The following is a 115,343-nucleotide window of genomic DNA, read 5'->3' as shown; positions in this document are numbered from 1 at the left end:
CAAGACCGATTTTATCCTATCGGCAGAAATCATGACCATCGCCCTTGCCGCAATTGAAGCGCCAAATGTCTGGATTCAAGCGGCAACCCTTGCGGTGGTGGCCATCGGTGTGACGCTGGCGGTCTATGGTTCGGTGGCGCTGATCGTCAAGATGGACGATGTGGGCCTGTTCCTGGCCAAAAGAGCACCGACCCCCGTCGGGCGTGGTCTGGGGCGTGGATTGGTGAAATTCATGCCGGTGCTGATGTGGTTGTTGTCAGTGGTGGGAACCGCCGCAATGCTTTGGGTTGGTGGATCCATCATCATCCACGGGCTGGAGGTTCTGGGCTTTGGCTGGCTCGGCCACCATATCCACGATCTGGCCTATGCAGCAGGCCACGCGGTACCCGCAGCCTGGACCGGATTTGTCGAGTGGAGCGCCAAGGCCACCATGGACGGCGTCTTTGGCGTCGCCTGGGGATTGGTGCTGATCCCGGTGGCGACCAAAGTGATCGGGCCAGTGATGGGGATGTTTGGTGGTGAGAAAGAAAGTCACTGAGTTCACTGTCTCACCAAGACCGAATAGTCCGCTTCGAGCCCAAATGTATCCAGCGCGGTTCTTGAATGTCCGGTCTTGCTCGCAGGGAGCCTTTTAATGTGAAGCCGGATCGGTATGGGTGAGAGTGCTTGATAGCCTCTAGAAAACGGTAAATGCGGGAGGCCGCAAAACCTTTTCGATTTTCCGAATGGGCGTCATCTTAGTCCGCTGTAGCGCGCTTGGCAGCCGTGCTTGGTCGCTGCTGTATTTTGTCAGCAAGAGTGTCTCTGCCCACGCGCCATTGGCGCGGACCAGTTGATGGTGATCAAGCAAGATGTGGTAGTATCGTGCAATTTTGCAAGACGGCCGTTCCGTTACACCGGGTAGCTGAAGAAGCTTTTTGGCCGCGACAATGTAAGTGGGATTGTTCTGCGGCAGAGCGATCCTGTGTTGCGGCGAGACGAGAAGCTCACGGTTCGGAACCTTCGGCCCGAGCGCATTGGGCCGAAACCGAATAGGTTTCATTTTGTGAGGGCCATTTTTGAACTTGTAGCATCTACAGGAAATGAACCTCACCGGCTGCAGCCCGTTGTCTAGGGTTTCGACCAAATCGCCGAGACGCAACGCCTCGACGGGTGTCGGGCCTGTTGCCGTATCAATCAGGGTGCCCTTCAGAAAACACACCGGCCCCGACTGAAAGGTGAAATCCGATGCTGACTGAGACGCATAGTTCAACCATTTTACTTGGGTCACTGAGCCGTCGGGAAGTGTGATCAGAGTCCCCCAATTTCCATCGTCACTTAAGTAAGGCTCAAGTTCGGCGTAGGTTGTAATTCCCGGGTAGTCGACGGAAAGGGTATCGCCATCGGCGGCGTTGTAGTCTTCGATCGTGTCAATGCTGCTGCCCGTCGTGATGACGAAAGTATCCGCGCCAGCGAAGCCGTAGATTGTGTCATCGCCCGCGCCGCCGCGAATTTCGTTGTCGCCATCACTGCCGTAGATCAGGTCATCACCGTCGCCCCCGTCTAGCGTGTCATTTCCCTGATTGGCATAGATCGTGTCATTGCCATCACCGCCATCAACAAAATCATCGCCATCGCCACCATGCAGGCTGTCGGCCCCCGCACCGCCCCGAATTTCATCGTCACCAGCAGCAGCATAAATCGTATCTGCGCCGTCGCCTCCATCAATAGTGTCACCGCCATCGGCAGAACCGAGGGCATCATCACCGTGTATGACGTCATTACCGGCACCGGCGTTGATCGAATCAGCACCTTGGCCGCCAGTAATCGTGTCGTTGCCGGACGTCCCCTTTAGAGTGTCGTCGCCGCTACCACCGTTGATTGTCGCCATCGTCGCTATCCTAGGAAATGCAGGGGCAAAGTTCGCACAAATACATTGAATTTCTCTTATTTTGCCGCTGGTGCCGCGAAATCGGGGCGTCAGGTCGGGCAGAGTGAGATCCTAAAGCATGAGGTGATCTTTGCGTTGTTGAGAGTGAGTTGGCGGCTCCAAATCACCGATTGTTGAGCGGTTCGCCAATGGCCAAAGCACCGCTGGGGCAGGGGCAAAATCACCCGACAGGGCGGATGCTTCGCTTCCTATCGTTTTGTTCGGACACGGTAGTTTCCTGAAAACACGGCCGGTACTGCGGCCACCTTTAAGCAAAAAGGGCACCGAGCTAGGTGCCCTTTTAGATTTCAATTATGGCTGAATTTTAGCCCAACAGTTCTTTTACCTTGGCGACGGTGGCCTCGGCGGTGATGCCGAATTTTTCGAACAATTCACCAGCTGGGGCGGAGGCGCCAAAGCGGTCCATGCCGATGAAACCGGCCTTTTTGTCCTGGCCGCGTTCGCCCATCAGCCAGCGATCCCAGCCGCCGGCACGCATGGCGGCCTCGATGCCGACCCGTACCGGGCCTGCGGGCAGGACCTTGCGGCGGTAGGCTTCATCCTGGGCGGCGAACAGCTCCATGCAGGGCATGGATACAACGCGGGTGCCGATGCCTTCCGCTTCCAGCTTGGCCTTGGCGTCCATCGCCAATGACACCTCTGAGCCGGTGGCGATCAGGATGGCCTGACGCTTGCCTTCCGCCTCGGCCAGCACATAGGCGCCCTTGGAGGTGAGGTTGCTCAATTTATGTTCGGTGCGCAGGGTCGGCAGGTTCTGACGGGTCAGGGTCATCACCGAAGGGGTGTCCTTCTCGGTGAGGGCCACTTCCCAGGCCTCAGCCGCCTCAACCGCATCCGCGGGACGGAACACATAGGTGTTGGGCGTGGCGCGGCAGATTGCCAGATGCTCAACCGGCTGGTGGGTTGGGCCATCTTCGCCAACGCCGATGCTGTCGTGGGTCATCACAAACACTGTCGGGATCTTGGACAGCGCCGCCAGACGCATGGCGGGGCGGGCATAGTCGGTGAAGCAGAAGAAGGTGCCGCCATAGGCGCGGATACCGCCGTGCAGCACCATGCCGTTCATTGCGGCGGCCATACCGTGCTCGCGGATGCCCCAATAGACATAGCGACCCTTGCGGTTATCGGTGTCAAAGACGCCCAGATCGCCGGTTTTGGTATTGTTGGATCCGGTCAGATCAGCCGAGCCACCAACGGTTTCGTGCATGATCGGGTTGATCACTTCCAGCGCCATTTCAGAGGCCTTGCGGGTGGCAACCTTTGGCTGCTGTTCCGACACCTGCTTTTTCAGCGCCTTGATGGTGGCCGACAGCTTCTTGGGGGCTTCCAGCGCATAGGCGCGGTTGAACCGGTCCTGTTTCTGCTGCGACACCTCGGCAAAGCGGGCGTCCCAAGCGGCACGTTCTGTCGCACCACGGGCGCCGATGGCTTCCCATTGGGATTTGATATCAGCAGGAACCTCAAACGGGCCGGTTGTCCAGCCATAGGCCGCCTTGGCGGCAGCCATCTGATCAGCGTCGGTGAGCGCGCCGTGGCCCTTGGAGGTATCCTGTGCCGCATGGCCCAGGGCGATATGGGTTTTGCAGGCGATCATCGAAGGTTTTTTCGATTTCTTCGCCGCTGTCAGCGCCTCGTCGATGGCAACAGGGTCGTGGCCGTCGATTTCGATCACTTGCCAGCCAGAGGCGCGGAAGCGCTGCACCTGGTTGGTGCGATCCGACAGCTCAACCGTGCCGTCGATGGTGATGTTGTTGTTGTCCCACAGAACAATCAGCTTGCCCAGCGAGTGACGGCCAGCCAGGCCGATGGCCTCTTGGCTGATGCCTTCCATCAGGCAGCCGTCGCCGGCGATGACATAGGTGTGGTGATCGACAATCTTGCGGCCGTATTGGGCGCGCTGCATTTCTTCGGCCATGGCAAAGCCCACGGCATTGGAAATACCCTGACCCAGGGGGCCAGTGGTGGTTTCAACTGCGTCGAGCAGGAAGTTTTCCGGGTGGCCCGCCGTCAGTGCGCCCATCTGGCGGAAATTCTTGATCTGATCCAGGGTCACCTGTTTGTCGCCGCAGAGGTACAAAAGCGAATAGATCAACATCGAGCCATGCCCGGCAGAAAGGATGAAGCGATCCCGGTCTGGCCACTGGGGGGCTGCGACATCAAATTTCAGGTGCTTTTCAAACAGCACGGTGGCGACATCGGCCATGCCGATGGGCATACCTGTGTGGCCAGAGTTGGCGGCGGCGACGGCGTCAAGGGCGAGCGCGCGAATGGCGGCGGCCTTGTTCCAATGGTCGGGGTTGGCGGTGCGCAGGGCTGTCAGATCCACTGAAGTTTTCCTTTGGGTTACCAGGCTGGTTAGCCGCTCAATAGCAGTGACAGCCCAAAGATCAAGCTTTCTGCGCCATTCCCCGCCATGTAGGCGAAGTCATGACTGCAAGTGCTTGAAAGCAAAGAGGGGGTGTTTTACTCCTGACTTCGTTAAGCTGTTGGCAATGTGACGCGCGTAAAGCGATTCGCGCGGGCAGGTAGCGGGTGTCGCATAGGACACAGAGGCAGACACCAGCAGAAGTGATGAGGGGTGAGGGACAGGCATGACGCAGATCGAAGAGTTGCAGGGTAGAATTCAGGCCGCCATGGCGCGGATCGGCGCCGGGGTTGAACAACTGGAACAGGCCCGCGCCAAGGCCACAGAAGACGCCCGGGTCGCTGCGGATAATTCCGATCTGGAGCAGGCCCTGGAGGAAGAAAAAACCGCCAATTCCCAGCTTGAGGAACGGGTAAAAATCCTGCACAGCCGCCTCAAAGAGGCAGAGCAGGCTGCTCCGGCTGCCGACAATGGTGACATGGAAGCGCTGCAGGCTGAGCTGGAACTGCTCCGCAATGAAGTCGGGAATACCGATGAAAAGGATGCCTTGAAGCTGGAGATCACCCGGTTGAAGGGGGAGCTGGAAAGCACAGGCAACGGTCTGGCCGCAGAAAAAGAAGCGCTGGAGACCGAACTCTCGGACTTGAAAGCAGCCAATCAACAGCTGATGTCCCAGCTTGAGCAGGGCTCTGGGGAGGCCGCCGGTGATCTGGGGGACGTGGTGGATCACGCGGCGCTTGCGGCGGAAATGATCGCACTGAAAGCACAGCTGGCCGAAGCCCAGGCCGCGGCAGCTGTGGTGCCCAAGGAACATGAATTTCAGGCTCAGCTGGATGAGCTGCGCCTTGCCAATGATGAACTACGCAGCACCAATGACGCCCTGCGCGCGGCCCAGGCCAATGATCAGGCGCAGGTGAATGCGGTGCTTGCCAAGCTGGAACCGCTGCTGGCCAGCGCACAAACCCTGCCAGAACAAAATCTGCCGGAAGGGGAGGAAGCCTGATGCCAGAAGTAACCATTCATATCGGTGGACGTGGATTCGAAGTCTCCTGCCAGTTGGGCGAAGAAAGCTATCTGCATTCCGCCGCCAAGATGCTGGATGACGAAGCCCAGGTTTTGTCGGACCAGATTGGCCGCATGCCAGAGGCGCGGATGCTGTTGATGGCCGGTCTGATGCTGGCTGATAAAACCGCCGCCGTCGAGGATCGCATCAAAGAAGTTGAGGCCGAACTGGCAGAACGTGTTGCGGAACTGGAGGCGTTGAAAAACACCCCCGCCCCAGAGCCCGAGCGCATCGAGGTGCCAGTGGTGCCGCCACAAGTGCCCGAAGCCCTGGCCGAACTGGCGGCCCGAGCCGAATCTTTGGCGCAACAGATCGAAGAAAAAACCGCAGCCGAATAAACTTGGGCTGCGTTAGGTGAACATGGGCAGCCCCCGTGAGTTTGTGTGGACCTGGGTGAATAGGGGTCTGGGTGATTAGGGAAAATGTCTTGAAACCAACAAAAAGCCCCTTCCGGTATCTGCCGGAAGGGGCTTTTCTATCTGTGCAGATCCCGGCCCTAAATAGGAACATGCGGGCCGGATGGGTTGCCGTTTAGCCGTTGGCTTCGCGGATCTTGTCTGCGGCGTCTTTGTCAAAGGCGATTTCATTGTCGGCAAACATACCGTCCAACTCACCGGACAGCGTCATCTCGGTGATGATGTCACAACCGCCGACAAACTCACCCTTGATGTAGAGCTGCGGAATGGTGGGCCAGTCGGAATATTCCTTGATGCCCGAACGGATTTCTTCGTCGGCCAGCACGTTTACATCGGTGTAGTCCACGCCGATGTAGTTCAGCACGCCTGCCACGCGCGAGGAAAACCCGCACTGGGGCATGTCCTTGTTGCCCTTCATGAAGAGCACAACGTCATTGGCTTTTACGGTTTCGTCGATGCGGGTCTGTGCGTCGCTCATCTGTCTTTTCCTTTCGGCAGTTCCGCCTGTCGCGGTCTTGTTCGATATATGGCTCGAGTTCAAAATAAATCCAGACCACCAGCACTGCCAGAGCAGCAATGACGATCAAGATTGTGCTCACTCAGGCGCCTTTGTGGTTAGCGCAAGGGCGTGAAGCTCGCCGTTGGAGCCATCCATTTTACCCTTGAGCGCGGCATAGACCGCGCGTTGTTGCTGCACCCGGTTTTTGCCGCGAAAGCTCTCGTCAATCACCATGGCGGACATGTGCACGCCGTCCTGGCCTGCGACCTGGATGTCCGCATCCGGGAAGGTCTGGCGCAGGAGGTCTTCGATTTCTTGAGCTTGCATTGGCATAGGGGGGATCCTTGGCTTTGGTCTTGCTTGAAACTTAGGGTGGCCGTGGGTGTAGTGCAAGCACTCTAGGTGCCTACCATCAGCACAATTGAGGCGGCGGCTGGTCGGATATACGCACAAAGGCGCGCCGATATGCGCGCCTTTGAAAGGATGTAGGTCTATCGAGGGGGAGCTTAGGCTACGGCCACGGCAAAACCGGCCCGGAAGACCTCTTGCAATTCAGCCAGCGGTGCCTCGGAACCACCAATTTTGACGCAGTCGCCAGTAAAGCGGCCAACAGTGGTCAGGGTCACACCTGCCTGGCCAGCCGCCAGCATCAACCCTTCGGCCTGGTCAAAGTTGCAGGCCACCAGATAGCGCGCCTGATCTTCGCCAAACAGGGTCGGGGTGTCGCCAGCGTCGATATGGACGCCAACACCTGCTTCTTCGGCCAGCTCAAACGCCGCTAGCGCCAGACCGCCATCGCTGAGGTCGGTACAGGCCTTGATCAGATTGCGGTTGGCACGGATGAATTCACCGTTGCGCTTTTCCGCCTCCAGATCCACTGCAGGGGCATCGCCATCTTCGCGGTTAAAGACCTCTGCCAGCAGGGCAGATTGGCCCAGATGACCCTGGGTTTCACCGATCAGCAGCGCAATATGGCCGTCACGGGCTTGGCCGGTGATGGCCTCTTCGCCCGCAGCAATCAGACCAACGGCGCCAATGGTTGGCGTTGGCAAAATGCCCTGACCGTCGGTTTCATTATACAGCGAGACATTGCCCGACACGATGGGCATATCCAGTGCTGCCACGGCCTCACCAATGCCCTGAATGGCACCAACAAACTGGCCCATGATTTCGGGCTTTTCCGGATTGCCAAAGTTCAGGTTGTCAGTTGTTGCCAATGGCTTGGCGCCAACAGCTGTGAGGTTGCGATAGGCCTCGGCCACTGCCTGTTTGCCACCCTCAACCGGGTTTGCCTTGACGTAGCGCGGGGTCACATCCGAGGTGAAGGCCAGACGTTTGTCGGTGCCATGCACGCGGATAATGCCCGAGCCAACGCCGGGGCGGCGGGCGGTGTCGCCCATGACTGTGGTGTCATATTGCTCATAGACCCACTGTTTGCCGGCATAGTTGGGCGAGGTCAGCAGCGCCTTCAGCCCGTCAATGGGGTCAATGGTGGGCACATCCGCATCCGTCAGCGGCTCTGCCGCCGGAGTGGCCACCCAGGGGCGGTCATATTCAGGCGCGGTGGAGGCGAGTTTGGACAGCACCAGATCGGCCTTGACCTCACCATTGTGCAGGATGAGGAAGCGATCCTCAGCGATGGTTTCGCCGACGATGGCAAAATCCAGGTCCCATTTTTCAAACACAGCACGGGCTTCGGCCTCTTTTTCAGGCTTTAGCACCATCAGCATGCGTTCCTGGCTTTCCGAGAGCATCATCTCGTAGGCGGTCATGTTTTCTTCGCGCTGGGGCACATCTTCGAGGTTCAGTTTGATCCCCAGTTTGCCCTTGTCGCCCATTTCCACCGCCGAGCAGGTCAGACCCGCAGCGCCCATATCCTGGATCGAGATCACCGCGCCGGTTTGCATCAGCTCCAGCGTCGCCTCCATCAGACGCTTTTCGGTGAAAGGATCGCCAACCTGAACGGTGGGGCGTTTTTCCTCAATGGTGTCGTCAAATTCGGCAGAGGCCATGGTGGCGCCGCCAACGCCGTCGCGGCCGGTCTTGGCGCCGAGGTAGACCACCGGCATGCCAACGCCAGAAGCGGCGGAGTAGAAAATACTGTCGGTTTTCGCCAGGCCCGCTGCAAAGGCATTGACCAGACAGTTGCCGTTATAGGCCGGGTGGAACCGGACTTCGCCGCCGACGCAGGGCACGCCAAAGCAGTTGCCATAGCCGCCGATGCCCTCAACCACACCGTTGACCAGCTGACGGGTCTTGTGGTGGGAGGGCTCGCCAAAGGACAGCGAGTTCATCGAGGCCACGGGACGCGCGCCCATGGTAAAGACATCGCGCAGGATACCGCCAACACCCGTCGCCGCCCCCTGATAGGGTTCGATATAAGAGGGGTGGTTGTGGCTTTCCATTTTGAACACCACCGCGTCGCCATCGCCAATATCGACGATGCCGGCGTTCTCACCCGGGCCACAGATGACCTGTGGGCCGTCCGTGGGCAGGGTGCGCAGCCATTTCTTGGAAGACTTGTAAGAGCAGTGCTCGTTCCACATGGCCGAGAAGATGCCAAGTTCGGTGAAGCTGGGTTCGCGCCCGATGATCTCGAGGATCATGTCGTATTCTTCGGCGTTCAAGCCGTGGCTTGCGATCAGTTCGGATGTAATGGCTGGTTCTTGCATGGCGCGATATGGCCCCCCATGGTGCTACTGAGGCGGCTTTTAGAGCATGCCAGCCTGATGGGGAAGGGGGTATCTCATTGGGAAATCGCGTCTGAATGGCTCAGGGCGCTATTTGGCGGGCGGTGGCTGTGGCAATGGGCCAAGGGCTGTGCCGTTATGACGGCGCCCAGAGATTATGCGGACCTCAAAGAGTAGTGCACAAATTTCAGGCGATTTGGGTGAGGCGGCGATCTTTGCCGGGCTCTGCGCTTGCACAGGCCAGAGCCGAGGGTAACAGTTGTAAGGGCAAAAAAAGGCCGAGCACTAAGCTCGGCCGAAGTCCAACAGGGAGGTATGAAGTGAGGCTCTCGCCTCGTCTTCATGCGCTCCATTTAGGGTTATGATGCTGACCCTTCAAGATGTTTTGCACGGGTCCGATGACATTGCCGCTATGCGCTTTTTGCATGGCTTATGGGCAGGCTCTGGCCCGGTTGTAAAACCGCTATAATTTGCCCAGTTCTTTCATATGTTTGCGGTGGGCCATGATCTCGGTCTGGACAAAGTCGCGAAAGGCCGACACGCGCTGCGAATGGCGCAATTCTTCTGGGTAGGCCAAATAGACCGGGACGCCATTGTTTTCCTCATTGGGGAAAACTTCCACCAGATCAGGAAAGTCCTCGGTGACGTAGTCTGGCAGAATCCCAATCCCGAGATCATGCAAAACGCCCTGCAAAACCCCAAAATAGTTGTTCACGGTGAGCAAGGAGCCGGGATTGTGGGTCAGCAGGCTCTGAACCAAAATCGATGCCGACCCCACCTGGGCGGACCTTTGATTCTGACAGATCAGCCGATGCTCCTTGATGTCTTCTGCGGTTTCTGGCGTGCCATTCAGGTCCAGATATTTGCGAGAGGCATAGAGTTTCATTTGCACGGTCATCAGGCGTTTGCGTACCAGATCGGCCTGGCTTGGCTCTTTCATGCGAATGGCAACATCGGCCTCTCGCATTGGCAGGTCCAGAACCCGTTCTTCGAGCATGAGATCGATTTTCAGATTTGGGTATTGTTCAAACAGCTTGGTCAAGCGGGGCGCCAGCCAAAGAGTGCCAAAGCCAAAGGTGGTGGTGACACGCAACTCGCCAAAGACCTCTTCCTCGCTGTCGCGAATGCGCGCCGATGCCGCCTCCAGCCGTGCTGACATGGATTTGGTGGCATCAAATAGCAGCTCCCCCTGTTCGGTCAGAATCAACCCCCGTGCATGACGGTGAAACAGGGTGGCGTTTAGGCTTTCTTCAAGCGCGCGCACCTGTCGGCTGACCGCTGACTGGGACAGATTCAGCTTATCCCCGGCATGGGTCAGGCTGCCTGCATCGGCCACTGCATGAAAAATTCTGAGCTTATCCCAATCCATATCCGTCTCTTTCGATCAGTCGCTAATAGACTACATGAAATTATAGCTTTTTATCAATTTACCATGGGGACGCGAGGGAAAAGTAAAAAAACTGCCTATACAGGTCAGTAATTGTGACCTATCACTGGGTCAAGCACTGCAAGCTAGTTTTTGGTTGGGAGGACCGGATGAGCACGCAAAAGATTTCACTGAATGACAAATATGACCTGAGCAAGTCGCCCGTTATGCTAAATGGGACGCAGGCACTTGTCCGTCTGATGATGATGCAAAAGGCCCGCGACACGGCGGCCGGCCTGAATACGGCGGGTCTGGTGACGGGGTATCGTGGCTCACCGCTGGGGGCGGTGGACATGCAGATGGAGCGGGCGCAAAAACAGCTCACTGAATCTGATGTGACCTTCCAATATGGTCTCAACGAAGATCTGGCTGTCACCGCGCTTTGGGGTGCACAGCAGGCAGAAATTCGTGATGAGGGCAAATATGACGGTGTCTTTGGCCTCTGGTACGGCAAGGGCCCTGGGGTGGACCGCTCGGGTGATGCCTTCCGTCACGCCAACATGGCCGGCACCTCGAAAAACGGTGGTGTGCTGGTGGCTATGGGCGATGACCACACCGGCGAAAGCTCCACCGTGTTGCACCAGTCCGAATGGTCGTTGCTGGATTGCTATCTGCCCATCGTCAGCCCCGCTGGCGTGCAGGAAATCCTGGATTACGGTATTTATGGCTACGAGTTGAGCCGGTTTTCCGGGCTTTGGGTGGGGCTGAAGACGATGAAGGACACCATCGAGGTGACTTCGGTTGTCGACGGCGATCCGGATCGGGTGCAGCTTGTCCGGCCAGATTTTGAGATGCCCGAAGGGGGGCTGAATATTCGTCTGGCGGATGATCGCTTCCAGCAGGAAGACCGGATCATTGACCACAAACGCTTTGCCGCCGAAGCCTTTAGCCATGCCAACAAGATGGACAAACGCGTCTGGGGCAAACCCGGCGCCAAGATCGGCTTTGTAGCTGCGGGTAAAAACTGGCTTGATCTGGTTCATGCCCTGTCGCTGCTCAACATTGATGAACCCATGGCCGAACGCCTGGGCATCACCACGTACAAGGTGGGGCAGACCTGGCCGATGGATGTAAGGGGCTTTAACGCCTGGGCCGAAGGTCTTGATTTGATTGTGGTTGTTGAAGAAAAGCGCAAACTGATCGAGGTTCAAATCAAAGAGGCAATCTTTGATGATCGGCGTGGGCGTCGTGTCTATGGCTGGTACAAGGGCGGCGTTGGCACCCCCAACCGCGAAGAGCTGTTCCCAACCAAATACGCGCTTGATCCGATCATGATCGCTGAAAAACTCGGCGGTATTCTGATCGAGGAAGGCCGCGACACCGAAGCGGTCAAGGCGGGGCTGGCGGCGCTGGAGGATGCCAAGCGTGCCGACAACGCCGAAGAAATCGCCGCGCGCTTGCCCTATTTCTGCTCGGGCTGCCCCCATAACTCCTCTACCAAACTGCCCGAAGGCAGCCGCGCCTATGCCGGCATTGGCTGTCACTTCATGGTGCAGTGGATGGACCGCGAGACCACGGGCTTTACCCATATGGGTGCAGAAGGCGCCAACTGGATTGGCGAAGCGCCGTTTTCCAATCGCAAACATGTGTTCCAGAACCTTGGGGATGGCACCTACAATCACTCAGGCGTTCAGGCCATTCGGGCTGCTCTGGCTGAAGGCACCAATATCACTTACAAAATTCTGTTTAATGATGCGGTTGCCATGACCGGCGGCCAGCAGGCCGAAGGCGGGCTGACCGCGCATCAGATCGCACATGAGCTGAAAGCCATGGGCATGAAGACCATTGCGGTGGTTTATGACGACAAAGAAGATGTGGACGCCAAGCTGTTCCCGGCCGGCATGCGCATGTATGAACGTGCCGAGCTGATGACGGTCCAAAAGGAGTTTGCCGAGGTCGAGGGTGTCTCTGGCATCATCTACATCCAGACCTGTGCCGCCGAAAAGCGCCGCCGTCGCAAGCGTGGCCTGTTCCCGGATCCCGATCAGCGGGTCTTTATCAACCCAGATGTTTGCGAAGGCTGCGGCGATTGTGGTGTTCAGTCCAATTGCGTGTCGATTGTGCCAAAGGAGACCGAACTGGGCCGCAAGCGGGCGATTGATCAAAGCTCCTGCAACAAGGATTTCTCTTGCGTCAACGGCTTTTGCCCCTCGTTCCTCACGGTTGAAGGCGCCAAGATCCGCAAGGAAGCCACCGCTGATGTGCAGCTGCCTGACCTGCCTGAGCCCAAACTGCCCGAAATTGACGGTACCCATAACGTGGTGATCACCGGGGTTGGTGGCACTGGCGTTGTGACCATTGGCGCGGTGCTGGCCCAGGCGGCGCAGATTGATGGCCTGGGCGCTGGCATGATGGAAATGGCCGGGCTCGCGCAAAAGGGCGGCGCGGTGCATATCCATTGCCGCCTTGCCAAACGTCCCGAAGATATCAGCGCCATTCGCGTCGCCACCGGCGAGGCCCATGCGCTGATCGGCGGCGATCTGGTGGTGAGCGCCGGGGCCAAAACCATTGGGTTGATGAAAACCGGCCAGACCGGCGGCGTCGTTAACAGCCATGAAATCATCACCGGTGACTTCACCCGCGACACCAATTTTCAACTGCCAACAGACCGATTGCAGGTCGCTCTTCAGGCGCGGCTGCGCGATGATCTGTCCTTGTTTGACGCTTCCGAGTTGGCCCGTGCCACCATGGGGGATTCGATCTTCTCGAACATGATGGTCTTTGGCGCCGCTTGGCAGCAGGGGCTGATCCCGGTGAGCCATGCAGCGATTGTCGAGGCCATTACCCTGAACGGCGCGGCGGTAGACCGCAATCTGCGTGCCTTTGAAATCGGCCGTTGGGCCATTGTCGACCCTGCCGAGGCCGCCAAGGTCTCCAAACCTGCCAATGTGGTGCAGATGCCCAAATCCCTGGAGGAGATCATTGCCTTCCGTAGCGATCAACTGGTGGCCTATCAGGGCAGTGGCCTGGCCAAGCGCTACGCCAAGCTTTTGGACGGGATTGCTGACAAGCAGCTCAAGGAGGCGGTGGCAAAGGGCTATCACAAGCTGTTGGCCTATAAGGACGAATACGAAGTCGCCCGGCTGCTGCTGTCGAGCCATGAAAAACTGGCGGCTGAGTTTGAAGGCGATCTGAAGGTCTCTTACAATCTGGCGCCGCCTATCTTTGGCGGCAAAATGGTCAATGGTCGTCCGCAAAAGCGCAAATTCGGCCCCGGCATGACCCGCTGGCTGCGTCTGCTGGCCAAGATGAAACCGCTGCGCAACACGCCGCTGGATGTGTTTGGCTACACCGCAGAACGCAAAATGGAGCGGGCGCTGATCAAACAGTATGAGCGCGACATGAAGCAATGGCTGCCCAAGGCAGATGCCTCGACCCTGGAGCCGCTGATTGCGCTGGCAGAGCTGCCCTTGCAGATCCGTGGTTTTGGTCCGGTAAAGCTGGAAAGCGAAGCCAAGGCCGCCAAACGCCGCGAGGAGCTGCTGATTGCACTGCAACAGGCCGGTGATCCGGTAAAGGACGCGGCCGAGTAAACGCCCCTTCGCCTTTAGGGGCTTGCAAAGTAGGACATCAAAAGGGGGCGTGACCGATTGGGTTGCGCCCCCTTTCTCCTTTGGTGTCTTCTCTCCTTTGTCATCTCCCTGTTATGAGGCTGTCTTATATCCCAGCTAAACTGCTGCACCTCTGTTTCGGAGTTTCCCTTTGACCTCTGCCCGCCATATTGCCCGTGATATTTCCTACGCCCATTCCGCCGGGTCCGGTCCTGGGCGGACGATTATCCGGTTGCTGGAAAACAGCACCGGGCGGCTGAACCTGATCAAACGGGCGGATGGCTATGAACGCGATCTGGCGGAGGGGCGCAATTTCTGGAGCGTGATGGCGGAGCGCTACGGTCTGACCCTGGATGTGAGCCGTGGCAGTCTGGATAATATTCCCACGGACAAACCCGTGATCCTGATTGCCAATCATCCCTATGGTATTCTTGATGGCTTGATGATGGGGCATATCCTGGCCGAAACCCGCGGCGATTTCCGCATCCTGGCGCATCAGGTCTTTCGCAAGGCTGAGGATCTGAACAAAGCCATCCTGCCGGTTTCATTTGATACCACCAAAGAAGCGCTGCGCGACAATCTGCAAACCCGACGCGAGGCGCTGGAGTATCTGGGGCAGGGTGGGGCCATCGGCATCTTTCCCGGCGGCACTGTTTCAACCGCAGCGACGCCATTCTCCCACCCGATGGATCCCGGTTGGCGTGGCTTTACCGCCCGGATGATTGCCAAATCTGACGCAGTGGTGGTGCCGGTGTTTTTTGAAGGCCATACCTCGCGGCTGTTTCAGATTGCCAGCCATCTGCATTCCACCCTGCGGATGGGGCTGTTGATCAAAGAGTTCAAAAAACGCGTCGATACCCCGGTCAAAGTGGTGATTGGTGAACCGATCACCCGCGATATCCTGACGCCGCTGGCAAAGGATACAAAAGGAATGATGGATTTCCTGCGCAAAGCCACGTATGAGCTGTCTCCGAAGCCGCTCAAATCCTTTGACTATGGGTTTGAGTTTGAGGAGAAACATCGCGCCTGACACCCAGGCCTGAAAGAGAGATTATGGCTGTAGGTATCTTTGATTCCGGTCTGGGCGGGCTCACCGTTTTGAAAGCTGCCCAATCCCGTCTGCCGGATGTGGATTTTCTGTATTATGCGGATAGCGCCCGCGCGCCCTATGGTGTGCGCGACGCTGAGGATATTTACAACCTGACCAAGGCCGCTGTTGCGGATATGTGGGCCAAGGGCTGTGATCTGGTGATCTTGGCCTGCAATACCGCCTCTGCCGCTGCGCTGCGCCGGATGCAGGAAGAGGGCTTGCCTGAAGGTAAGCGGGTGCTGGGCGTCTTTGTGCCCTTGATCGAAGCCATGACCGAGCGGCAATGGGGCGACAACAGCCCGCCGCGCGAGGTTGCGGTGAAACATGTGGCGCTTTTTGCCACACCTGCCACCGTGTCCAGCCGCGCCTTTCAGCGGGAACTGGCCTTTCGCGCCATTGGCGTCGACGTAGAGGCCCAGGCCTGCGGCGGTATTGTCGATGCCATCGAAGACGGCGACATGATTCTGGCAGAGGCGCTGGTGCGCAGCCATGTGGATGCCCTGAAGCGCAAGATGCCGCAGCCGCAGGCAGCGATTTTGGGATGTACCCATTACCCGCTGATGGAAAAAGAGTTCCAGGCCGCGCTGGGGGCTGAGGTCAAGGTCTTTAGCCAGGGCAATCTGGTGGCCGACAGTCTGGCGGATTATCTTGAGCGCCACCCGAACATGATCGGGGCGGGCACAGGCGGCTATTTCACCACCGGAGATCCGGTGCGTGTCAGTGATCGGGCGACGCAGTTTCTCCGACGAGAAATCCGCTTTCAAGCGGCCTGACAGCTGCCGGATCAGGGAAATGGCTCAACATCGCCCGATGATCTGGCGCAAGGACAGTGCGCGATTTTTCTTCTAGGTTCCGTTTTATGCCGTGGCATGAAACCCAAATACACATTCAGAATGCGAGGTCTGATATGACCCATAAAGTGGCAATTCTTGGTGCCAGCGGCTATACTGGCGCAGAACTGGTTCGGTTGATTGCGAACCATCCAAACATCGAGATCGCAGCCCTGTCGGCGGAGCGGAAGGCGGGGCTGAGCATGGCTCAGGTGTTCCCGTATCTGCGTCACATGTCGCTGCCAGTGCTTTGTAAAATCAGTGAAATTGATTTCTCTGATATTGATCTGTGTTTCTGCGCTCTGCCGCATAAAACCAGCCAGGAAGTCATCGCAGCGCTGCCAAAGACGCTAAAGATTGTGGATCTGTCTGCCGATTTCAGGCTGCGGGATCCGGCAGAATATGAAAAATGGTATGGCAATGCCCATGCGGCGCTGGAACAGCAAGAAGAGGCGGTCTATGGCCTCACCGAGTTTTACCGCGAAGATATCAAATCGGCGCGGCTGGTGGCCGGCACCGGCTGCAATGCGGCCACGGGCCAGTTTGCGCTGCGTCCGCTGATTTCGGGCGGGCTGATTGATCTGGACGAGATTATCCTTGATTTGAAATGCGCTGTCTCTGGCGCCGGTCGGGCGCTCAAGGAAAACCTGCTGCATGCGGAGCTGAGCGAGGGCTACAACGCCTATGCCATTGGTAGCACCCACCGGCATCTGGGGGAATTTGACCAGGAGTTTTCCGCGCTTGCGGGCCGTCCGGTCAAGGTGCAGTTCACCCCGCATCTGGTGCCCACCAACCGGGGCATTCTGGCCACCGTCTATGTCAAAGGCGATGCCCAGGCGATCCATCAGGCCTTTGTGACCGCCTATAAGGATGAGCCCTTCCTGGAAGTGCTGCCCTTTGGCGAGGCGCCCAGCACCCATCACGTGCGCGGGTCAAACTTTTGTCATATCGGCGTGGCCGCGGATCGGATCGAAGGCCGTACAATTGTTTTTGCGGCGCTGGATAACCTGACAAAAGGTAGCAGCGGCCAGGCCTTGCAGAATGCCAATCTGATGCTAGGTGAAGAAGAGACCGCAGGGCTGATGATGGCCCCTCTGTTCCCGTGACCCCCTTCGAAAGGCCCATAGGATGAAGAACCTCAAGAAACAGCGCCGGATCCAGGTCATCGCCCTTGCGGCCCTTGCTTTGGTGGTGTCCTCTGTGCTGATCGGCTATGCGATGCGGGATGGGATCAATTATTTCCGCTCGCCCAGCCAGGTGACCGAAGCCCCACCACCGCCAAGCGAGGTTTTTCGTATCGGCGGTCTGGTTGAAGAGGGCAGCCTGAAGCGCGGCCAGGGTGAGGCTGTTATCTTTTCGGTGACCGATGGGGGCGCCACGGTGCCGGTGACCTTTACTGGTGTGTTGCCGGATCTGTTTGAAGAAAATCAAGGCATGGTTGGCACTGGCAAATACGTAAATGGTGTCTTTGAAGCCTCTGAGATTCTGGCCAAGCACGATGAAACCTACATGCCCAGAGAGGTTGTTGACGCCTTGAAGGAGCAGGGGGTCTATCAGGTGCCTGAATCGTAAAGGCAGGCATCTGAATCCCAAAGCCTGCGGCAGATCTGCTGACCTTTGAAAACCTGGCAAATTGCCCCCACTGAGCACTGCTCTTTGGGGGCTTTTGTTTGCTGGGCTGAATTCTGCCCAAAAGTGAAGGGGCTGCGGCGGCTGGACGCGGGTTTTCCCATTGGCCCGCTTCGCGGTAAAGACTATAGACATAGTCATGATTACAGAGCTCGGACATTTCGCCCTCATCCTCGCCTTCATGGTTGCCATTGTTCAAATGGTAGTTCCACTGATTGGTGCCCATAAACGCTGGCCCGGCTGGATGGCCGTGGCCGAACCCGCTGCACAGGCGCAGTTCTTCTTTACCGCCTTTGCCTTTGGGGCCCTGGTCTGGGCCTTTGTGACCTCGGATTTTTCGTTGCGGCTGGTGATGCTGAACAGCCATTCCGCCAAACCGATGCTGTATAAAATCTCGGGAACATGGGGCAACCATGAGGGCTCGATGCTGCTCTGGGTGCTGATCGTCGCCTTGTTTGGCGCGGTGGCCTCGGTGTTCGGAGGTGGCTTGCCGCAGACCTTGAAGGCCCGCGTTCTGGCAGTACAGGCTGCTATCGGAGTGGCGTTCTTTGCCTTTATTCTGTTTACGTCCAACCCGTTCCTGCGTCTCGCTGTGCCGCCCTTTGACGGCCAGGATCTGAATCCGCTGCTGCAGGATCCGGGGCTCGCCTTTCATCCGCCGTTTTTGTACCTGGGCTATGTGGGCCTCTCGATGGCCTTTTCCTTTGCGGTCGCGGCGCTGATCGAAGGCCGCGTTGACGCTGCCTGGGCGCGCTGGGTGCGCCCTTGGACGCTGGCGGCCTGGATCTTCTTGACCATTGGCATCGCGCTTGGCAGTTGGTGGGCCTATTACGAGCTCGGCTGGGGCGGTTTCTGGTTCTGGGATCCAGTTGAAAACGCCTCCTTTATGCCCTGGCTGCTGGCGGCTGCACTGCTGCATTCGGCAATCGTGGTAGAAAAACGTGAGTCCCTAAAAAGCTGGACCATCCTGCTGGCAATCCTTGCCTTTGGCTTTTCGCTGGTCGGGACATTCATCGTGCGCTCGGGACTTTTGACCTCGGTGCATGCCTTTGCCAATGATGCCGAGCGCGGGATTTTCATTCTGTTCATCCTGGCCTTCTTTACCGGCGGCGCGCTGACGTTGTTTGCGGCCCGTGCCCAAGCCATGCAGGCCAGAGGTGTGTTTGGACTGGTCAGCCGCGAAGGCGCGTTGGTGGCCAATAACATCCTGCTGGCAGTTGGCTGCTTTGTGGTGTTCTTTGGCACTCTTTGGCCCATCGTTGCGGAAATGGCCTTTGGGCGGAAACTCTCGGTGGGACCGCCGTTCTTCAATGCGGCCTTCACGCCATTTATGGTGCTTTTGGGGGCTATCCTTCCCATCGGGTCGATGTTGCCGTGGAAGCGCGGCAACCTGGGCCGGACCATCAAAAAACTGCGCTATGTCTTTGTGCTGGCTGTGGCCCTGGCGGTGTTGGCCTGGGCGATGCAGTCTGGGCGGTCCGCTCTTGGCCCGGTTGGGTTGTTCCTGGGCTCCTGGGTGGTGTTTGGCGCGCTGGTGGATCTATGGGGCCGCACGGGTAGCATTGGGCGACTGATGCGTCTGCCCCGCGCGGATTGGGGTAAGGCCACCGCCCATGCCGGGCTCGGCGTTACCATCTTTGCCATTGCTGGGCTGACCGCCTGGGATGTCGAAGATATCCGCGTGGCCCAGATCGGTGAACCCTTCACCGTTGGCCAATATGAGCTGACACTCGACGGGGTCGAGAACACACGCGGGCCGAACTACTTTACCACCATGGCGACAATCACGGTGACCCAGGACGGGCGCGAACTTGCTGTCATGCATCCCGAAAAGCGCAACTATCCGGTAGCCAAAATGCCCACAACCGAGGCGGCAATCGATTATCGACTGCTGCGCGATCTCTATGTGGTCATTGGCGATCAACAAGCGGGCGGCGGCTGGACCGTGCGCACCTATATCAAACCCCTGGCCAATTGGATCTGGGGTGGCTGCCTGTTGATGGCGCTTGGCGGGTTCCTCAGCCTGAGCGATCGCCGCTTTCGCGTTGCTGCCGGAGCTGCCAAAGGGCAGGGCGGCAGCAAGGAACCAGCAGGGGTGGCGGCACAATGACCTTCCTGAAAACCTTGGGCTCTGCCTGTGCGCTTGCCCTGTTTTGTGCCATGGCAACCCTGCCGCAGCCCGCTGTGGCGGTGCAACCGGATGAGGTCCTGTCGGACCCGGCTCTGGAGGCCCGCGCCCGGGAGTTGTCCAAAGACCTGCGCTGCCTGGTTTGCCGAAATGAAAACATCGACGAGTCCAATGCAGAGCTGGCCCGCGATTTACGCATTCTGGTGCGCGAGCGCCTGGTTGAGGGCGACAGCAACACTGAGGTGATTGACTTTGTGGTTGCGCGCTATGGCGAATACGTGCTGTTGCGGCCAACCGCGTCTGGCGCCAACTGGCTGCTCTGGGCTGCTGGTCCTTTGATGCTGCTATTGGCCCTGGGCGTGGCTGCAGGCTATATGCGCGGGCGGGAGCGGGCGTCCAAGGAGGGCGAGCAGGGGCTGAGCGATGAAGAACAGTCCCGGTTGAGCCGGATTCTCGACGAGTGACAATTTCACTGCCGTGACGCGGGGTTTAGCTTTTCGCCTTACCTGCTTTGCGGCACGGTTGCGGATAAACTTGGGCCAAGCGGTGACCCTATCGCCGCCCCGCCAATGAGACATATGAGGCTTTGATGGACTACAAGGAAATCCTGTACACGCTTGAGGATGGTCTGGCGATTGTTACGCTGAACCGCCCAAGCAAGATGAACGCCCTGACAGGTCAGATGCGCGCAGAGATTACGCATGCCATGAAACGCGCCGCTGGCGAGGCCCGCGCGGTTGTCCTGACCGGGGCAGGTGGCGCGTTTTGCTCGGGCCAGGATCTGAGCGATGCCTCTGGTAATGGCAATATTGATATGGAACGTACCCTGCGGGATGAATACACCCCAATGCTGGAGGCGATCTATGAGTGCCCGGTGCCAACCCTGTCCGTCATTAACGGACCTGTCGCTGGCGCAGGCGCCAATCTGGCGCTGGCCGCGGATGTGGTGATTGCCACCGAAAGCGCCTATTTCCTGCAGGCTTTTGCCCGTATTGGCCTGATGCCGGATGCGGGTGGTACCTGGTTCCTGCCGCGCCAGATGGGCCTGGCCAAAGCCATGGGCGCCGCGCTGTTTGCCGATAAGATTTCTGCCAAACAGGCCAGCGACTGGGGCATGATCTGGGAAGCCGTGCCTGATGATGAATTTGACTCCCATTGGCGCGCGCGCGCGGCCTATTTGGCCAATGGCCCAACCAAGGCGTTTGGGGCAATCAAAACCGCGATCCGCGCCAGCTATGGCAATAGCCTGCCAGAACAGCTTTCGGTTGAAGCGACCCTTCAGGGGGAATGTGGCAAAAGCCGTGATTTCAACGAGGGTGTCACCGCCTTTCTTGAAAAACGCCCCGCAACATTCGAGGGCCGTTAACGGTCAATTAGGCATGAATCCCTAAAACTCTATGCGTTGGGTGGATCGTCCTCTCGGCGTACTAGAGGTTTTAGGATACATCGTCGTGAAATTTACATCCCATAATCTGTCCAGCCTTTCGCAGGACCAGCAACCCATCGTGACAGTCTTTTGTGCGGTTTGGCATCAACAGAAAAACAAGCTGGATCTGCTGCGCTCTCATTGGGAGAATCTAAAATCCCAGACGCTGAATGTTCACCCTTGCTACATTTTTGACAACGGCGACACGGCACCTGATTGGCTGAATGCGCCCTGGCACAGTTTCGACGAACCGCTGAGCATCTATGAGGCCTGGTCGGCTGGCACGGCCTTGTCGACGACGCCCTATGTGATGAACCTGAATATGGATGATCGCCTGGCGCGCGATGCGGTGGGGCTTTTGGCGGGGACAGCGCTAGAGACAAACTCAGCGCTGGTCTGTGGTGAATGGGAAATCTGTTTTGACGAAAAGGACATGGCAGAGCCCTTTGATCTGACAGATATTGACTACACCCATTTCAAACCCACCTGGCCCCCGGTACTGGATGAAAACCTGCGCTTGGGCAGCGGCACAGGAGAGCGCGGCACCTTTGGCCCTGCGACGCTATGGAACGTTCATACCATCGGCAAGTGGTACCCCTCCTATTTCAAAAACGGTGAAGTGATCCGGTCCATGGGGGATGGGTTCTTTTGGTCGGTATTGAAAGGCAACAACCTAAAGCTAACCCGGGTGCCAAAAGTGATCGGTAAGTATCTGTCTGATCCCGACTCTCAGGGGGAGTTTCGCCCGCATCAGGATGCCGAACTCCTAAAGGCCCATGGTCTCAGCGAACGCTCCATGTCCAGCCGTATTTTGTCCGGTGACGTCAGCTGCGCCAATGAGGTGGACATGACGCTCTTTACTAAAGCGCCAAGCAGCCCGACCAGCGTGCTGGCGCAAATGCAAGGGACTGCCGCTTAGTGCTGCCACCTTGCCCTGCAGGCTTTGGCTGACAAGAAAAAGCCTGCGTCGAACTGGCAGGTTCAACGCAGGCCATGGGCGACTGTTCGGTGTGGCTCTTAGCCCGTGCGAACGCCGTTGAGCAAGAGCACGTGTTCCGCCAGATCAAAGCTATCATCTTGATCCTGCACGCGAATCACCTCAGATCCATTGGCAGAGACAATCGCATCAGAGGTGCCATCACCGTTTTCCACCAATTCCACCGTGAGGTCAGGCTCACCAGCGGCTGGGTCATAGGCATACATCAATTGATCTTCGTCTGGATCAAAATCGGTCACTGTTGCAGGGCCTTCGCCCTCGAGCCAGGAGGCGGTCACAAATGTATCCGCTCCGCTGCCACCGCCAACAGTATCATTGACGCCAAAAATGACCGTGTCGTCGCCAGCGCCACCAAAGGCCTGGTCACCGTCTGTATCGCTGTCAGCGGAAAAGTCGATTTGAAGCTGGTCCAGCAAATTGCCAATACCATTTTCAGGTTCTGGATCCGCCAGGAAAGCCGCTTCTGCATCCGGGTCCATGGTACCGCTTGCAATGATCAGATCGTCACCGCCGTCGCCCTGAAGCCTGTCTGTTCCGGTTGAATCAATGAGAACGTCATCATTGCGTCCGCCGCGCACAAGGTCATCGCCTTCGCCGCCCTGAACCAGGTCATCGCCATTGCCGCCAAAGACGCTGTCGTTGCCTTCGCCGCCCTCGACGTTGTCCTTGCCACCGTCGCCAAAGACGCGGTCATCACCTTCACCACCGTCAAGAGTGTCCTCGCCGTTTTTGCCCAGGAGCGTGTTATCCTCAGCATCGCCGTCGATTTCATCATCACCGGAGGCACCGATAAAGGGGTCGATTTCCGAACCACCCCCGGTATCATCACCGCCCCCGGTATCCCCACCGTTATCATCGCCGCCGTCGGCATTGGCAGGCGCATCGTCATCGTCGTCGACGATAAGCGCAATACCGGCAACCAGGCCGATACCCAAAAGAGCCATCCACATCATTTAGTGGTCCCCCAGAAAGTGATTAAGATTTCTTTTAAAATACCTCTGGTTGGAGCCGCAGAACAAGGAAATTAGAGCTGGCTTTACTCGAAAATCAGCCGGCATTTTCCACAATGGATCATCTTGAGGGGTATTGTTCATCGCAGAGCACCAAATCTCTAGAAAGGTCACAAGAGGATCGGTGGCGAACCTGGTTTGCAGTCTTTGGGTCTTAACAATGCTTGATTTTGATTTTGCCGACTCACCTGGCAGAATCTGACGGTCGCCTGGCTGGGACCTGCTCGGGCAAGGGCCCAACAAAAAAGCCCCGCCGAAACGGCGGGGCTTGGACGTCGCAACAAGCGCGTGCTTAGCGGTTTTCGATATCCACGTAGTCGCGTGTCGTCTGGCCCAGATACAGCTGACGTGGGCGACCAATTTTGTTCTGTGGATCTGCGATCATTTCTTTCCACTGCGAGATCCAGCCAACGGTGCGCGACAGCGCAAAGATTGGCGTGAACATCGAGGTGGGGAAACCCATCGCTTCGAGAATGATGCCGGAATAGAAATCCACATTCGGGAATAGCTTCTTCTCTTTGAAGTAGGGGTCATTCAGCGCCGTCTGTTCCAGCTCTTTGGCAACCTGCAGCAGCGGGTTGTCTTCGACACCCAACAGTTCGAGCACCTCGTCGGCAGACTGTTTCAGAACCGTGGCGCGCGGGTCGGTGTTTTTGTAAACACGGTGACCAAAGCCCATCAGACGGAAGGGATCGTCTTTGTCCTTGGCGCGGGCGATGAATTCAGGAATGCGGTCAACCGTGCCAATTTCCTTGAGCATTTCCAGGCAGGCCTGGTTGGCGCCACCATGGGCTGGTCCCCAAAGGCAGGCGATACCCGCAGCGATACAGGCAAAGGGGTTTGCCCCGGAAGACGACGCCAGGCGCACGGTCGATGTCGAGGCGTTTTGCTCGTGATCGGCGTGCAGGGTAAAGATCCGGTCCATTGCGCGGCTCAGGATCGGGTTCACGTTGTAGTCTTCGGCAGGAACCGAGAAGCACATGTGCAGGAAGTTGGCTGCATAATCCAGATCGTTGCGCGGATACACGAAAGGCTGGCCGATCGAATATTTATAGGCCATGGCCGCAATGGTTGGCAGTTTTGCGATCAGACGGATCGACGCCACTTCGCGCTGCCAAGGGTCGGCAATATCGGTTGAATCGTGATAGAAAGCTGACATCGCCCCGACCACACCAACCATCGTCGCCATCGGATGCGCGTCGCGACGGAAGCCACGGAAGAAGTTGTGCATTTGTTCATGCACCATGGTGTGACGGGTCACACGGGCTTCAAAATCTTCCAGCTGAGTTGCTGTTGGCAGTTCACCATAAAGCAGCAGATAGCTGACTTCCAGATAATGCGATTTAGACGCCAGCTGGTCGATGGGGTAGCCCCGGTGCAGCAGCACGCCTTCGTTCCCGTCGATATAGGTGATGGTGCTGTCACAGCTGGCGGTCGAGGTGAAACCCGGATCATAGGTGAAAACCCCGGCCTGGGCGTAAAGCTTGCGGATGTCCAGAACATCAGGCCCGGCGGTAGGCGAGAAAATGGGAAGCTCATAATCCTGGCCGTTCAGGCTGAGCTTTGCGGTCTTCTGTGTCTCGGTCATAGATGTCCCTTCCTGTATCAGGCACGAATACCCGGAATTTTATCCCGGGCACGGTGCAGGCAGAACCTGCGCGCGGATCGCGCAGGTGAGGTGGTATAGGAACAGGCTTACTGACCGGTTAAGGACAGGGTCAGCCTGTGGAGTCGTTGAGCCGGGCCATTGTTTCTTCACGGCCCAGGATCAGCATCATGTCAAACACCGACGGTGTTGCGGCACGACCGGCCAACACGGCCCGCAAGGGGGCGGCCAGTTTGCCGAACTTGGTGTCATGGGCTTCGGCAAATGTATTAAGAAGCGCCTCAAGATCGTCACGCGCCCAGCTAGCACTTTGCAGCTGCGGCGTCAATTGAGCCAGTATACCATCGGATACATTTACCAGTGCCTTGGCGGCTTTTTCATCCGGCACAACTGGCCGGGATGTCAGGACAAAATGAGCTTTTTCAAGCAGGTCTGGGAATGTCTTCGCCCGATCTTTGAGGCAATACATCGCACGTTCAAGATTTGCTGACTTAACGTCATCCAATGGTGATTTGCCAGCTGCGATCAGGTAGGCTTGAATCTCCTGCCGCAGCGCAGCGTCATCGCTAACGGCAATGTGTTGCCCAGAGAGGTTTTCCAGCTTTTTGGTGTCAAAACGTGCCGGGCTTTTGCCGATGGCCTCCAGCCCGAACCAGGCCTGCGCCTGGGCATCGGTGAAAAACTCGTCATCGCCATGGCTCCAGCCCAGACGGGCCAGATAGTTGCGCATACCCGCAGCGCTATAGCCCATGGCCTGATATTCCTGGGCACCAAGCGCACCATGGCGTTTGGAGAGCTTTTTGCCATCTGTGCCGTGGATCAATGGAATATGGGCCCAGACCGGAATATCCCAGCCCATTGCGGTATAGATCATCATCTGGCGGGCCGCGTTGTTCAGATGATCGTCGCCCCGGATCACATGGGTCACGCCCATATCGTGATCATCAACCACCACCGCCAGCATATAGACTGGGGTGCCGTCCGAGCGCAGCAGAATCATGTCATCCAGCTGGTCGTTCTGAATGGTGACATCCCCCTGCACCTGATCCTTGATCACTGTGACCCCGTCCTGCGGCGCCTTGATGCGGATCACATAGGGGGCATCCGGGTGGCTTTCGGCGCTGGCGTCCCGCCAGGGAGACCGATACAGCGTTGATTTACCTTCGGCTTTTGCGGCATCGCGAAAGGCGGCAATCTCCTCCTGGGTGGCAAAACACTTATAGGCCTTGCCCTCACTCAGCAGCTGTTCGGCCACTTCCGCATGGCGTTTCGCCCCTTCAAACTGGCTGACAATTTCGCCGTCATGGTCCAGCCCCAACCAATTCATCCCCTGCAAGATGGCCGCTGTTGCCTCGGGGGTGGAGCGCGCACGATCGGTGTCTTCGATGCGCAACAGAAACTTGCCACCGCGGCCGCGCGCAAAAAGCCAGTTAAACAGGGCCGTGCGGGCACCCCCAATGTGCAAATAGCCTGTAGGAGAAGGGGCGAAGCGTGTGACGACGGGTTTTGACATGAGGTGATCTGCCTTTGGAAACCAAAAATGAGCCGGATTTTCCGTCTGTGTACCGAGGCAGGGAAGCCGGAGCAACCTTGCAGATTTTGTTGCGCCTTGATCAGACCCTGCAGGCCCAGCGTGGGGTGTTGCTGACCTGGGTTCCGGTGTGTCTCGGGCTTGGCATCGGGTGGTTCTTTCTGCTGCGCAGCGATCCGGGTTTTCCAACCTGGTGTTTGCTAACCTTGACCATCCTTCTGGCTCTGCCACTGACGCGCTGCCGGGATAGCCGGGCGATGGTCGCCTGGGCGATCCTTCTCATTTGCCTAGGCTTCTTGTCTGCGGTGGCGCGCACCGCACTGGTGCAGGCGCCAGTCCTGACATTTCGCTACTATGGGCCCGTAGAGGGGCGGATCATTGCCATAGATCGTGGCAGTCGCGGTGCCCTTAGACTGACGCTGGATCATGTACGGGTGGCGCGCGTGGCGCCAGCAAAGCGTCCTGCACGGGTGCGGGTGTCCCTTGCTGCCGGAAGCGAAAGCCCGGAAGTGGGGGCGACGGTGGCCACCACTGCACATCTGATGCCTCCTCAGGGGCCGAGCGAGCCGGGTGGGTTTGATTTTCGCCGTTATGCCTGGTTGATGAAAATTGGCGCCAATGGCTATACCCGGGTGCCGATCGTGGTGCTCAAGCCTGCGCAGGAGGGGCTATATCTGCATCGGTTTCGCTATCACCTGTCACGGGCGGTGCAGGATCGTTTGGGGGCCAAGACCGGAGGATTCGCGGCTGCAATCATCGCAGGAGACAGAAGCCGCGTCGCCCCAGAAGAGCTGCAGGCCTTGAGAGCAAGCAACCTGGCCCATCTGCTGGCGATTTCCGGGCTCCACATGGGGTTGCTGACTGGGTTTGTGTTTACGGCGCTTCGGTTTTTTCTTTGCCTAATTCCGTCACTTGCCCTGCGGTGGAACATCAAAAAAATCTCCGCAGCGGCGGCGCTTGCGGTGGGGGCAGTCTACCTCGGGATCTCTGGTGCGAGCATTTCGACGGAACGGGCCTTTATTATGGTTTTCGTAATGTTTGTGGCGGTTTTGCTGGATCGACGCGCCATATCCTTGAGAGCGGTTGCTGTTGCGGCGACACTTGTCCTGTTGCGCAGGCCAGAAACGCTGATGAGCCCGGGGTTTCAGATGAGCTTTGCTGCGACCACGGCGCTGGTTGCGGTGTTTGGCTGGATCCGCACCCAACGGCTGGCACCGGGCCCCGTTTGGTTGCACCCGGTCCTGACGGTGGTTGTTTCCTCGGCAGTGGCCGGGATCGCAACCGCGCCCTTTGGCGCGGCCCATTTTAATGCTCTGTCCCATTATGGGCTTCTCGGCAATGTGCTGGCGGTTCCCATTATGGGGTTAGTCGTTGTTCCTGCTGCGGTTTTATCCCTTTGCTTGGCCCCTATCGGCGCCGAGATGGTCGGGGTTTTCTTTCTGCAGTTAGGTCTTGAGTGGATATTGGGAGTGGCGAATTGGGTCGCCGCGTTACCCCATGCACAAAGCGGCGTGGTTATGCCCGGTCCTTGGGTGTTGCCACTTTTTTCCCTGGGGGCGCTGGTTGTACTGCTTTGGCAAGGGAGGCTGCGCTGGGGCGGTTTGTGCCTGGTTGGGCTGTCTCTGGCGATCTGGGGGCAGACAGATAGGCCAGTATTGCTTGTTTCAGCAAATGGGTCCTTGGTCGGGGTGTTGACCCCAGAAGGCCGAGCGTTGTCCCGGGCGACCAGCCAAGGTTACACTGCAAAAAGCTGGTTGGCCGCAGATGGTACGCCAGTGTCCCAAGCTGAGGCTGCGCAGCGGTGGACTGCGCTTGCGAAAGGCAGAGGTATCTGGGTTTCTGGACGCCGCATTATACATATCACTGGCAAACGGCGGGCTGAAGCGTTTGTGGGCTGCCATGCATCGGATCTGGTGGTTGCCAATACGGAGCTTCAGCCTGCGGGCCCCTGCGCGATTCTGGGACCAGATCGCCTGCGGAGCAGTGGCAGCATTGCAATGACACAGAATGGCATATTGATAAGCGCAAACGAACTGGCGGGAGATCGCCCCTGGTCGCGACGCTGACTTTTCAGTGCTCCGTCACGATCCTGGTGCCCTCAAAAGCTTAGTAGCTGCGGATCAGACCTACCAGCCGTCCTTGAACTTTAACCTGATCTTGCGAAAAGATCCGAGTTTCATAGGCGGGGTTTTCAGCCTCAAGCGCAATGGCGCCGTTGCGGCGGAACAGCCGTTTCAGCGTGGCTTCTTCATCGGCGACAAGGGCAACCACGATATCGCCATCATCCGCCGTGTCGCATTCGCGGATCACGACAATGTCGCCATCGTTGATCCCTGCATTGATCATCGAGTCGCCGCGCACCTCCAGGGCGTAGTGTTTTCCATTAGAGGACAGCATTGTTTGAGGGATCGCGATCTGATGGGTGATCTGGTTGATCGCCTCAATCGGGACACCGGCAGCAATGCGGCCCATCACGGGAATTTGCAGGGAAGCAATAACGGCCTCCTCTGACGGTGCGGTCCGAGGGGCGGATGCAGGCGGCGTACGGCGCGTGTCGATATTGATTGCAGGTCCGGGCGCGTCATCGCCTGTGGCAGCGCCAGTCATATTTTCCGGCAGGCGCAGAATTTCGATGGCACGTGCCCGATGCGCAAGTCGGCGGATGAAACCACGTTCCTCAAGCGCCGTAATGAGCCGATGAATCCCCGATTTGGAGCGCAGATCAAGGGCAACCTTCATTTCATCAAAACTCGGGGGAACACCGTCTTTTTGCAGTCTCTGATGTATGAAGTTCAATAAATCCAATTGCTTCTTGGTTAGCATTGCCGTCCCTCCGATTACATCCGTTTCGTTTTGTTCTATTCATGTTCCCGTTTTGTGTCAACAACGCAAGAACGCCGCAGTCTCTTTTGTGAGGTTTTCACTGCTTAGGGTTCCGCTACGCCTGCCGCTTGGGGGCGGTTAAATTGGCAGGTAGTGCAGAGTGTCACCGCAGCGCTGCGCAGGCGCATGGGGCGGCAGGACGAGCAAGGCGTTGGCATCGGCCAGAATGGTCAAAAGTGCGCTGTCCTGTCTGGGCGAAACGGTGATTTCCCCGGCGGCAACTGTCGCACGCATGTAGTGTTTCCTGGGCCCGTTGGCAGCCAAATCATGGGTAAGGGTTGCCGTTTGCAGGCTCTCTTCTTGAGCCTCAAAACCTAACATGCTTTGGATCATGGGGCGCAAGAAGATATGCCCGCAAACCATTGCAGAAACAGGGTTTCCAGGCAATCCGACCATGGTAGCTTTGCCCATGCGTCCGGCCATCAACGGCTTGCCAGGACGCATGGCAACCTTGTAAAAGCTACGCTCCATCCCAAGATCAGCGGAGACCTTGGCGACCAGATCGTGATCGCCAACCGAGGCGCCGCCGATGGTGACAACCAGATCAACGTCACGGGCCAGAGAGAAAGCCATTTTCAACGACGTGTCACTGTCTTTGGCGATGGGCAAAATCCGCACTTCTGCGCCAAACTCTTCCAGCATCGCCTTGAGACCAAAGGTATTTGAGGCGATGATCTGATCCGGGCCAGGGGTGCCGCCGGGCATCACCAACTCATCACCGGTAGAGATCAATGCGACAACGGGGCGGCGGTAGACGGGTACCTTGGCGATATTCATCGCCGCCAAAAGCGCCACATCAGAGGGGCGCAGCAGGCGCGGCGCATTGACGGTTTGGCCGAGGGTGAAATCACCGCCACGGGGGCGGATATTGTCCGAAGCACCGGGTTGATCGAGAATGGTGATCAGGTCTTTCTTGCGGTCGACATCCTCTTGGATAACCACAAAATCAGCACCATCCGGCACTGGCGCGCCAGTGAAAATCCGTACCGCCTGACCAGCCTTTAGGCGGCCCTCAAAGCGATGCCCGGCTGCGGCCTCACCGATGACCTGAAACATGGCGTGCAGCTCAACTTCGTCCCGTTTGACCGCATAGCCATCCATCGCCGAGGCGGAAAAGGGAGGCTGGTCGCGCACAGCGCTGACCGGCTGAGCCAAGATCCGTCCATTGGCCTCGGCCAGTGGAACCTGTTCTATTTCGGTCACCGAGATGAGCCGTAAAAGAGCCGCGCGGGCCTCGGAAACTGAAATCATCTAAGCCTCGTACCGCCCTGATTTTCCGCCATCTTTTAGCACAACTCTGGTGCCGCCGATCTGCATTTCTTTGTCCACGGCCTTGGCCATGTCATAGACGGTGAGACAGGCAACTGACACCGCCGTCAGGGCCTCCATTTCAACACCGGTTTGACCGGTGGTTTTGACTGTGGCCTCTACCCGGACACCGGGCAGGTCGGGATCCAAGGTCAGATCAACAGCGACTTTGGAAATAGCGAGCGGATGGCACAGGGGGATCAGCTCGGGCGTCTTTTTCGCCCCCATGATGCCTGCCAGCCGCGCAACGCTCAGTACATCGCCCTTTTTGGCCTTACCTTGGGAAATGATTTCAAAGGTTTCCGGAGCCATGGTGATGTGACCCTCGGCCACGGCCACGCGCGCGGTGACCGCCTTATCGGAGACATCTACCATATGGGCGTCGCCCTTGGTGTCAAAATGGGTCAGCGCCATGTCACAGTGCCCCGGGGGTCAGAGGGTCAGCCAGTAGGGTGCGGGTGGCCAGTGCCACGTCGTCTTGTCGCATCAAGGATTCCCCAATCAGGAACGTGCGGGCGCCATAGCGGGCCATATCCGCCAGATCCTGCGGCGTAGAAAGGCCGCTTTCGCAGACGATACTGCGCCCGGCGGGCACCAACCGCGACAAATGGCGAGTGGTGTCCAATGTTGTCTCAAAGGTTTTTAGATTGCGGTTGTTGATCCCCATTAGCGGGGATTTCAGCAGGCTGGCACGCTCCAGCTCGGCCTCGTCATGGACCTCAAGCAGCACATCCATCCCCCATTCCATGGCACAGTCTTCCAGCTCGGCGGCCTGTGCATCGGTGACCGAGGCGAGAATGATCAGGATGCAATCGGCGCCCAGGGCGCGGGCCTCGGCAACCTGATAGGTATCATACATAAAATCTTTGCGCAGGGCGGGCAGGGAACAGGCCGCGCGCGCCTCAACCAAGAAGGATTTGGCGCCTTGAAAGCTTGGCGTATCCGTCAGGACCGACAGGCAGGCAGCGCCGCCCTGTTCATAGGCCTGGGCTAACGCGGCAGGATCGAAGTCCTCCCGGATCAACCCCTTGGAAGGGCTGGCCTTTTTGATTTCTGCAATCAGCCCATAGCCGTCGCGGGCAGCACTGGAGAGCGCTTCCGCAAACCCCCTGGGGGCTGAGGCATCGCGGGCTTCGGCTTCGACTTCGGCTAATGGCTTGGCGGCTTTGTCAGCGGCGATTTCTTCCAGCTTATAGGCCTTGATCTTTTCCAGCACATTTTCAGCCATGGTCCTGCCTCCTGTCATTGTGTTGTGTCATGTCTACCCTTAGATCGTCCAGTCGATTGGCTGTGATCCGCGTGCGGCAAGCCAGCTATTGATCTTTGAAAACACCCCTGACCCAAAGAAACCGCGATGGGCAGATAGCGGAGATGGGTGGGCAGTCCTCAGGATAAGGTGATCGCCCGGATGGAGGTGTTTTTCAAGTCTCTGCGCCTGTTTTCCCCAGAATACATAGGCAGTGGGTCTTTGCGAGGTCCTGGCGAGCACCTGTTGAACCAGATTCTCCCAGCCCAGATCTTTGTGCCCATTGGCTTCTCCACTGGGCACCGAGAGTGCAGTGTTGAGCAGCATAACGCCCTGTCGTGCCCAGTTTTGCAAATCTCCAGTGGCTGGATGGGCGCCAATATCCTCCTGCAACTCTTTGTAAATGTTAGAAAGAGACCGTGGCAGAGGCCGCACGTCAGGCGCGACTGAAAAGGCCAGCCCATTGGCGTGACCCGGCGTCGGATAGGGGTCCTGGCCTAGGATGACCACACGGGTGTTGTTCAGCGGCGTCAGTTCAAGCGCCGCAAAGCGCACCGAGTTTGGCGGCAAAATGGCCCGAGATTCCGCATCCAGCTGCGCTTTGATTGCCGGCCAGTCCTGGGAGAAAAACGCCAGTTCGCCCCAGTCACCTAACTGGGGTGCGCTTGGGGCTGAGCCAGCAGCTGTACTCATACGGCGGCGGCCGTGGTGATTTTTGCCAAGGCTTCTAGCTTATTCTTGGCCGCACCAGAATCGATGCTTTCTATCGCCTTTTCAACACCTTCTTTCAAAGAGCTGGCCGCATTCGCAACCACCAGTGCCGAGGCTGCGTTCAACAGAACTGCATCACGGTAGGCGCCTTTTTCACCGTCCAGCAAGGCGCGGAAGGCCGCTGCATTGTCTGCGGGGCTGCCGCCAACGATGGCCTCAAAGGGATGTACGGGCAGGCCGGCCTGTTCCGGGTGCAGTTCGAAATCATTGATCGACCCGTCTTCTTCCAGCGCGGAGACCCAGCTGATCCCGGTGATGGTCAGCTCATCAGTGCCGTCAGATCCATGCACCAACCATGCGCGCTCGGACCCGAGCTGGCCCAGGGTTTCCGCCATGGGGCGGATCAGTTCGCGGCTAAATGCACCGGTGAGCTGACGTTTGACACCGGCAGGATTGGTCAATGGTCCCAATATGTTAAAGATCGTTCTTGTGCCCAGCTCCTGACGGGTTGGCATCACATGTGCAACGGCCGGGTGGTGCATAGGCGCCATCATGAAGGCGATGCCGCAATGGTCCAGCGCCTCTTCGACCACCTTTGGCGGCACCATGACATTGATGCCCATCTGCGCCTGCACATCTGCCGTGCCAGAGCGTGACGACAGGTTGCGGTTGCCATGTTTGGCGACCACAACCCCGGCGCCTGCGGTGACAAAGGCGGTGGCGGTGGAGATATTCAAGGTATGTTTGCCGTCGCCGCCGGTGCCGACAATATCCATAGCCCCGGCGGGGGCTTTCACAGGATTACATTTTGACCGCATGACCGAGGCCGCAGCGGCATATTCATCAACGGTTTCGCCACGGGTGCGCAGCGCCATCAGGATGCCGCCAATCTGGCTGGGAGTGGCTTCGCCTTCAAACAACAGGGTAAAGGCCTGGGTTGCCTCATCGCGGCTCAGGGGGCGGTCGGCGGCGGCACCAATCAGCGGTTTGATCAAATCGCTCATGCGGGCACCTTCATGTCATCAAGGAAGTTCTTGAGCAGGGCATGGCCGTGCTCGGAGGCGATGGATTCGGGGTGGAACTGAACCCCATGCATTGGCAGCTCTTTGTGCTGCAGCCCCATGATGGTGCCATCTTCCAGCTCGGCGGTGATGTCCAGACATTCGGGCAGGGTTTCGCGATCCACCACCAGAGAATGATAGCGGGTTGCCTCAAACGGGCTGGGCAGCCCGGCAAATAGCCCGGAGTTGTTGTGCTGTACCTTGCCCATCTTGCCATGCACGATCTCGTGACAGCGGACGACATTGCCTCCAAAGGCCTGGCCGATGGTTTGATGCCCCAGGCAAACCCCAAGAAGGGGCGTTCTGGTTTCTGCCGCAGCCAGGGTCAGCGCCAGACAAATACCGGCCTGTTCCGGGGCCTTGGGGCCAGGCGACAGCAGGATGCCTGCCGGATTTAACGCCATGGCCTCCTGCACGCTGAGGGCATCATTGCGATGGACCTCCATCTCGGCGCCGAGCTCTCCCAGATAGTGCACAAGGTTGTAGGTAAAGGAGTCGTAGTTGTCGATTAGCAGCAGCATCTTGGTGGGCTCTTTTATGGGTGGCGGGCGAGGGGGGCGCCGCAGTATAGTGGTTTCGGTATACTTGTTCAGGCTTGCGCGGCAGCGTCAAGAGCAGGACGGTCAATTGGCGCAGTGCCTGACCTGACAAGGGACCAAACAGGTAGCAAAACCGGTGCAGCTGCACAGTTTGTTGTCTGTGGTTTTGAGGATAAACCAGCCCGGTGACAGGGTGGAAACAGGTGATGAGAGGCAAGACTGCGATGAAAGGGTTTCTCGGAGGCGTGAGTATCGGTGCACTGGTGGCCGTTGGCGGGGCAGCAATGGTGTCGCTGTCGTCTCCTTTGCCGAGCCGTGTGCAGGTTGATGCAACACTGCCGGATCAATCCAACCCGCCCAAAGCTGCCGCGACACAGGCGCCTGAGGCCAGTGAACGTCGCGATGCCGATCTGGTGGAAGCAGCCCCCAGCATCCCCACAAACTCCCGCACCGAGGACGCCAGTCCAGTTGCCGTTCTTGACACCAACCCCGGATCACGGCCCGTGGTGGCCACCGCGGAGGGGGCCAGCCCGGGCGATATGAGCCAAGGGGCAGGGGTGCAGAGCCTGCCACAGGTGCCAAGCACCGTCACAGCGGAGACCGAGAGCGGCGTAGCCCCCAATGCCCCGGCCCAGGAACAGGGGCCGGTTGTCTCCACCGAGACAGCGGCAGTGCCAGCACCGCCGGTCTCGGCAGAATCCACCACAGAATCGGCGCCAATGGAATCATTGCCCCTGTCCGAACAAGCAGCTCCCTCGCAAGGGGCCAGCGGTACTGGCGATACCACGACTGTCAGGGTGGGCACAAAAATTACGGAAGCACCCGGCATGGGGGCAGAGAGCCCCGCAGTGGAAGCCGCCGATACGGAAACAGCAGACGCCACCCAACCAGCCGCCACCCAAGCAGATGCCAGCCAACCGCGCCCGGGGATCACTGCTCCTGTAGTGGCGACTCCTTCTGGGTCGGGTTCTCTGGGGCCAGAAATCGGGACAGCGCCGGTGGCCACGGCCCTGCCCAGCATATCTGCTACAGCTGTGACACCGTCGCAGTCAGAAGGCGGCGAAGCGCAAGCAGAGGTGGATCCAAGCCAGCAAGAGAGCGCAGCTGCTTTGGTGGCTGACGAAGAGGCTGATGAACAGCAATTGGCCTCTGCCGAGGGCGCAACCTCTGGCGGGGAGCTGGGGGCACGCCTCGGCACCCGTGTGGTTCCGTTGACCGAACGCAGCAGCACACCGACTTTGATTGCCGGCGATGACGCGGCCCCCTCAGAGGCGGTTCTGGCCGAGGGTCGCCCCTTTGAGATTAACGCCGAGGCTTTTGTCGCGCTGGATAACCGACCCTTGATGTCCATCGTGTTGATAGATGACGCGGCCGCAATTGGCGCCGAAGCTTTGCAGGATTTCCCCTATCCGCTGACCTTTGCAATTTCTCCTCAGGATCCAAAGGCTGCAGAAAAGATGAAGGCGCGCCGCGCCGCCGGGTTTGAGGTGCTGATCCTTGCCGACCTGCCGCGTGAGGCCAGCCCGCAGGACGCTGAAACCGCCATGGGGGTCTGGATGCAGCAACTACCCCAGGCGGTTGGTATCCTGGAAGGGGTCGACACCGGGTTTCAGGGCAACCGGCCCCTGGCGGACCAGATGGTGGCAGTGATGAAGGCCACGGGCTATGGCATGGTGACCCAGAACAGCGGGCTGAACACGGTGCAAAAGCTGGCCCTGCGCGATGGTATGCCAGCGGGTGTGGTGTTTCGCGATTTTGACGGGGCCGGACAAAACCCGCGCGCCATTCGCCGGTTCCTGGACCAGGCGGCCTTTCGCGCCCGTCAGGAAGGCGCTGTGATCATGCTTGGCCGGTTGCGCCCGGATACCATTTCAGCGCTGTTGCTGTGGGGCTTGCAGGATCGCGCCAGCCAGGTGGGCCTGGCGCCCATTTCAGCCGGACTCAAGGCCGCTCTTCCTGCGGCAGACTGAGCGGGAACCTAACATAAGGCCAGGCGCGCAGTGCGCCAACTCCAGGGACGCTAAAACATAAAAGGGCCTCCTCAGGGAGGTCCTTTTATGGTGTCCGTACTGAGGATCGCCTGTCGCGGTCAGCTGTTTCCATTGCCGACAAAGCGCGCCGCATCGGCCGCAGCCCGGCGGATGGCGTTGGATTTATGCACGGTTTCCATATATTCGGCCTCAGGGTCGCTGTCATAGACAACGCCACCACCGGCCTGCACATAAAGCGTCTGGTCCTTGACGATGGCGGTCCGCAGGGCAATGCACATATCCATGTCTCCCCCGGCTGAAAAATAGCCAACACCGCCGCCATAGACACCCCGTTTTTCCGGTTCCAGCTCGTCGATGATCTCCATCGCCCGCACTTTCGGCGCGCCGGAAACCGTGCCCGCAGGCATGCCGGCAAAAAACGCATCCAGGGCGTCTTTGTCTTGGTGCAGCTCACCCACCACGTTGGAGACGATATGCATCACATGGCTGTAGCGTTCGATGATGAACTGCTCAGTGGGCTTGACCGTGCCGATCTTGGCAACCCGGCCGGTGTCATTGCGCCCCAGATCCAGCAGCATCAGATGCTCGGCCAGCTCCTTTTTGTCGGCCAATAGATCCAGCTCGTTGGCCTTGTCCTGTTCGGCGGTCTCGCCGCGGGGGCGGGTGCCTGCGATGGGGCGAATGGTGACCTCATTGCCAAAGACCCGAACCAGGATTTCCGGGCTGGCACCGATCACCTGGAAGCCGCCAAAGTTGAAATAGAACATGAAAGGCGACGGGTTGGTGCGCCGCAATGAGCGATAGAGCGCAAAGGGGGGCAGCGGGAAGTCCTGGCTCCAGCGCTGCGCTGGAACCACCTGAAAGATATCGCCGGCCCGGATGTAGTCCTTGGCCTTTTCCACCGCTTCCATATAGCCGGATTTGGTGAAATTCGATACCGGCGGCGCGATCTCGCGGGCCTCGCCCAAATCGCGGGTTTCTGCGGGCATCGCCCGTTCCAGATCACGCACCGCATCCATGACCCGTTCAGCTGCCTGGGCATAGGCGGCGCGGGCGGTCTGGCCCTCGCTCACCCAGGCCGGAGACACCACGGTGACCTCACCTTTGACACCATCCAGAACGGCGATCACCGAGGGACGCATCATTACCGCATCCGGCAGGCCCAGCGGGTCGGGGTTCACATCCGGCAGATGTTCCACATGGCGCACCATGTCATAGCCCAGATAGCCAAACAGGCCGGCGGCGGCCTGGGGCATATCCTCGGGCAGATCGATTTTGCTTTCGGCCAGCAGCGCGCGCAGATTGTCGAGCGGATTACCCTCCTGCGGCTCAAACGCATCCGGGTCAAACCGGGCCGAGCGATTGAGCGCCGAGGCCTCCCCATGGCTGCGCCAGACCAGATCCGGCTTCATGCCGATGATGGAGTAGCGTCCGCGCACCTCACCACCGGTTACGGATTCCAGCATAAAGGCGTCCTTCTGGGCGCCTGTGAGCTTGAGCATCAAAGAAACGGGAGTGTCCAGGTCTGCGGCAAGCCGCGTATAGACAACCTGGTTTTCACCGCTCTCATAGGCCGTGGCAAAGCGCGCAAAATCTGGGGTCAAAGCCATTGGGCGGGTCTCACTTGTTTACTGATAGTTCGTCATGACGGCGTTGAGCGCCTGTTGATCAACGCGCGGTGCTGCACGAAGCTGTGCGGCGCTGATAAAGGCAGAGAACAGCGCCTCGGATACGGCCTGGTCCAATTGGGTGCCCAAAGCCTCTGCCAGGAGCTGCGTCTCCTCGTTGTTCTCGGCGGCAAGGATCTCATCCAGACGGACCACAACGGTGCTGGCCTCGCCTTTGATCACTTTCAGATCCCCTGGTGCCATGGCGAAGATCTGGTTCATCATATCGGCTGGGGTATTGTCGAGGTAAGCGGTCCGGGTGAGGCCGGTTTCGGTCTGGACCTGGGTGCCTTCGGGGAAATCGCCGGTTTCAGTGGTGGCGGCCAGCAGGGCGTCCGCCTGTGCCTGCAGCGCCGTCGCAACGCGATCGGCTTCCCACGCGGCTAGTACCTTTGGTTTGGCCTCTTCAAAGGCTTCGGGACGTTCCGGCAGGATCTCATCAAGGCGCAGCGCGAACAGGCTGCCATCCTCGAGGAATTCGGCCGAGGGGAAATCTTCCAGGGTCACCACACTGGCAGCGGCACGGAATCCCTCATAGGCGGTGATGCCTTCGCCGGTGTCGCCGCTCCAGTCCAGGCTGGCGACTTCCATTTCGCTTTCATTTGCCAGATCTTCCAGCGTCGCACCGCCGGCGAGCAGATCGTTGATGTCTTCGGCCTGCTGTTCGATCAGGCGGCGGGCGCGATCCGCTGCCAGCTCGTCGCGCAGATCAGGCAGGGCCTGCTCAAAGGTGGTGAGCTGGGCCTCAAGCCGGCCATTGATCCGGTACAGGGCAGGGCCAAGATCGGAAGGCAGCGGACCGGTGACATCATGCACCGCAGCGGCAAACACCGCTTCGCCTGCCGCGCCCAGGGCGGGCTGTGTTACATCGCCAAGGTCGATATCCTGCAGCGACAGACCGCGCGCCTCGACCAGAGCTTCAAAGGTTGTCTCTGCGGCATCCAGCTGTGCCATGGCAGCGGTGGCGCTGGCCTCATCGGCAAAAACCAGACGTTCCACCAGGCGCCGCTCGGCCACCTGATACTGATCGCTGCGTTCGGCATAAAGTGCGCGCAGGGCCTCTTCTGCGACCTCGACGGTGTCCAGGATCATATCAGGGCTGAGGTGCGCATAGGTGATGCGTTTGGTTTCGGGCAGGGTGAACTGCGCCGTGTTGGCGTCATAAAATTCCTTGAGCTCCGCGTCGTCTGGCACCACCTGGATCAGGGCGATCTGATCCGGGCTAAACGGCACATAAGAGAAACTGCGGCGCGCGCCGATGTAATCGGTCATGGTTTTGGTCATGGTGTTCGGCATTTTAGCACCGACCACGATGGCGCCTTGCACCAGGGTCCGGGCGGATTCGCGGCGCAGATCGGCCTCAAAATCGCTTTCGGTCAGGTTGACGTTCTGCAGCGCAAATTTATACGCCTGCCTGTCGAATTTGCCGCTGGCGTCCTGAAAGGCCGGGATTTCGGCCAGCTCTTGGCGCAGATTGTCATCGCCAACAGAAATGCCGAGGCTTTTGACTTCGTTATCAATAGAGGCGATGGAGATCAGACGGCTCAGAACCGCCTGGTCCAGACCAAAGGCCGCCATTTGGGCAAAGGTCAGGCTCTGACCGCCCTGGGCCTGCAGCGCACGCTGTTCGCGCTGCATCTCGCGCAGGTATTCGTCAACGGTGACCTCTTCCTCGCCAACAAGGGCAATGGCGGACATCGAGCTGCTAAAGTTGACCGCGCCAAAGCCGGCAAGGCCCACAATCAGCAAGCCCATAAGGATCCAAACAAAGGTATTGGATAGTTTTTTTATGCTTGTGGCCATGCTGCCCTCGTTGTTTTCGGTTCAGAAAGGCGCCGCGAGATTTTCGCCTGGGGGCTGCCTCTTCAAAAGAATTCGCACCTTGCATACGCTGCCACCCCAAGGGGAGCAAGATCCAGCGGCCTCCCAACCACTTGAATAAGGCGCTTTGACGGGGATCTGGGCCTATGGCTGGGAGAAATGCCGCCAGATCTGGTTGCTCTGGCCTCCTAGGGGGTGAAGTTGCACAATCGCGAGAACAGCTCGGCTATTCCGTCGGCATCCACATTGGCAAAGGCTATGCGGAACTGACGCGCGGCAGGTTTGCTACCTTCCGGCATAAACATGGTGCCGGGCAACATCAGCACCGAGGCATCGGTGACCAGTTTTTTGGCAATATCTTCGGCGGCGGCTTCAAAGGGATGTTCAACATAGGCAAAATAGGCGCCGCATCCCAACAGCTTCCACCCCTGGGCTTGCAGGCTGGGGAAGTGGTCGATGATGGCCTGTTTGCGGGCCAGGATTTCAGACCGTTCCCCAGCCAGCCAGTCTTGTAAGTTGTGAATACCCCATTGCGCGCCGATCTGTCCCAGCTGCGACGGGCAGATGGTAACGGTGTCGAGAAACTTCTCCATCTCAAACAGGCGCTGCGGCGCTGCGGCGATGGCGCCGACCCGGTGGCCGGTCAGACGGTAGGCTTTGGAGAAGGAATACAGGTGGACCAAGGTCTGCTCCCAATCCGGATCCTGAAACAGCGCGTGAGGGGCCCCCGAGCGGCTGTCAAAGTCACGGTAGGTTTCGTCCACGATCAGGGTAAGCCCGTGGGATTTGGCCAGATCAAAATAGGCGCGCAGCAGGCCGGCGGGATATTCCACGCCGGTGGGGTTGTTGGGGGTCACCAGCACGATGGCCTTGGTCCGCGCTGTGATCAGCGCCTGCGCGGCGTCGAGATTTGGCAGCATATCATCGCCAACCTGCAGCGGGCGGGCGGTGACGCCGCTGAGATCGAGCCACATTTTGTGGTTGAAGTACCAGGGCACCGGAATGATCACCTCATCCCCTTCGCCGCAAAGCGATGCAATCGTGGCGGCAAAGGCCTGGTTGCAGCCCGAGGTGATCCCAACCTGAGCGGGGGAGATGTCAGCCGCGTAATGGCTGCTCATCTGGTCTGCGAGCGCCTGACGCAACCCGTCGCGCCCCAGCACCGCCCCATAAAGATGGGCGTCATCCTGGTTCAGCGCCGCCTCTGCCAGCGCCTGGCGCAGACCCAGTGGCGGCGGATCCGCCGGGGCAGCCTGGCTGACGTTGAGCAAAGGGCGCTGGCTGGGGAAAGAGACACCTGCGACCCAGCGACGGGATTCGACAATTGGCGAAAGAAAGGTGGCCTCTGTGCGCGACTTGGTCATGCCCGCTCCTGTTCAAGGGAATTTCTGGTTCAGAATTGGTAGGGGCTTGGGCGGGCGATGGCAATCACTCTGTTTTGGGCAAAATCCTTTTGCCAGAAAAAGCGGGGCACAGAAAAACGCGCCCCAAGGGGCGCGCTGGTTTTATCAAATCAAGAGAGGCGTTTACGTCTAATCGGCGGCGTCTATTTAGGTGCCGCGATAGGGCTCGACATATTGCAGCGCCATATCCCAGGGGAAAAAGATCCAGGTGTCCTGGCTGACCTCGGTGATAAAGGTATCGACCATGGGGCGGCCTTTGGGTTTGGCATAGACGGTGGCAACATGCGCCTTGGGGTACATGGCCCGCACCAGCTCCAGAGTTTTGCCGCTGTCCACCAGATCGTCGATGATCAGAATACCTTCGCCATCGCCCATCAGTGCGGGGTCGGGGCTTTTCAGCACTTCGGCTTCGCGCTGTTGATCGGCCTTGCCGCCGCCGGAATGATAGGATTTCACGCTGATGGTATCGACCGTGCGGATGTCCAGCTCGCGGGCGATGATCATTGCAGGGGCCATGCCGCCACGGGTGATTGCCACCACGGCGCGCCAGGCATTATTGTCGGGCCCATGTCCATCCAAACGCCAGGCCAGCGCCCGGCTGTCTCGGTGGATCTGGTCCCAGCTGATATGAAAGCCTTTTTCATGCGGCAGGCGGTCTGTCATCTTTATGGCTCCGGCAGTGGCTGCGTGGGGGTGCTGATCCGATCCTGGCCGAGCTTCGCGAAGGAGGCCTGTGGGCGCGGTGATCAAAAAAGCAGTCTAGTCAATGGTGGTACCTCCTGATCACTCCGCCCCGTGAAGGAAATGGGGGCAGGGTGAACAGGAGGGGTATCTAGCAGAGGTTATTTTGTAATGTCAGGCGCGTCGACAGCTTTCATGCCAACCACGTGATAGCCCGCATCCACGTGCAGGTTCTCACCGGTCACGCCGGAGCTAAGATCAGACAGCAGGTACAGGGCCGATTTGCCCACATCATCCGTGGTCACATTGCGACGCAGCGGCGAGTTGTATTCGTTCCACTTCATGATGTAGCGGAAATCACCAATTCCCGAGGCGGCCAGGGTTTTGATCGGACCAGCCGAGATGGCGTTGACGCGAATGCCGTCTTTGCCCAGATCTTCGGCCAGATATTTGACGGAGGCTTCTAGCGCGGCCTTGGCAACACCCATGACATTATAGTGCGGCATCACCTGCTCGGCACCATAATAGGTGAGCGTCAGCATCGAGCCGCCCTCAGCCATCATCTTTTCCGCGCGTTTGGCGATGGCGGTAAAGGAATAGACCGAAATATCCATGGTCATCTGGAAATTGCCGCGGCTGGTGTCGACGTAGCGGCCGCGCAGCTCGCTCTTGTCAGAGAAACCGATGGCATGAACCACAAAGTCCAGCTTACCCCATTTTTCCTCCAAGGAGGCAAACAGCGCATCCATCGAGGCTTCGTCCGAAACATCGCAGGGCAGAACGATATCGCTCCCCAGCTGTTCGGCCAGCGGTACGACGCGTTTTTTCAGAGCGTCGCCCTGAAAGGAAAAGGCCAGCTCAGCACCCGCATCGGCACAGGCTTTGGCTATTCCCCAGGCAATCGATTTGTCATTGGCCAGGCCCATGATCAGACCGCGCTTGCCGGTCAGCAGTTGATTAGACATTCAGGTTCTCCGCCTGTGTTCCGTAAAGTTAAACACGTTTAATATGTTGGTGCGCCTGCTTCAAGGGGCCACCTTGATTGTTCCTGCAACTGACCCAGTGGCTGTCCAGGCCAGATCCGGGTCGCGCAGCCCTTGCTGTTCTGAAATGTGCTGCCTAGTGTACCGACGAAAACAGACAGGAGGCTCTTATGAGCGAACGTTCAGGGATCTTTGCCGGCGATGACCCATTTGAAATTGCCCGCACCTGGCTGACAGAGGCGGAAAAGACCGAAATCAATGACCCCAATGCGATTGCGTTGGCGACGGTTGATTCCAATGGGTTGCCCAATTCGCGCATGGTCTTGCTGAAAGAGATCGAGGCGGACGCCTTTGTCTTTTATACAAATTACGAAAGCGCCAAGGCCCAGGAGCTGGACCAGGCTGGCAAGGCCTCCTTTGTCATGCATTGGAAATCCCTGCGGCGGCAAATCCGCGTGCGCGGCAATATCAGCCGCGAGGAGGGGCCAAAGGCGGATGAGTATTATGCCTCTCGCTCGCTCAAAAGCCGCCTTGGCGCCTGGGCCTCAAAACAGTCCCGGCCGCTGGACAGCCGTGCCAGCCTGATGGCTGAGGTGGCGAAGGTGACAGCCACCAAGGGGCCGAATCCCCCAAGACCGCCGTTTTGGGGTGGATATCGAATTTCACCTGTCGAAATTGAGTTTTGGGCGGATGGGGCCTTTCGTTTACACGACCGTTTTACTTGGATTTATGATGTCGAACAGGACAAATGGTCTGTTTCGCGACTTAATCCTTAAGGTTTATCAAGGAAAATAGCACTTTCCTAACAAATGGGAGGGTTTTTGCTTGAAATTAGGCAGTGAAATCGCGCATCACGTCACTACCAAAATGAAAAATACGCAGTGGATGAGATAAGTGGCAGAAGATCTGAGCAGCCTGCAGCAAATCCAAGGCCTCGTTAAATGGTTTGATCCCACCAAGGGATTTGGTTTTGTTGTGTCCGATCTGGGCGGCCCTGATATTTTGTTGCACGTAAATGTACTTCGTAATTTCGGACAGAGTTCCGTTGCAGATGGTACCCGTGTCGAAATAGTGACCCATCGCACCGATCGGGGGGGGCAGGCGGTCGAAGTCCTGGCAATCCATCCGCCGGAGCGCGAGGAGTCTCCGGTTCTGAGCGATTTTGCCGATTTTGACCTTTGTGATTTGACCTCCAAACCGCTGGTGCCCGCACGGGTGAAGTGGTTCAACAAAGGCAAGGGATTTGGTTTTGCCAATATCTTTGGCCGCAGCGAAGATGTCTTTCTGCACGTAGAGGTGCTGCGCCAATCTGGCCTGGCGGATCTGCAGCCTGGCGAAGCCCTGGCCGTGCGGGTGATTGACGGCAAACGCGGTCAAATGGCTGCCGAAGTTCAAGCCTGGGAAGCGGCCCTGCTTGAAAATAGTCAGGACAGCTGATCTCATGGCGCGGTTGAGAGCCTCTCTCGCCGCACCGGCCTTGGCCCTTATCTGTGGCCTGGGCCTTTGTGCCCCAGTTCTCGCAGCGGACTGTCGTCCCGATCGGGTGGAGCTGCGTGGCAGCTGGGGGCAAACATCCTTTTCCGTTGAAATTGCTGATGACGAAGCCGAACGCGCTCAGGGGCTGATGTTCCGCGAAAGCATGGCGCGGGGCGCGGGTATGCTTTTTGTCTATCCAACGCCGCAGCGCGTGGCCTTTTGGATGAAGAATACCCTCATTCCACTTGATATCATTTTTCTCGATCAGACCGGCCGAGTCATTCGGGTGCAGGCGGATGCGGTTCCCGGTGATCTGACGCCGCTGCCGGGCGGCAGTAACGTCTTTGCTGTGCTCGAAATCAATGGTGGGTTGGCCGCTAGATATGGAATTTCGATCGGCACCGAGATGCGCCACAAAGTTTTTTCAAAAACTGCACCAATTTGGCCTTGTTAGGGGTTTTCAAATCAATCCACTGGCGTTAGGAACAGCGCACGGTCCGGGGCGTGGCGCAGTCTGGTAGCGCACCTGTTTTGGGTACAGGGGGTCGTGAGTTCGAATCTCGCCGCCCCGACCATAATCACTTGAAAGCATTGCGCTTTTCGGTGGTGTTTATAAGAGAAGACCCTATGGGGTCGGACCTAAAACGGGCAGTTCGCATTCAGATGCGACTGCCCGTTTTCTTTTCCAGTACCTCACTTTAGACCTCATATCAATTTCTTTTGGCTCAAGGTTGCAGCTGCCCGGGCGGCGCGCATTCTGGTTGGGATCTAACAGGCTTTGCCAATCTTTCTGGTGTGACTGCATAGAATCACAGCGCGGCGCTGAAACAGTTTGGAATATCTCTGCGGTCACCCTTAACCCTTCCTTAAGGAAGTGACGCGAAAGCGTGGCAATAGGTTTAAAAAGTGTTAACGATCTGTGCGCCAGGTCCGGGATCAGTTGCTCAAAATCTGTGCAAGGATATCACAGGTCCACCGCGAGCCTGTTGGCCGATGCTGGACGGCGCATGCTTGCCTTTGCTGACCGTACGCTGGTGGTATTTTTGGCAGGGCTTTGCGAAGCGAGGGTGGTGCGCTTTCAACTTCTAGGGACAAGTCGTTGCTGTTACCCGAATTTTCCCAGCTGCTGGATTGGTAACTTTTGCCCCCTGCGATGCCGTAGCCTGTGGGTGAATCACTCGCAGCTGCAAGCGCCGCGTTTTGGGAATTTTCGTCAACAGTAAAGATGGTTTAAAAATGGTAAAATATCCGTTGACCCTCTTGGGGTCTATACGTCAAATTGTGGGAATTCGAGTTGGCGCTACTAGATCTAGTGAGATTTGCAGCGCCGGGACGATGGGAAAACACTAGACATATCCACAATAAATGGCCGGCGAAGGTCTTGTGTAGTTGGCCCGTAAACAGGCCTGCCAGCTGTGATGTGCTTTCCGACCGGACAGGTCACAGCGGCTGCTGTGGCGGCAATGAAGTTATGAGACGAACATCTCAAGGGGCAGAGCTTGAAGATCGAGCGCAAATTCACCAAGTCAGGGCAGGACTCCTATAAATCTCTGGATTTCATTTCTGCCACCTCAGAAATTCGAAACCCGGATGGCACCATTGTGTTCCGTCAGGAGAATATCGAGGTGCCCTCCAGCTGGAGCCAGGTTGCCAGCGATGTCATTGCGCAGAAGTATTTTCGCAAAGCCGGCGTGCCCGAGCGGCTGAAAAAGGTCAAAGAAGAGGGCGTACCCGAATTCTTGTGGCGCTCTGTTCCCGCTGGCAAGGATGTGCCCACGGGGGGCGAAACCTCCTCTAAGCAGGTGTTTGATCGTCTGGCCGGCGCCTGGACCTATTGGGGCTGGAAAGGCGGCTATTTCACCAGCGAAGAAGATGCTCGCGCCTACTTTGACGAAATGCGCCACATGCTGGCGACCCAGCGCGCCGCGCCCAATAGCCCGCAATGGTTCAACACCGGTCTGCACTGGGCCTATGGTATTGATGGTCCGGCCCAGGGCCACCACTATGTTGATTACAAAACCGGCAAGCTGACAAAATCCACCAGTTCCTATGAACACCCGCAGCCCCATGCCTGCTTTATCCAGTCCGTGGCGGATGACCTGGTCAACGAGGGCGGCATTATGGATCTTTGGGTGCGCGAGGCGCGCCTGTTCAAATATGGCTCTGGCACCGGCACCAATTTCAGCCACCTGCGCGGCGAAGGAGAGGCCCTGTCGGGCGGCGGTAAATCCTCTGGTCTGATGGGCTTCTTGCGTATTGGCGACCGCGCTGCGGGGGCGATCAAATCCGGCGGCACCACCCGGCGCGCGGCCAAGATGGTTATTGTGGATGCGGACCATCCCGATATCGAAGATTTCATCGAATGGAAGGTCATCGAAGAGCAGAAAGTTGCCTCGATTGTGGCCGGTTCCAAAATGCATGAGAAAATGCTGAACAGCATTTTTGCCGCCATCCGGTCCTGGGATGGCGCCTCTGAGGATGCCTATGAGCCTGCAAACAACCCGGCGCTGAAAGCGGCGGTCCGCGAGGCCAAGAAGGTTGCCATCCCCGAGACCTATATCAAACGTGTGCTGGACTACGCCAAGCAGGGCTATGACAGCATTGAATTCCCGATCTATGATACCGACTGGGATTCCGAGGCCTATAATTCTGTCTCTGGTCAGAATTCCAACAACTCGATCCGGGTCACCAATGCGTTTTTGCATGCGGTGAAAAAAGATGCCGATTGGCAGCTGATCAACCGCACGGATGGCAAGGTTGCCAAAACCGTCAAGGCGCGGGACCTGTGGGAAAAAGTCGGCCATGCGGCCTGGGCCTGTGCCGATCCTGGCATTCAGTTCCACGACACCGTGAACGAGTGGCATACCTGCCCGGCGGATGGGGAAATTCGCGGCTCAAACCCGTGTTCGGAATATATGTTCCTGGATGATACCGCCTGTAACCTGGCCTCATTGAACCTGTTGACCTTCTACAAGGATGGCAAGTTCCAGGCTGAGGACTACATGCATGCCTGCCGTCTGTGGACCGTGACACTGGAAATCTCGGTTACCATGGCGCAGTTCCCCTCCAAAGAGATCGCTCAGCGGTCATACGACTTCAGAACCCTGGGCCTGGGCTATGCCAATATCGGCGGTTTGCTGATGAACATGGGCTATGGCTACGACAGCGAGGAAGGCCGGGCGCTTTGCGGTTCGCTGACCGCGCTGATGACCGGTGTTGCCTATGCCACCTCGGCTGAGATGGCCGGGGAACTGGGCGCATTTTCTGGCTATTCCCGCAATGCCGACGCCATGCTCAAGGTCATTCGCAACCACCGCACCGCGGCAATGGGCAAGATTACGGGCTATGAGGGGCTTTCGGTTCCACCTGTGCCGCTTGATATTTCCGGCTGCCCAGATGCGCGGCTTGCGGATCTGGCCATGGGGGCCTGGGACGAGGCATTGGAGCTGGGTGAAAAGCACGGCTACCGCAATGCTCAAACCACCGTCATCGCCCCCACCGGCACCATTGGCCTGGTAATGGACTGTGACACCACCGGAATTGAGCCGGACTTTGCCCTGGTGAAATTCAAGAAACTGGCTGGTGGCGGCTACTTCAAAATTATCAACCGGTCAGTGCCCTCCGCTCTCGAAGGGCTGGGATATAGCTCCTCGCAGATTGAAGAGATCGTCTCTTACGCGGTGGGTCATGCGTCCCTGGGCAATGCGCCGGGTATCAATCACACCTCGCTGGCTGGCCACGGCTTTGGCCCCAATGAATTGTCCAAGATCGACAGTGCCTTGGAAGCAGCTTTTGACATTCGCTTTGTGTTCAACCAGTGGACCCTGGGCGAGGATTTCTGCACCGGCGTGCTGGGTATCCCAGCGAAAAAGCTGAATGATCCCACCTTTGATTTGCTGCGCCACCTTGGCTTTAGCAAGGCCGACATCGACGCCGCCAATGACCATGTCTGTGGCACCATGACGCTGGAAGGGGCGCCACATCTGAAAGAAGAGCATTATCAGATCTTTGACTGCGCCAACCCTTGCGGCAAAAAAGGTAAGCGTTTTCTTGGCGTTGAAAGCCATATCCGCATGATGGCTGCAGCCCAGAGCTTTATCTCCGGTGCGATTTCAAAAACCATCAACATGCCCAATGATGCCGCCATCGAAGAGTGCCAGAAAGCCTATGAGCTGAGCTGGTCCCTGGGCGTCAAGGCCAATGCGCTGTACCGTGATGGCTCTAAGCTGAGCCAGCCGCTGGCAGCGGCGCTGGTTGAGGATGACGATGAGGCAGCAGAGCTGCTGGAAACCGGCAACAATCAGGAAAAAGCCGTTGTTCTGGCAGAGAAAATTGTCGAGAAGATCGTCATCAAGGAAGTGATCAAATCCCACCGCACCAAGATGCCGCACCGGCGCAAGGGCTATACGCAAAAAGCGGTTGTTGGCGGTCACAAAGTCTACCTGCGGACCGGCGAATATGAGAGCGGTACCCTGGGTGAGATCTTCATCGACATGCACAAAGAGGGTGCAGGGTTCCGGGCGATGATGAACAACTTTGCCATCGCGGTCTCGGTTGGTCTGCAGTACGGGGTGCCCCTGGAAGAGTTCGTCGATGCCTTTACCTTCACCAAGTTCGAACCCGCCGGCATGGTACAGGGCAATGACTCGATCAAAAATGCCACCTCGATCCTTGACTATGTGTTCCGCGAGTTGGCGGTGAGCTATCTGGATCGGACGGATTTGGCGCATGTCAAACCCCAGGGCCCAGCCTTTGACGATATTGGCCGCGGCGAGGAAGAAGGCGTGTCCAACCTGTCGGAAATCAGCGAAAGCGCCGCAACCCGGTCGCTCGAAGTGCTGAAACAGATCTCTTCCACTGGGTATCTGCGCAAGCGTCTGCCACAGGACCTTGTGGTGCTTCAGGGCGGTCAAACCGGTGAAACTGGTCTGATGAACGCAGGTCTCTCGGCGGCGGATCCGGTTTCCGATCTGCAATCCCTGGTGCCAGAAACCACCGCAGCCCCAGTCACGGGCATGGATGCGCGCACCAAGGCCAAGATGCAAGGCTATGAGGGCGAAGCCTGCGGCGAATGCGGCAACTACACGCTGGTGCGTAATGGTACCTGCATGAAGTGCAACACTTGCGGCTCCACCTCTGGCTGTTCCTAAGCCCTTGGGGGGGACTTTGTTTATAGGGTCAGGCTGTTTAGATGTAACTCTTTGTAGCAAGGCCTTGACCTAACAGTATAAAACCCGCGCCAGATGTGGCGCGGGTTTTCTTATTTGGCGGTTTCCTGTGTAGAGCAGCCCGTCAGAGCAACAGGATATATTTACGACGCATAGGCATGGACGGTCAGATCCTGTCTGGGGCCGGTGCTGGTTTCGACCTCCACCTTGTAGGTTTCGGATATCGCCGGTGAGCGCAGTACGGTTTCTGCGCTGCCCTGGGCAAGAATGCGACCCTGACCCAATAGGATAAGGTGATCGGCAAAGCGCGCTGCGAGGTTCAGATCATGCAAGGCAACAACGCCAATACTGTCGCGCGCCATCATGGTGGCGCGAATACGGGTCAATACCTGCAGCTGGTGACGCAGATCCAGCGCCGAGGTCGGCTCATCAAACAGGTAGACATCAGAGTGGCGGATCAGCGCCTGGGCCACCGAAACCATCTGGGATTGGCCGCCGGACAGATCGCTCACATAGGCTTGTGACAAGTGCCCGATCCCGGTCTCTTCCAGGGCCTGGGCCACTGCCGCCATATCTGCCCCAGAGACCCGCCAGCCGCGCAGTTGCTTATGCGCCATCATCACCACATCAAAAACGGTCAGGGCTGCGTTTGCGGCAAAGTACTGCGGCATAAAGCAGATGCGTTTAAGCCGGTCCCGAGCCCCCAAGGAGGCCAGGTTCGTGTCATTCAGGATGACGTGACCCGCTGTAGGCTTGGCCAGACCTGAGATCAGGCGAAACAGGGTGGATTTCCCCGCAGCGTTTGGCCCGATCAAAGCCGTCAGCTTGCCAGAGGGCAATGGATCAAATTCAAGCCCCTTCAGAACGGGCCGCGCCCCATAGGAAAAGGACAGGTTTTCAGCGCTTAGTTTGGTCATTGCCAATGCCTCTTACGTTGTCCAAGTATCAACAGGATGAAAAACGGGATGCCGATCAGCGATGTGATCATGCCAATTGGATAGACAATGCCCGGTGTGATTGCCTTGGAGGCGATTGAGGTACCGGACATGATCAGCGCACCGCAAAGCGCCGAAAGCGGTAGAAAGCCCCGTTGATCTTCGCCGACGATCATGCGGGCAATATGGGGACCTACAAGTCCGACAAAGGCCACAGCTCCGACAAAGGACACCGCAACCGCAGACAGCAGTGACACCCCAGCCAGGACCGACATGCGCAACAGCGACACGTTGACCCCAAGCGCTGCGGCCTTTTCCTCACCCATGCGCAGGGCGGTCAAGGCCCAGGACCGGGACATGAAATAGGGCAGCACAATCAGCAAAACGGCGATGCAGACGCCAACTTTGGCCCAGGAGGCACGGGCGAGTGATCCGAGCTGCCAGAAAATCAGCTGCGCCAATTGCAGCTCGGATGCGCCATATTGAAGAAAGGCCAGCAAGGCGTTGAATGTAAACAGCATTGCGATCCCGACAAGGATCATCGCCTCAGGTGTGACGCCGCGCAGTCGGGTGAAAAGAAACAAACAGCCAGAGGTGAGCATCGCCAGAACAAAGGCATTGGCGGTGACAAACAGCCCGCCAACACCCGGTACAACCGACCAGCCCAGTACGATGGCCAGCGCGGCGCCAAAGCTGGCGGCCGATGACAGGCCCAGGGTAAAGGGATCTGCAAGCGGGTTGTTCAAAATGGTCTGCATTTCCGCACCGGCAACGCCCAGCATGGCGCCAACCGTCACCGCCATCAGGGCCACGGGCAACCGCAGCTGCCAGATGATCACCTGTTCTTTTGGCGATGCCAGCGATGGATCCAGGATCACCGCAAGCGTGCGTCCAAAGCTCAGGTTTGCAGGCCCGGTGATGATGTCCAGAACAACAAGGCACATCATTACGATTACCGCGCCTGCAACCAGTCCAACGCGGCGCAGACTGCGCCGTTTGTAAGCCATCACCAGAGCAGCTGCGTTCAAACCAGCAGAGGTCGTTTGATCTGTCATTTTAGGATTTCCAAGTGTCAGGTTCGCAGAGCACAGCCGCAGTGCGAACCTGGTGAGTGTTATTTGAGCGATGCCCAGAACTGGCCGGAGGCTTCAAACGGCAGAAATTGATCGTGCAGTTCTTCAAAGGAGGCCTGCGGATCCAGATCTGCAAACTCCTCTGGGTGGAGCCATTTGGCAATCTGTTGCACCGCAACGAAGTGATAGGGTGAATTGTAAAACTGGTGGTAGATCGCGTGCATATTGCTCTCTTTCACCGCCCGCATCTGGGCAAACCCGGTGCGCTCTGCCAGCGCCTGTAGCTTGGCCTGATTTTCCACCGGGTCGCCGTCATAGCCCAGCAAAATCGAGGTAACCTCTGGGCGCGTCTCTTTCCAGTTGGCACCGGTGGCGATGATGTGATCAGGATCCGCCTCAATCAGCCCTTCCAGACTGATATCGACAGAATAGGCATTGGCCAGGGTCGAGCCATAGTTGACCCCGCCGGCCAGTTCGACAAAGCGGCCAAAGTTGTAGGGACCAAAGGACCAACAGCAAAAATCAGTTTGCCAGCCGGCGGCGTTTTCAATCGCCACCAGCGGGCGCGCGTCCGCCGGGATCTGATCAACAACGTTTGTGACCTTGCGCATCTGGCCGATATAGAAATCAATAAACTCCGCAGCCCGCTTTTCCTCGCCCAGGATACGGCCCATCATCAACAGCGATGGCACGGTGTTTTCGGTTGCGTTGCGGCGGAAATCAACAAAGGCCACGTTGACGCCTGCAGTTTCCATCTTTTCGATCAGGCCGGTTTCTTTGGCTTTGAACAGGTTGCCCACGTCGAGCAACAAAAGATCTGTCTCCGCCTCCAATACGGCTTCGATGCTGAAATCGCCAGCATAGGGGTTGCCAAAGTTGATCAGGCGGGCCGTGTCGTCTGGGAAGGCGTTTGCGTATTTGCGGAAAGCATCTGGATCGTAGTTGATCAGATCGTCTTTCCAGCCAACGATTTTTTCAAACGGATTACCGGTGGTGATCGGTGCAATCGAATAGATCATGCGGCCTTCGCCCAGGACAATCTTGTCAGGCAGTTCGGTGAAAGTGACCTGTCGGCCAGCAATATCTGTAACAGTGAGGGCGTCCGCTTGAGCTTCACTGGCTTGTGCAATCAAGAGTGCACTGGCTGTAACAGCACCAAGGAAACCGCCCATTGATGTCGCATAGGACATAAGCGTCTCCAGTGTGTTGATCGTGTGAGTCGGGGTTGTAATGAATATTTTGGATATACCCAAGTGATTTTGTAAGAAAATGAAAGGGCGGGAGTTGAACTCAAGAATGTCCGTTAGGGCTTTGAAATAATGTAAAATAAATTTCTCATCCGTGCTCTTGGTCTGGTTAGGATCCTCTGTGACCAAAATCCCCTGTGCCTGAACAGCTTTGATTTTGATCCTCTGTGACTTCGCGTCATGCCGTTGGAGCAGGTATTGCCAGGTCTGGTTAGTCCATATACGAACTAAATATAGGTTTGTTTTGGAGTCCTGTTGTGTCGGTAAAACTGCGTGTCTTTCATCAATTGCAGGTGGCTCATAATGCGTTGTTTCGCGCGGCTGACCAGCGTACGCGCCAGAGCGTGGGGCTGACCACAAGCCAAATTGCAGTGCTATTTGTCTTGTCCCAGTCAGATGCGCAGCCCATTTCTGAAATTGCCAAACGGCTCTCGATGGGAAAATCCAGTCTGACGGGGCTGGTGGATCGCATGGTTGATCGTGGCCTTGTTGCCCGCATTGCCTCTACCAGTGATCGCCGGGTTATCAATGTGCATCTTGCGCAAAACGGCGCCAAAATGCTGGCCCATGTCAAAGAAGAGACCTCCCATTTCAACGCGGCTTTGCTTGCACCTTTTAATGATAAAGAACAGCTGGTTATCCAGAGGTTCTTAACGCATCTCGTCGATCACGCGGATGAGATTATCAACCCTGTTTCACCCCCTGGCGGAGATGACCATGACGCAATCGACACAGCGTGAACCAACACGTTTTACCACCAGTGACGGAGTCACGCTGCGAGGCGATTTGACCAGCTGCGATAGCCCTAAACTGGCGGTTCTGATCTCCGCAGGCACCGGGTTTCCGCGCCAGTTTTATCATGCGATTGCGCAGTTTATGGCCGAACGTGGCGCCATAGTGCTGACCTATGATTATCGCGGCATTGCAGGGTCGTGCCAGGGGGATCTGGCCCAATCTGAGATCGAGTATCCTGATTGGGGCAGATACGATATGGTTGCCGCCGTGGAGCACCTGTCCCAGGCGGCGCCGGGTCTGCGCATCACCCATCTGGCCCATAGCGTTGGCGGCCATTTCATTGGCGTTATGTCCAATCACCAAGCCATTGATCGCCATGCATTTGTTTCTGTTGGAACTGGGTATTTTGGCGGCCACCAAATCAAGAACTGGCCGCTTGAGTTTTACTTCTGGTGGATTTTGGGCAGCTATTCCTTGCTGCGCTGGGGCTATATCAAACCTGTGGGCGGCTGGCAGGGCGAGGCCTTGCCACCGCGCGTGTTCAGAACCTGGCGCAAATGGAGCCAACGTCGCAGCTATTTTCGCACCGATTATGAGGGGTTGCTAAAGCCACAGCACTACGGCGATGTGACGGCCCCCATCCGATCCTGGGTCTTTTCCGATGATCCAATTGCGACCCCGCGGGCGGCGCGCGATCTGCTGGCGTACTATCCCAACGCAGCGAAATCATTGCAAATTCGAACCCCCGCTGACATTGGTGTTAAGCGAATTGGTCACGAGGGTGCCTTTCGACCAGGCCGCGAAGCGCTTTGGTTGGAATGCTGGAATTGGCTTTCACAAGATCAGGTAACCGATTGAATTGGCAGAATTGCCTCTACGACTTCACATGTTAGGACTGCTGTTATGACCGACACTATTACACTAGAGACCGATGGCCGGGTTACCCTTCTGACCATCAATCGGCCGCAAAAACGCAATGCGATCACCCAACAGATGTATGGGGTCATGGCGGACGCGCTCAACGCCTATGAGGCCTCTGACACACAGCGCGCCTTTGTCATTACCGGAGCGGAGGATTATTTCACCGCTGGCAATGACCTGCAGGATTTTTCCACGGCGGATCACACAGAGGATTTGCCACCTGTCGCCCGGTTTCTCGAAGCGATCTCCACCTGCAAAAAACCGGTGATTGCAGCCGTGAATGGCCCCGCAATTGGCATCGGGCTGACGATGCTGCTGCATTGTGATCTGGTCTATGCCGCAGCCAGCGCAACCTTCACCGCACCCTTTGTCAAATTGGGCCTGGTGCCAGAGGCTGCCTCGTCAATGTTGTTGTCGGCCTCGGTAGGGATGGCAGTGGCCAATGACATCCTGCTGGCCGGGCGCAGCCTGTCCGCCGAAGAGGCGCATAACTACGGTCTGGTTTCCCGGGTATTTGATGACGGCGCGCTGCAGGGGCAGGTGGCAGAGATTGCCAAACACGTCGCCGCATCGGCGCCTGAGGCGATTAAACTGTCAAAATCCCTGATCCGTCATCAGCGCGATCAGGTTGCAGCGCACATGCAGCGCGAGTCCGACCTGTTTGTGGCGCAGTTGAAATCTCCGGAGTTCGCCGAGGTTGTCTCTGCGATGATGCAAAAACGAACGCCGTCTTTTTCCTGACGCCGCTTAGGTGCTCGCTCTGCCACCTTCTGGTCACCCAGGCTGTTGGCAGGTTGGCAGGTTGGCATGGGCCGTCAGTCTGTACTTACTGGCACAGATTGCGCCCCCAGATGGGGCGTCATTCTGCTTTCTGGGCGTCATTTCCCAGAAAAATAGTCTAACATCAGCTCACCCAACAAACGGGCCAGGACCGCCTCGGCCTGTTTTTCCCCGACAATACTTATGACAACCCTGCGATAAGCGCTCATGGCCACCTGCATGGCCTCATCCTGGGCAATCTCGTTTTGGGTCTTGCCCCGCAGGTAGTCAAAAATCAGCGCCATTTCGCGGGCAAAATCCTGACGCAGGGCCTCTGTCAGGCGGTGAAGGTTTTGCTGCTCTGTCGCCGCTGGGTCGACAAAATCGGCGTCAAATGCGCCCATAACCTGTTTGGTGCAGGCTAAAAACAGATCTTCCTTGCTTGGAAAGTAGTGATACAGCGCGCTTTTTGACAGGCCCAGATGCTGCGCCACCGCGCGCATACTGGTGCCGGCATAGCCATGATCCGAAAAATACCCCGCAGCGCGTTGCGCCAGGTGCTGACTGTGAGCCTGGTGGTCGACAATTTTTGGCATCTTATTTCGTCCGTTTGGTCTAAATACTGTTGACATGAAGCAAAGGCGAGGTCTAGAGCAGTTTTATAGACCGGGTGGACGAAAAAGGTTTTTTCCCTGAACCGGTAGCAAGAAAGGAGACGCCAATGGCAACCAGATACGGCGGTGTTGATCGCGCCCATGCCCGGTCATTTGGGCCAAAACTGACCTTGGGGTCGTGTATGGATGCCCCCGGTTTTGCAAGGATTTCCTGAGCTGATTTCCAGCGATTTGATTGCGGTCGTGTATTCGGCCTCGTGTTGCGGCTTTTACGCGCCGCGGGCCATGATGGTCAGTTCGCTGATTGGGTCCAATTCGATTCCGCGGGCTGTAAGCGCCCTACCCCTATCTGGCTTTCCAATCAGGATCTGTTCAATCGACGTCCATCACTTCAGAGCATTCCTTGCCATCTGCCCACTTAATGCAAGCGGGACAGAAGCTTATGCGGCCACCTCCTGATTTGACTGGTAGCCTTGTTCTCTGGTGATCATCGCCCAAATCTGGCGGGCCATTCTATTGGCGAGTGCCACAGCGGCCACCATCTTTGGTTTGCGGTCCAGCTTGTCTTGTAGCCAAGGATGGCAGCGTTTGCCGCGCCGCGCGGCGGCGGCAATGCAGCTCATCGCGCCGATAATCAGCGCGCGGCGAATGTCCTTTTGACCCATTTTACTGGTCTGTCCAAGTCGGGTTTTGCCTCCCGTCGAATGCTGTTTGGGGACCAAACCAAGCCAAGCCGCGAAGTCCCGCCCTTTTTCAAAGCACTTCATGTCTGGCGCAAACGCTTCGATCACCATCGCGGCAATCGGCCCAATGCCGGGCATGGTTTGCAACCGTCGTGCCTTTGGACTGTCGGCGCAATGGCTCTTGATCCGCCCGGTGAGCGTATCGACCTCTTCCGAGAGCTGGTCGATGCGGTTGAAATGCAACTTGGCCATCGTCACGACCAGTTCCGGAAGATCAGGATGGACATCGACCAGCTCCCGGAGCCGCTCAACATTCTTCAACCCAACAGGTGCAATCAGCCCGAATTCCGCAAGATGGCCGCGCAAGGCGTTCACGGTTGCAGTGCGTTGCTCCAACAGCTGGTCCCGTGTGCGCATCATCATGGTCAGTGCCTGGGTTTCAGCGGATTTTGGCACGACAAAGGACATGTTGGGCCGCAGCGCAGCTTCGGTGATGGCCTCCGCATCTGCCGCATCATTCTTGTGGCGCTTTACGAATGGCTTGACATAGATCGGTGGAATGAGCCTCACTTCATGACCCAACGACATCAGTTCGCGTGCCCAATAATGGGCTGTCGCGCAGGCTTCCATGGCGAAAAGGCTGCGTGGATGTTCGGCGCAAAACTTGGCAAATTGTGGTCGGCTCAATTTCTTCCGAAACACAACCTGTCCATCCCGGCGCGCGCCGTGCAGCTGGAAAACGTTCTTTGCCAGATCAACGCCAATGATGATATCTTCTTCCATGGGTGCTCCCTTTCTCTTTGGTGGTGGTTGAATAACCACCATGGCACATCGCGATGCCGTTCGAGGAGGGGGCATCCACCGCATCAACTCCGGCTCGGTGCAGAATAGGGCGTTAAGGCCGGATTGGGGCTCTGGAGTTGAGCTCAGGTCTCTTTTTCGCTGAGATAGCGGTAGATGGTGGCCTTTGAGAGGCTGTAATGGGCCATCAGATCTTTGATCAGCATTCCGGCTGCGCGCCGTTGGCGAAGCTCAGCGATCTGATCTTCTGAAAGAGCGGGGCGTTTTCCGAACTGAACGCCTCGATCCTTGGCCTTCTTGATCCCGTCCATCTGACGCTCGGCGCGGATTTCGGTTTCGAACTGACCGATGGCCCCGAGCATGTTGAACAGCAGCCGCCCGGTCGCGTCTGACGTGTCGATGTTCTGATCGAGTACGACCAGATCGACGCCCTTCTGTTTCAGCGTCTCGGCGATCTGACACAGGTGTAGCGTTGAACGCGCCAGCCGGTCGATGCGCGTGACAATGAGCTGATCACCGTCGCGAACGTAATTCAGACATTCTTTCAGCTGAGGGCGAGCATCAGTTGTGCCACTGCGCTTTTCTTCGAAGAGCTTGTCGCAACCAGTGAGCTTTTCACGTTGGACATCCAGTGATTGCCCGACTGAACTGACACGCGCGTATCCGACTTTAGCCATGGGGTCTCGAATAAATTAAGAGGTCTTGCGACTGTCATATTGAGACATTGAAAAAGACATGACAAGCGGATGGTCTCACTATGCCTACTTCATAAGACTCCATCCCATATAGAAAGAACAATCCGATGGCACACCGAGCGGTTCTGACCGCGCGACAGCGCGCGGCGCTTTTTGATCTTCCCACCGATGAAGCTTCGCTGTTGAAGCACTACACCTTGGATGATGAAGATATCGAGCACATCCGCACTCGACGGCGATCTGACAACCAGATCGGCTTTGCGCTTCAGCTTTGTGCCTTTCGGTATCCGGGTCGCTTGCTGAAAGCTGGTGAAGTCATCCCTGAACCTGTTTCCCGCTTTGTGGCCGCACAACTCGGATTAAAACCAGATGACCTCTTGCCATATGCCGCGCGGGAAAAGACTCGCCGGGAACATTTGGATGCTCTGCGAAAGATATACGGCTACAAGATGTTTTCGGGCAAGCGCGCCAAGAAAATGCGGCGCTGGCTGGACGGAAATGCTGAAGCGGCGCAATCCAGTCAGGCTCTGTTGCGTGGCTTCGTAGAAGAATGCCGCAGACAGCAGATCATTCTGCCGGGAACTTCGGTCATCGAACGCCACTGCGCTGATGCGTTGGTCGCCGCTGAACGTAGAATTGAGGCCAGCATTGCCGCTCGTCTCGATGCGAAAATGCGTACCCAACTCGACAATCTGTTGACCGAAGAGGTGGATGGGCGGGTCAGCCGGTTCATCTGGTTGCGACAGTTCGAGGTGGGTAAAAACTCTGCCGATCTCAACCGCCAGCTCGACCGTTTGGAATTTTTGCAACGGATCGCGTTACCGCCAGCAATCTTGGACGGTATTCCGGCGCACCGGGTCATGCAGTTACGCCGCCAAGGCGAACGATATTTCACGGATGGGCTGCGGGACATCACGAGTGATCGTCGTCTGGCCATCCTTGCCACCTGCATCGTGGAGTGGTCTGCTGCCATCGCAGACACTGTGGTCGAGACGCATGACCGGATCGTGGGGTCGATCTGGCGAGAGGCAAAGAGGATTTGCGGTGCCCGTGTTGCAGAGGCGCAATCAGAGATCGCAGCGACTTTAGCGGGGTTCGAGACCTTGGGCACGACATTGCTGCTGGCAAAAGGCGATGACGCGGCTATCGCCAGTGCAGTGGATGCGTCCTGTGGGTGGGGCATGCTGGAAAACCTCGTCGCGAATGCCGGAACGCTTGGGAAAACCGTTAAGGCGGATGCGCTGGCCTATGTCGAGAAGGGCTATCATCGCTTCAAGCTCTATGCCCCGCGAATGCTGGCAGCATTGGATATCGCCGGCGCCAGCGTGGCCGAACCCTTGCTCGCAGCGGCAGATGTGATCCGCGACAAGCATGATATTCCAAGCCGGTCTGCGCCATTTCTCAAACCGCAGTCAAAATGGCGAGGCCACTTGCGGAATCCGGAAAACAACAGGGACCGGCTATGGGTCGTCGCAGTTCTGTTCCATCTGCGCGAGGCCTTCAGATCCAGGGATATCTGGCTTGCTCACTCACGCCGCTACAGCGACCTGAAACAGGCCCTGGTTCCGGTCGAGGCCGCTCAGACTATGGGGCTGTCGATGCCATTGGAGCCGGAAGTCTGGATCGCTGATCGAAAACAACGGTTGGAAGACGGGCTGCACAGGCTTGTCATGGCGGTCAAAAATGGAACTCTGCCTGGCAGTGTCATCGAGGATGGCCGATTACGTGTCGACCGGCTCGAAGCTGATGTACCCGCGGAGGCCGACAGCCTCATCCTTGATCTTTATCGCCGCCTGCCAGAGGTGCGGATCACGGACATCCTTATGGATGTGGACAACGATACCGGGTTCACCGACGCCTTTACCCATCTGCGCACCGGGGCACCGTGCAAAGACAGGCTCGGATTGCTGAACGTCGTTCTGGCAGAAGGCCTGAATCTCGGGTTGAGCAAGATGGCTGGGGCTAGCAGCACACATAGTTTCACCCAACTGGCGCGACTTTCGAACTGGCATGTAGAAAGCGAGGCCATCAATCGGGCGTTGGCCACCGTGCTCGAAGCGCAAGCACAGTTACCAATGGCAAAGCACTGGGGTGCCGGTGAAACTGCTTCCAGTGACGGGCAATTCTTTCCCACCACGCGCCAGGGCGAGGCGATGAACCTGATCAATGCGAAATACGGCAATGAACCCGGCCTGAAAGCCTATACCCATGTGTCCGATCAATACGCACCCTTTGCCACGCAGGTCATCCCAGCAACGGTGAACGAGGCACCATATATACTCGATGGGTTGCTGATGAACCCGACCGGCAAGCGGATCAAAGAACAATATGCTGATACCGGGGGCTTCACCGATCTTGTGTTCGCGGCCACATCACTGCTTGGATACCGGTTCATTCCGCGCATCAGGGATTTGCCGTCAAAACGGCTGCATGTCTTTGATCGCCGAAGTGTTCCGGCTGAACTGAGGGACTTGGTGGGCGACAAAATCCGGGAAAACACCATCATCGCTAACTGGCCAGATGTGCTCCGCTGCATTGCGACAATGCTTTCCGGCAGGATGCAGCCCAGTCAGCTCCTGAAGACACTGGCGGCCCGGCCGAGGCAACATGACCTAGCCGTTGCCCTTCGCGAAATCGGACGTGTCGAGCGAACACTCTTCATCATCGAATGGGCGCTCGACACGGATATGCAGCGCCGTGCCAACATTGGACTAAATAAAGGTGAAGCGCACCATGCTCTGAAAAGTGCCCTACGGATTGGGCGGCAGGGTGAAATCAGAGACCGCAACACGGAAGGCCAGCACTTCCGCATTGCAGGGCTGAACCTGCTCACCGCCATCATTATCTTTTGGAATACAAAACGGCTTGGTGTCGCCGTCGCGCAGCGGAGAAAAGCAGGGTTGGATACGCCAGCATATCTTCTCGCACACATCTCACCCCTCGGCTGGGCACATATTATCCTCACCGGCGAGTATCGGTGGCGACGAATGAACGCTTAAAGCCTTACCGCCCTATTCTGCACCGAGCCGGAGTCGACCCCACCTTTGCAGTTTTGCACCTTTGTCTGGTGGTGGTTTGCCTGTGGCTGGCCTTTGGCGGTTTTGAGTGGGCTGATCCAACCCGGGCCAAAGTCCTGGCGCTGTGCGCTGTTCTGTATTGGGTGCGGCACGGGGTGACGCTTTTTGTGATCCTGCAGCGCCGGGTTGAACTCTCCGAAGGGCTGGGACTGACCGTGTTTATTGGCATCGTTGAAGTTGGTTTTTTGCTGCTGGGGGCAGGGGCTTTGTCCGGTATTGCTACACCTTTTGGTCTTTGGGATTGGCTGGGGGGGCTTTGCTGGTGATCGGATCCTCCCTGAACACCGGCTCTGAACTGCAACGACGTGCCTGGAAAAAACTGCCCGGCTCACAGGGGCGCTGCTACACGGGGGGGCTGTTTTCTTATTCCATGCATATCAACTATTTTGGCGACAGCCTGATGTTCACGGGATGGGCCATTCTGGCAGCCTCTGTCTGGGCGTTCTCCATTCCCTTGCTGATGACTGCGCTGTTTGTCTTTTACCACATCCCAGCGCTGGATCGGTATCTGGCCGACCGATATGGCGCCCAGTTCCAAGTCTACTCCAGCAAAACTGCCAAGTTCGTGCCGTTCCTCTATTGACGCCAAACTATCCCAACTCTGGGTGCCAAACTTCGGCCACATAGGGAAAAATTGATCCTGTTGCCTGGGCATCGGGCGCCGTCGATTATCTTTTACAACCTCAATTCGCCTATTTTGGTCTCGCGACACTTACTGAAGGGCGGATTTCGGAAGCTTTTGTTTCCCCAGCGGCAGGAGCGGTCTGGTGCAAATGGGAGTGACAGCGATCCCGAGCCCGTTCGGCCCCAAACAGGGGCCGTATTTCACTTGAAACCATGAGGCCAAACCACATGCCCCAGACTGATCCTTTTGCTGATATGAGCCGCAGCTTGACCAGCCCCGCCACCGAGCATTTTTCCATCGCGCCGGCCGATGGCGTTGATCTGCCAGTGCGCCCGCGTGTGCTGCGAGTTGTGAGTTCGGGCGATCTTGCTATGCGCGATTGCGAGGGCCGGGTGATCACCTATGCTGTCTATGCCGGTGAAACCCTGCAGTTTTCGGCCGTCGGCGTCGAGTCCAACGGGACCACGGCCACTGTTGTGGGTTGGCTCTGATGTTGGGGCTGGGCTTGGGGATCGGCGTGGCGCAGACCGCGCCACTGAGGCGCTACAGTATCGGCGGCAAGGCCCCGGCTGTGGTCGCGGACTATTCTTCCGGGACCTATGGTCTCAACGGCACGCCTGTAGGTTTTGACAGGCTGTTCAGCTTCTCCCGGCTATCCGCTGCCTGGAAACTGAACGCCCTGGGTCACTGGGTCAAGGCGCTGGCAGGCGAGCCGCGCACCGGGCACCACATCTGGCAGGGCGGAGCGCTGGTGCCTGCCGGGGTGGCCGTCTGTTCTGAGGTGCGGACAAACCTGCTGCTGAACAGCGACAGCCTATCGACGCAGGTGGTGGCGGTAACGGGCGTGGAGCACACCCTGAGCTACACCGGAACTGGCACAGTCACCCTCTCTGGCGCGGCAACGGTTGGGCCTTTGATCGGGGTGGGAAGTGGTGAAGCAAGCCGTGTCAGCCTGTCATTCACCCCCAGCGCCGGATCGCTGACCCTGACGGTCTCGGACGATGTTCAAAACGCGCAATTGGAGACAGGGCCATATGCGACAGACTACATCAGCACTCAGGGGGCGCAGGTCTCCATCGCTGCTGAAAGCCTGCAGATCGACCCGGTGGTGATGGCAAATGAGGTCGGGACGCTTGGGGCTGAGCTTTTGGACAACACTGGGTTCGCGGATTGGACAAGCCCGGATGCGCCAGATGAATGGTCCAAGACCGGAACGCACAACGCCAATAATTTTGTTGAGCAACACGGAAACGGCATTCGGATTGTATCTGACGGGGCGTTTACGGGTATCACGCAAAACACTGGCATCTCCGGCCCCAAGCTTGTCGGCATAGAAGTTGTCAGTGTGTCCGGAAATGGCGTTGTCGTACAGTTTGACGGACAGTCTTTCTTCTGCCAACAGCCCGGAACCACCTACTTTGTAACCACAGATCCGTCACCGATCCTTATTCTCAAACGTTTGAGCGGACCAGTCGACGCGGTTATCCGGTTTGTCACTGCACAAGAGGCCACAATGCCCGAGGCAATGACCATCGTGATGAATGGAATCATGACGCGGGCGAAAGATCCTGAGATCCCCGGCAACGCTATCCCCTTCCGGTGGAGGCTTGGTGATGACGATTTTATTGACCTTTTGGTCTCAACGGCAGCGGCTCATACGGGTAAACCGGGGTTCCGCAGCAAGGTCGGCGGTGTTTTGACTGAGATATTTGGCGCGGACGACGCTCTGTCCCTTGGCTCTGAGGACGCGTTTTCACTGGCACTTGTCTTGGACGCGACCCACATCGAGGGTTTTTACAACGGGGTGTCAACCGGACAGGTAGCCCATGGTGGCATGGCTGACCTGTTGTCTGCGCCCGTGCAGATCTTCCCAGTGGGCAACGCCACACTCAAAGACATCCGCCTCTGGTCCGACGCTCTCCCAGCTGCTGACCAGTTGCAGACCGCCTGAGGTTGCGCCCGGTTGCGCCGTCTGCCAATTGCTGCAAAGGTCAACGATCCAGCGCAGGGCTGACCGGCAGGCCTATGTTCCGCGCCCAATGCACCAGATCACAGGCAGAGGGAACGCTCGCAAGGCGCTTTTGGTATGATCGGCTGGGTTGTGCAGGAGGCGGTACGGTTGCCAATTCGCAAAAAAGGGAAAAGAATGCCTAATTTCGGCTGCGTTTTTGCCACTGTGGCCGCGCACTTTGGGGTCATAGAATTCAAACAGGCACTTAAATCAGGCAAATGCGATCGGCACAGCACTTGAACTGGCGTCGGCGGCGTCCATTCGAAAGTAGTCAACAGTCATGCCCACAGTCGACATTATCCGGCTAGACGAAGACCCGCATGAAAGCGCCCATGGCGTGCGCACCGACACATCTTCTCGCGGGGTGGATCTGGATGGCGCCCAAATCACCGCAACCTTTGCGGATGGCACAACCGAAGTCCTGACCTGGAAGGCATTGGATCCCTACACCGCTGGCGGTGCGTCAGGGACCGATATCGACATGTACTTTGGCTATGACTGGCATGATCTGACGACAACCAAACTATTGACCTCGTTGCAGATTGACCTGGCTCCGGCAAGTTCGGTGTTTGATACAAACTTTGCCACGGACGAAGACCCTATGGGGGGATCGACGCCCACATCCAAAAATGGCTATCCGTTCAAACTCTCCCCGGAATACGAAGACCTGACGGGCACCATTTCCGCCACCTATACCGGTATTGTCAACATTACCGGAAGCGAGGCCGTAGGCGATCTTTATACCACCATGATCGTCGACTTTTCTGGCCTGCCAGAGGGCGGATTGCTCGGCGATCTGGTGTGGAATTCCGATATCGACACATTGACCGGTCCTTTTGAAGACGGTCTGACTGCCACCAGTGACGTGTTTGAAATTTCCGGCGACGGTTCCGAGGTCCTAAATGTTCTGGACAATGACCTTCACAGCGACGGCAGCAGTCTGACGATCACCCATATCGAGGGGCAGGCGGTCTCAGCTGGGGACACCGTCACCCTGGGCAGCGGCGAGGTGGTGACCCTGAATGCTGACGGAACGCTTTCGATCAGCAATGACAGCACCGTCGATGAGACCAGCAGCTTTTCTTATACGGTGGCGGATGATGAGGGCCACACCGACACTGGATCAGTTCAGGTCAAAACTGTCGTCAGCACCGCGCCCTGTTTTGTGGCAGGCACGCTGATCAAAACCGAATTTGGCTTGGTGGCTGTTGAAGCGCTTGAGGTCGGAGACCGAATTGTGACCCGTGATCATGGGCTACAGCCGCTGCGCTGGATTGGGCGCAGTACCCGCCGTGCGTCAGGGCAAAATGCACCGGTGGTTTTTGCAGAAAACGCGCTTGGCCGTCACGACCGCATCGCGGTCTCGCCAAATCACCGGGTGTTGATCTCTTCAGATCTGGCAGAGCTGCTCTTTGGACAATTCGAAGTCCTGGTCAAAGCCAAACACCTTGTCAACGACACAACGATCCGCGTGGTGGCGGATGGTCAGTTGGTGACCTACGTGCACCTGCTGTTTGATCAGCATGAAATCCTGTGCGGCAATGGCCTGGAAAGTGAAAGCTATCATCCAGGCGCTGAAACCCTGGGCTCCTTTGATGCCGAAACACAGGCTGAAGTGCGCGCGCTTATGGCGGATTTTGAGCTCTACGGCCCGACGGCGCGAACAACGCTGAAATCACATGAAAGCCAGCTGCTACGCGCCACCTAGCAGTCCCTTGTGGGGCATTTGGCGCGCGGAGGCGGATGCACAGGCGTAAGATCAGCCTGCGTCGCCCCTTTTACCACCGACATCCTCGCCGCTGACCACCAAAGCGTTCTATTTACCCAAACTTGCCGCTCAGATCTTGATTGCATTCCTGTTGGTCTTTGACAGCCTGCGAAAACCCACTGAACCGAAGTATACGTTCAAATTGGTGCGAGATGGCACGCCCTGATCAACCGTCTCGGAAGGGCGCTCTAATCAAGGGGGGGGAGTTGGGTCTAAAAACGTGAAAAGGCCCGACGGAAAACACGTCGAGCCTTAAGAATTCTGGCGCACCTGAGAGGATTCGAACCTCTGGCCTCTGCCTTCGGAGGGCAGCGCTCTATCCAGCTGAGCTACAGGTGCTAACAATAGCGGCGGTATAACCGCCAAGAGATTGAGCTGCAATGGCAAAACGGCCTGCGTCGAAAAAAACCATCCCAAGGCCAAAGGCTGCCTAAAGCCGACGCAGCCATCGATCGCAACCAGCGACGAAATGCGCCGTGTTAGCCGTTCCAGCTGCGCACGACACCACAGTCCATATGGACAAAGTTCGAGCCGCGGTATTTGCCAACGCCACCAGCGTGACAGGCCTTGGCTGCATTTGCCATTTGGGTGACGGAGCGCGATGCCAGACGCAGATCGGCGGCCTGTCCACGCATATGCAGCGAGTTCTTAGCCACCCCGCGTGAGCGCCGACGGAGCATCGCGTTGGTCTGCGGGCTACGATACCCGGACAACATCATATAGGGCTCGGAGATATCGAGCAGGTTATGTGAAGCTGCCATGATGTCGATGGTGCGCAGATCCATGGATTTAACCTGATCGGTCCGCCAGTCGCGCATGAAGTAGTTGATCTCTTTCACGGCGTCTTTGATGTAGTCGCCATCAATCCAGTAGATCATATCCAGCCGTTCACCAGTACGCCCGGAAAACATCCGAATGCGGCGGATATCACCGCCACCACGTAGAAAACCTGCTGCCTTAGAAAACGTTGGTGCTGCCGCCACGGTTGTTGCTGCAAATGCCCCAAGAAGTGCCCGCCGGGTCATGCCCGTCTTAGTAAGTTCTGCCATATCTTAACTACGCCATCCCGAACGTGATTAATCCTGCCTATGCCCGATGTTACGAGCCGACTGCGTTTTTTTCCTGTGGTCGGTATGCCACAGTGAGAATCAATTACCAAGGTCCGTTTTGCCCGCCGCCTCTTTGATGAGGATTTTCGGCAAAAAATTGCGCAAAAGGGGACGTGTGGTAAATATTTCCCCTAAGAGTAACGTCGATTACCCCTATTTATGCGACAGCATCGCACCACTGTCACACTGACATAGCGTGGTTTCGGAAACGTGAATGGACATTCTGGACTGTCTTTCACCAATAATTCATAGAGCTGCTACCATTGTTACTGTTCATCGCTGTTGAGGACTTAAAAATATGACCAAAATCAATTCCCCGAGGCGCGCTGCACGTCTTAAATATGGGCTTTTTGCCCTGGCCTTGGGCAGCATCAGCAGTTTTGGTTTTGGCACCATGGCAACCGCGCAGTCCACGGCTTTTCGTCAAGCTGTCGCCTCTACTGCGTCTGTTAACGATGATGTTGCGCAGTTTTATCGGGAAAATACCTATTCGGCCCTCTGGACCGGCGGTGACGCGGCATCAAACCAGCGGCGCGCGGCGCTGTTGCGGGCGCTGGAGGAGGCCTCTGCCCATGGGCTCCCTAACCAATCTGGCACTGCCGCATCCCTGGTAGAGCAGATGCGGAATGCCCGTACGGCCCGTGATTTTGGCCAGGTTGAGGCCGCACTCAGCACGGCATTTGTTAACTATGCGGCCATGGTCCAGACAGGTTTGCTGAAACCTTCTGCCATCGACAGCGACATGGTCCGCGAGCGGCGCGATCACGACGGCGCGGCGGCGCTGGCGGGGATGCGGGACAATCAACCCTTTGCCTATATGCGTACCCTGGTTCCGGCTTCGCCACAGTATCGCGCCTTGATGCGGGAAAAACTGCGTCTGGAGCAAGTGCAGGCGGCGGGTGGCTGGGGGCCAACCGTTTCAGGCAGCAAACTGGAACCCGGCGATACCGGGCGCAACGTTGTTGCCCTGCGCAATCGGCTTATCGCTTTGGGCTACATGGAGCGTAGCGCCACTGCCAATTACGACCATAACATTGAACGCGCTGTTGAGAGCTTTCAGTCCGACCATGGGCTGGAGGTAGACGGTGTTGCCGGCGGCGGCACCCTGAAGGAAATCAACCGTCCAGTGCGCGACCGCCTGAAATCGGTGATCATTGCCCTGGAGCGGGAACGCTGGCTGACACCGGACCGGGGGGCGCGCCACGTTCTGGTGAACCAGACCGACTTTACCGCCAAGATTATCGACAATGGCGATATCACCTTTGAAACCCGTTCCGTCATCGGCAAAAACCAATCTGGTCGCCGCTCGCCCGAGTTCTCAGATGTGATGGAGCATATGGTGATCAATCCCAGCTGGTATGTGCCACGGTCGATTATCACCAAGGAATATCTGCCAAAACTGCGCAACAACCCAAACGCGGTTGGACATATTCAGATCACCGACAACCGTGGACGGGTGGTCAACCGCGCCAACACGGATTTTTCTCAGTTTACTGCGCGCAACTTTCCCTATGCGATGCGCCAGCCGCCCAGCCGGAGCAACGCGCTTGGCCTGGTCAAGTTCATGTTTCCGAACAAATACAACATCTACCTGCATGACACGCCACAAAAGAGCCTGTTCAAACGCGAAGTCCGCGCCTTTTCGCACGGCTGTATTCGTTTGGCGCAACCTTTTGAATTTGCCTATGCGCTGCTGGCCAAACAAACCGAAGACCCAATCGACTTTTTTCACCGCATTTTGAAATCCGGTAAGGAAACCAAGGTGGAGCTGGATCAGCAGGTGCCTGTTCACATTATCTACCGAACCGCATATGTGTCCAACAAAGGCCGGGCCGAGTTCCGCCGGGATGTTTATGGGCGTGATGCCAAGGTCTGGTCTGCACTGGAGCGGGCTGGGGTGTCACTGTCAGACGTTCAGGGGTAAATCTGGGGCCCGATCAGGAGCTTGAGCCGGAAAGGGCCCCTAGATATGTACACAATTCGCGAGATCGCAGAGGCTATTGGTGTAGAGGCACAGGGTGACCTGGATCTGGTTATTGCCCGCGCGGCAGAGCCCCAGGATGCCGGCCCGCAAGATCTTGCCATGGCCACCTCTGCCAAATATGCCGAAGGCTTGGCGCGCGGCGCAGCTCAGGTGGCTTTGCTGTGGGATGGGGCCGACTGGCAGGCCCTGGGGCTGAAGGCGGCGCTGTTCGCCACCCGTCCACGCATGGCTTTGGGTGGGGTTTCAGTGTTGATGGATAGGGGGCAGGGATTTGCCTCCGGCATTCATCCCACGGCTGTGATCGACCCCAGCGCTACCCTGGGCGCAGATGTTTCCGTTGGCCCGCTGAGCATTATCGCCGCGGGCGCCAAAATCGGCGCTGGCTCAATCATCGGGCCGCATTGCTATATTGGTGCCGAGGTCGAAATCGGCGCTCAGGCACAGCTGCGCGAGATGGTCTCGATTGGGGCGCGCGCCCGCATTGGGGATCGCTTTCGCGCCCAACCCGGTGCCCGTATTGGCAGTGACGGATTTTCCTATGTCACCCCAGAGGTTTCGGGGGTGGAAAACGTCCGCAAAACTGTTGGCGATCAGGGCGGTGCGCAATCCCAAAGCTGGCTGCGCATACACTCCCTGGGGGCGGTGACGATAGGCGACGATGTGGAGCTTGGCGCCAATTGTACCATCGACAATGGCACCATTCGCGACACTCAGATTGGCTCTGGCAGCAAGTTGGATAACCAGGTGCATGTGGGGCACAACACCCGGATTGGCCGGGATTGCCTGATCTGTGGCCAATGTGGCCTGTCCGGCTCGGTGGAGGTGGGCAATAATGTTGTCATGGGCGGGCAATGTGGCGCTGCGGACAATATCTTTATTGGCGATGGGGTGATTGCCGGCGGTGCTACCAAAATCATCTCCAATGTGCCTGCGGGTCGGGTCGTCATGGGCTACCCGGCGGTCAAAATGGAAACCCATACTGAAATCTACAAGGCACAGCGGCGTTTGCCACGGCTGATGCGGGATATCGAAAACCTGAAAAAGGCTGTTTTCAAATAGGATTGAAGCAGCTACATCTGCCTCGACATCACAGATCAGGGGGCCGGAATGAGCACTCAGGACAAGGTCATCGCAATTGTCGCCGAACAGGCGCTGCTTGAACCATCGGATGTAACCCTTACCAGCACGTTGGAGGATCTTGGGATCGACAGCATGGGGCTGGTGGAGTGCATTTTTGCCATTGAAGAGGAATTTGATATCTCAATCCCCTTCAACTCCAATACACCTGAAGACAGCGATTTTGATATCTCAAATGTCGCGGCCATCATCGCTGGGATTGACAAGTTAGTGTCACAACCCTCGTGATATCAGCGCTTGAATCCTAGGGGAATACGGCATGAAGCGCGTTGTCATTACCGGAGCAGGGACCATCAATGCCTTGGGGCATTCGGTTGCCTCCACCTTTGAAGCCATGCGCGAGGGTCGTTGCGGTATTGGCAAGCTTGAATTTCGCGACGTGGAGCGGCTCTCGATTCGGATCGGCGGCCAGGTGCGCGGGTTTGAGGCCGAGGGGCGGTTCAACCGGCAACAAATGAGCCTCTATGACCGGTTCACCCAGTTTACGCTGATCGCTGCCAAGGAAGCCATTTTGCAATCCGGGCTCGAATTCCACGGTGAACTGTCTGCCAAATCTGGCGTGGTTCTCGGCACCGCCGGCGGCGGGGTCTCCACCTGGGATGACAATTACCGTTCGGTCTATGAGGATGGCAAGAACCGGGTGCATCCCTTTGTGGTGCCCAAGCTGATGAATAACGCAGCGGCCAGCCATGTCTCGATGGAATTCAATCTCAAAGGCCCCAGCTTTACCGTCTCGACCGCCTGTGCCTCCTCCAACCATGCCATGGCCCAGGCCTTTCAGATGGTGCGCAGCGGCATGAGCCCGGCGATGATCACCGGTGGGTCGGAATCCATGCTGTGCTTTGGCGGTGTCAAAGCCTGGGAAGGGCTGCGGGTGATGTCGAAAAAGGCCTGCCGTCCCTTTAGTGCCAATCGCAACGGCATGGTTCAGGGCGAAGGTGCCGGGATTTTTGTGTTTGAAGAATATGAACACGCACAGGCACGCGGGGCAGAAATCCTGTGCGAAGTTCTGGGCTTTGCCATGTCTTCGGATGCTTCAGATATCGTCATGCCCAGCAAACAAGGCGCCGCGCGGGCCATCGCTGGCGCGCTTCAGGATGCCGGCGTTGACCGCGAGCGCGTGGGCTATATCAACGCCCATGGTACCGGAACGGTGGCCAATGACAAAACCGAATGCGCTGCGGTGGCGGATGTCTTTGGGCCCCATGCGGATCGGCTGATGATGTCTTCAACCAAATCCATGCATGGGCATCTGATCGGCGGCACCGGCGCTGTTGAGCTGTTGGCCTGTATCATGGCGCTTAAGGACGGGGTGATTGCACCGACAATTGGGTATGAAGAACCAGACCCGGAATGTGCTCTGGATGTGGTGCCAAACCAGGCCCGCGAAGCGCGGATTGATGTGGCGCTATCCAATGCCTTTGCCTTTGGCGGCCTGAATGCTGTCCTGGCCCTGGGGCGGGTTTAACAGGCCAGATCCAAAAGGCGCAGATCTGTCGTGAAAAAAACCACCGCAGGCGAATGACCTGCGGTGGTTTTTATGTGTTCAGAGGAGGGAATAGGCGCGGGGCGGAAATCGCCATACGCGCCTAAGAGCGCAGCTTACTGCTGCACCACATCCACAACATTGTAGCCAGCGGTAAAGCCTTTGAGCGACATTTTCATCTCAACCAGCTGATCTGGTGCAGGAGCTGGGCGCAGTGACAGGGTGGCTTCGCCGCCTGCTTTGAAGGTGTCGATATCCGATTGGGTCAACCCAATTTGGGCGACGCAGCCAAGTGGGTTACAGAAAGAGTAGTTATAGCGCTTGCCAGGGGCACCATCGACCGAAATGGTCAGCCCGGCGGGCAGCATGGTTTCCAGCGGAACAATGATTGTGGCACCGGCAACGGCCTGGCCACCAGGTTGATCAATCCGGAACAGCGAGACTTCGGCCATGGGATTGCCGTTTGGATCCGTCAGAATTTGCAGCAAAGAACAGGGATCTGTTTCAGCTTCGGTCTTAATGCAGGCCAGATCCCAATCGCCATGGGTTTCTTTGGCGTAGCGATCTCCAAGCTTTGGAGTGCCATCATCAACAGGCTGACCAAGATCCAGCACCTGGTCTGCAGTTGCTTCGTTGGCCTGCGCAACCGGTTCGGATGTGTCTGTGGTGGCTGTTTCACTGTCCTGGGCGGACACGGCGCTCGTTACCGCCAGCAGGGCGGCCAGGGTCATTGGCGTAAGGGACTTGATCATGAATGCCTCATTATTCTCAGGTCGTTTGCAGAGCCTTTACCATGTTGCAACTGGGGTGTCAGGTCTCAATCCCGCCACGGGTAAGAAATCGGCAAAGATTTGTAAAACAGTTTAATAACAAGTGAAGCGTTTGCTACAAAAGCAAAAAAGGAAGCTCTCCGGCTTCCCTTTTTGTTTAGTTCTCCCCGTCGGACTGGCCGACTTAGTTATTGAGTAGGACGTTACGAAAGGCCTGTGCTCGGGTCAACATGGAATAGCAAAAAAATGTGACACCTAGCTGCTTTACCCGGTATTTCTGCCAAAAGCCGCCAAACCTGGAGGTTTTCCCCGCTCTGGCCGCTCAAATAGAGGGCAAAACCGGTGAGAAATTGATCAGCAACAACAAGCCAGCCCCTCAGCCTTCAAAGGCGACAACAAAAAAAGGCCGTGCCCAGGGCACGGCCAGTCTGACAGGGAGGAAATGCCCGTCGCGGTCTCGATTAGAGAGGACGAGCATGACATTCATCGCATATAAAAGTTAATAATCGGTTTTCAAGGGGCCTTGCTTGAAGTCCACATGCCCGGGGTGATTCCCGGCTGTACCTTCATGGGGCCGGTTGGAAGCGTCTATTGGCGGGCAAAGGAAGACTATGACGGACAAGATTTTTATTGGTGGCGGTGGCGAAGGCTACGCTGAGCCGCAAGAGATGCGTTTCAAATATGCCAACCGCCACGGGTTGATCGCCGGGGCCACGGGCACCGGCAAGACGGTAACCCTGCAAATCCTGGCTGAAAGCTTCTCCCAGGCCGGCGTTCCGGTAATCCTGGCGGATGTAAAGGGCGATCTCTCCGGGTTGGCCAAGGCGGGAACAGCAAGCCATAAACTCCATGAGGCCTTTGTGGGCCGCGCTGAAAAAATTGGTTTTTCCTCCTATACATACCACGACTGTCCGGTCACTTTCTGGGATCTGTTTGGCGAACAGGGCCATCCCGTGCGTACCACCGTGGCGGAGATGGGGCCCTTGCTGTTGGCGCAACTGCTGGAGCTGAGCGAAGCCCAGGAAGGGATCTTGAATATCGCCTTTCGGCTGGCGGATGAGCAGGCCCTGCCGCTGCTGGATCTAAAGGACCTGCAGGCGCTGTTGGTTTGGATTGGTGAAAACCGGGGCGAGCTGTCACTGCGCTATGGCAATGTCTCTCCGGCCTCGGTGGGGGCCATCCAGCGGCGTTTGTTGGTGCTGGAAAACCAGGGCGGCGCGGATCTGTTTGGTGAGCCTGCGCTGGCGCTGAGCGATCTGATGCGACAAGACAGCGCCGGGCGCGGCATGGTCAATATCCTTGCCTCTGACAAACTGATGTCTGCGCCCAAGCTTTATGCCACCTTCCTGCTGTGGCTGCTGAGCGAGTTGTTTGAAGAACTGCCCGAGGTGGGCGATCCTGACAAGCCCCGGTTGGTGTTCTTCTTTGATGAGGCGCATCTGTTGTTTGACGACGCGCCCAAGGCCTTGGTCGACAAGGTGGAACAGGTGGCGCGACTGATCCGCTCCAAGGGGGTTGGCATCTATTTCATCACCCAGAGCCCGGGCGACGTTCCAGAGGATATTCTGGGTCAGCTCGGCAATCGCATCCAGCACGCGCTGCGCGCCTTTACCGCGCGGGATCGCAAAAACCTGAAACTGGCCGCAGAGACCTATCGGGAGAACCCGCGGTTCTCGACTGAGGATGCCATTCGTGAGGTCGGCGTCGGAGAAGCGGTGACCTCGATGCTGCAAAAGAAGGGCGTGCCGGGCATTGTTGAGCGCACCCTGATCCGGCCGCCCAGCAGCCAGTTGGGGCCGCTGACAAAAGCGGAGCGCGCAGAGGTGCTCAAGCAATCGGACATGGCGGGGAAATACGACAAACCCCTGGATCGCCATTCTGCCTATGAAATCCTGCTGGCACGCACCGCCAAGGCAGCCCAAGAGGCTGAGGTTGCAGAGGTTCAGGCCGAAGCTGCGCCAGAGCCGATGGCCCGGGAATTCAATGCAGCACGGCGGTTTTCCGGTTCCCGTGTTCCGCGCTCGTCCGCGCGCAGGCATCGACCAAAAGATACCTTTGCCTCTGCCATGTCAGAAGCGGTGATCAAGGAATTGAAAGGCACCACAGGCCGCCGTTTGGTGCGCGGCATATTGGGTGGTTTGTTCAAAGGACGATAAGTAAATAGGGGGCCGGCAACTGCCAGCCCCCTCTATGGGTCCGCCTTTGGCGGGAGTATTTAGCGCCACATGAAATATGGGCCAATAGCAAGGGCCGCCCCTGGTGTCTGGGCGGCCCTTTTTTGTTGTGCTATTTCTCCGGGATCAAACCGCGCGGGCTGAAGCGGAGCACCAAAAGCAGGATCAATCCCATGGTGAACAGCCGCATATGGGCGGCGTTTTCCAGCAGGTGTTCCCGCAGCATGTTGGTTTCATCCATGCCTGAGGTCAGCAGGGTGATCAGCTCCAGGCTCATCGGTTCCACCTTGATCCAGAGGAACCATATCAGGAAGCCGCCCAGCACCGAGCCAAAGTTGTTGCCGGAGCCGCCAACGATGACCATCACCCAGATCAGGAAGGTAAAGCGCAAGGGATTATAGGTGCCCGGAGTCAACTGCCCGTCCAGGGTGGTCATCATCGCACCCGCAATGCCGCAAATGGCCGAGCCAAGCACAAAAATCTGCAGGTGGCGCTTGGTGACGTTTTTCCCCATGGCCTGCGCCGCGACCTCATTGTCGCGAATGGCGCGCATCATCCGCCCCCAGGGGCTTTTGAGCGCCATCTGCGCCATCCACAGCAAGGCGATCAGCACCAGGGAAAACAGTGCTGCATAGCCCAGCTTGACGTAGAGCGTTGACCCCAAAACCGGATCCATTCCAAGACTGGCAAACCAGTCCACATAGGCGGGATCATTTTGCAGATCGACCTCGTAAGGCACGGGCCGGGGCAGGCCGACGACGTTTTTCACGCCACGCGACAGCCAGTCTTCGTTTTTGAGGATGGCAATGATGATTTCGGCAATGCCAAGGGTGGCAATCGCCAGATAGTCCGACCGCAGCCCCAGGGCCGTTTTACCAATCAGCCAGGCCGCTCCGGCTGCCAGCAGCCCGCCCATGGGCCAGGACAAGAGCACCGGCCAGCCAAGCCCACCGATATTGCCCGCCAATGCCGGATTGATGTCTTCGATCGCTTCAATCGACGGGTCAAACAGGGCGCGGTAGATGACAAACCCAACAATCAGGATGGCCACAATCAGCGCCGTACGCAGGCCTCCTTTGGGCAGCAAACGGGTTGCGGCAACTGCCGAGATCACCGTCAGCGCCCCCATCACCAGTGCCATGACAACGCCCGGGCCGCCGGCGCTCCAGGCACCTGGAGATGGCGGCGTTGAGGTCAGCACCACAGCGAGACCGCCCAGAGCAGTGAACCCCATGATGCCCACATTGAACAAGCCGGCAAAGCCCCACTGCAGGTTTACCCCCAGCGCCATGATGGCCGAAATCAGCCCCATGTTGAGGATCACCAGAGAGGAGTTCCAGGAGCCTGAGAAAAAGCTCCAGTTGGTGAGGCCTTCCAGCAGGATCAGCACGGCCACGACCGCAAACAAAAGACTGTGTTTCAGAGTATCAGTCATACCGATTTCCCCTTGAAGAGCCCTGTTGGCTTGAACAGAAGGACGATGATCAGGATCGCAAAGGAGACCGCAAACTTATAGTCGGTACTCAGAAGTTGTACCAAACCATCGGGTTCCAGGTGTTCCGGCATCAGATAGCCCAACACCTTTTTCCAGGCATAGGTAATAGTGACCTCGGAAAAGGCGATGATGAACCCACCCGCAATCGCACCCTGGGGGCTGCCCAGACCACCAACAATGGCCGAGGCAAAGATCGGCAGCAGCAGCTGGAAATAGGTGAAGGGCTTAAAGCTCTTGTCGAGGCCATAGAGCACACCGGCGATGGTCGCCAGGGAGGCCACGATCAGCCACGTATACATCACCACCCGATCAGGATCGATGCCGGACAACAGCGCCAGATCTTCATTGTCGGAATAGGCACGCATGGATTTACCGGTGCGGGTCTTGTTGAGGAACCAAAACAGCAGCGCCACAACCACAATGGCGGCCACCACAGTGATGCCCTGAGAAGTCTTGATCGCCAACCCTTCACGCAGGCCCGTCATTTCCTTAAAGGCGCGCGCCTTGATGATAAAGCGCTCGCCATCTGCAAAACGCTGATCGCCGGGCCCAATGACAAAACGCACAAGGCCGTTCATCATGAACATCACCCCCAGCGAGACCATGACAAAAACCACAGGCTTGGCCTTTTGGGCGCGGTAGAACCGATAGACGGTGCGATCCGTGAGCAGCACCAACACCATGGTCGCAAAAATGCCAAAGGGCAGGGCGAGCAGCGCCGTGGGCAGTGGGCCAAAGCTCACCCCCCAGGATTGCAGCAACCAGGTCACCAGAATGGTCATCATGGTCCCAAAGGCCATGGTGTCCCCATGGGCAAAGTTGGAAAACCGCAGGATACTGTAGATCAGCGTGACCCCCAGCGCCCCCAGCGCCAGCTGGCTGCCATAGGCGATGGCGGGTACGCCAACGAAGTTCGTGAATGCCACAAGGGCGTTGAGAAGATCCATGTTGTATCTCTCTAGTCTGAATTCTGTGAATTGCTGCTTGGCGGTGGCAGCAAACTCTCACCGTCGATGGGAGCACGTTGTTTTGGGGAACCGGAGCCTTCATTTGAGTTCGTCAGGTTTTCATTCCTTGTGAGACCAACACCACATTTCCCTGCAGCGAATTCTGCTTCACTCTCTCCAACTGGCAATAACTGAAAATTCTCATGGGTTTCATCTATCCAGAGCGCCATAGATTCACCGTTGACTTCGCCTTTGAACCATCGAGAAGAGCTATCTACTGGTGAGAGAATAACGGCTGTTCGTTCTCGGTTTGGTACCTTTGCAATAAGCACAAGGTTTTCAGATTCTGAGGTCTCCAGCTCGATTAGTTCAAACTCGACCTTAAACGGTGAGCACTCAAGTGAGATCGAGCATGTTTTCTGGACTTGGCACTCTAGGGCTGTCGCCGTTTGAGCTGAGAACAGAAAGGACGCCAAAGCAAGTGTCAGATTTCGTTTCCAGTAATAGGTCGGTTCCATCTTCACCCCCCCAAAAACGATTTGCGCACTTCGGGATCGGCCAGCAGCTCTTGGCCGGTGCCGGTATAGGCATTGCGCCCCTGCACCAAAACATAGCCTTTGTCCGCGATCTCAAGCGCTTGCTTGGCGTTTTGTTCCACCATCAGGATCGGCAGACCGGTGCGGGCCACCTCAATGATACGGTCAAACAGCTCGTCCATCACGATGGGCGACACCCCGGCGGTGGGCTCATCCAGCATCAAAACCTTGGGCTGGGTCATCAGCGCGCGCCCCACGGCCACCTGCTGACGTTGCCCACCAGACAGCTCACCGGCGGGCTGGTTGCGCTTGTCGCGCAAGATCGGGAACAGATCATAGACCTGCTCCATGGTGCCAGTGATATCATCGGTGCGAATAAACGCCCCCATCTCCAGGTTCTCTTCCACCGTCATCGAGGTAAAGATATTGCTGGTCTGCGGCACAAACCCCATGCCCTTGATCACCCGGTCCTGTGGGCTCAGCGTGGTGATATCCTCACCGCCCAACCGCACCGCGCCTGAGCGCACATTCAGCATGCCAAAAACCGCCTTCATCGCGGTCGATTTGCCCGCCCCATTGGGGCCAACAATCACGGCAATTTCACCGGGGTTCACAGCAATGGTACAATCATGCAGGATATCCGGCCCCTTGCCGTATCCCCCAGTCATGCTGTCACCAATCAAAAAGGGTTCAGACATGGGCGGCGCCCCTATTCATCTTGCCAAAAATACCTCGGGGGAGCCGCGAAGCGGTGGGGGCAGAGCCCCGGTTTTCTTTGCAATTCCCCATCAGGCCTTCTCCAACTTGTCTTTGTTCTTCAGCCCGGTACCCAGATAGGCCTCGATCACCTGCTCATTGGCTTTGATCTCGGCCAAAGTGCCCTCGGCCAGCTTCTTGCCCTCGGCCATGCAGATCACCGGGTCACACAGGCGGTCGATAAACTCCATGTCGTGCTCGATCACCACAAAGGTATAGTCACGCTCTTCATTGAGACGCTTGATGGCATCGGCAATTGTATAGAGCAGGGTGCGGTTCACCCCGGCGCCAACCTCGTCGAGGAAAACGATCTTGGCATCCACCATCATGGTGCGGCCCAGCTCCAACAGCTTCTTCTGGCCGCCCGAAACCTCGCCGGCGCGCAGATCGGCGATATGGCTGATGGTGAGAAACTCAAGCACTTCATCCGCCTTGGCCCGCAGAGCGCGCTCTTCATCGGCGATGCGCTTACGGCCAAACCAGGTGTTCCACAGGCTTTCACCCGATTGCGCGCCGGGCACCATCATCAGGTTCTCGCGGCAGGTCATCGAGGTAAACTCATGTGCGATCTGAAAGGTGCGCAGCAGCCCCTTATGAAACAGCTCATGCGGCGGCAGGCCGGTAATATCTTCCCCATCCATGGTCACGCGACCGGATGTGGGGCTAAGAACGCCAGCTATTACGTTGAAAAGAGTGGTCTTTCCCGCGCCATTTGGCCCGATCAAACCGGTTATGGAGCCCTTGGCGATTTCAAGCGAGGCGCCGTCAACCGCGTGGAACCCGCCGAAGTGCTTGTGCAAGTCCTCGACGACGATCATATCATTCTATCCCCTGCCGCTATTTTTTTCGGCTTACTAAATTTGGAACAGCCCGGGAAATTCCCGGGCTGCTCTTTGACTTTATGATCCTACAAAGGAGATCAGCGGAACTTTACAGTGGTGTTCACACCGTCTTTGACCAGGATCTCACGGTAGGAGCCTGCGCTCTCACCGGGGCCAATCAGCTCAACGCCGGTGGCGCCCTGGAAATCAACGTCTTTGCCAGCGGCAATCAGTTCCAGTGCCTTGCCCAGCTCGCCGGGGTTGATCACTTCACCGGGTGCATTGGCAACATCCATGATCTTGGCGCCGTACTCAGCAGGATCGGTCGAATTGGCCGCCTGCATTGCCAGCAGGATCAGAGCCGCCGCATCATAGGACTCGGAGGCATAGGCAGAGGTGCCGTCAAAGCCCAGGGCCTTTGCTTGCTCGGCAAAGATCTCCGCACCTTGGCTGTCGGAGCCTGCGATCTGGCCGTAAGAACCGTCCAGGTCGGAGCCAACGTTTTTCGGCAGGCTGTCACCGATCATGCCACCAGGCAGACCGAAGGTGTCAAAGGCGCCGGAGTCGAGCGAGGACTGAATGATGCCCAGACCGCCCTGGTCAAGGTAACCGGCAACAACCAGAATGTCGCCGCCAGCAGAGGCCAGCGAAGCCACTTCAGCAGAATAGTCACCCTTGCCGTCTTCATGGGCGGCCACGATTGTCACTTCACCGCCAACAGCCTCAAAGGAGGTCTTGATCGCATCGGCAAGGCCTTTGCCATAGTCGTTGTTGGTGTAGGTCAGAGCAATGGATTCAACGCCTTTTTCCTGCAGCATCTCAGCCATTACCTGACCTTCACGGGCGTCAGAGGGCGAGGTGCGGAAAAACAGGCCATTGTCTTCCATTGAGGAGAGGCCAGGGGAGGTCGCCGAAGGGGACACCATGACCATACCGTTTGGAATGGCAACGTTTTGCAGGATCGCGCCGGTCACACCGGAGCAGTCACCGCCAACAATACCGTTTACGCCTTCTGCGATCAGTTTTTCACCGTTGGCTACGGCCAGGCCGTTGTCGATGCAGCCAGTATCTGCCCGCACAGAGGTTACGGTTGCGCCGTCAAGTAGCAGGCCGGATTTGGTGACCTCATCCATCGCCATTTCCGAGCCAGCTGCCATGGCAGCGGTCAGCGATTCAATGGGGCCGGTGAAACCGATCAGAACACCAAGCTTTACTTCTTTGGCGTGGCTGCCTGCAAAGGCGGTGCCTGCAGTCAGCGCGAGGGCCGCTGTGGCCATCATCAATTTTTTCATCATATTTCTCCCAGTTTATTGGAACAAGTCTGTTCATAAGGAACCCTAGGCAAGGCGATTTGAAAAGAAAAGTCCCCTTGGCTCGTGACACCCTCCCGATGTCCACTTGCTCTGTTTTTATCCAGCAGCGTTTTGCTGGCCTGATGAGGCGGATGCTCTACAGGTTTTTGCGCCAGAGGGAAAGAAAACAATGGCCATTTCGTCGCATCCCTTTGGGGTTGATTTTGTCTCGCGGGCTTTCGTTGGACGGCGGAAATGTCCGTTTGGCGGCCGGTCAAAGCCGGTGGATTTCCGCAAGTGCTTGAAGCTTAAAATAAATATGTTGATGAAATCGACCGGCCAAAGCCTGTGTCTTTTGCTGTGTCCAAAAAAGCCGGGCACAGCGCGGGATCTGTGAGAATGATCAAAAAAATGTGACAGGCCGAGCCCTCTGGGACGGCCCCCAAGTGGCAAAAGTGTCTGTTCTCGCCAGAGAATCAGTCGCTTTTGCTCAAGGTAGAATCACTGTCCGCCAGATTTGCTGCCGCGCTCACGGTAGGGGGTGGTGTCATAATGCGCCCGGTAGCATTTGGAAAAATGCGACGGCGAGGCAAACCCACAGGCCAGCGCCACATTGATCACGCTCATATCGGTCTGCATCAACAGGTTGCGGGCTTTTTGCAACCTCAGCTCCATATAATAGCGTTTGGGGCTGCGGTTCAGATAACGGCGGAACAGACGTTCAAGCTGCCGGGTCGACATCCCAACATTCTGCGCCAAGACGGAGGGGCTGATGGGTTCCTCGATATTGGTTTCCATCATTTGGATCACCATCGACAGCTTCGGGTGACGCACGCCGATCCGAGTCGGGACCGACAGACGCTGGGTGTCCTGATCGGTGCGGATAGAAGAATAGATCAACTGGTCCGCCACGGAATTTGCCAGGTCCTCGCCGTGGTCATTGGCAATGAGTTTCAACAACAAATCAATCGACGACGTCCCACCCGCCGTAGACAAGCGATTGTTATCAATTACAAAAACGGATTTTGTGAGGGTGACTTCCTCGAACTCTTCGGCAAAGCTGTCAATGTTTTCCCAATGGATGGTTGCCTTTTTACCGTCCAGCAATCCAGCTTTCGCCAGAACATAGGATGCGGTGCACAGGCCACCAATCATCACGCCCTTGCGGGCCTCACGGCGCAGCCAGGCCAGCAGTTTTTTACTGGTTGCGGCCTGAACGTTAACCCCTGCACAGACAAGAATACTGTCATCGCGTTGCAAATCACCAAAATCACCGTCCACAGCAAAGGTGGTGCCGGCAGAGCAGGTGACTTGTTCGCCACCCTCGCCAAGCAAGGTCCAGCTATAGACCTCGCGACCGGCCATACGGTTGGCGATACGCAGGCATTCAACCGCTGAGGCAAAAGAGAGCATCGAGAATCTCTCTAGCAAAACAAATACATATCGTCTTGTGGATGAAACCTCTTTTGATGTTTCGACCGGTTTTCTTTGGGTTTGCATGGGGCACATCCTTGGCAATTTTTGAATGCACCGGGAGAGACCAATAGTAAGTCAGCCCCGCGTGAGACCAGAAAACCGTGACCATAGGTTCGAAGCCGGGTCAAGAGGGGCAAATCTAAACTGGTCAGCACGAGTGCGTTTTTGTATAGGTGGCTTCCGTTCTATTATTAAGACCTCTTAAGCGGAGAAAAGCTATGAGTGAGTGGCAAAAAGCATCCTGGCGCAACAAACCCCGCGTGCAGATGCCCGATTACACCGACGCCCCGGCGCTCGGCGCCGTAGAAGCGCAGCTTTCAAGCTATCCTCCACTGGTCTTTGCCGGCGAAGCACGGCGCTTGAAACAACATCTTGCAGCGGCGGGCCGCGGCGAGGCATTTTTGCTGCAGGGCGGTGACTGCGCCGAAAGCTTTGAGCAGTTCAGCGCGGATGCCATTCGCGACACCTTCAAGGTGATGCTGCAGATGGCCATGGTGTTGACCTATGGCGCCAAGGTTCCTGTGGTGAAAGTGGGCCGTATGGCCGGCCAATTCGCCAAACCGCGCAGCGCGCCTACTGAAACCCTGGATGGGGTGGAGCTGCCCAGCTATCGCGGCGACATCATCAACGATCTTGGCTTCACCGAAGCCGCGCGTATTCCCGATCCCAAGCGGATGTTGCAAGCCTACACCCAGGCGGCGGCAACCCTCAACCTGCTGCGGGCCTTTTCCACCGGCGGCTATGCGGATGTGAACCAGGTGCATTCTTGGACCCTGGGCTTTACCGAGGGTGAAAAAGCCCAAAGCTACCGCGAAATGGCCAATCGTATCACCGACACGCTGGATTTCATGAAGGCAGCCGGGGTGAACAATGATGCGGCGCATGCGTTGCAGACGGTAGAATTCTACACCAGCCACGAAGGCCTGTTGCTGGAATATGAAGAGGCGCTGACCCGTCTTGATACGACCTCCGGCAATTGGCTGGCAGGCTCCGGTCATATGCTGTGGATCGGGGATCGCACCCGCCAGCCCGACGGCGCCCATGTGGAATTCTGTCGTGGGGTGCTGAATCCCATCGGCATGAAATGTGGCCCCACAACATCGGCTGATGACCTGAAGGTGCTGATGCAGCGCCTGAACCCATCAAATGAGGAGGGGCGGCTGACGCTGATCGCGCGCTTTGGTGCCGGCAAGGTGGCAGAACATTTGCCGCGACTGGTCAAGGCGGTCGAGGAAGAGGGCGCCAATGTCACCTGGGTTTGCGATCCGATGCATGGCAATACCGTGAAATCCTCTACCGGCTACAAAACCCGCCCCTTTGAGAGCGTGTTGCGCGAAGTCCAGGACTTCTTTGCGGTACATTCCGCCGAAGGCACCATTCCGGGCGGGGTACATTTTGAGATGACCGGTCAGGATGTAACCGAGTGTACCGGCGGTGTTCGCGCGGTAACGGATGAAAACCTGAGCGATCGCTATCACACCGCCTGTGATCCGCGTCTCAACGCCAGCCAGTCCCTGGAACTGGCCTTTCTGGTCGCAGAAGAATTGTCAAACCTGCGCAATAAGCGTCGCGCACGCAGCGCTGAAGCTAGCTGAGCCACGCTCTATGGGTTGTGGAAAATCAAGACCGCTCCAGGAGACTGGGGTGGTTTTTGTTTAACTACAATGTGTTGCGATGCGATGTTGAAGGGGCGTTTAAAAGGGAAACGCCCCGGGAATTCTTCCGCGGGGCGATCATTGCTAGACTATGACCAAATAGACTAGAAATAGGCTAAAATTTTAGGAAACGGGCGTTTCATCACGGCTGGAGACCAGCCGCAAATGTGCCCCTTTTGATTTGCTTTTGTCATCTGTCCGCGCAGTGTCACGCGCCGGTTTTTTCAACCTGAGATCGGCCAGATCACGCGCCTCTTGCAGGATGGATGGCTCAGGAGCAAGGCGCGCTTGCAACTCTGCAAACTCTGGGTTTGGCTTGTTCACATCACCCGCGTCGCGCGACTTTGCCTTGAACTCAGTATCATCGGTGTTTTTGGCAACGGCCCGCATTTCGATCGAGGTGATTGCAAAGCGCTGCGATGTTTTGTTCGGGTTACCCTCAGAGACAAAAACACCCAGCGCACGGCTCACATCGCCCAGGTCGCTGCGCAAGGGGAGCAGCAACATGCGGGCCTCACGGCGACCACGCAGGCGTGACCCTTCGGTCTGCATCTCAATCTCAACAATGGCAGGCGCTTCAAACATGTGCTCCAGCGCGGCGCTCATCTGTTTGCGGGCATCGGGGGTGAAAAAGGCGGTAATCGGCATGCCGCGCACCTCCATGCCTGCCATCTCATTGACCTTTTGGCCGGCCAGACGGAAGCGGGCGATGCCTGGGGCAACACGCTCCAGAATGAATGTCTGCGACAGAATGTTTTCCAACCCGCGCGGATCGATCTGTGACCGGCTTGGAATGTCGTCGCCGCGACGCAGCGCGGTCCAATAGGCCTCGGCCTGACGCATGGGGGAAACCGGAACGGTGTTACGGAAATTCGTCATGGGAACCACCTTGTTGTGACCCTTGTCCTGGCTAGAGTTTTTGCTGCCGCCAAAAAACATGTGCTTTTCCTTACGTTGTCCGGTCCATTTGCCATCTTGTACGCAACACAATCTGCCGACTGCCTTATTCGTACCGTTTAGATGGTTACCTTGCAGTTAACATGCCATAATATTATTCAAATTTGGACTAAAACTTAAAGCAATGGTTAACGCCTTTGTATAACCACCTATCCTTTTGTGCGTGCCGGCACTGCAGAGGACACTGTTTTGGGCCTGATTTTGCTGGCGATTGGCTGGATAAGGACAAGTTTATGAAAATACGAAGCATGACCGGATTTGCCTCGGGACAGGGGCGTCTTGGGGTCCACAGTTGGAGCTGGGACATGCGGTCGGTCAACGCCAAGGGGCTGGATCTGCGCCTGCGGGTGCCGGACTGGCTGGATGGGCTGGAAGTGCACCTGCGCAAGGTCATGGGCAACACACTGGCGCGGGGCAATGTCTCGCTCGGGCTGCGGATCAGCCGAGGAGAGGAGGCGGCTGGAACCCTCACTCTGAACAAACCTCTGCTCGCTTCGGTGCTCACCGCCCTGGCAGAGGCAGAGGCGCTGGCGCAGTCGGCCGGGGTGGATTTGTCGGTCACATCTGGTGCGGATTTGCTTTCTATTCGCGGGGTACTGGAAACCACAGCAATCGAAGATGACCCGGCGCCCTTGGTTGCTGAGTTGAAAAAGGAATTCGAAAGCCTTGTGTCTGAATTCGTTCAAATGCGTGAAACCGAAGGGGCAGCATTGGAGCAGGTCTTGCGCAACCAACTGGCCGAGGTGAGCCGCCTGACTCAATTGGCGGCAGACAGCGCCGAAGCGCGCAAACCCCTGGTGGCCGCAGCGCTTAAGGTCAATCTGGCCAAGGTGTTGGAAAACGCGGACGGGGCGGATGCCAACAGGGTTGCCCAGGAATTGGCGATGTTGGCGGTAAAATCGGATGTCACCGAAGAAATCGACCGGCTGGCAGCCCATGTGGCCGCCGCTGAGGATCTGCTGGCCACTGGCGGCGCGGTCGGGCGCAAGTTTGACTTCTTGATGCAGGAATTCAACCGCGAGGCCAATACACTGTGTTCAAAAGCGCTTAACAGTGACTTGACCTCCGTGGGTCTAGAGTTGAAAGCAGTGATCGACCAAATGCGCGAACAAGTGCAAAATATAGAATAACTCCAAAGGAGAAGACCTGATGGCAGATCGGCGCGGCCTTTTGATCATCCTGTCCTCGCCCTCAGGCGCGGGCAAATCCACTCTGGCAAAGCGGTTGCGCGCCTGGGACTACAGCATTTCGTTTTCGGTTTCGGCCACCACCCGCAACCCTCGCCCCGGTGAGGTCCACGGGCAGGATTACCATTTTGTCTCCGTGGATGATTTCAAATCTGCCGTTACAGAAAATGACATGCTGGAACATGCCCATGTCTTTGGCAATTTTTATGGTTCCCCCAAAGGGCCGGTGCGCGCCGCCATCGAGGACGGCCAGGATGTGCTGTTTGACATCGACTGGCAGGGGGCGCAGCAGATCCGCAACTCTGAGCTGGGCCAGCACACATTGTCGATCTTTTTGTTGCCCCCGTCGATCACCGAGCTGCGGCGCCGGTTGGAAAGCCGGGGACAGGACGATGCCGAGACCATCAAACGGCGGATGGAGAAGAGCTGGGACGAAATCAGCCACTGGGGCAGCTATGATCATGTATTGATCAATGATGATCTGGATGCCACCGAAGATGCGCTGAAAACCATCATCACCTCCACCCGTTTGCGCCGTATTCAGCAGCCGCAGCTGGTGGATCATGTGCGCCTGTTACAAAGCGAATTTGAGGACATGACATGACATTATACGCACTTGGTGAACACCAACCCCACCTGCATGCCGATACCTGGGTTGCACCGGATGCCAATCTGATTGGCAAAGTGGTGCTGGAGGCCGGGGCCTCGGTTTGGTTTGGCTGCACCCTTCGCGCTGATCACGAAGAGATCCGCATCTGCGAGGGTGCAAATGTGCAGGAAAACGTGGTCATGCACATCGACGCGGGCTTTCCGCTGACCGTGGGCAAGAATTGCACCATTGGCCACAAGGTCATGCTGCATGGCTGTACCATCGGCGAAAACAGCTTGATCGGCATGGGGGCGACTGTTCTGAACGGCGCCAAGATTGGCAAGAACTGTCTGATCGGGGCAGGGGCGCTGATCACCGAAAACAAGGTTATACCGGATAATTCTCTGGTCATGGGCGCGCCGGGCAAAGTGGTGCGCGAGGTCTCTGCCGAGCTGGCCCAGACCCTGACCCAGAGCGCCCTGCATTATCAGGATAACATGCGCCGCTTCCGGGATGAGATGCGCCCAGTCTGACCAAAGCCCCCGGTTCCAATGCAAGCGATGCGTTGCCACATAGGCTTTACATTCGCCTGATATTGGAAGCGGATTGCAACAGGGGTTCGCCATGAAACAAGAGGTAATCGAGAGTTTTCTTGAGGCAATTCCAATGCCTTGCGTCTTGGTGGATCAAACTGAGCGTTTTATCGGATCCAACAAACCTGGGCTTACCCTGTTGGGGGAACAGATCCTGGGGCGTCATTTCGCGACAATCCTGCGGCAACCCAATGTTACTGCGGCAATTGAAAAATGTCTGGAGGATCGCGGCAATCGCAGTGCGCGGCATCTGTCAAACGATGGGGCGCAGGATACCACCTACGAGGTTGACCTGCGCTATATTGTCGGCATTGGCGCTGTCGAAGGTGGCGCAGTGCTGATCACCTTTCAGGATGTGACAGAGCGCGAACAGGCCAACCAGATGCGCCGGGATTTTGTCGCCAATGTCAGCCACGAATTGCGCACACCCTTGACCGCCCTGATGGGGTTTATTGAAACCCTGCGCGGCGCGGCACGTGATGACCCGGCAGCGCGGGATCGTTTTCTGACCATCATGGAAGGCGAGGCCAGCCGGATGAACCGTCTGGTGGGCGATTTGTTGTCCCTGAACCGGGTCGAGAGCAAAGAGCGCATTCGCCCCAAGGAACAGATGGACCTGGTGGCACATCTTTGCTCCACGCTCAAAACCATGCAGCCCCTAGCCGAAGCTGGCAATGTCAGCCTGAACTTTAGCCCTCCCGAAGTGCCGGTGATGATCATTGGCGATCCGGATCAATTGCTACAGGTCTTTATCAATCTGGTTGAGAACGCCATTAAATATGGCGGCGATCAGGTCGAAGTGACCCTGGAGCTGCTGGAACGGGATCCTTCGCTGCGCGCTCCGGCGGTGCGGGTGCAGGTCACTGACAATGGTGCGGGCATTGATCCGATTCACCTGCCACGACTGACAGAGCGGTTTTACCGCGCTGACAATCATCGCTCGCGCGAAATGGGGGGCACCGGATTGGGGCTTGCCATCGTCAAACACATCGTCAACCGCCACCGTGGCAGGTTGCGGGTCGAAAGCGATCTTGGCGCGGGAACCTGTTTTTCTGTGACCTTGCCCCTGTCCTGAACCCTGTCCTGACCCCTGTCCTGATCCTAAGGCCAAACCTCAGATCTGATCCCGGCCCTTATTGCGGACCTGAAATCGCTGCTCTTGGGTGTATCCTCCTTGGCTTTGTCCATCTTTTGCAACGCGCATAGTCCGGCGCGCGGCCTGAACGGGCGCGCTTGTATAGGTGCTGTCTTGGCGCAGCTGCCAGAAATTCCGGGCCAAAGATTAACGCAGGGGCGGGATTTGTGACAAAAATCGCCGCTGATCCGGTTTTGTCATACAGCTGTTACATGCACGTCACAAAAGCCTCATGTGCAGCTTTTAGGACCGGCACATGATCATCGTGTGGATGGTCACACAATTTAATCTCTCATGGAGACTCTCATGTCCTTTGTGAAACTGACCGCTTCTGCCCTGACCATTGCTGCCGCCACTGCGACGGCTGCCACTGCGCGTGACCAGGTTCAGGTTGCTGGCTCCTCGACCGTTCTTCCCTATGCTTCCATCGTTGCCGAAGCCTTTGGCGAAAACTTCGACTTCCCCACCCCTGTTGTTGAATCCGGTGGCTCTTCTGCTGGTCTGAAACGGTTCTGTGAAGGTGTTGGCGAAAACACCATCGACGTCGCCAACGCGTCGCGCGCCATCAAGGAAAAAGAAATCAAAGCCTGCGCCGAGGCTGGTGTCACCGACATCATCGAAGTGCGCATCGGCTATGATGGCATCGTCTTTGCCTCCGACATCAACGGCAACGAATTTGCCTACACCCCAACCGACTGGTTCCTGGCGCTGTCTGACGAGATCCTGGTTGACGGTAAAATGGTTCCAAACCCAAACAAGACCTGGGCCGACGTGAACCCATCTTTCCCAGCTCAGGCCCTGCAGGCCTTTATTCCTGGCACCAAGCACGGCACCCGTGAAGTGTTCGAAGACAAAGTGATCCTGGCAGGCTGTGAAGCCACCGGCGCATTCGAGCACCTGCTGGCCCATGCCGAAGGCGACACCGCCAAGGCACAGAAAAAAGCCGCTGAAAAAGCCTGTATCTCGCTGCGCACCGATGGCGTTTCTGTCGACATCGACGGCGACTACACCGAGACCCTGGCCCGTATTGAAAGCAACAAGGACGGCATCGGCGTCTTTGGTCTGGCGTTCTATGAGAACAACACCGACAAGCTGCAGGTTGCGACCATGTCCGGTATCGTGCCGTCGACTGAAAGCATCGCCACCGGCGAATACCCTGTGTCGCGCCCCCTGTTCTTCTACGTGAAAAAAGCCCACATCGGCGTGATCCCAGGCCTGAAAGAATATGCTGAGTTCTTCATCTCTGATGAGGTTGCCGGCCCCGATGGCCCACTGTCCGAGTATGGCCTGGTTGCTGACCCAGAACTGAGCGACACGCAGGACGCGGTTGCCAACGAAGCCACCATGGGCGGCAACTCCTAATCGCCCCCAGTACATAGCTTTTGACTGGGGCGGGCTCTCCGCCCCAGTCTTAATTCCTGGACCAGATCCAGCTCTCATTTTCTGCCGCTGCCATACCGGAGCATAAGATGCCAACATTCTGGCTTGTCGTTGTCCTGCTGGCGCTTACTGCGCTTGGCTATTGGTTCGGGCGCCGTCGCGCCCTGAACTCGGCGCAGGGAAACCCGCGCGAACTGCATTCACTGCCCGTCTATTACGGCGCCAATGTCGCCATGAGCGTTGCTATTCCAGCCCTGATCACCCTGATGATCTGGCTGTTGGCGCAGCCTCTCCTGATTGAAAATCGGGTGTCGGCAACGATCCCCGCAGAACTGATCCCTGAAAACACCAGCATTGGCCTGGTGATGAGTGACGTGCGCCGCCTGGCCGAAGGCCTGGACGAGGCTGTCCTGCAGGGGGTTATGACCAAGAGCCAGTCGATCACACTGAATACCGAAGCCAGTGATATTCGCGCGGTTCTCGGGACTGTTGGGGTTGCCCTGGGGTCTGAAGTGCGCCCCGAAGTGCTGGAGGCCGCGCAAAGCTACCGCAGGCTGTCCAGTGTGGGGTCAACCGCCATGACCCTGGTCTGCCTGGTCCTGGCGCTGATTGGGTTTGGACTATCTACGCTGCGTACCACCAAAGAGTTTCGTGCCCGAAACGTTGTGGAACGCGGTGTTCTAGCGCTGCTCATTCTGGCTGCATCGCTGGCGATCCTCACCACGGTTGGCATCGTATTGTCGATGCTGTTTGAGACCATCAACTTCTTTGGCTTGCATGCCTGGAGCGACTTTTTCTTTGGCTCTACCTGGGCGCCGAACTTCCGCGGCGACAGTGAGCTGTCGATGTTGCCTTTGCTCTGGGGGACGCTCTACATCTCGGCGATTGCTTTGATGGTTGCGGTACCCATCGGCCTGTTTGCCGCCATCTACCTGTCTGAATATGCCAGCTCCACGGTGCGCTCCTTTGCCAAACCGCTGCTTGAGATCCTCGCTGGGATCCCAACTATCGTCTATGGTCTTTTTGCGCTGCTGACGGTTGGTCCGCTGCTGCTCAAACTTTTCGGCCAGGGTGAAGACGGTGTGCTTGGGCTCAGCTGGATGACAGGCGCGACCTCGGTTCTGACCGCTGGGGTGGTGATGGGCATCATGCTGATCCCCTTTGTGTCCTCGCTGTCGGATGACATTATCAACGCCGTGCCGCAATCCTTGCGTGATGGCTCGCTTGGCCTTGGTGCCACCCCATCGGAAACCATTCGTCAGGTGGTTTTGCCGGCCGCGCTTCCGGGGATTGTTGGCGCCATTCTGCTGGCGGCCTCGCGCGCCATCGGCGAGACAATGATTGTGGTTATGGGGGCAGGGGCAATTGCCAAGTTCTCGGCCAATCCTTTCGAATCCATGACAACAATCACCACCCGCGTGGTCAGCCAGCTGACTGGCGATACCGATTTTGCCAGCCCCGAAACTCTGGTAGCCTTTGCCCTCGGGCTTTCCCTCTTTGTCCTTACCCTGGGCCTAAACGTCCTGGCGCTCTATATTGTGCGCAAATATCGGGAGCAGTACGACTAATGACCGATCTCAGCTCAACCCCGAACCAGCCGGCACCAGCGCAGAGCTCTTTGCTGACCCTGTCCCAGCGGACCATCAAGCGTAATGCGTCGGAAACCCGGTTCAAAGCCTATGGTATTGCTGCCATCGCCGTCGGCCTGATTATGCTGCTGGTTCTGGTGACCACAATTGTCGGCCGCGGCACTGGTGCCTTTCAGCAGACCTTTATTACCGTGAATGTTGAATTGCTGGAAAGCAAACTGGACAAAAACGGCGAACGCAACATCGAAGACATCAAGCGCGTCACCACCTTTGGCTATGCGCCCTTGATCAAATCCGCGATGCAGACAGCGGTTTCAGACCTGGGCATTGAGACCAGCCTGAAATCCAAGGATATGGCGGGTCTTTTGTCGAAGAACGCTGTGGCGCAACTGCGGGCCTTTGTACTGGCCAACCCTGATCAGATTGGCGAAACCGTTGAGTTTCGTTTTCTGGCCCAAAGCCGTGTTGACGGCTATCTGAAGGATCGGGTGTCCCGCGACAGCATTGCCAATGACAAGAATATCTCTCCGGCGCAGCTGGATCTGGTGGATGCTCTGATTGCGGCTGGGGTCATTGAAAAAACCTTTAACCTTGACTTCATCACCGGCTCTGACGCCTCGGACCAGCGTCCCGAAGCTGCCGGCATGGGGGTTTCGATGCTGGGGTCGCTGTTCATGATGCTGGTGGTGCTGGCCCTGGCCCTGCCCATTGGTGTGGCTGCCTCAATCTATCTGGAAGAGTTTGCCCCCAAGAACTGGATCACCGATGTGATTGAAGTGAACATTGCCAACCTCGCGGCGGTGCCCTCGATTGTCTACGGTATTCTGGGGCTGGCGGTTTTCATCAACTATATGCATCTGCCGATGTCGGCGCCGCTGGTTGGTGGCCTGGTGCTGACGCTGATGACACTGCCGACGATCATCATCTCCACCCGTGCTGCCCTAAAGGCGGTTCCGCCCTCGATCCGGGATGCGGCCCTGGGGGTTGGTGCTTCCAAGATGCAATCGGTTTTCCACCACGTGCTGCCCCTGGCCGCGCCTGGCATTCTGACCGGGACCATCATCGGTCTGGCCCAGGCCCTGGGGGAAACCGCGCCGCTGTTGTTGATCGGCATGGTTGGCTTTATCGCTTCCAATGCGCCTGAAACCATCGGGGAAGGCCTGTTGTCCCCGAACTCTGCAATGCCTGCACAAATCTACGAATGGGCCAAACGCGCCGACCCGGCCTTTTATGAACGCGCCTGGGGCGGGATTATCATCCTACTCGTTTTTCTTGTAACCATGAACACGGTGGCGGTGATACTGCGTCGTCGCTTTGAGCGTCGCTGGTAGCCGGAGGTGAGGAAATGAACACTATGAATATGTTGGATAAAACCTTGGACACAATGACCACCAAGATCTCCGCACGGGACGTGAACGTCTACTATGGGGATACGCATGCCATCAAGAACGTGAATGTCGAAATCGACTCCAACACGGTCACAGCCTTTATCGGCCCCTCGGGCTGCGGAAAGTCTACTTTCTTGCGGTGTATCAACCGGATGAACGACACAATTGATGTCTGCCGGGTGGAGGGTGACATCCTGCTGGATGGGGAAGACATCTATGACAAACGGGTCGACCCGGTGCAGTTGCGCGCCAAGGTCGGCATGGTCTTCCAAAAGCCCAATCCGTTCCCAAAATCCATCTACGACAATGTCGCCTATGGTCCCCGAATTCATGGTCTGTCGAGAAACAAGGCGGAAATGGATGAGATTGTTGAGAAATCCCTGCGCCGTGCTGCGATTTGGGAAGAGGTAAAGGACAGGTTGGATGCCCCTGGCACCGGTCTCTCTGGCGGTCAGCAACAGCGTCTGTGCATTGCCCGTGCCATTGCCACCGAGCCAGAAGTCCTGTTGATGGATGAACCCTGTTCGGCGCTGGATCCAATTGCCACGGCGCAGGTAGAAGAGCTGATCGACGAGTTGCGGTCAAATTTCTCGGTGGTAATCGTGACCCACTCGATGCAACAGGCGGCACGGGTCAGCCAGAAAACGGCCTTCTTCCATCTTGGCAATCTGGTTGAGTTTGGCGCTACAGGCCAGATTTTCACCAACCCCGAAGACCCCCGCACCGAGAGCTATATCACAGGCCGTATCGGTTAAGCCCACAAAGGAAAATACCATGGTAGAACAACATATTGCCTCCGCCTTTGATCGGGATCTCGAAGCGATTCAGGCCCAGATCATGAAGATGGGGGGACTGGTCGAAGCGGCCATCGTCGATTCTGCACGGGCGCTGGAGACCCGGGATGAAGAGCTGGCGCAACAGGTGCGTCTTGCGGATCAGGCCATTGATGGGCTGGAAGAGCTGATTAATGAAGAATCTGCCCGGGTGATTGCCATGCGGGCCCCGGCCGCGGTTGATTTGCGGGTGGTGTTGTCGGTGATGAAAATCGCCGGCAATCTGGAACGCATCGGTGATTACTCCAAAAACATCGCCAAACGCACGGGTGTGCTGATCCAGTGGCATGACAGCACCGACAGCTCCTCTGCCTTGCGTAGAATGGCCCGCGAGGTCGAACTGATGCTCAAGGATGCGTTGGACGCCTATATCCAACGGGATGTTGAACTGGCAGCGGATGTGATCATCCGGGACCGTGAAGTCGATCAGATGTACAATGCGCTGTTTCGCGAGTTTCTGACGCATATGATGGAAGATCCGCGCAACATTACCGCCTGTATGCACCTGCATTTTATTGCTAAAAACATCGAACGCATGGGCGATCACGTGACCTCTATTTCTGAGGAGCTGATCTATCTGGTGACTGGCAACCGCCCCGAGGATGAGCGGCCCAAAGCCGATACCACCTCCACCGCGATCGGGGAGCTTTGATCCATGACTGCCGATCAGCCTACTGTCCTGATCATCGAAGATGAATTGGCGCAGCGGGAAGTCCTTGCCTACAATCTGGAGGCCGATGGTTTTCGGGTCCTCCGGGCAGAAAACGGCGAAGAAGGCCTGCTGCTTGTCGAAGAAGACATGCCCGATATTATCGTGCTGGATTGGATGATGCCAAATCTGAGCGGTATCGAGGTGTGTCGCCGCCTGAAAACACGGCCTGAAACACGCGGCATTCCGATTATCATGTTGTCGGCCCGATCCGAGGAGGTCGATAAGGTGCGCGGGTTGGAAACCGGCGCGGATGACTATGTGGTCAAACCCTATTCGGTGATTGAGCTGATGGCGCGGGTGCGTACCCAGCTGCGCCGGGTGCGCCCGTCGACCGTCGGCGTGCGTTTGGAGTTTGATGACATCATACTGGATGCAGAAACCCATAAGGTCAGCCGCTCGGAAAACTCGCTGAAGCTGGGGCCAACCGAGTTTCGCCTGCTGTCCACCTTTATGGAAAAGCCAGGTCGTGTCTGGAGCCGAGAGCAATTGCTGGACCGGGTTTGGGGCCGTGACATCTATGTCGATACCCGGACCGTCGATGTGCATATTGGCCGTTTGCGCAAAGCCCTGACCCAGTTCGGCGGGGATGACCCGGTGCGAACCGTGCGCGGGGCAGGCTACGCCTTGGGCTAAATCTGGCCAGAACCAGGACGGGACGCGAAGTCAAATGGGTGCCCTTGTTTGGGCGCCCATTTTGTTATCCGCTGCGGTGAACTGGCGGGCCTTATCGCGGCAACGGATCTTCGGGCTGGGCCTGTCCCTCTAGCCAGTGACGAAAGGTCGTCAACGCCGGATCGCGGGATTTGTTTTTGGGCCAAACCAGATAATAGGCGCCGGAAGCCTCGGTTGTTTGCGGCTGTAGCGCCGTCAATCGCCCGGTGGCGATGTCTTGTTCCACCAGATAGTCCGGCATCAGGGCCACGCCCAGCCCATGCTGCGCAGCCTGCGTTATTGTTGAGAATTGATCATACATTGTGCCGCCCATCTCCTCTGGGCTGGCGTCAACCTGGTGGAGATTAAACCAATCCAGCCAAGCCTTTGGGCGGGTCTGAATATGCAGGAGCGGCATTTTGAGGATTTGCTGCGCGGGAACATAGTTGCCAATGGCCACCAGTTCCGGGCTGCAAACCGGCAGAAGATGCTCACTTTTCAACAGCAGGCTATCGGTTCCGGGCCAGTCCGCGTTTCCAAAATGTATTGCTGCATCAATTGGTTCACTGCCAAAGCTGAAAGCCTGCAGCCGGGTTGTCATATTGATGGTGATATCGGGGTGGCGGCGGGCGAATTCCGGCAGGCGCGGCATTAACCACCGCATCCCAAAGGCCGGCAAGATCGCCAGATTTAGGGTTCCCGCCAGTGGTGCCGTCTGCACCCGCAGGGTGGATTGGGTAATCTTGTCCAGCGCTTCACGGATCTCGCCGGCATAGGTTTCCGCCTCCGGTGTCAGATGCAGCTTTTTGCGGTCGCGCTGGACCAAAGCCACCCCAAGCTGCGCCTCAAGGGTTTGTAATTGCCGACTAACTGCGCCCTGGGTCAGGCACAGCTCTTCGGCTGCCGCAGAAGCACTGCCAAGCCGGTCGAGGGCTTCAAGAGCGCGCAGGGCAGAGATTGAGGGGAGGAATCGCCGGGGATGTTGCATGTATGAGTTTTACTCATGTTTGAGTGCCAAAGTCTCGCTGTTTTTTTGTCAGGGCAGCTGTTAATCTTTGCGCAACACACGCCATAAATCCAATATTGAGGATCTTTTGATGACTGATAAGCCAAGCCTGCGCGCCAAAGACGCCCCTGATCTGGGAGGGTTCACCTGGGAAGATCCCCTGCGTATGGACGACCAGCTGAGCGAAGATGAGCGGATGATCACCGCCTCCGCTCGGGCCTATGCCCAGGAAAAGCTGCAGCCACGGGTCACCGCGGCCTATGAAAACGAAGAAACCGATCCCGCGATCTTCCGTGAAATGGGTGAAATGGGTCTGCTGGGCACCACCATCCCCGAGGAATACGGCGGATTGGGCGGCGGCTATGTCTCCTACGGTCTGGTTGCCCGCGAGGTCGAGCGCGTCGACAGTGGCTATCGCTCGATGATGTCGGTGCAAAGCTCGCTGGTGATGTATCCCATCTATGCCTATGGCAGCGAAGAACAGCGTCAGAAATACCTGCCCAAACTGGCCTCTGGGGAATGGATCGGGTGCTTTGGCCTGACCGAGCCTGACGCAGGTTCAGACCCCGCCGGCATGAAAACCCGCGCCGAAAAAACCGCGACGGGCTATAAGCTGACCGGTTCCAAGATGTGGATTTCAAACGCACCGATTGCGGATGTCTTTGTTGTTTGGGCCAAGTCCGAAGAACACGGCGGCAAGATCCGTGGCTTTGTGCTGGAAAAAGGCATGAAGGGCCTCTCGGCGCCAAAGATCCAGAACAAAGCCTCGCTGCGGGCTTCGATCACCGGTGAAATCGTCATGGATGGCGTTGAAGTTGGTGATGAGGCGCTGTTGCCGCATGTGCAGGGGCTGAAAGGTCCGTTTGGCTGTCTGAACCGGGCGCGCTATGGCATCAGCTGGGGCGCAATGGGCGCGGCAGAGGCCTGCTGGCATGCGGCCCGCCAATATGGTCTGGACCGCCATCAGTTTGGCCGTCCGCTGGCCAACACCCAATTGTTCCAACTGAAGCTCGCCAATATGCAGACCGAAATCACCCTCGGGTTGCAGGCCTCTTTGCGGGTTGGCCGCCTGATGGATCAGGCAAACGCTGCGCCAGAGATGATTTCTATCGTTAAGCGCAACAACTGCGGCAAGGCGCTGGAGATTGCCCGCAATGCCCGTGACATGCATGGCGGCAACGGCATCAGCCTGGAATTCAACGTCATTCGCCACATGGTGAACCTGGAGACCGTTAACACCTATGAGGGCACCCACGACGTGCATGCGCTGATCCTTGGCCGGGCTCAAACCGGTTTGCAGGCGTTTTTCTAAGGAGAGCGTGCCTTTCATAGGCAGGTTTTTGGAGAATTTGATCAGACACTGGGCGAGGGGTGGTGAGCCATCCCTCGCCCAGTGTCATTCCTGGCCTGCATTTGCGCAATATCAGATTGCAATTATGCAGATTCCAGAGGTTGGGAGCCCATCCCGGCAAAGCTGCAAGGGGTAGACGGGGGATTTTGTCCTCTCCGGGACATGGTTAGGATCCAAAACCCTTAACAGGCTGCTTTGCTACCTAAAGCCCGATCTGCAGTGGAGGTCTGCTGATCTTATCTTGAAAACAAAGGGCTTGAGAGCAGCAGGCCTGGGGTGCGCTGTGTCGCAGTCCGGTTCATTTGGTTACCATCGCCGATGCCGACCTCGGGATTGTACAAAACCAGAGTGGCGCGGCACGCCTGTTGCAGGCATTTTTGCAGAGGGTGCTTAGCGGCGCCATAGGGCAGGGTGATCTTGCAGCGAGGCAATGGGGAAAGCCGCTCCGCAAGAGAGTAAACGCCGATCTCGGGCACGCTTTGCAAAAATAAATCTATAGGTTTGCACAGATGCAGCCGCAAAAACGCAAGACTGACAGGCCTAACCCGCCGGAGACCTAAACATTATCGCATCTTTACAATAAGTTAACACCTTTCGTCGGGCCTGTGAAGGCTTTTCTTTCGCTTTGGTCGGCGCCAGGGGTTTACTCTCACCTATTTACATATAAATAAATGAATGTGTAAATATTCCCGGCCCAGAGGGCGTTAAACGGATGAGAGCGGCAATGACAAAAACAGCCTCGGGCACCCCGCAGTGGAAAAGGCTTTTCCCGATCCTAACCTGGGGCGCTGCTTACAATAGACAAGATCTGGGTGGCGATGTCACTGCAGCGGTGATTGTCACCATCATGCTGATCCCCCAATCCCTGGCCTATGCCTTGCTGGCGGGACTTCCCGCAGAGGTTGGGCTATACGCCTCGATCCTGCCCTTGGTCGCCTATGCCATCTTTGGCACCTCACGGGTATTGGCGGTGGGGCCGGTCGCGGTGGTTTCCTTAATGTCTGCCTCGGCCCTGTCATCGCTGGGGCTGGAAAGTGTCGCCGAATATGTTGCTGCCTCAGCTGTGTTGGCGCTGATGTCGGGGGTTTTGCTGGTTGCCATGGGGGTGCTGAAACTGGGCGTGGTCGCAAACCTGCTCTCACATCCTGTTATCGCAGGGTTTATTACCGCCTCAGGCCTGTTGATCGCGGTGAGCCAGGCCAAGCACATACTGGGTATCAAAGCCTCGGGGCATAACTTGATAGAGATCCTTGGGTCGCTGGGGCAGGGGCTGGGACAGGTCAATTTTGTGACGCTTATCTTAGGTCTTGGTGTCCTGGCCTTTTTGTTCTGGCTCCGCCTTGGGCTTTCGGATCTGTTGCAGGGCAAATTTGGCCTGTCCAAGCTGGCAGCGGGTACTATTGTGCGCGTTGGCCCGGTTTTTGCTGTCTTTGGTACCATTGCCTTGTCCTGGGGGTTGGATCTGCCAGCCCTCGGGGTTTCGGTTGTTGGGACGGTGCCAACTGGCTTGCCGCCTTTAGGGCTGCCGACACTGGACAGTTCGGTATTAACCGCCCTGATTGGCCCTGCGGTGTTGATCACCATCATCGGCTATGTGGAAAGCGTCTCTGTCGCCCAGACCCTGGCCGCCAAGCGCCGCCAAAAGATTGACCCCAATCAGGAGCTGACAGCCCTGGGGGCCGCAAATATCGCCTCCGCTTTGTCGGGGGGGTATGCGGTCACCGGTGGCTTTGCCAGATCGGTGGTGAACTTTGACGCCGGTGCACGTACCCCAGCGGCTGGCGCCCTGACCGCAATTGGTTTGACTTTGGCCGCTATCTATCTGACACCATATCTTTATTTCCTGCCAACCGCGACATTGGCAGCCACTATAATCGTAGCCGTTCTGTCGCTGGTCGATCTCTCCATCCTAAAAACCGCCTGGAGCTATTCGCGTGCAGATTTTGCCGCCGTCTTTGTGACCGTTGTATTGACACTGCTGGTTGGAGTCGAAACCGGTGTTGGTGCCGGGGTTGCGACCTCGATTGCGCTGTTCCTGTGGAAAACCTCGCGCCCCCATGTGGCTGAGGTCGGGCAGGTGCCAGGGAGCCAGCATTTTAGAAACATTGACCGCCATCAGGTGCTGACCGACCCGACGTTGGTCACGCTCAGGATTGACGAGAGCCTGTATTTTGCCAATGCCCGGCGCATGGAAGAGCTGATCCTGGATCGTGTCCATCGCGGGGCAGGCCAGCTGCGCCACGTTGTCTTGATGTGTTCGGCTGTCAATGAAATCGACCTCAGCGCCCTGGAATCCCTTGAGGCCATCAACCACCAGCTTGCTGATCTTGGGGTGCAGCTGCATCTGTCAGAGGTCAAAGGACCGGTGATGGATCGTTTGAAACGGAGCCATTTTCTGGATGACCTCAGCGGCGAAGTTTTTCTATCGCAGAACTGTGCCTATGAAAAACTGACAAAGGATCAGAAGCCAGACCCGTCTTAGGGGCACAGCGAACCTATAGCGGCATAAAAGCTCTGCTTGAAACTTGAACGGTGTTGCCCGACGGATCCTTTGTATTGGCAAAGCTATATCCGTCAGCCTGGAAAACAGTACCAAACGTCAAACCGTTACCGCGCGCAGCTTCGCAAAAAGCCGGGACGTCTTTGACATCAAACACCAGCTTTACAAGAACCTGACCCTCCTTTTGCTTGGCGGATGCAGGGTGCAAGAGTATAGGAATTCCGTTGTCTTTTGGCTGTAGTTCTAAGATCCGATCGCCCTCGATATGGGAGAGCGTATAACCAAAATGTTTGGAATAAAACGCAACCATTTGCTCGATCTTATGAGTGTAAATAATGATGCGCCCAAGTGCTGCTGTCATTGCTACTGCCTTTGCATCGTTTGGGTTGAAACCGATGTATCAGAGAATGCCTGACCGTGTCAGGTTTGCCCGCGCAAAGCAATCAGGCCGGCCATCTCAGGTATGGCGTGTTTGTTGCGCGCGTTTTGAATGTCGTTTGGTGACGACCAGGCGGTTTTAAGCATCATATTTTTGGCCTGGCATTGGTTGGGGACGTGCGCTCGCAACTTTCTCACCATGTAAACGCCATTCAGAAATGTCACTGGCCGCGCTAAGCAGAAGTGTCACCAAGGACGCTGACGGTAGCAAGGCTTAGCAGCCCGTAGACGCCAAATATCGCAGGGTTGATAAGCCTTGTGGGAAAAGAGAGTGTCGGCACTCGGTGGAACGAAAATGTGCGGTTTGAGCTACTCCCCAATCCTTGGACAGGATCTGGGGTGATTTAAGCTACTCTTTGCATCTGCTGATCGGGGTTGGTTGCTTCGTTTCTCTGCCAATAGATCACAGCGGGTGGTTTGCCGCCAAGGGCGGAATGAGGGCGCTTGTGGTTGTAGAACGCGATCCACTTTCTGACGCCAGCTTTGGCCTCTGATCCGGTCTCCCATGCGTGCAGATAAACGCATTCGTATTTCAGCGACCGCCACAGTCGTTCGACAAAGATATTGTCGAGGAACCGGCCTTTGCCGTCCATTGAGATGCGGATGCCGGATCGACGCAGGCGGTCGGTCCAAGCAAATGACGTGAACTGGCTGCCCTGATCCGTATTCATGATCTCGGGTGGGCCGAACTTGTGGATCGCTTCATTCAAGGCATCAACACAGAACTCGGCTTCCAGCGTGTTTGAGATACGCCACGCCAGCACCTTGCGCGTGTGCCAGTCCATGATGGCGACCAAATATAAAAACCCACGCCGCATCGGCAGGTAGGTGATGTCGGCGCACCAAACTTGGTTGGGCCGATCCACGCGCAAGCCGCGCAACAGATAAGGGTAAATCTTGTGACCCTTCGCTGCCTTGCTGGTGTTGGGCTTCTGATAGATCGGCATGAGGCCCATCAGCCGCATCAGGCGTCTGATCCGCTTCTTATTGACGAGGTGGTCGTCATTGCGTAGGTGCCATGTCATCTGACGCACGCCGTAAAACGGCGTTTCCAGGAACTGCTTGTCGATCAGGCGCATCAGATCGAGGTTCATCTCACTTTCGCCCTTCGGCTCATAGTAGAACGAGGACCGCGAGATCGACAGCAGCGAACATTGCTTGCTGACTGACAGACCTTTTAGGTTCGGCTCAATCATCTTGCGCCTCACTTGCCGGTCCAAGGTTTGAGCTTTCTGGCCAAAAAATCGTTGGCGACGGCCAACTCCCCAATCTTGGCGTGCAGGTCTTTGACCTGCTCCTCATCGACTTCCGGTGCCTTCCGTCCGCCACGCTCAAATACGCCCGATGCGCCTTCAAGTAATGCGCGCTTCCACTGATGGATCATCGTTGGGTGCACGCCAAACCGAATGGCCAAATCGCTGACCGTCTCTTCGCCTTTCAACGCCTCCAACGCCTCCAACGCCTCCTTGGCTTTGAATTCTGGATGATGTTGCTTCCGTTTCGACATTCCTGATCTCCTTCGTGTTGAAGATCAGCAGACAACAAATAGCAGCTTACGTCAGTGTCCGAATTTCGGGGGGTAGCTCAGTTTGAACCCATGTTGACTTGTGTCGGAGCCCGAAACTAACGTCATCCGTTGCCATTTTCACAAAGGTCAAGTGGAACCATGAAAATTGACTGCCGAGCCACAATCTTCGCTGGAGATTTTGATGAGCATCCTTCGGATGACTATGTTTGGGTGGCAGCCTGGTTAGAAAAATGGGGCGAGAACATAATCGTTGCGAGTTATTCCACTGGAGGGTGGGAACACATCTGGAATGTCTCTGGTCCCAAAGACGCCATCGAGGAAATTCCTGAAAATCTACTCTGTGGAAGTGATTGGGCTGGAGTTACAGGTGTATCGACCAATTGATTTGGCAACACCGAACAGCAGCAAAATCCGCACGGCAGTCATTCCTTTGCCATCACCGTCTCTAACACAGCGTTCTTTTTGTTGCGCGGCTTATATCCCATCTTCTCGGAATTGGTCCGCACCTTTGGCTTTGGTGGCGCTTTCTCCTGCAGCTCTTTGACATGAGCCAGAACCGCACTGAGGCGCTTGTTCTCGGTGACGGCAGCATGGGTGACCCGCTGGTCCATATCAAAGACCCTGTAGGGCAGGGACTGGCCTTTCCAGCGCAGCTCAAACCGGCCATCCGCAAAGGCATAGGTATCCACATATTTGCCAACCAAAGCGCGTGACAGCTCATTCTCTTCCAGCATGATCCGCTTGCGTTCATAGGAAAATGTGAGCTGCTTGCCAACATAACGGTTCTCGCGCCAGCACAGCACTTCCGCCAGCCGATCCGGCTCGACATTCAACGCCCGATGCAGGTTGTCCGGTTTGGCCGGAGCCTTGGAAAACTTGGCGTTGAAGCGGTTCTTGAAACCTTCAAGAAAAGCGTTTCCGGCCTCCATATCCGAAACCCCCGCCAGTCTCAGTTCTTTGACAAGCCGGTCCTGAAGCGTGCGATTTGCGCGCTCTACACGGCCTTTGGCCTGAGAACTGTTGGCGCAGAGGATCTCGATGTTCAGCTCATTCAACGCGCGCCCGAACTGGGTCATGCCAGCGCCGTTCCTGGCGTCAGCTTTGTTCACACGAAAAACTGAATGCTTGTCGCTGTAGAAGGCGACCGGGCGACCATGCTGGGCCAAATAACTTTGCAACGCCTCGAAATAGCTGAAGGTGCTCTCGGACTGCACAAATCGCAATTCCATCAGGGTGCTTGTCGCGTCATCGATGAATACGAGCAAAGTGCAAGGCGGGGCACGATCCTCAAACCAGCGATGATCGGGTAATCCCCCCATTTTTAATTGGGTCCAGCCGTAGAATTCACGCAGCCGTTTTCAGTTTCATGGCGGGTGTCATGCCTCCGATGCCCATGTTGGGTCGCTCGTTGTTGTAAGTCCAGAGCCATTGTGTTGCCTGGTCCTGTGCCTCCTCGATGGTTTCGAAGATGTATTGCCCCAGCCATTCGCCACGAACGGTGCGGTTGTAGCGCTCGATATAGGCATTCTGTTGGGGCTTACCGGGCTGGATATATTCGAGCCGCACATTGCGTTTCTCAGCCCATTCCATGAGCTTCCCGCTGACGTATTCTGGGCCGTTGTCCACACGAATAGCTTGGGGCTTTCCGCGCCACTCAATGATCTGGTTCAGCGCACGCACGACACGTTCAGCAGGCAGCGAGAAGTCGACCTCAATAGCCAGTCCTTCGCGATTGAAGTCATCCAAGACGTTTAATGCCCTGATCGACCGGCCATCCGCCAGCTGATCCGCCATGAAGTCCATGGACCAAGTTTCATTTGGTCTTTCAGGCACAGCCAGTGGTTCCGGCTTGTCCCGCTTCAAGCGTTTCTTCGGCTTGATACGCAGGTTCAACGCCAGCTCACAGTAGACCCGGTAGACACGTTTATGGTTCCAGCCATAGCCCTGCACGTTGCGCAGATACAAAAAGCACAGGCCGAAGCCCCAGGTCCGCTTGTTAGCCGTCAAGCGTTCAAGCCAATCTGCGATCTCTTCGTTGTCATCGCTCAGCACAGGGCTGTATCTATAGCAGGTCTCGCTGATCTCGAACGCACGGCAGGCCAGAGCTATGCTGACCCCATATTGCGCAACTGCATTCATGGCCATCTCTCGCCGATGAGACGGCCTTAACGCTTTTTTCCAAGCGCTTCTTTCAGCAGGTCGTTTTGCATGCTCATCTCGGCATACATGCGCTTCAGACGACGGTTCTCTTCCGCCATATCCTTCATCTCGGAAATCAAGGACGCGTCCATGCCGCCAAACTTGGCCCGCCATTTGTAAAAACTCGCGCTGCTCATTCCGTGCTCGCGGCAAAGCTCAGAGACCGGCACACCGCCCTCCGCCTGCTTCAACACTGCCATGATTTGCGCGTCGCTAAATCGTCCATTCTTCATCATAAATCTCCTCAGATATCTTGCCGAGAAAATTCTACTTTGGAACACCACTATTTTTAGGGGGGATTACCATCGGAGCCGTCAATCTGGATCAATTCGCCATAACATTCCCGGCGCAGACGTGGCTGGTGAAATGTCTGGCGCTGTTTGCGCGACAGCCAAATGCCGTCTTCGATCATCCATTTACGCAAAGTCGCGCGGGACACTGTAAACCCATGATGCTCTGTCAGCTTCTCAGCCGCCAATGTTGGGCCGAAGTCTGGGTAATTCTCTTTGATCAAGCTCAGAGCATAGTCGCGCTTAGCATGATGAATGCGGTTGTTCGAAGGCCTGCCGCGCGCCTTGTGACGGATCGCGGATGCACCGTCCTGGCGGTATCTCTTCAGCAGTCGGAAAATTTGCCGCCGTGTCAGATCCAGCAGGTTCGCCGCATTGTCTACCGTCAACCGGCCATCATCGATTTGCGTCAAAACCTCCACGCGGTTCAACTCGCGCTCGCTCATCATTACCCATCCCATGTCCGCTCAGGCGCGTGCTGGCTATGACATGTAATCGGGGGGCGATGAATTGACACGCACCCTCAAAAAAATGCCAACCCCTTTGGGGATCGGCGCGGGCCAAACTGCGTCCGTAAATCTGCCCCTGGGCCTGACCTATGAGCGGCTTTATATCCGCCTCAACATTCAGGATGGCACCGCCGTTGATGTGGCCGCTGCCGACTGGGGCACCTACATTGACGAAATTCGCCTGATGGTCGATGGGGATAGCAAAATCCAAATCACTGCGGCGGATCTGGTCAAGCTGAACCAGTTTCACGGCCAGTCAATGAAGGATGGCGCATTGCCGTTGTTCTTGTCGCGGCCTTGGATGCGGACAATTTCGGGCGAGGATCAAACCGGATACGGCACGAATGGCGGTATGGCGTCCTTTACGCTGGAAATGGACCTCAAGGCAGGGATCACGGTTAACAGCCTGAACGTCTACGCCGTGCAATCCCAAGGGCGTCCTTTTGGGCCACACCTGCGCATTCAGCGCTATGTTCATAACCAGGGTGTGACCGGCGAAGCGGAAATTGCGGACATTGTGCGCGGTCCCTATGCCATGCTTGGCCTGCACCTCAACACGGCGGCTATCAAAGGCGTAGAGATCCACGCGGACAATCGCAAAGTGCATGAGAGCGACAAGGCCATTCGCGCCGCTCACTATGAGGTTGTCGGACGTGCGCCCCAGGCGGGTTTCACTCATGTTGATTTTACCGCCGAAAATCGCCTGTCAGAAGCAATGCCGATGTCGCTGCAAGACTTCCGTATGAAACTGGAATTCACCGCAACCGGCAATTTCTCGATTTACGCCGAAAGCGTCCAGGGCGCGAACGGCTGAACCACTGCGGCGGGCCAAAACCCGCCGCTAGAACTCTCTGAAAGGGGGAACTGTTGGGTATTTCTGACTATTTTTCGAAACAATACGGCAGCACCGTTGCGCCGGGCCAGGGCAGCTATTCCTACGGCGGAAAGTACGGGGAGGTTTCCCTGTGGCGGCCCAAAATCGGTGGCCTGGACATGGGGACCAATGTCCTTTCGTCCTTTCCCGGTGTCGGCGGTGGCGGCGTTGTCACTGGCTCTGTTGATGGCGGCGCGCCCGCTGTCGATTGGCTCAAGGGGCTGACGGGCGCAGTTCTTGCAAACATGGGCGCACGGGGCGAGCCGGAACCACAACAGCAATTCACGCCGGTTGCCTATAGCACCGGGGGGCAGGGTGGCGACGAAACGCCCTGGCTTGTGATCGGGCTTGGCGCGGTTGCTGTCGGTGCTGTGATCTATGCGGCAACGGGTTCTGCAAAATGACAACGCCGATGAGCCTAAGCGCGTCCAGCGGTCCAGCCATTTCAGAGGCGGGCGGATCTGGGGGCCAGTCCACAACAGGTACTTTCAACTTCAAAAGTGCCGCCTCTGAAACTTGGCAGGAAACAGCGCGGCAGGCCGTTCCCTGGGCAATTGGGGGGCTGGTCGTTTGGCTCGTACTTCTCCGAAAAAAGTGACCTTCAGTTCGGCGCGCTGGTCGCGCCGGATTGAGACTATTCTAGGCGGCATTCCAGACGCGGCAGACAATCTTGCAGATTGGAAAGCGGGCGTTTTGTCGGGTCGCTTATCGCTGTGGAGTGTTGAGCTTGATGGAAAGGCGCAAGGGGCGCTTGTCTGGGACGTAGAGCGAACCGCAACGGGTCACGGGCTGGCCTTGCTTGGCTTGGGGTGTAGCGCCGCCTCTGGGGCCTCTGTGGCGGTCTCTGCCCTGACTGCATTTGAGGGCATGGCGCGCCTGACAAACGCCTGCTTTCTGGCCTTTACAACGCGCCGCCCTGGATTGCGCCGCCTGATGCAGCGGCGGGGGTTTAAAACAACAAAAACCGAGATGATCGGCAGCGGCCATCGCTGGGAAATGAAAAGGATCGTTTAACGTGTCATCTCGCAGCAAAAGCAGCAACGCGACCACCAACACGAGCGAAGATAGCCGCGTTGCAGTCGATGGGGAAAGCCTGGGCATTTCTGCCGATGGTGATGTTTCGGTTCACATGGTTGCAGATGAAGCCTTTGAGCTTGGAAAACTGGCGATTGAAGAGGTTTCAGACACTCTAGGCCAGTCGCTCCAGGACACGCAAAAGGCGCTGTTCAAAACGCAAGACGCGGCGCGAACTGAAAGCGCCCAACTGGCGGAACAAATTATCAAAATTGGCATTCCAGCGGCGGCGCTGGTCTATATCGCAGGGAAATTGAAATGAACCATTCCACCAACTACGCAACGCGAGTTTTCACTATTCCGGCAGGTGGATCTGCTGAGATGGTCCGTAACGCCAACTTTATCACGGTTCTGGAAGCCAATGCCCCCTTCGAGGTGAGCTTTGACAATGGCCCGCGCTCTGACCTTGAAACCGGCCTGACACTGCGCACGGTTTCCGAGTTCCATAGGTTTGACCCGCATTTCCCAAGTAACTTGACGTTTTCGCGCCTCCAACGGCCACTAATGTGTTATATTTCAGTATGTTAATTTGGCTGAAGGTGGTGGATTATGGATCACCCAGAGGGTGCACGCGAAACGGGTGATGGGCGGCTCAGTTTTGACCGCCGGGTCCGGCTGGAGTTTCATGGTTCCAAGATCAGCTCGGACGGTGGATTACTGTTGTTCAGGGAATTGGATGAAGTGCTCGGCCTGCACGACATTGCGGGCGGATTTCTGAGAGACACGCGAACTGGCCACAATCGCCTGCACTCACTGGTCGGCTTGTTGCGCCAGTCGGTCTTTGGGCGGCTGGCCGGATATGATGATGTTAATGACGCGGACCGTTTATCGCTTGATCCGGTGATGCGGCAGGTCGTTGGAGGGCGTGCCGTTGAGGCCAAGGCCGCGTCTGCGAGCCAGATGGGACGGTTCGAGACCGAGGTGTTGGCGGCAACCGACAATCGCACTGTGCTGGCGGATTTATCAGGACACTGGATCGACCGGGTTCACAATCGCAAACCGCCCAAGTGGATCACGCTCGACATGGACAGTTCAGTCAGTCCCACCCACGGCGCGCAAGAAGGCACCGCTTGGAACGGGCATTTCGGCTGCATGTGCTATCACCCGCTGTTCGTCTTCAACCAGTTTGGCCATTTGGAACGCTGCGCCCTGCGCCCCGGCAATGTTCACAGCGCAGATGGGTGGGAAGAGGTTCTGAAGCCCGTCATCGCGCGATATGCGGATCGTCACCTGATGCGGTTCTTCCGGGGGGATGCTGCGTTCGCCATCCCGGAGCTATACAAAACTCTGGAACTGGAAAACTATTTCTACGCCATCCGCCTTCGGGCCAATCGCGTTCTTCAGGGCAAGATTGCGCATCTGCTCAAGCGCCCTGTGGGTCGTCCGCCAAAAGGCGTGAAGCGCATCTACGGCGACTTCCAATATCAGGCGGCATCTTGGGACAAACCTCGTCGTGTCATCGCCAAGGTGGAATGGCATCCCAGCGAGTTGTTCCCGCGCGTGGGCTTCGTGGTCACCAACATGCCGATGGAACCCGACTGGATCATCCGCTTCTACAACCAACGCGGCACCGCCGAGCAATACATCAAGGAAGGCAAGCAGGCGATCAACTGGACCCGTTTGTCCTGCAAAGGCATGGCGCAGAACGAGGTGCGGCTGCAACTCCATGCACTGGCTTACAATATCGGTGCCTTCCTACAGGGCACTGATCTACCTGATGAGATAGCCGACTGGTCACTGACAAGCCTGCAGACGCGATTGATCAAGATTGGTGCGAGGGTTGTGCGTCACGCCCGTGCAATCACCTTCCAACTGGCCGAGGTGGCTGTCAGCGGCGATCTGTTCAACCGCATCCTTGCGGCCATACATCGGCTGCGCGCACCGCCGGTTCCCTAATGACAACATCGTTAATCATAAAACCTGAACAAAAGCGGCTCAACCGGTCTATCCATACGGGGGTCGGTCAGACCAATATCCGGATCAACCTCGCCCCCGAGACCGGAAATCGTGCTCAGTTCGCGCGTCAGATGCCCGAACAACGGCACCATGGGTCCAAGAGGCTTGATAGGAGCGCAGAACAGCGGCAAGGTGGGCGGGAGGACGTTCCACTTGGGGAATGTCAGTTTGAATTGATCAACCCTGGCGCTGATGAAATCCGCGTAAAGGTGGGATTGGGCCGGGGTGACATTCGGGACGCGCGCCTTGTGTTGTCCGGTGCGATTTCGTCAAAATCATTGTCTCCAAATGCGTTCTATACGGGCGCGCCTGTGGTTTGCCCAAATGGGGCAACAACGATTCTTTCCGGTTCCTATGTCAACCGGCGCGAATTGGTCATTGTCTGCGATGAAGACGCAGCAGCAAAGGTTTATATCTGCGGATATGCGGGCTCTTTGGCAGGGCAGGGACTGCCCCTTGCGCCGGGTCAGTCCTTGACGCTGGAAACGTCTGCATCTGTCTACTGTCGCAATGATACCGGCGCGGCCGTGGCCGTGGCTGTGGCTGGAATGGCGTGGTCGTCATGAGCGGATTTAGTGCGCCACAGGCAAAGACATTTGGAAACGATCAAATTTGGCAAGATGTAACGGCTGATCGGATCGGTTGGGAAACGGTCTATCATAACAACACCAAGCAATCCATTGCAGTGCTTTCACAATTGAATGGGGGGCAGTTTCAAGTTTCGGCTGACAATATTACTTGGGTGACGCTCTCAAATCCCCGAAACTTTGGGGAATCTGCGATCGTTCCACCCGGCTCTTACTACCGTTTCTCAGGCGGCGGTGTAGGCCTCTGGGCCGAAATGAGGGTTCCAGCATGAATGGTTTTTTTCATCCTGAACGGGGCTATTGGCAGACGGTAAGCGATGCGCCCCCCAATACCCTGTCAATGTATCCAGAGGGAACTATTGAGGTTCCCTTAAGCCCTGGACCCCATTGGGAATGGGACGGGCAAGCTTGGATTGAAGGGGATAAACCTGCACCTGTTCCGGCCACCTTGTCGCCTTCGCGCTTTGAGTGGCTTCTGGCCTTCACCGGGCTTGATGAGGTCTGGGCGGCTCTGGAAGAGGCTGCGCGGGGATCTGATCGGGCGACCTATGCAACGCTTAAGGCGATGCGGCGCAGCCAGTCTTTTCACCTTTCTACCACTCTGGAAATGGTCGGAACCTTTCGCGCCCAGGCAATTGCTCTGGTGCCGGATATTGACCTTTCAGAAACAGCAATCCGCGCCGCCTGGGAACAGGCCGCAAACGTAAAAATCTAAGGGGGGCGATATGTCCAAAAAGGGAGTTCTGGCAGTTCTGGGCGCGGCAAGCGTTGTGGGCATATATGCCGCTTGGCGCGAGAGTAAAAAAGCCGAACAGGTTGAAATTTCTTACATTCAACCGGCGGGCCAATTGACCGGTGGTTCAATGGCAAAGCTGCAGGCATGGGAAGCGGCGCAGCCCAAGCGCAGCGCCAAAGACGCCTTGATAGGCTGGGGAGTTGAAACCCTGTTTGGCGCTATTGAAAACGGCGGCTGGCTGGATGGCTTGGGCGGCAAAAAAGGCAGCTCGCCGGCTACCTCTGGCGGCTGGGAGCGTGACCAGGTTCCAGGCCTGCCTTCCAATACAAATAGTGCGCCGAAAAAGGGCGTCACGGGACTGTTGGACCTGATCGGCAGCGTTGAGGCTCCAAAGGGCTATGACCAGGTGTATGGGGGCATCCGCCGTGGAGATCAGCCGCCACGTCCCATCACGTCTATGACAGTGGGAGAGGTTCTTGACTGGCAAGACAGCATAGACAGCAAATATATGTCAGAAGCTGCTGGCCGCTATCAGATCATGGAAGACACTTTGCGCGACCAGGTGAACAGCGGCGCGGTTTCAGTGAACCAGCGTTTTGACGCAGCCACGCAAGACAAGATTGCAGTCTCATTGATGAACAGGCGCGGCCTTGCCAGTTATCAAGCCGGAATAATTGGCGCCGATGAATTTGCACAGAACCTGTCGAAAGAATGGGCCTCTTTGCCAGCCATCACAACGGATGGGAGAGGTCGGACTGCAAAAGGTCAGAGCTACTATGCAGGCGACGGTCTGAACAAGTCGCACGTCAAGCAATCAACAATTCTGGACTATGTGAAGGGGTTGCTCTGATGGTCGCACCGTTGATTTGGGCCGGGGTCGCACTGGGCGGGCTCTACCTGGGCGGCAGGGCCTTGAATGAAGTAGGCGAAGCTGCTGACAAAACAGCAAAACTCGCAAAATGGTCTACAGCTGGCGGCGCTCTTTATGTGAGCTATTTGGCCCTGAAATCTGGCGGTGTGCTGAAATGAGCGCCGCCGAGATCCTGCAAGCTGTCCTGGGCCTTTTGGCCGTGGGTGGCATTGGGGGCGTTTGGTTTCGCCTGGGCAGCGTCCAGCGCGGACAAGATGAACACGCGAAAGACATTGAACACCTGGGCGGGCGCGTTCGGGAAATTGAACTTCACCTTTGGAAAGGAGCGTAAGCTTATGAAATCTCTAATTCTCACTCAAATGTTGCGGCCCATGGTTGGGCCTATGATCCGGCACGGGGCAACCGTCCTGGGGGGCTATCTGATGGCCCAAGGATATGCAGACGAAAGCACCGTTGCGCAAATCACGGGCGGCTTGACCGCTGCGGGTGGTGTGGCTCTGTCTTTGCTGGAAAAGAAAATCCTGTTTTAACAGTCGGATAGAGCTTGAAGTTATAACGCCGTGGCCGCAGGGCTGCGGCGTTTTACGTTATAGACCGCTCGAGTCGTCCTCGAGGACATCGATCCAGGATCTGCAGGAGGGGTTGCAAGTATATAAAATTTCGGCCATTAAAGACGATATCGCTGGCAACAAAAGAAAGGGCGCAGAGGTTAGTTTGGGGAAAGACGCATAATCGGTATTATGTAAAGTATAGTTGTTCCGTTCCGTCACACCGGATTGGCAGACCCCGAAAACCACAGTAGCCTTTATCCAACAAAACCAAAGACAAGGCGACAGAGATGGATATCAAGGGTAGTTGCATAGTTGTAACCGGCGCTGGACATGGCATTGGCAAAGGGCTGGCAGAAAAATTTGCAGATCTTGGCGCGGCCCATGTGATCTGCGCTGATATTGATCTGGAAGCTGCAAAAGCGACCGCAGACCATATTGGAGGTGTCGCGCTGCATCTTGACGCTGGTAGCGAAGACAGCATCAAGGGGCTGATTGATACCGTTGAAGACAGCATCGCACCGATAGATTTGTTCTGTTCCAATGCCGGGATACTGACCAAGGGTGGATTTGAAGTTCCCAATGATGAATGGCAAAAGATTTGGGATATCAATGTGATGTCTCACGTTTGGGCCTCGCGTCATTTGGTGCCGCTGATGTTGAAACGTGGTGGTGGATATATGCTCAACACTGCCTCGGCGGCAGGCCTGTTGAACCAGATTGGCGCGGCGCCCTATGGGGTGACCAAACATGCGGCGGTTGGGTTTGCTGAGTGGCTGGCCATCACCTACGGGGATCAAGGCATTGGTGTCTCGGTTCTTTGCCCACAGGCCGTGCGATCTGAAATGACCCGTGGATTGGAGAAAAGTGTCGCCAGTCTCGACGGTTTGCTAGAGCCGGATATGGTTGCAGACTGTTGTGTAAAGGCGATTGAGAACAATGAGTTCCTGGTTCTTCCGCATCCACAGGTAAAGGACTACATGCAGGCCAAAACGTCCAACTATGGGCGTTGGATTACTGGCATGCAAAGGCTGCGGGACCGCTTTGGTGGCATGTAATGTGAGATAGGCTGATGGGGCTTTATCGTTCTTTGATTGGCCGCATTAGTCCTTCCTGCGCGACACTGGCGACCAATTGGCCGTCCTGAGTATAGATCGAGCCGCGATTGAAGCCGCGGCCGCCGCCGCCAAAAGGTGAGTCCATTGTATAAAGGTGCCAGTTTTCAAACTGCACCGGAGCATGGAACCACATGGCATGGTCCAGACTGGCTGTCATCGCTTCTGGCTTGTGCCAGGTGAGCCCATGGGGCCGCAGCGCGGAACCAAGCAACCCAAAGTCGGAGGCATAGGCCATCAAAACATGTTGCAACTGCGGCCCTGCCCCTTTGGCCGCCTCCATTCTTATCCACATATGATTGATATCACTAGTGATTTCTGGATCTAGCGGATCACGCGGTTCAATATCGCGGATTTCAAAGGGACGCTCTTTGATGAATTCCGCATATTGATCCTCTGCGATGCGATGGGCATGCTGGCGATGCAATTCATCGCGGGACAACAGCCCGTCTGGCGCTGGCACATCGGGCATTTCATGCTGATGTTCCCAGCCAGACTCCACCAAATGGAATGAGGCTGCCAGGTTCAGGATCTGGCGACCATTCTGGATCGCGGTGACCCGACGGGTGGTAAAACTGCCGCCATCACGGGCTGGATCCACCTCGTAGATCACCGGTTTGCTGGGGTCGCCGGGCCGGATGAAATAGGCATGCAGCGAATGGCACAACCGTTCGGGAACACTAGCATAGGCGGCAGCCAAGGCCTGGGCAATGACCTGGCCACCGTAGATCCGCATGGGCGTCTCTCCGCCCGAGCCAACCCCGCGATAAAGATTGGTATCGAGCTCTTCCAGATCAAGAAGATTGAGAAGAACACTCCCAGCGTCAGTCATTTAGCAGTTCTTTCTAAGATGTATTTCGGTCGTTCGCATAGGCAATGAATACATCAAAGCTGTCAGGGTTCACCATCGAGTCTCGGTTCACAACCTTTGCAGGGTCGCCCCCCAGTAGCAGCTTTTTCACCGGAACTTCCAGCTTTTTGCCTGATAGCGTGCGGGGAATTTCCGGCACTTCAATAATTTCGTCAGGCACAAAGCGAGCGGATACAAACTGACGGATGGAAGATTTAATCTTATCCTTCAGTGTATTATCCAGGCTTCCGGGCTGTGTCAGCACCACAAAGAGCGGCATAAAGCTTTCTTTGCCAAGGAATTCCAGATCAACAACCAAACTGTCCTGTATCTCCGCCAGCACCTCCACCGCCTGATAGATTTCGGATGACCCCAACCGCAGTCCGCGACGGTTGATCGTGGCATCGGAACGGCCGTAGATGACCGAGCCACCCTCGGAGGTGAAGGAGATCCAGTCCCCATGCCGCCAGATGCCTGGATAGGTGTCAAAATAGCTTTCAAACAGGCGTGATCCGTCCTCATCTCCCCAGAAAAACAAAGGCATAGAGGGCAAAGGTTCGGTGCAGACCAATTCTCCGACCTCTCCGGTCAGCTCGGCGCCAAAAGGATCAAAGGCCCGCACCGCATTGCCAAGCACACGGGCCTGCATTTCACCGGCCCGAACGGGCAACATCACGTTGCCGGCGACGAATGCGCCGCCAAAATCAGTGCCGCCAGAAATGGGCGCCAGCCAGATATCTGGGCTCACCGCGCGATAGACCCAGTCATACCCATCCGAGGTCATCGGCGACCCGGTTGCCCCAAGTGAAACCAGAGCGGAAAGATCCAACGTGGCGTCGGGGGTGATCCCGGACTTGGCGCAGGCAGTGAAAAAGGCGGCGCCAGCACCAAAATACGTCATCTTCTCATCTGCCACCCGCCGCCAGATATCCAACATATCCGGGTAGTTAGGGGCGCGATCATAAAGCATCACTGTGGCACCCTGCCCCAAAGCCCCAAATTGCGAATTCCACATGATCCAACCAGATGAGGTCAGCCAGCAAAAGCGGCTGCTGGGGCTCAGATCAAGGTGAAGCGATTGTTTGGTGCCTTCCAGCAGAATGCCGCCGTGGCCGTGCACAATCGGCTTGGGGTTGCCGGTAGTGCCAGAGGAATAGACGATCCACAAGGGGTGGTCAAAATCGACCTGCGCAAACGTCAGCTCTGCCGGGCGATGCAACAGGCCTTCCCAGGCGACAGAGCCCGCGGGGAGAGGTTGGTCATTTGCGGCGACATAGATATGGTTCTGCAGGTCCGGTAAGTCAGCGACAACCTTTGCCATCTCGTCCTTGCGGCTGATCTCTTTGCCGCCATGCATATAGCTGTCCTGATAAATCAATACCTTGGGTTTGATCTGTCGGAACCTGTCGAGGATGGCAACATGGCCCATATCTGGCGCACAGAGCGACCAGATGGCACCCAGGCTGGTCGCTGCAAGGCAGGCTATAATGGCGCTTTCGGTGTTGGGAAGGATGGCGGCGACCCGGTCGCCCTGCCCGACCCCCATGTCACGCAGATGTGCGGCCAGGCTTGCGACCTGCGCGCGCAGCTCGCCAAGGCTAAGTTCTGTGCGGCCAAAGGTTTCAGAATGGATGATAAGAGCCTGATGGTCCTCCTCAACACCTCTGGCAGCAAGGATATTTTCGGCCCAATTCAACTTTGCTCCGGGGAACCACTTGGCACCCGGCATTTTGCGCTCTTCCAGTACAGTGCTGGCCGGTTCCGAGAACTTGAGTTCAAAATAGTCACAAATGCTTTGCCAGAACGCCTCCAAGTCGGTGGTGCTCCAGGTCCACAGCGCGTTGTAACTGTCAAAATCCAGGCCTTTGGTCTGCTTTAGCCAGTTTTGGTAGGCCGCCAGCTGGCTGGCCTCTGCGCGTTCGGATGTGGGGGTCCACAGGATTGGGTTTTCGTTCATGACAAAATGGCTCCGTGCACCAGGGCTTTGAGTTCAGCCCGTGCTGGGTACGAGCTGGAAGGAGAGAGCTGGGTGAAAAAGACCACCGAAAGGTCCAGTATTGGATCCACCCAAAAGAAGGTCGAGGCCATTCCGCCCCAGCTGAAATCGCCAACAGATCCGGGGCAGCGCGCCCGGGCTGGATCTAGTACCACAGCCCCTCCCAGGCCAAAGCCCATGCCCTCCATCGGCTGTTCGGCAAAGCTTTGTGGTCCCATAGAGGCAATGTCACCTGGAAGGTGGTTTTGCATCATAAAATCAACGGTTTTTGGCGAAAGGATAAAGCCATCCTTGCCGCGCCCACGCTGGCGCAGCATCTCGGCAAACAGCATATAGTCGTCAAGGGTTCCCACCAGACCACCGCCACCAGACATCATATCGGCGGTTTCAAAGGGGGAGCCGCCGTAAAGATCGGTCAGGCGTAGAGACTCGCCGCCAGTTTGTGCGGAATTGAGCGCCATGGCGTCCCCGGACAGCGGAGTATAGAGCGATGCAAAGCGGTTGCCCGCCTGCCGTGGAACCCGAAACCCAGTTTCTGCCATCCCCAGAGGTTGGAAGATCTCTGTTTCAAAGAACTCTGCAAGTGTCTGACCAGAAACAATTTCGACCACTCGTCCCAGGACATCAATACCGACGGAATACTCCCAGCGGCTGCCCGGCTGGAACGCCAGTGGATAGCTGGCCAGGTGGGAAACCATCTTGCCCAGATCGCCCTGGTTGGGTTTGAACATCAGCTGTTCACGGTCCATGGCTTGGGACAGGATGCCGGGGTTGAACGGGTAGCTTAACCCGCCGGTATGGGTCAGCAGTTCGTGCAGGGTTGGCGATCGAGAGGACTCGGTTTGCTCGATCGAACTGGCACCGGGTACCAGCGCCTGCATCTGAGAGAATTCTGGAATGAAATCGGACACCGGCGCATCAAGGTGAAACAATCCCTTTTCGGCCAGCATCATCAGCGCCACAGAGGTCACAGGTTTGGTCATGGAATAGATCCGCACCAGCGTATCGCGGGTGAAGTCCAGGTTCTCTTCCAGGTTCCGGCGGCCTGCCGCATGAAAATACTGCTCAACACCACCCCGATTGATCAGAAGGGAGCTGCCCGCATATTTTCGTTCATCCACATAGTGTTGCTGCCATTGCTTTAAGTTCTCTAGCCGGGTTTTATCCATTCCCTGCACCCCCCATATTCGCCTC

At 57.1% G+C, this 115,343-nt stretch carries 103 protein-coding genes, 2 tRNA genes and 2 pseudogenes (1 of these 107 only partly in view); 59 read left to right on the top strand and 48 right to left on the bottom strand.

The window, feature by feature from the left end; translation table 11 throughout:
* Positions 1 to 538, top strand: partial view of a DUF808 domain-containing protein gene (locus tag JZI28_RS09640; protein ID WP_375699984.1) — the 3' portion only. The gene continues 434 nt to the left of window position 1, outside the view; 538 of the gene's 972 nt are visible here — the last part of the coding sequence; its start codon lies beyond the left edge, outside the window; the stop codon is at positions 536 to 538.
* 138 nt (positions 539 to 676) lie between these two features.
* On the opposite strand, the gene JZI28_RS09635 is transcribed toward JZI28_RS09640, so the two are convergent.
* Positions 677 to 1,870, bottom strand: coding sequence for a Hint domain-containing protein (locus JZI28_RS09635; protein ID WP_375699983.1), 1,194 nt, complete (start codon positions 1,868 to 1,870; stop codon positions 677 to 679).
* A gap of 364 nt (positions 1,871 to 2,234) precedes the next feature.
* On the bottom strand, positions 2,235 to 4,256 hold the full coding sequence (tkt, locus tag JZI28_RS09630; protein WP_375699981.1) for a transketolase: 2,022 nt from the start codon (positions 4,254 to 4,256) through the stop codon (positions 2,235 to 2,237).
* A gap of 265 nt (positions 4,257 to 4,521) precedes the next feature.
* On the opposite strand from tkt, the gene JZI28_RS09625 reads away from it, so the two are divergent.
* A complete protein-coding gene (locus JZI28_RS09625; RefSeq protein WP_348153986.1) occupies positions 4,522 to 5,298 on the top strand; it encodes a colicin transporter in 777 nt (258 codons plus the stop codon).
* Positions 5,298 to 5,696: a cell division protein ZapA gene (locus JZI28_RS09620; RefSeq protein ID WP_295453451.1), complete on the top strand. Its 399-nt coding sequence runs from the start codon at positions 5,298 to 5,300 to the stop codon at positions 5,694 to 5,696. Before JZI28_RS09625 ends, JZI28_RS09620 begins: the two co-directional genes overlap by 1 nt.
* Before the next feature lie 193 nt (positions 5,697 to 5,889).
* Here the strand turns inward: JZI28_RS09620 and grxD are convergent, their stop codons facing one another.
* The 4 genes from grxD to JZI28_RS09600 all read right to left on the bottom strand — a co-directional run bounded on the left by grxD (position 5,890) and on the right by JZI28_RS09600 (position 10,332).
* Complete coding sequence (grxD, locus tag JZI28_RS09615; RefSeq protein WP_295453453.1) at positions 5,890 to 6,252, bottom strand: Grx4 family monothiol glutaredoxin; 363 nt, start codon at positions 6,250 to 6,252, stop codon at positions 5,890 to 5,892.
* A gap of 117 nt (positions 6,253 to 6,369) precedes the next feature.
* Positions 6,370 to 6,606, bottom strand: a complete 237-nt coding sequence (locus JZI28_RS09610; RefSeq protein WP_295453455.1) for a BolA/IbaG family iron-sulfur metabolism protein — start codon at positions 6,604 to 6,606, stop codon at positions 6,370 to 6,372.
* 173 nt (positions 6,607 to 6,779) lie between these two features.
* The gene (gene purL / locus JZI28_RS09605; RefSeq protein WP_375699980.1) at positions 6,780 to 8,945 is read right to left on the bottom strand and encodes a phosphoribosylformylglycinamidine synthase subunit PurL; all 2,166 of its coding nucleotides are present in this window, start codon (positions 8,943 to 8,945) and stop codon (positions 6,780 to 6,782) included.
* Between the two features lie 481 nt (positions 8,946 to 9,426).
* Positions 9,427 to 10,332 (bottom strand): LysR family transcriptional regulator, encoded by a 906-nt coding sequence (locus JZI28_RS09600; protein WP_297340191.1) that lies wholly within the window; start codon positions 10,330 to 10,332, stop codon positions 9,427 to 9,429.
* A gap of 167 nt (positions 10,333 to 10,499) precedes the next feature.
* Here JZI28_RS09600 and JZI28_RS09595 point away from each other — a divergent pair, with 167 nt between their 5' ends.
* The 9 genes from JZI28_RS09595 (at position 10,500) to JZI28_RS09555 (ending at position 21,962) form a co-directional block, all read left to right on the top strand.
* Positions 10,500 to 13,922 carry an indolepyruvate ferredoxin oxidoreductase family protein gene (locus JZI28_RS09595; RefSeq protein WP_375699978.1) on the top strand — a complete coding sequence of 1,141 codons (3,423 nt, stop codon included), beginning with the start codon at positions 10,500 to 10,502 and terminating at the stop codon, positions 13,920 to 13,922.
* Between the two features lie 169 nt (positions 13,923 to 14,091).
* Complete coding sequence (locus tag JZI28_RS09590) at positions 14,092 to 14,970, top strand: lysophospholipid acyltransferase family protein (protein ID WP_375699977.1); 879 nt, start codon at positions 14,092 to 14,094, stop codon at positions 14,968 to 14,970.
* A gap of 23 nt (positions 14,971 to 14,993) precedes the next feature.
* The gene (locus tag JZI28_RS09585; RefSeq protein WP_375699975.1) at positions 14,994 to 15,803 is read left to right on the top strand and encodes a glutamate racemase; all 810 of its coding nucleotides are present in this window, start codon (positions 14,994 to 14,996) and stop codon (positions 15,801 to 15,803) included.
* Positions 15,804 to 15,937: 134 nt separating this feature from the next.
* A complete protein-coding gene (gene argC / locus JZI28_RS09580; protein WP_375699973.1) occupies positions 15,938 to 16,966 on the top strand; it encodes an N-acetyl-gamma-glutamyl-phosphate reductase in 1,029 nt (342 codons plus the stop codon).
* A 22-nt stretch (positions 16,967 to 16,988) separates the two neighbouring features.
* The gene (gene ccmE, locus JZI28_RS09575; protein WP_375699972.1) at positions 16,989 to 17,432 is read left to right on the top strand and encodes a cytochrome c maturation protein CcmE; all 444 of its coding nucleotides are present in this window, start codon (positions 16,989 to 16,991) and stop codon (positions 17,430 to 17,432) included.
* 196 nt (positions 17,433 to 17,628) lie between these two features.
* Complete coding sequence (locus JZI28_RS09570) at positions 17,629 to 19,599, top strand: heme lyase CcmF/NrfE family subunit (RefSeq protein ID WP_375699971.1); 1,971 nt, start codon at positions 17,629 to 17,631, stop codon at positions 19,597 to 19,599.
* The gene (locus JZI28_RS09565) at positions 19,596 to 20,081 is read left to right on the top strand and encodes a cytochrome c-type biogenesis protein (RefSeq protein WP_375699970.1); all 486 of its coding nucleotides are present in this window, start codon (positions 19,596 to 19,598) and stop codon (positions 20,079 to 20,081) included. The genes JZI28_RS09570 and JZI28_RS09565 overlap by 4 nt, the downstream gene beginning before the upstream one ends.
* Positions 20,082 to 20,206: 125 nt before the next feature.
* Positions 20,207 to 20,983 (top strand): enoyl-CoA hydratase-related protein, encoded by a 777-nt coding sequence (locus JZI28_RS09560; RefSeq protein WP_295453482.1) that lies wholly within the window; start codon positions 20,207 to 20,209, stop codon positions 20,981 to 20,983.
* An 85-nt stretch (positions 20,984 to 21,068) separates the two neighbouring features.
* Complete coding sequence (locus JZI28_RS09555; RefSeq protein WP_375699969.1) at positions 21,069 to 21,962, top strand: glycosyltransferase family 2 protein; 894 nt, start codon at positions 21,069 to 21,071, stop codon at positions 21,960 to 21,962.
* Positions 21,963 to 22,060: 98 nt separating this feature from the next.
* On the opposite strand, the gene JZI28_RS09550 is transcribed toward JZI28_RS09555, so the two are convergent.
* The 3 genes from JZI28_RS09550 to gltX form a co-directional block, all read right to left on the bottom strand.
* Complete coding sequence (locus JZI28_RS09550; RefSeq protein ID WP_375699968.1) at positions 22,061 to 22,993, bottom strand: calcium-binding protein; 933 nt, start codon at positions 22,991 to 22,993, stop codon at positions 22,061 to 22,063.
* Positions 22,994 to 23,342: 349 nt separating this feature from the next.
* Positions 23,343 to 24,638 (bottom strand): citrate synthase, encoded by a 1,296-nt coding sequence (gene gltA, locus JZI28_RS09545; RefSeq protein WP_297338636.1) that lies wholly within the window; start codon positions 24,636 to 24,638, stop codon positions 23,343 to 23,345.
* 130 nt (positions 24,639 to 24,768) lie between these two features.
* Positions 24,769 to 26,169 carry a glutamate--tRNA ligase gene (gene gltX, locus JZI28_RS09540; protein ID WP_375699967.1) on the bottom strand — a complete coding sequence of 467 codons (1,401 nt, stop codon included), beginning with the start codon at positions 26,167 to 26,169 and terminating at the stop codon, positions 24,769 to 24,771.
* Between the two features lie 77 nt (positions 26,170 to 26,246).
* Between gltX and JZI28_RS09535 the strand changes: the two genes are divergently transcribed.
* On the top strand, positions 26,247 to 28,253 hold the full coding sequence (locus JZI28_RS09535) for a ComEC/Rec2 family competence protein (RefSeq protein ID WP_375699966.1): 2,007 nt from the start codon (positions 26,247 to 26,249) through the stop codon (positions 28,251 to 28,253).
* A gap of 40 nt (positions 28,254 to 28,293) precedes the next feature.
* Here the strand turns inward: JZI28_RS09535 and lexA are convergent, their stop codons facing one another.
* The 7 genes from lexA to JZI28_RS09500 form a co-directional block, all read right to left on the bottom strand.
* Entirely contained in the window at positions 28,294 to 29,010 is a 717-nt protein-coding gene (gene lexA, locus JZI28_RS09530) for a transcriptional repressor LexA (RefSeq protein ID WP_348153998.1), read from the bottom strand.
* 138 nt (positions 29,011 to 29,148) lie between these two features.
* A complete protein-coding gene (gene glp / locus JZI28_RS09525) occupies positions 29,149 to 30,321 on the bottom strand; it encodes a gephyrin-like molybdotransferase Glp (protein ID WP_375699965.1) in 1,173 nt (390 codons plus the stop codon).
* Positions 30,322 to 30,792 (bottom strand): cyclic pyranopterin monophosphate synthase MoaC, encoded by a 471-nt coding sequence (gene moaC, locus JZI28_RS09520; protein WP_375699964.1) that lies wholly within the window; start codon positions 30,790 to 30,792, stop codon positions 30,322 to 30,324.
* A 1-nt stretch (position 30,793) separates the two neighbouring features.
* The gene (gene trpC, locus JZI28_RS09515) at positions 30,794 to 31,606 is read right to left on the bottom strand and encodes an indole-3-glycerol phosphate synthase TrpC (RefSeq protein ID WP_375699963.1); all 813 of its coding nucleotides are present in this window, start codon (positions 31,604 to 31,606) and stop codon (positions 30,794 to 30,796) included.
* A 39-nt stretch (positions 31,607 to 31,645) separates the two neighbouring features.
* Positions 31,646 to 32,317 (bottom strand): uracil-DNA glycosylase, encoded by a 672-nt coding sequence (locus JZI28_RS09510; protein WP_375699962.1) that lies wholly within the window; start codon positions 32,315 to 32,317, stop codon positions 31,646 to 31,648.
* Positions 32,314 to 33,339 carry an anthranilate phosphoribosyltransferase gene (gene trpD / locus JZI28_RS09505; protein ID WP_375699961.1) on the bottom strand — a complete coding sequence of 342 codons (1,026 nt, stop codon included), beginning with the start codon at positions 33,337 to 33,339 and terminating at the stop codon, positions 32,314 to 32,316. The genes JZI28_RS09510 and trpD overlap by 4 nt, the downstream gene beginning before the upstream one ends.
* Complete coding sequence (locus JZI28_RS09500; protein WP_295453512.1) at positions 33,336 to 33,917, bottom strand: aminodeoxychorismate/anthranilate synthase component II; 582 nt, start codon at positions 33,915 to 33,917, stop codon at positions 33,336 to 33,338. Before JZI28_RS09500 ends, trpD begins: the two co-directional genes overlap by 4 nt.
* 224 nt (positions 33,918 to 34,141) lie before the next feature.
* Here JZI28_RS09500 and JZI28_RS09495 point away from each other — a divergent pair, with 224 nt between their 5' ends.
* Positions 34,142 to 35,905, top strand: a complete 1,764-nt coding sequence (locus JZI28_RS09495) for a divergent polysaccharide deacetylase family protein (RefSeq protein ID WP_375699960.1) — start codon at positions 34,142 to 34,144, stop codon at positions 35,903 to 35,905.
* A gap of 119 nt (positions 35,906 to 36,024) precedes the next feature.
* Here the strand turns inward: JZI28_RS09495 and trpE are convergent, their stop codons facing one another.
* From trpE to fabI, 5 genes are all read right to left on the bottom strand, one after another.
* Entirely contained in the window at positions 36,025 to 37,536 is a 1,512-nt protein-coding gene (gene trpE, locus JZI28_RS09490) for an anthranilate synthase component I (RefSeq protein WP_375699959.1), read from the bottom strand.
* A gap of 18 nt (positions 37,537 to 37,554) precedes the next feature.
* Entirely contained in the window at positions 37,555 to 39,396 is a 1,842-nt protein-coding gene (locus tag JZI28_RS09485; protein ID WP_375699958.1) for a peptidylprolyl isomerase, read from the bottom strand.
* 206 nt (positions 39,397 to 39,602) lie between these two features.
* The gene (locus JZI28_RS09480) at positions 39,603 to 40,778 is read right to left on the bottom strand and encodes an aminotransferase (protein ID WP_375699957.1); all 1,176 of its coding nucleotides are present in this window, start codon (positions 40,776 to 40,778) and stop codon (positions 39,603 to 39,605) included.
* Between the two features lie 186 nt (positions 40,779 to 40,964).
* Positions 40,965 to 41,480, bottom strand: coding sequence for a xanthine phosphoribosyltransferase (gpt, locus tag JZI28_RS09475; protein ID WP_375699956.1), 516 nt, complete (start codon positions 41,478 to 41,480; stop codon positions 40,965 to 40,967).
* 179 nt (positions 41,481 to 41,659) lie between these two features.
* Positions 41,660 to 42,463: an enoyl-ACP reductase FabI gene (gene fabI, locus JZI28_RS09470; RefSeq protein ID WP_375699955.1), complete on the bottom strand. Its 804-nt coding sequence runs from the start codon at positions 42,461 to 42,463 to the stop codon at positions 41,660 to 41,662.
* A 188-nt stretch (positions 42,464 to 42,651) separates the two neighbouring features.
* On the opposite strand from fabI, the gene pdxH reads away from it, so the two are divergent.
* The 5 genes from pdxH to JZI28_RS09445 all read left to right on the top strand — a co-directional run bounded on the left by pdxH (position 42,652) and on the right by JZI28_RS09445 (position 49,107).
* On the top strand, positions 42,652 to 43,257 hold the full coding sequence (gene pdxH / locus JZI28_RS09465) for a pyridoxamine 5'-phosphate oxidase (RefSeq protein WP_348154007.1): 606 nt from the start codon (positions 42,652 to 42,654) through the stop codon (positions 43,255 to 43,257).
* A 118-nt stretch (positions 43,258 to 43,375) separates the two neighbouring features.
* Positions 43,376 to 43,918 carry a cold-shock protein gene (locus JZI28_RS09460; RefSeq protein WP_375699954.1) on the top strand — a complete coding sequence of 181 codons (543 nt, stop codon included), beginning with the start codon at positions 43,376 to 43,378 and terminating at the stop codon, positions 43,916 to 43,918.
* 4 nt (positions 43,919 to 43,922) lie between these two features.
* Entirely contained in the window at positions 43,923 to 44,411 is a 489-nt protein-coding gene (locus JZI28_RS09455; RefSeq protein ID WP_375699953.1) for a DUF192 domain-containing protein, read from the top strand.
* A gap of 44 nt (positions 44,412 to 44,455) precedes the next feature.
* A tRNA-Pro gene (locus JZI28_RS09450) sits at positions 44,456 to 44,532 on the top strand.
* A gap of 924 nt (positions 44,533 to 45,456) precedes the next feature.
* Positions 45,457 to 49,107 carry a vitamin B12-dependent ribonucleotide reductase gene (locus JZI28_RS09445; RefSeq protein WP_375699952.1) on the top strand — a complete coding sequence of 1,217 codons (3,651 nt, stop codon included), beginning with the start codon at positions 45,457 to 45,459 and terminating at the stop codon, positions 49,105 to 49,107.
* Positions 49,108 to 49,268: 161 nt separating this feature from the next.
* Here the strand turns inward: JZI28_RS09445 and JZI28_RS09440 are convergent, their stop codons facing one another.
* Genes JZI28_RS09440 through JZI28_RS09430 form a run of 3 tightly spaced genes read right to left on the bottom strand, consistent with a single transcriptional unit; the run spans position 49,269 to position 52,323 of the window.
* Positions 49,269 to 50,042 (bottom strand): ABC transporter ATP-binding protein, encoded by a 774-nt coding sequence (locus JZI28_RS09440; protein WP_375699951.1) that lies wholly within the window; start codon positions 50,040 to 50,042, stop codon positions 49,269 to 49,271.
* Complete coding sequence (locus tag JZI28_RS09435) at positions 50,039 to 51,115, bottom strand: iron ABC transporter permease (RefSeq protein WP_297338654.1); 1,077 nt, start codon at positions 51,113 to 51,115, stop codon at positions 50,039 to 50,041. The genes JZI28_RS09440 and JZI28_RS09435 overlap by 4 nt, the downstream gene beginning before the upstream one ends.
* Before the next feature lie 59 nt (positions 51,116 to 51,174).
* Entirely contained in the window at positions 51,175 to 52,323 is a 1,149-nt protein-coding gene (locus tag JZI28_RS09430; RefSeq protein WP_375699950.1) for an ABC transporter substrate-binding protein, read from the bottom strand.
* 314 nt (positions 52,324 to 52,637) lie between these two features.
* Here JZI28_RS09430 and JZI28_RS09425 point away from each other — a divergent pair, with 314 nt between their 5' ends.
* The 3 genes from JZI28_RS09425 to JZI28_RS09415 are packed head-to-tail and all read left to right on the top strand — an operon-like array spanning position 52,638 to position 54,777.
* Complete coding sequence (locus tag JZI28_RS09425; RefSeq protein WP_295450917.1) at positions 52,638 to 53,120, top strand: MarR family winged helix-turn-helix transcriptional regulator; 483 nt, start codon at positions 52,638 to 52,640, stop codon at positions 53,118 to 53,120.
* A complete protein-coding gene (locus JZI28_RS09420; RefSeq protein ID WP_375699949.1) occupies positions 53,098 to 53,973 on the top strand; it encodes a serine aminopeptidase domain-containing protein in 876 nt (291 codons plus the stop codon). Before JZI28_RS09425 ends, JZI28_RS09420 begins: the two co-directional genes overlap by 23 nt.
* A gap of 45 nt (positions 53,974 to 54,018) precedes the next feature.
* Positions 54,019 to 54,777 carry an enoyl-CoA hydratase-related protein gene (locus JZI28_RS09415; protein ID WP_375699948.1) on the top strand — a complete coding sequence of 253 codons (759 nt, stop codon included), beginning with the start codon at positions 54,019 to 54,021 and terminating at the stop codon, positions 54,775 to 54,777.
* Positions 54,778 to 54,914: 137 nt separating this feature from the next.
* Here the strand turns inward: JZI28_RS09415 and JZI28_RS09410 are convergent, their stop codons facing one another.
* From JZI28_RS09410 to JZI28_RS09400, 3 genes are all read right to left on the bottom strand, one after another.
* On the bottom strand, positions 54,915 to 55,391 hold the full coding sequence (locus tag JZI28_RS09410) for a TetR/AcrR family transcriptional regulator (protein WP_375699947.1): 477 nt from the start codon (positions 55,389 to 55,391) through the stop codon (positions 54,915 to 54,917).
* Between the two features lie 458 nt (positions 55,392 to 55,849).
* On the bottom strand, positions 55,850 to 56,875 hold the full coding sequence (locus JZI28_RS09405) for an IS110 family transposase (protein WP_375699407.1): 1,026 nt from the start codon (positions 56,873 to 56,875) through the stop codon (positions 55,850 to 55,852).
* A 143-nt stretch (positions 56,876 to 57,018) separates the two neighbouring features.
* Positions 57,019 to 57,570, bottom strand: a complete 552-nt coding sequence (locus tag JZI28_RS09400) for a recombinase family protein (protein ID WP_349387466.1) — start codon at positions 57,568 to 57,570, stop codon at positions 57,019 to 57,021.
* A gap of 125 nt (positions 57,571 to 57,695) precedes the next feature.
* On the opposite strand from JZI28_RS09400, the gene JZI28_RS09395 reads away from it, so the two are divergent.
* From JZI28_RS09395 to JZI28_RS09370, 6 genes are all read left to right on the top strand, one after another.
* The gene (locus JZI28_RS09395; protein WP_349387465.1) at positions 57,696 to 60,587 is read left to right on the top strand and encodes a Tn3 family transposase; all 2,892 of its coding nucleotides are present in this window, start codon (positions 57,696 to 57,698) and stop codon (positions 60,585 to 60,587) included.
* Complete coding sequence (locus tag JZI28_RS09390; protein ID WP_375699946.1) at positions 60,566 to 60,931, top strand: hypothetical protein; 366 nt, start codon at positions 60,566 to 60,568, stop codon at positions 60,929 to 60,931. The genes JZI28_RS09395 and JZI28_RS09390 overlap by 22 nt, the downstream gene beginning before the upstream one ends.
* Complete coding sequence (locus tag JZI28_RS09385) at positions 60,928 to 61,248, top strand: methyltransferase family protein (protein ID WP_375699945.1); 321 nt, start codon at positions 60,928 to 60,930, stop codon at positions 61,246 to 61,248. Before JZI28_RS09390 ends, JZI28_RS09385 begins: the two co-directional genes overlap by 4 nt.
* A 269-nt stretch (positions 61,249 to 61,517) precedes the next feature.
* Positions 61,518 to 61,781 carry a hypothetical protein gene (locus tag JZI28_RS09380; RefSeq protein WP_375699944.1) on the top strand — a complete coding sequence of 88 codons (264 nt, stop codon included), beginning with the start codon at positions 61,518 to 61,520 and terminating at the stop codon, positions 61,779 to 61,781.
* Positions 61,781 to 63,241: a hypothetical protein gene (locus tag JZI28_RS09375; protein ID WP_375699943.1), complete on the top strand. Its 1,461-nt coding sequence runs from the start codon at positions 61,781 to 61,783 to the stop codon at positions 63,239 to 63,241. The genes JZI28_RS09380 and JZI28_RS09375 overlap by 1 nt, the downstream gene beginning before the upstream one ends.
* A gap of 340 nt (positions 63,242 to 63,581) precedes the next feature.
* Positions 63,582 to 65,009 (top strand): Hint domain-containing protein, encoded by a 1,428-nt coding sequence (locus JZI28_RS09370; RefSeq protein ID WP_375699942.1) that lies wholly within the window; start codon positions 63,582 to 63,584, stop codon positions 65,007 to 65,009.
* A gap of 322 nt (positions 65,010 to 65,331) precedes the next feature.
* Here JZI28_RS09370 and JZI28_RS09365 read toward each other — a convergent pair.
* Positions 65,332 to 65,408, bottom strand: a tRNA-Arg gene (locus tag JZI28_RS09365).
* Positions 65,409 to 65,548: 140 nt separating this feature from the next.
* Complete coding sequence (locus JZI28_RS09360) at positions 65,549 to 66,118, bottom strand: DUF882 domain-containing protein (RefSeq protein WP_297341947.1); 570 nt, start codon at positions 66,116 to 66,118, stop codon at positions 65,549 to 65,551.
* A gap of 358 nt (positions 66,119 to 66,476) precedes the next feature.
* On the opposite strand from JZI28_RS09360, the gene JZI28_RS09355 reads away from it, so the two are divergent.
* Genes JZI28_RS09355 through JZI28_RS09340 form a run of 4 tightly spaced genes read left to right on the top strand, consistent with a single transcriptional unit; the run spans position 66,477 to position 70,767 of the window.
* On the top strand, positions 66,477 to 68,102 hold the full coding sequence (locus JZI28_RS09355; RefSeq protein WP_375699941.1) for a murein L,D-transpeptidase: 1,626 nt from the start codon (positions 66,477 to 66,479) through the stop codon (positions 68,100 to 68,102).
* 45 nt (positions 68,103 to 68,147) lie between these two features.
* The gene (lpxD, locus tag JZI28_RS09350; RefSeq protein ID WP_375699940.1) at positions 68,148 to 69,221 is read left to right on the top strand and encodes a UDP-3-O-(3-hydroxymyristoyl)glucosamine N-acyltransferase; all 1,074 of its coding nucleotides are present in this window, start codon (positions 68,148 to 68,150) and stop codon (positions 69,219 to 69,221) included.
* A gap of 48 nt (positions 69,222 to 69,269) precedes the next feature.
* Complete coding sequence (locus tag JZI28_RS09345; RefSeq protein ID WP_295450876.1) at positions 69,270 to 69,527, top strand: acyl carrier protein; 258 nt, start codon at positions 69,270 to 69,272, stop codon at positions 69,525 to 69,527.
* Positions 69,528 to 69,558: 31 nt separating this feature from the next.
* Positions 69,559 to 70,767, top strand: a complete 1,209-nt coding sequence (locus JZI28_RS09340) for a beta-ketoacyl synthase (protein ID WP_297339157.1) — start codon at positions 69,559 to 69,561, stop codon at positions 70,765 to 70,767.
* A 134-nt stretch (positions 70,768 to 70,901) separates the two neighbouring features.
* On the opposite strand, the gene JZI28_RS09335 is transcribed toward JZI28_RS09340, so the two are convergent.
* Positions 70,902 to 71,537 (bottom strand): invasion associated locus B family protein, encoded by a 636-nt coding sequence (locus JZI28_RS09335; protein WP_297339156.1) that lies wholly within the window; start codon positions 71,535 to 71,537, stop codon positions 70,902 to 70,904.
* A gap of 629 nt (positions 71,538 to 72,166) precedes the next feature.
* Between JZI28_RS09335 and JZI28_RS09330 the strand changes: the two genes are divergently transcribed.
* Complete coding sequence (locus JZI28_RS09330) at positions 72,167 to 73,711, top strand: helicase HerA-like domain-containing protein (RefSeq protein WP_375699939.1); 1,545 nt, start codon at positions 72,167 to 72,169, stop codon at positions 73,709 to 73,711.
* 130 nt (positions 73,712 to 73,841) lie between these two features.
* On the opposite strand, the gene JZI28_RS09325 is transcribed toward JZI28_RS09330, so the two are convergent.
* From JZI28_RS09325 to JZI28_RS09295, 7 genes are all read right to left on the bottom strand, one after another.
* Positions 73,842 to 75,164 carry a branched-chain amino acid ABC transporter permease gene (locus JZI28_RS09325; protein WP_375699938.1) on the bottom strand — a complete coding sequence of 441 codons (1,323 nt, stop codon included), beginning with the start codon at positions 75,162 to 75,164 and terminating at the stop codon, positions 73,842 to 73,844.
* Positions 75,161 to 76,171, bottom strand: a complete 1,011-nt coding sequence (locus tag JZI28_RS09320; protein WP_375699937.1) for a branched-chain amino acid ABC transporter permease — start codon at positions 76,169 to 76,171, stop codon at positions 75,161 to 75,163. The genes JZI28_RS09325 and JZI28_RS09320 overlap by 4 nt, the downstream gene beginning before the upstream one ends.
* An 11-nt stretch (positions 76,172 to 76,182) precedes the next feature.
* A complete protein-coding gene (locus JZI28_RS09315) occupies positions 76,183 to 76,689 on the bottom strand; it encodes a hypothetical protein (RefSeq protein WP_375699936.1) in 507 nt (168 codons plus the stop codon).
* Between the two features lie 2 nt (positions 76,690 to 76,691).
* The gene (locus JZI28_RS09310) at positions 76,692 to 77,405 is read right to left on the bottom strand and encodes an ABC transporter ATP-binding protein (protein WP_375699935.1); all 714 of its coding nucleotides are present in this window, start codon (positions 77,403 to 77,405) and stop codon (positions 76,692 to 76,694) included.
* A 90-nt stretch (positions 77,406 to 77,495) separates the two neighbouring features.
* The gene (locus JZI28_RS09305; protein ID WP_375699934.1) at positions 77,496 to 78,281 is read right to left on the bottom strand and encodes an ABC transporter ATP-binding protein; all 786 of its coding nucleotides are present in this window, start codon (positions 78,279 to 78,281) and stop codon (positions 77,496 to 77,498) included.
* Between the two features lie 101 nt (positions 78,282 to 78,382).
* On the bottom strand, positions 78,383 to 79,576 hold the full coding sequence (locus JZI28_RS09300; protein WP_295450852.1) for an ABC transporter substrate-binding protein: 1,194 nt from the start codon (positions 79,574 to 79,576) through the stop codon (positions 78,383 to 78,385).
* A 501-nt stretch (positions 79,577 to 80,077) separates the two neighbouring features.
* The gene (locus tag JZI28_RS09295) at positions 80,078 to 81,076 is read right to left on the bottom strand and encodes a GlxA family transcriptional regulator (protein WP_295450849.1); all 999 of its coding nucleotides are present in this window, start codon (positions 81,074 to 81,076) and stop codon (positions 80,078 to 80,080) included.
* 194 nt (positions 81,077 to 81,270) lie between these two features.
* Here JZI28_RS09295 and JZI28_RS09290 point away from each other — a divergent pair, with 194 nt between their 5' ends.
* Complete coding sequence (locus tag JZI28_RS09290; RefSeq protein WP_297339150.1) at positions 81,271 to 82,647, top strand: class II 3-deoxy-7-phosphoheptulonate synthase; 1,377 nt, start codon at positions 81,271 to 81,273, stop codon at positions 82,645 to 82,647.
* A gap of 183 nt (positions 82,648 to 82,830) precedes the next feature.
* Here the strand turns inward: JZI28_RS09290 and JZI28_RS09285 are convergent, their stop codons facing one another.
* Entirely contained in the window at positions 82,831 to 83,646 is an 816-nt protein-coding gene (locus tag JZI28_RS09285) for a PAS domain-containing protein (protein ID WP_375699933.1), read from the bottom strand.
* A gap of 251 nt (positions 83,647 to 83,897) precedes the next feature.
* Between JZI28_RS09285 and JZI28_RS09280 the strand changes: the two genes are divergently transcribed.
* The 10 genes from JZI28_RS09280 (at position 83,898) to phoB (ending at position 93,703) form a co-directional block, all read left to right on the top strand.
* Positions 83,898 to 84,794, top strand: coding sequence for a YicC/YloC family endoribonuclease (locus JZI28_RS09280; protein ID WP_375699932.1), 897 nt, complete (start codon positions 83,898 to 83,900; stop codon positions 84,792 to 84,794).
* A 19-nt stretch (positions 84,795 to 84,813) separates the two neighbouring features.
* Positions 84,814 to 85,455 carry a guanylate kinase gene (gene gmk / locus JZI28_RS09275; RefSeq protein WP_375699931.1) on the top strand — a complete coding sequence of 214 codons (642 nt, stop codon included), beginning with the start codon at positions 84,814 to 84,816 and terminating at the stop codon, positions 85,453 to 85,455.
* Entirely contained in the window at positions 85,452 to 85,973 is a 522-nt protein-coding gene (locus JZI28_RS09270; protein WP_295450833.1) for a gamma carbonic anhydrase family protein, read from the top strand. Before gmk ends, JZI28_RS09270 begins: the two co-directional genes overlap by 4 nt.
* Positions 85,974 to 86,064: 91 nt before the next feature.
* A complete protein-coding gene (locus JZI28_RS09265) occupies positions 86,065 to 87,108 on the top strand; it encodes an ATP-binding protein (RefSeq protein WP_349387441.1) in 1,044 nt (347 codons plus the stop codon).
* Positions 87,109 to 87,474: 366 nt separating this feature from the next.
* On the top strand, positions 87,475 to 88,530 hold the full coding sequence (locus tag JZI28_RS09260) for a substrate-binding domain-containing protein (RefSeq protein ID WP_297339144.1): 1,056 nt from the start codon (positions 87,475 to 87,477) through the stop codon (positions 88,528 to 88,530).
* 107 nt (positions 88,531 to 88,637) lie between these two features.
* Positions 88,638 to 90,116: a phosphate ABC transporter permease subunit PstC gene (gene pstC / locus JZI28_RS09255; RefSeq protein WP_375699930.1), complete on the top strand. Its 1,479-nt coding sequence runs from the start codon at positions 88,638 to 88,640 to the stop codon at positions 90,114 to 90,116.
* The gene (gene pstA, locus JZI28_RS09250) at positions 90,116 to 91,468 is read left to right on the top strand and encodes a phosphate ABC transporter permease PstA (protein WP_348154032.1); all 1,353 of its coding nucleotides are present in this window, start codon (positions 90,116 to 90,118) and stop codon (positions 91,466 to 91,468) included. Before pstC ends, pstA begins: the two co-directional genes overlap by 1 nt.
* A 14-nt stretch (positions 91,469 to 91,482) precedes the next feature.
* Positions 91,483 to 92,280 (top strand): phosphate ABC transporter ATP-binding protein PstB, encoded by a 798-nt coding sequence (pstB, locus tag JZI28_RS09245; RefSeq protein ID WP_295455575.1) that lies wholly within the window; start codon positions 91,483 to 91,485, stop codon positions 92,278 to 92,280.
* A 19-nt stretch (positions 92,281 to 92,299) separates the two neighbouring features.
* Positions 92,300 to 93,010, top strand: a complete 711-nt coding sequence (gene phoU, locus JZI28_RS09240) for a phosphate signaling complex protein PhoU (RefSeq protein ID WP_295455576.1) — start codon at positions 92,300 to 92,302, stop codon at positions 93,008 to 93,010.
* 3 nt (positions 93,011 to 93,013) lie between these two features.
* Positions 93,014 to 93,703 (top strand): phosphate regulon transcriptional regulator PhoB, encoded by a 690-nt coding sequence (phoB, locus tag JZI28_RS09235; RefSeq protein WP_297341829.1) that lies wholly within the window; start codon positions 93,014 to 93,016, stop codon positions 93,701 to 93,703.
* 91 nt (positions 93,704 to 93,794) lie between these two features.
* On the opposite strand, the gene JZI28_RS09230 is transcribed toward phoB, so the two are convergent.
* A complete protein-coding gene (locus tag JZI28_RS09230; protein ID WP_375699929.1) occupies positions 93,795 to 94,709 on the bottom strand; it encodes a LysR substrate-binding domain-containing protein in 915 nt (304 codons plus the stop codon).
* A gap of 109 nt (positions 94,710 to 94,818) precedes the next feature.
* On the opposite strand from JZI28_RS09230, the gene JZI28_RS09225 reads away from it, so the two are divergent.
* Positions 94,819 to 96,039 (top strand): acyl-CoA dehydrogenase, encoded by a 1,221-nt coding sequence (locus JZI28_RS09225; RefSeq protein WP_295455579.1) that lies wholly within the window; start codon positions 94,819 to 94,821, stop codon positions 96,037 to 96,039.
* A gap of 763 nt (positions 96,040 to 96,802) precedes the next feature.
* Positions 96,803 to 98,560: a SulP family inorganic anion transporter gene (locus tag JZI28_RS09220; RefSeq protein ID WP_375699928.1), complete on the top strand. Its 1,758-nt coding sequence runs from the start codon at positions 96,803 to 96,805 to the stop codon at positions 98,558 to 98,560.
* A gap of 13 nt (positions 98,561 to 98,573) precedes the next feature.
* On the opposite strand, the gene JZI28_RS09215 is transcribed toward JZI28_RS09220, so the two are convergent.
* Together JZI28_RS09215 and JZI28_RS09210 are read right to left on the bottom strand one after the other, a co-directional pair.
* Positions 98,574 to 98,939: a VOC family protein gene (locus JZI28_RS09215; RefSeq protein WP_375699927.1), complete on the bottom strand. Its 366-nt coding sequence runs from the start codon at positions 98,937 to 98,939 to the stop codon at positions 98,574 to 98,576.
* A gap of 421 nt (positions 98,940 to 99,360) precedes the next feature.
* Positions 99,361 to 100,523, bottom strand: a protein-coding gene (locus tag JZI28_RS09210; protein ID WP_375699926.1) for an IS3 family transposase whose coding sequence is annotated in 2 segments (ribosomal slippage) — positions 99,361 to 100,241 and positions 100,241 to 100,523 — 1,164 coding nt in all. Because the reading frame shifts where the segments join, the coding sequence is not laid out codon by codon here.
* A gap of 159 nt (positions 100,524 to 100,682) precedes the next feature.
* Here JZI28_RS09210 and JZI28_RS09205 point away from each other — a divergent pair.
* Positions 100,683 to 100,928 (top strand): hypothetical protein, encoded by a 246-nt coding sequence (locus JZI28_RS09205; RefSeq protein ID WP_375699925.1) that lies wholly within the window; start codon positions 100,683 to 100,685, stop codon positions 100,926 to 100,928.
* Positions 100,929 to 100,966: 38 nt separating this feature from the next.
* Here the strand turns inward: JZI28_RS09205 and JZI28_RS09200 are convergent.
* The 3 genes and pseudogenes from JZI28_RS09200 to JZI28_RS09190 all read right to left on the bottom strand — a co-directional run.
* A pseudogene (locus JZI28_RS09200) lies at positions 100,967 to 101,893 on the bottom strand (ISNCY family transposase); the annotation flags it as partial.
* Positions 101,889 to 102,976, bottom strand: a protein-coding gene (locus JZI28_RS09195) for an IS3 family transposase (RefSeq protein WP_375697739.1) whose coding sequence is annotated in 2 segments (ribosomal slippage) — positions 101,889 to 102,715 and positions 102,715 to 102,976 — 1,089 coding nt in all. Because the reading frame shifts where the segments join, the coding sequence is not laid out codon by codon here. The pseudogene JZI28_RS09200 and the gene JZI28_RS09195, both read right to left, overlap by 5 nt.
* Positions 102,977 to 103,047: 71 nt before the next feature.
* Positions 103,048 to 103,494, bottom strand: a pseudogene (locus JZI28_RS09190) (helix-turn-helix domain-containing protein); the annotation flags it as partial.
* Between the two features lie 49 nt (positions 103,495 to 103,543).
* On the opposite strand from JZI28_RS09190, the gene JZI28_RS09185 reads away from it, so the two are divergent.
* The 6 genes from JZI28_RS09185 to JZI28_RS09160 all read left to right on the top strand — a co-directional run bounded on the left by JZI28_RS09185 (position 103,544) and on the right by JZI28_RS09160 (position 107,386).
* Positions 103,544 to 104,356, top strand: coding sequence for a major capsid protein P2 (locus JZI28_RS09185; protein ID WP_375699924.1), 813 nt, complete (start codon positions 103,544 to 103,546; stop codon positions 104,354 to 104,356).
* 53 nt (positions 104,357 to 104,409) lie between these two features.
* Positions 104,410 to 104,820: a hypothetical protein gene (locus JZI28_RS09180; protein WP_375699923.1), complete on the top strand. Its 411-nt coding sequence runs from the start codon at positions 104,410 to 104,412 to the stop codon at positions 104,818 to 104,820.
* Positions 104,821 to 104,986: 166 nt separating this feature from the next.
* Complete coding sequence (locus tag JZI28_RS09175) at positions 104,987 to 105,430, top strand: hypothetical protein (protein WP_375699922.1); 444 nt, start codon at positions 104,987 to 104,989, stop codon at positions 105,428 to 105,430.
* A gap of 1 nt (position 105,431) precedes the next feature.
* Positions 105,432 to 105,752: a hypothetical protein gene (locus JZI28_RS09170; protein ID WP_375699921.1), complete on the top strand. Its 321-nt coding sequence runs from the start codon at positions 105,432 to 105,434 to the stop codon at positions 105,750 to 105,752.
* The gene (locus tag JZI28_RS09165; protein ID WP_375699920.1) at positions 105,749 to 106,018 is read left to right on the top strand and encodes a hypothetical protein; all 270 of its coding nucleotides are present in this window, start codon (positions 105,749 to 105,751) and stop codon (positions 106,016 to 106,018) included. The genes JZI28_RS09170 and JZI28_RS09165 overlap by 4 nt, the downstream gene beginning before the upstream one ends.
* A gap of 21 nt (positions 106,019 to 106,039) precedes the next feature.
* Positions 106,040 to 107,386 carry an IS1380 family transposase gene (locus JZI28_RS09160; protein ID WP_040176196.1) on the top strand — a complete coding sequence of 449 codons (1,347 nt, stop codon included), beginning with the start codon at positions 106,040 to 106,042 and terminating at the stop codon, positions 107,384 to 107,386.
* Positions 107,387 to 107,397: 11 nt separating this feature from the next.
* Here JZI28_RS09160 and JZI28_RS09155 read toward each other — a convergent pair whose 3' ends face one another.
* The gene (locus tag JZI28_RS09155) at positions 107,398 to 107,538 is read right to left on the bottom strand and encodes a hypothetical protein (RefSeq protein WP_158441640.1); all 141 of its coding nucleotides are present in this window, start codon (positions 107,536 to 107,538) and stop codon (positions 107,398 to 107,400) included.
* Between the two features lie 470 nt (positions 107,539 to 108,008).
* Between JZI28_RS09155 and JZI28_RS09150 the strand changes: the two genes are divergently transcribed.
* The 6 genes from JZI28_RS09150 (at position 108,009) to JZI28_RS09125 (ending at position 111,246) form a co-directional block, all read left to right on the top strand.
* Entirely contained in the window at positions 108,009 to 108,305 is a 297-nt protein-coding gene (locus tag JZI28_RS09150) for a hypothetical protein (protein ID WP_375699919.1), read from the top strand.
* Positions 108,302 to 108,748 (top strand): hypothetical protein, encoded by a 447-nt coding sequence (locus JZI28_RS09145; protein ID WP_375699918.1) that lies wholly within the window; start codon positions 108,302 to 108,304, stop codon positions 108,746 to 108,748. Before JZI28_RS09150 ends, JZI28_RS09145 begins: the two co-directional genes overlap by 4 nt.
* A gap of 10 nt (positions 108,749 to 108,758) precedes the next feature.
* Positions 108,759 to 109,619, top strand: coding sequence for a hypothetical protein (locus JZI28_RS09140; protein ID WP_375699917.1), 861 nt, complete (start codon positions 108,759 to 108,761; stop codon positions 109,617 to 109,619).
* On the top strand, positions 109,619 to 109,798 hold the full coding sequence (locus tag JZI28_RS09135; RefSeq protein ID WP_375699916.1) for a hypothetical protein: 180 nt from the start codon (positions 109,619 to 109,621) through the stop codon (positions 109,796 to 109,798). The genes JZI28_RS09140 and JZI28_RS09135 overlap by 1 nt, the downstream gene beginning before the upstream one ends.
* A 177-nt stretch (positions 109,799 to 109,975) precedes the next feature.
* On the top strand, positions 109,976 to 110,170 hold the full coding sequence (locus JZI28_RS09130; RefSeq protein ID WP_375699915.1) for a hypothetical protein: 195 nt from the start codon (positions 109,976 to 109,978) through the stop codon (positions 110,168 to 110,170).
* Between the two features lie 308 nt (positions 110,171 to 110,478).
* Complete coding sequence (locus tag JZI28_RS09125; RefSeq protein WP_375699914.1) at positions 110,479 to 111,246, top strand: SDR family oxidoreductase; 768 nt, start codon at positions 110,479 to 110,481, stop codon at positions 111,244 to 111,246.
* A 22-nt stretch (positions 111,247 to 111,268) separates the two neighbouring features.
* Here JZI28_RS09125 and JZI28_RS09120 read toward each other — a convergent pair whose 3' ends face one another.
* Genes JZI28_RS09120 through JZI28_RS09110 form a run of 3 tightly spaced genes read right to left on the bottom strand, consistent with a single transcriptional unit; the run spans position 111,269 to position 115,318 of the window.
* A complete protein-coding gene (locus JZI28_RS09120; protein ID WP_353402012.1) occupies positions 111,269 to 112,135 on the bottom strand; it encodes an acyl-CoA thioesterase II in 867 nt (288 codons plus the stop codon).
* Between the two features lie 13 nt (positions 112,136 to 112,148).
* Entirely contained in the window at positions 112,149 to 114,110 is a 1,962-nt protein-coding gene (locus JZI28_RS09115) for an acetoacetate--CoA ligase (RefSeq protein WP_375699913.1), read from the bottom strand.
* Positions 114,107 to 115,318, bottom strand: a complete 1,212-nt coding sequence (locus JZI28_RS09110; RefSeq protein WP_375699912.1) for a serine hydrolase domain-containing protein — start codon at positions 115,316 to 115,318, stop codon at positions 114,107 to 114,109. Before JZI28_RS09110 ends, JZI28_RS09115 begins: the two co-directional genes overlap by 4 nt.
* Positions 115,319 to 115,343 lie beyond the last annotated feature (25 nt).

It is taken from the genome of Pseudophaeobacter sp. TrK17 (assembly GCF_042192375.1).
GTDB lineage: Bacteria > Pseudomonadota > Alphaproteobacteria > Rhodobacterales > Rhodobacteraceae > Pseudophaeobacter.
Note: the sequence above shows the minus strand (reverse complement) of the source record. Positions and strands in the feature narration are given on the sequence as shown.

Coding starts and splice junctions, on each gene's coding strand:
- purL (WP_375699980.1), bottom strand. CDS start 8,945: ATGCAAGAACCAGCCATTACATCCGAACTGATCGCAAGCCACGGCTTG.
- JZI28_RS09310 (WP_375699935.1), bottom strand. CDS start 77,405: ATGTCTGAACCCTTTTTGATTGGTGACAGCATGACTGGGGGATACGGC.
- JZI28_RS09280 (WP_375699932.1), top strand. CDS start 83,898: ATGAAAATACGAAGCATGACCGGATTTGCCTCGGGACAGGGGCGTCTT.
- pstA (WP_348154032.1), top strand. CDS start 90,116: ATGACCGATCTCAGCTCAACCCCGAACCAGCCGGCACCAGCGCAGAGC.
- JZI28_RS09565 (WP_375699970.1), top strand. CDS start 19,596: ATGACCTTCCTGAAAACCTTGGGCTCTGCCTGTGCGCTTGCCCTGTTT.
- JZI28_RS09585 (WP_375699975.1), top strand. CDS start 14,994: ATGGCTGTAGGTATCTTTGATTCCGGTCTGGGCGGGCTCACCGTTTTG.
- JZI28_RS09595 (WP_375699978.1), top strand. CDS start 10,500: ATGAGCACGCAAAAGATTTCACTGAATGACAAATATGACCTGAGCAAG.
- fabI (WP_375699955.1), bottom strand. CDS start 42,463: ATGTCTAATCAACTGCTGACCGGCAAGCGCGGTCTGATCATGGGCCTG.
- JZI28_RS09560 (WP_295453482.1), top strand. CDS start 20,207: ATGGACTACAAGGAAATCCTGTACACGCTTGAGGATGGTCTGGCGATT.
- JZI28_RS09415 (WP_375699948.1), top strand. CDS start 54,019: ATGACCGACACTATTACACTAGAGACCGATGGCCGGGTTACCCTTCTG.
- pdxH (WP_348154007.1), top strand. CDS start 42,652: ATGAGCGAACGTTCAGGGATCTTTGCCGGCGATGACCCATTTGAAATT.
- JZI28_RS09125 (WP_375699914.1), top strand. CDS start 110,479: ATGGATATCAAGGGTAGTTGCATAGTTGTAACCGGCGCTGGACATGGC.
- JZI28_RS09600 (WP_297340191.1), bottom strand. CDS start 10,332: ATGGATTGGGATAAGCTCAGAATTTTTCATGCAGTGGCCGATGCAGGC.
- JZI28_RS09230 (WP_375699929.1), bottom strand. CDS start 94,709: ATGCAACATCCCCGGCGATTCCTCCCCTCAATCTCTGCCCTGCGCGCT.
- JZI28_RS09130 (WP_375699915.1), top strand. CDS start 109,976: ATGAAATCTCTAATTCTCACTCAAATGTTGCGGCCCATGGTTGGGCCT.
- JZI28_RS09315 (WP_375699936.1), bottom strand. CDS start 76,689: ATGGAACCGACCTATTACTGGAAACGAAATCTGACACTTGCTTTGGCG.
- JZI28_RS09430 (WP_375699950.1), bottom strand. CDS start 52,323: ATGTCCTATGCGACATCAATGGGCGGTTTCCTTGGTGCTGTTACAGCC.
- JZI28_RS09340 (WP_297339157.1), top strand. CDS start 69,559: ATGAAGCGCGTTGTCATTACCGGAGCAGGGACCATCAATGCCTTGGGG.
- pstC (WP_375699930.1), top strand. CDS start 88,638: ATGCCAACATTCTGGCTTGTCGTTGTCCTGCTGGCGCTTACTGCGCTT.
- trpC (WP_375699963.1), bottom strand. CDS start 31,606: ATGGCTGAAAATGTGCTGGAAAAGATCAAGGCCTATAAGCTGGAAGAA.
- JZI28_RS09135 (WP_375699916.1), top strand. CDS start 109,619: ATGGTCGCACCGTTGATTTGGGCCGGGGTCGCACTGGGCGGGCTCTAC.
- JZI28_RS09625 (WP_348153986.1), top strand. CDS start 4,522: ATGACGCAGATCGAAGAGTTGCAGGGTAGAATTCAGGCCGCCATGGCG.
- JZI28_RS09225 (WP_295455579.1), top strand. CDS start 94,819: ATGACTGATAAGCCAAGCCTGCGCGCCAAAGACGCCCCTGATCTGGGA.
- JZI28_RS09270 (WP_295450833.1), top strand. CDS start 85,452: ATGACATTATACGCACTTGGTGAACACCAACCCCACCTGCATGCCGAT.
- pstB (WP_295455575.1), top strand. CDS start 91,483: ATGAACACTATGAATATGTTGGATAAAACCTTGGACACAATGACCACC.
- JZI28_RS09335 (WP_297339156.1), bottom strand. CDS start 71,537: ATGATCAAGTCCCTTACGCCAATGACCCTGGCCGCCCTGCTGGCGGTA.
- JZI28_RS09160 (WP_040176196.1), top strand. CDS start 106,040: ATGGATCACCCAGAGGGTGCACGCGAAACGGGTGATGGGCGGCTCAGT.
- JZI28_RS09495 (WP_375699960.1), top strand. CDS start 34,142: ATGAGAGGCAAGACTGCGATGAAAGGGTTTCTCGGAGGCGTGAGTATC.
- JZI28_RS09375 (WP_375699943.1), top strand. CDS start 61,781: ATGTTGGGGCTGGGCTTGGGGATCGGCGTGGCGCAGACCGCGCCACTG.
- JZI28_RS09620 (WP_295453451.1), top strand. CDS start 5,298: ATGCCAGAAGTAACCATTCATATCGGTGGACGTGGATTCGAAGTCTCC.
- lexA (WP_348153998.1), bottom strand. CDS start 29,010: ATGCTAACCAAGAAGCAATTGGATTTATTGAACTTCATACATCAGAGA.
- JZI28_RS09410 (WP_375699947.1), bottom strand. CDS start 55,391: ATGCCAAAAATTGTCGACCACCAGGCTCACAGTCAGCACCTGGCGCAA.
- JZI28_RS09285 (WP_375699933.1), bottom strand. CDS start 83,646: ATGTTTTTTGGCGGCAGCAAAAACTCTAGCCAGGACAAGGGTCACAAC.
- JZI28_RS09110 (WP_375699912.1), bottom strand. CDS start 115,318: ATGGATAAAACCCGGCTAGAGAACTTAAAGCAATGGCAGCAACACTAT.
- JZI28_RS09360 (WP_297341947.1), bottom strand. CDS start 66,118: ATGGCAGAACTTACTAAGACGGGCATGACCCGGCGGGCACTTCTTGGG.
- moaC (WP_375699964.1), bottom strand. CDS start 30,792: ATGGCGCTGACCCATTTTGACACCAAGGGCGACGCCCATATGGTAGAT.
- JZI28_RS09550 (WP_375699968.1), bottom strand. CDS start 22,993: ATGATGTGGATGGCTCTTTTGGGTATCGGCCTGGTTGCCGGTATTGCG.
- JZI28_RS09400 (WP_349387466.1), bottom strand. CDS start 57,570: ATGGCTAAAGTCGGATACGCGCGTGTCAGTTCAGTCGGGCAATCACTG.
- phoB (WP_297341829.1), top strand. CDS start 93,014: ATGACTGCCGATCAGCCTACTGTCCTGATCATCGAAGATGAATTGGCG.
- JZI28_RS09320 (WP_375699937.1), bottom strand. CDS start 76,171: ATGGATCTTCTCAACGCCCTTGTGGCATTCACGAACTTCGTTGGCGTA.
- grxD (WP_295453453.1), bottom strand. CDS start 6,252: ATGAGCGACGCACAGACCCGCATCGACGAAACCGTAAAAGCCAATGAC.
- trpD (WP_375699961.1), bottom strand. CDS start 33,339: ATGAGCGATTTGATCAAACCGCTGATTGGTGCCGCCGCCGACCGCCCC.
- JZI28_RS09635 (WP_375699983.1), bottom strand. CDS start 1,870: ATGGCGACAATCAACGGTGGTAGCGGCGACGACACTCTAAAGGGGACG.
- JZI28_RS09440 (WP_375699951.1), bottom strand. CDS start 50,042: ATGACCAAACTAAGCGCTGAAAACCTGTCCTTTTCCTATGGGGCGCGG.
- JZI28_RS09265 (WP_349387441.1), top strand. CDS start 86,065: ATGAAACAAGAGGTAATCGAGAGTTTTCTTGAGGCAATTCCAATGCCT.
- JZI28_RS09325 (WP_375699938.1), bottom strand. CDS start 75,164: ATGACTGATACTCTGAAACACAGTCTTTTGTTTGCGGTCGTGGCCGTG.
- JZI28_RS09300 (WP_295450852.1), bottom strand. CDS start 79,576: ATGAAAAAATTGATGATGGCCACAGCGGCCCTCGCGCTGACTGCAGGC.
- JZI28_RS09165 (WP_375699920.1), top strand. CDS start 105,749: ATGAACCATTCCACCAACTACGCAACGCGAGTTTTCACTATTCCGGCA.
- JZI28_RS09380 (WP_375699944.1), top strand. CDS start 61,518: ATGCCCCAGACTGATCCTTTTGCTGATATGAGCCGCAGCTTGACCAGC.
- ccmE (WP_375699972.1), top strand. CDS start 16,989: ATGAAGAACCTCAAGAAACAGCGCCGGATCCAGGTCATCGCCCTTGCG.
- JZI28_RS09370 (WP_375699942.1), top strand. CDS start 63,582: ATGCCCACAGTCGACATTATCCGGCTAGACGAAGACCCGCATGAAAGC.
- JZI28_RS09305 (WP_375699934.1), bottom strand. CDS start 78,281: ATGATCGTCGTCGAGGACTTGCACAAGCACTTCGGCGGGTTCCACGCG.
- lpxD (WP_375699940.1), top strand. CDS start 68,148: ATGTACACAATTCGCGAGATCGCAGAGGCTATTGGTGTAGAGGCACAG.
- gltX (WP_375699967.1), bottom strand. CDS start 26,169: ATGTCAAAACCCGTCGTCACACGCTTCGCCCCTTCTCCTACAGGCTAT.
- phoU (WP_295455576.1), top strand. CDS start 92,300: ATGGTAGAACAACATATTGCCTCCGCCTTTGATCGGGATCTCGAAGCG.
- JZI28_RS09510 (WP_375699962.1), bottom strand. CDS start 32,317: ATGAGTACAGCTGCTGGCTCAGCCCCAAGCGCACCCCAGTTAGGTGAC.
- trpE (WP_375699959.1), bottom strand. CDS start 37,536: ATGGCTTTGACCCCAGATTTTGCGCGCTTTGCCACGGCCTATGAGAGC.
- JZI28_RS09455 (WP_375699953.1), top strand. CDS start 43,923: ATGGCGCGGTTGAGAGCCTCTCTCGCCGCACCGGCCTTGGCCCTTATC.
- gltA (WP_297338636.1), bottom strand. CDS start 24,638: ATGACCGAGACACAGAAGACCGCAAAGCTCAGCCTGAACGGCCAGGAT.
- gmk (WP_375699931.1), top strand. CDS start 84,814: ATGGCAGATCGGCGCGGCCTTTTGATCATCCTGTCCTCGCCCTCAGGC.
- JZI28_RS09150 (WP_375699919.1), top strand. CDS start 108,009: ATGAGCGGATTTAGTGCGCCACAGGCAAAGACATTTGGAAACGATCAA.
- JZI28_RS09420 (WP_375699949.1), top strand. CDS start 53,098: ATGACGCAATCGACACAGCGTGAACCAACACGTTTTACCACCAGTGAC.
- JZI28_RS09485 (WP_375699958.1), bottom strand. CDS start 39,396: ATGGCCACAAGCATAAAAAAACTATCCAATACCTTTGTTTGGATCCTT.
- JZI28_RS09435 (WP_297338654.1), bottom strand. CDS start 51,115: ATGACAGATCAAACGACCTCTGCTGGTTTGAACGCAGCTGCTCTGGTG.
- JZI28_RS09500 (WP_295453512.1), bottom strand. CDS start 33,917: ATGCTGCTGCTAATCGACAACTACGACTCCTTTACCTACAACCTTGTG.
- gpt (WP_375699956.1), bottom strand. CDS start 41,480: ATGACAGACCGCCTGCCGCATGAAAAAGGCTTTCATATCAGCTGGGAC.
- argC (WP_375699973.1), top strand. CDS start 15,938: ATGACCCATAAAGTGGCAATTCTTGGTGCCAGCGGCTATACTGGCGCA.
- JZI28_RS09570 (WP_375699971.1), top strand. CDS start 17,629: ATGATTACAGAGCTCGGACATTTCGCCCTCATCCTCGCCTTCATGGTT.
- JZI28_RS09290 (WP_297339150.1), top strand. CDS start 81,271: ATGAGTGAGTGGCAAAAAGCATCCTGGCGCAACAAACCCCGCGTGCAG.
- JZI28_RS09155 (WP_158441640.1), bottom strand. CDS start 107,538: ATGGTGCCGTTGTTCGGGCATCTGACGCGCGAACTGAGCACGATTTCC.
- JZI28_RS09205 (WP_375699925.1), top strand. CDS start 100,683: ATGAAAATTGACTGCCGAGCCACAATCTTCGCTGGAGATTTTGATGAG.
- JZI28_RS09355 (WP_375699941.1), top strand. CDS start 66,477: ATGACCAAAATCAATTCCCCGAGGCGCGCTGCACGTCTTAAATATGGG.
- JZI28_RS09115 (WP_375699913.1), bottom strand. CDS start 114,110: ATGAACGAAAACCCAATCCTGTGGACCCCCACATCCGAACGCGCAGAG.
- JZI28_RS09480 (WP_375699957.1), bottom strand. CDS start 40,778: ATGACCAAGTCGCGCACAGAGGCCACCTTTCTTTCGCCAATTGTCGAA.
- JZI28_RS09345 (WP_295450876.1), top strand. CDS start 69,270: ATGAGCACTCAGGACAAGGTCATCGCAATTGTCGCCGAACAGGCGCTG.
- JZI28_RS09145 (WP_375699918.1), top strand. CDS start 108,302: ATGAATGGTTTTTTTCATCCTGAACGGGGCTATTGGCAGACGGTAAGC.
- JZI28_RS09215 (WP_375699927.1), bottom strand. CDS start 98,939: ATGACAGCAGCACTTGGGCGCATCATTATTTACACTCATAAGATCGAG.
- JZI28_RS09140 (WP_375699917.1), top strand. CDS start 108,759: ATGTCCAAAAAGGGAGTTCTGGCAGTTCTGGGCGCGGCAAGCGTTGTG.
- JZI28_RS09395 (WP_349387465.1), top strand. CDS start 57,696: ATGGCACACCGAGCGGTTCTGACCGCGCGACAGCGCGCGGCGCTTTTT.
- JZI28_RS09120 (WP_353402012.1), bottom strand. CDS start 112,135: ATGACTGACGCTGGGAGTGTTCTTCTCAATCTTCTTGATCTGGAAGAG.
- JZI28_RS09405 (WP_375699407.1), bottom strand. CDS start 56,875: ATGGAAGAAGATATCATCATTGGCGTTGATCTGGCAAAGAACGTTTTC.
- JZI28_RS09295 (WP_295450849.1), bottom strand. CDS start 81,076: ATGCAAACCCAAAGAAAACCGGTCGAAACATCAAAAGAGGTTTCATCC.
- JZI28_RS09330 (WP_375699939.1), top strand. CDS start 72,167: ATGACGGACAAGATTTTTATTGGTGGCGGTGGCGAAGGCTACGCTGAG.
- glp (WP_375699965.1), bottom strand. CDS start 30,321: ATGATTTCAGTTTCCGAGGCCCGCGCGGCTCTTTTACGGCTCATCTCG.
- JZI28_RS09610 (WP_295453455.1), bottom strand. CDS start 6,606: ATGCCAATGCAAGCTCAAGAAATCGAAGACCTCCTGCGCCAGACCTTC.
- JZI28_RS09260 (WP_297339144.1), top strand. CDS start 87,475: ATGTCCTTTGTGAAACTGACCGCTTCTGCCCTGACCATTGCTGCCGCC.
- JZI28_RS09220 (WP_375699928.1), top strand. CDS start 96,803: ATGACAAAAACAGCCTCGGGCACCCCGCAGTGGAAAAGGCTTTTCCCG.